Annotated in this window: 107 protein-coding genes, 5 tRNA genes, 1 other RNA gene and 3 pseudogenes (1 of these 116 running past the window's edge); 52 read left to right on the forward strand and 64 right to left on the reverse strand. The window is 54.3% G+C overall.

The window, feature by feature from the left end; translation table 11 throughout:
* Together ACK4HN_RS02850 and ACK4HN_RS02855 are read left to right on the forward strand one after the other, a co-directional pair.
* Positions 1–304: hypothetical protein (locus ACK4HN_RS02850; protein WP_409877209.1), on the forward strand; the 304-nt coding region annotated here is incomplete at its 5' end.
* 119 nt (positions 305–423) lie between these two features.
* Positions 424–497 (forward strand) — tRNA-Val (locus ACK4HN_RS02855).
* Positions 498–527: 30 nt separating this feature from the next.
* Here ACK4HN_RS02855 and ACK4HN_RS02860 read toward each other — a convergent pair.
* From ACK4HN_RS02860 to clpS, 3 genes are all read right to left on the reverse strand, one after another.
* Positions 528–609: transfer RNA gene (locus tag ACK4HN_RS02860), tRNA-Leu, on the reverse strand.
* Positions 610–672: 63 nt separating this feature from the next.
* Positions 673–2,388, reverse strand: a complete 1,716-nt coding sequence (locus tag ACK4HN_RS02865; protein ID WP_409868568.1) for a diflavin flavoprotein — start codon at positions 2,386–2,388, stop codon at positions 673–675.
* Between the two features lie 110 nt (positions 2,389–2,498).
* On the reverse strand, positions 2,499–2,783 hold the full coding sequence (clpS, locus tag ACK4HN_RS02870) for an ATP-dependent Clp protease adapter ClpS (protein ID WP_181495524.1): 285 nt from the start codon (positions 2,781–2,783) through the stop codon (positions 2,499–2,501).
* A 136-nt stretch (positions 2,784–2,919) separates the two neighbouring features.
* Here clpS and ACK4HN_RS02875 point away from each other — a divergent pair, with 136 nt between their 5' ends.
* The 3 genes from ACK4HN_RS02875 to ACK4HN_RS02885 all read left to right on the forward strand — a co-directional run bounded on the left by ACK4HN_RS02875 (position 2,920) and on the right by ACK4HN_RS02885 (position 5,966).
* Positions 2,920–3,297 carry a DUF2237 family protein gene (locus ACK4HN_RS02875; protein WP_409868567.1) on the forward strand — a complete coding sequence of 126 codons (378 nt, stop codon included), beginning with the start codon at positions 2,920–2,922 and terminating at the stop codon, positions 3,295–3,297.
* Positions 3,298–3,458: 161 nt separating this feature from the next.
* Complete coding sequence (locus tag ACK4HN_RS02880) at positions 3,459–5,192, forward strand: hypothetical protein (protein WP_409868566.1); 1,734 nt, start codon at positions 3,459–3,461, stop codon at positions 5,190–5,192.
* Positions 5,193–5,195: 3 nt separating this feature from the next.
* Positions 5,196–5,966 (forward strand): PD-(D/E)XK nuclease family protein, encoded by a 771-nt coding sequence (locus ACK4HN_RS02885; RefSeq protein ID WP_409877210.1) that lies wholly within the window; start codon positions 5,196–5,198, stop codon positions 5,964–5,966.
* Here ACK4HN_RS02885 and ACK4HN_RS02890 read toward each other — a convergent pair.
* Both ACK4HN_RS02890 and ACK4HN_RS02895 read right to left on the reverse strand, forming a co-directional pair.
* Entirely contained in the window at positions 5,931–6,566 is a 636-nt protein-coding gene (locus ACK4HN_RS02890) for a ribonuclease H-like domain-containing protein (protein WP_409853122.1), read from the reverse strand. The two genes, ACK4HN_RS02885 and ACK4HN_RS02890, sit on opposite strands and share 36 nt — an antisense overlap.
* Before the next feature lie 14 nt (positions 6,567–6,580).
* The gene (locus ACK4HN_RS02895; RefSeq protein WP_409868564.1) at positions 6,581–6,910 is read right to left on the reverse strand and encodes a hypothetical protein; all 330 of its coding nucleotides are present in this window, start codon (positions 6,908–6,910) and stop codon (positions 6,581–6,583) included.
* 140 nt (positions 6,911–7,050) lie between these two features.
* On the opposite strand from ACK4HN_RS02895, the gene ACK4HN_RS02900 reads away from it, so the two are divergent.
* On the forward strand, positions 7,051–8,391 hold the full coding sequence (locus tag ACK4HN_RS02900) for a TldD/PmbA family protein (protein WP_409868563.1): 1,341 nt from the start codon (positions 7,051–7,053) through the stop codon (positions 8,389–8,391).
* Here ACK4HN_RS02900 and deoC read toward each other — a convergent pair whose 3' ends face one another.
* A complete protein-coding gene (deoC, locus tag ACK4HN_RS02905) occupies positions 8,392–9,045 on the reverse strand; it encodes a deoxyribose-phosphate aldolase (protein ID WP_409868562.1) in 654 nt (217 codons plus the stop codon).
* 189 nt (positions 9,046–9,234) lie between these two features.
* On the opposite strand from deoC, the gene ACK4HN_RS02910 reads away from it, so the two are divergent.
* Together ACK4HN_RS02910 and mutY are read left to right on the forward strand one after the other, a co-directional pair.
* Positions 9,235–9,561, forward strand: a complete 327-nt coding sequence (locus ACK4HN_RS02910; protein WP_409868561.1) for a DUF760 domain-containing protein — start codon at positions 9,235–9,237, stop codon at positions 9,559–9,561.
* A gap of 3 nt (positions 9,562–9,564) precedes the next feature.
* Positions 9,565–10,671: an A/G-specific adenine glycosylase gene (gene mutY / locus ACK4HN_RS02915; RefSeq protein ID WP_409868560.1), complete on the forward strand. Its 1,107-nt coding sequence runs from the start codon at positions 9,565–9,567 to the stop codon at positions 10,669–10,671.
* Here the strand turns inward: mutY and pgl are convergent.
* From pgl to ACK4HN_RS02955, 8 genes are all read right to left on the reverse strand, one after another.
* On the reverse strand, positions 10,668–11,393 hold the full coding sequence (gene pgl, locus ACK4HN_RS02920; RefSeq protein ID WP_409868559.1) for a 6-phosphogluconolactonase: 726 nt from the start codon (positions 11,391–11,393) through the stop codon (positions 10,668–10,670). The genes mutY and pgl overlap by 4 nt on opposite strands.
* Positions 11,394–11,405: 12 nt before the next feature.
* Positions 11,406–13,355, reverse strand: coding sequence for a DUF3769 domain-containing protein (locus ACK4HN_RS02925; protein WP_409877212.1), 1,950 nt, complete (start codon positions 13,353–13,355; stop codon positions 11,406–11,408).
* A gap of 68 nt (positions 13,356–13,423) precedes the next feature.
* Entirely contained in the window at positions 13,424–13,540 is a 117-nt protein-coding gene (locus tag ACK4HN_RS02930; protein WP_011056917.1) for a photosystem II reaction center protein I, read from the reverse strand.
* A 64-nt stretch (positions 13,541–13,604) separates the two neighbouring features.
* Entirely contained in the window at positions 13,605–14,078 is a 474-nt protein-coding gene (locus tag ACK4HN_RS02935; protein WP_409853374.1) for a Tic20 family protein, read from the reverse strand.
* A gap of 25 nt (positions 14,079–14,103) precedes the next feature.
* Positions 14,104–14,544 carry a hypothetical protein gene (locus ACK4HN_RS02940; protein WP_409868557.1) on the reverse strand — a complete coding sequence of 147 codons (441 nt, stop codon included), beginning with the start codon at positions 14,542–14,544 and terminating at the stop codon, positions 14,104–14,106.
* 43 nt (positions 14,545–14,587) lie between these two features.
* Positions 14,588–15,184 carry an ATP-dependent Clp protease proteolytic subunit gene (locus tag ACK4HN_RS02945; RefSeq protein ID WP_041428943.1) on the reverse strand — a complete coding sequence of 199 codons (597 nt, stop codon included), beginning with the start codon at positions 15,182–15,184 and terminating at the stop codon, positions 14,588–14,590.
* A gap of 67 nt (positions 15,185–15,251) precedes the next feature.
* Positions 15,252–16,223, reverse strand: coding sequence for an L-histidine N(alpha)-methyltransferase (gene egtD / locus ACK4HN_RS02950; protein WP_409868556.1), 972 nt, complete (start codon positions 16,221–16,223; stop codon positions 15,252–15,254).
* Positions 16,224–16,252: 29 nt separating this feature from the next.
* The gene (locus ACK4HN_RS02955) at positions 16,253–16,921 is read right to left on the reverse strand and encodes an amino acid ABC transporter permease (RefSeq protein WP_409868555.1); all 669 of its coding nucleotides are present in this window, start codon (positions 16,919–16,921) and stop codon (positions 16,253–16,255) included.
* A 176-nt stretch (positions 16,922–17,097) separates the two neighbouring features.
* Here ACK4HN_RS02955 and ACK4HN_RS02960 point away from each other — a divergent pair.
* The 4 genes and pseudogenes from ACK4HN_RS02960 to hisG all read left to right on the forward strand — a co-directional run.
* A pseudogene (locus ACK4HN_RS02960) lies at positions 17,098–17,238 on the forward strand (helix-turn-helix domain-containing protein); the annotation flags it as partial.
* A gap of 395 nt (positions 17,239–17,633) precedes the next feature.
* Entirely contained in the window at positions 17,634–18,581 is a 948-nt protein-coding gene (locus ACK4HN_RS02965; RefSeq protein WP_409868554.1) for a J domain-containing protein, read from the forward strand.
* A 6-nt stretch (positions 18,582–18,587) separates the two neighbouring features.
* Positions 18,588–19,814, forward strand: a complete 1,227-nt coding sequence (locus ACK4HN_RS02970; RefSeq protein ID WP_409868553.1) for an ATP phosphoribosyltransferase regulatory subunit — start codon at positions 18,588–18,590, stop codon at positions 19,812–19,814.
* Between the two features lie 3 nt (positions 19,815–19,817).
* Positions 19,818–20,447, forward strand: a complete 630-nt coding sequence (hisG, locus tag ACK4HN_RS02975) for an ATP phosphoribosyltransferase (protein WP_409868552.1) — start codon at positions 19,818–19,820, stop codon at positions 20,445–20,447.
* A 17-nt stretch (positions 20,448–20,464) separates the two neighbouring features.
* Here the strand turns inward: hisG and btpA are convergent, their stop codons facing one another.
* The gene (gene btpA, locus ACK4HN_RS02980) at positions 20,465–21,355 is read right to left on the reverse strand and encodes a photosystem I biogenesis protein BtpA (RefSeq protein WP_409868551.1); all 891 of its coding nucleotides are present in this window, start codon (positions 21,353–21,355) and stop codon (positions 20,465–20,467) included.
* Between the two features lie 69 nt (positions 21,356–21,424).
* On the opposite strand from btpA, the gene folK reads away from it, so the two are divergent.
* Positions 21,425–22,006: a 2-amino-4-hydroxy-6-hydroxymethyldihydropteridine diphosphokinase gene (folK, locus tag ACK4HN_RS02985; RefSeq protein WP_409877213.1), complete on the forward strand. Its 582-nt coding sequence runs from the start codon at positions 21,425–21,427 to the stop codon at positions 22,004–22,006.
* Here the strand turns inward: folK and tadA are convergent.
* A complete protein-coding gene (gene tadA, locus ACK4HN_RS02990) occupies positions 21,927–22,421 on the reverse strand; it encodes a tRNA adenosine(34) deaminase TadA (protein ID WP_409877214.1) in 495 nt (164 codons plus the stop codon). The two genes, folK and tadA, sit on opposite strands and share 80 nt — an antisense overlap.
* Positions 22,422–22,499: 78 nt before the next feature.
* Here tadA and ACK4HN_RS02995 point away from each other — a divergent pair, with 78 nt between their 5' ends.
* Complete coding sequence (locus tag ACK4HN_RS02995; protein ID WP_409877215.1) at positions 22,500–22,640, forward strand: photosystem II reaction center protein K; 141 nt, start codon at positions 22,500–22,502, stop codon at positions 22,638–22,640.
* A gap of 84 nt (positions 22,641–22,724) precedes the next feature.
* Positions 22,725–23,477 carry a YebC/PmpR family DNA-binding transcriptional regulator gene (locus ACK4HN_RS03000; RefSeq protein ID WP_409877217.1) on the forward strand — a complete coding sequence of 251 codons (753 nt, stop codon included), beginning with the start codon at positions 22,725–22,727 and terminating at the stop codon, positions 23,475–23,477.
* 283 nt (positions 23,478–23,760) lie between these two features.
* On the opposite strand, the gene recJ is transcribed toward ACK4HN_RS03000, so the two are convergent.
* Entirely contained in the window at positions 23,761–26,010 is a 2,250-nt protein-coding gene (recJ, locus tag ACK4HN_RS03005) for a single-stranded-DNA-specific exonuclease RecJ (RefSeq protein ID WP_409869873.1), read from the reverse strand.
* Positions 26,011–26,154: 144 nt separating this feature from the next.
* Between recJ and ACK4HN_RS03010 the strand changes: the two genes are divergently transcribed.
* From ACK4HN_RS03010 to ACK4HN_RS03035, 6 genes are read left to right on the forward strand one after another with little or no spacing between them, the layout of a single operon-like run.
* Positions 26,155–26,604 carry a hypothetical protein gene (locus tag ACK4HN_RS03010; protein ID WP_409850237.1) on the forward strand — a complete coding sequence of 150 codons (450 nt, stop codon included), beginning with the start codon at positions 26,155–26,157 and terminating at the stop codon, positions 26,602–26,604.
* Between the two features lie 12 nt (positions 26,605–26,616).
* Positions 26,617–27,606: an o-succinylbenzoate synthase gene (locus tag ACK4HN_RS03015; RefSeq protein ID WP_409869875.1), complete on the forward strand. Its 990-nt coding sequence runs from the start codon at positions 26,617–26,619 to the stop codon at positions 27,604–27,606.
* Positions 27,607–27,629: 23 nt separating this feature from the next.
* Complete coding sequence (locus tag ACK4HN_RS03020; RefSeq protein ID WP_409869876.1) at positions 27,630–28,943, forward strand: nicotinate phosphoribosyltransferase; 1,314 nt, start codon at positions 27,630–27,632, stop codon at positions 28,941–28,943.
* The gene (locus tag ACK4HN_RS03025) at positions 28,940–29,500 is read left to right on the forward strand and encodes a nicotinate-nucleotide adenylyltransferase (protein WP_409869878.1); all 561 of its coding nucleotides are present in this window, start codon (positions 28,940–28,942) and stop codon (positions 29,498–29,500) included. The genes ACK4HN_RS03020 and ACK4HN_RS03025 overlap by 4 nt, the downstream gene beginning before the upstream one ends.
* Complete coding sequence (locus ACK4HN_RS03030; protein ID WP_409850230.1) at positions 29,497–30,207, forward strand: NUDIX hydrolase; 711 nt, start codon at positions 29,497–29,499, stop codon at positions 30,205–30,207. Before ACK4HN_RS03025 ends, ACK4HN_RS03030 begins: the two co-directional genes overlap by 4 nt.
* A gap of 19 nt (positions 30,208–30,226) precedes the next feature.
* On the forward strand, positions 30,227–31,945 hold the full coding sequence (locus tag ACK4HN_RS03035) for an NAD+ synthase (protein ID WP_409869879.1): 1,719 nt from the start codon (positions 30,227–30,229) through the stop codon (positions 31,943–31,945).
* Here the strand turns inward: ACK4HN_RS03035 and ACK4HN_RS03040 are convergent.
* From ACK4HN_RS03040 to murC, 3 genes are read right to left on the reverse strand one after another with little or no spacing between them, the layout of a single operon-like run.
* Complete coding sequence (locus tag ACK4HN_RS03040) at positions 31,942–33,024, reverse strand: glycosyltransferase (RefSeq protein ID WP_409869881.1); 1,083 nt, start codon at positions 33,022–33,024, stop codon at positions 31,942–31,944. The two genes, ACK4HN_RS03035 and ACK4HN_RS03040, sit on opposite strands and share 4 nt — an antisense overlap.
* A gap of 5 nt (positions 33,025–33,029) precedes the next feature.
* Entirely contained in the window at positions 33,030–33,935 is a 906-nt protein-coding gene (gene murB / locus ACK4HN_RS03045) for a UDP-N-acetylmuramate dehydrogenase (RefSeq protein WP_409869883.1), read from the reverse strand.
* Positions 33,932–35,356 carry a UDP-N-acetylmuramate--L-alanine ligase gene (gene murC / locus ACK4HN_RS03050; protein WP_409869895.1) on the reverse strand — a complete coding sequence of 475 codons (1,425 nt, stop codon included), beginning with the start codon at positions 35,354–35,356 and terminating at the stop codon, positions 33,932–33,934. Before murC ends, murB begins: the two co-directional genes overlap by 4 nt.
* A 356-nt stretch (positions 35,357–35,712) precedes the next feature.
* On the opposite strand from murC, the gene ACK4HN_RS03055 reads away from it, so the two are divergent.
* The 6 genes from ACK4HN_RS03055 (at position 35,713) to fba (ending at position 40,339) form a co-directional block, all read left to right on the forward strand.
* A complete protein-coding gene (locus tag ACK4HN_RS03055) occupies positions 35,713–36,741 on the forward strand; it encodes a Ycf66 family protein (RefSeq protein ID WP_409869885.1) in 1,029 nt (342 codons plus the stop codon).
* Between the two features lie 156 nt (positions 36,742–36,897).
* Positions 36,898–37,029, forward strand: a complete 132-nt coding sequence (locus ACK4HN_RS03060; protein WP_409869887.1) for a hypothetical protein — start codon at positions 36,898–36,900, stop codon at positions 37,027–37,029.
* Positions 37,030–37,234: 205 nt separating this feature from the next.
* A complete protein-coding gene (locus ACK4HN_RS03065) occupies positions 37,235–37,438 on the forward strand; it encodes a DUF2811 domain-containing protein (RefSeq protein ID WP_011056228.1) in 204 nt (67 codons plus the stop codon).
* A gap of 24 nt (positions 37,439–37,462) precedes the next feature.
* Positions 37,463–38,866 carry a protoporphyrinogen oxidase gene (gene hemG, locus ACK4HN_RS03070; protein ID WP_409869889.1) on the forward strand — a complete coding sequence of 468 codons (1,404 nt, stop codon included), beginning with the start codon at positions 37,463–37,465 and terminating at the stop codon, positions 38,864–38,866.
* Between the two features lie 2 nt (positions 38,867–38,868).
* Entirely contained in the window at positions 38,869–39,114 is a 246-nt protein-coding gene (locus tag ACK4HN_RS03075; protein WP_409869891.1) for a type II toxin-antitoxin system HicB family antitoxin, read from the forward strand.
* A gap of 145 nt (positions 39,115–39,259) precedes the next feature.
* Entirely contained in the window at positions 39,260–40,339 is a 1,080-nt protein-coding gene (fba, locus tag ACK4HN_RS03080) for a class II fructose-bisphosphate aldolase (protein ID WP_409850214.1), read from the forward strand.
* 106 nt (positions 40,340–40,445) lie between these two features.
* On the opposite strand, the gene ACK4HN_RS03085 is transcribed toward fba, so the two are convergent.
* Positions 40,446–40,519: transfer RNA gene (locus tag ACK4HN_RS03085), tRNA-Arg, on the reverse strand.
* A gap of 113 nt (positions 40,520–40,632) precedes the next feature.
* Between ACK4HN_RS03085 and ACK4HN_RS03090 the strand changes: the two genes are divergently transcribed.
* The gene (locus ACK4HN_RS03090; RefSeq protein WP_409877218.1) at positions 40,633–42,300 is read left to right on the forward strand and encodes a hypothetical protein; all 1,668 of its coding nucleotides are present in this window, start codon (positions 40,633–40,635) and stop codon (positions 42,298–42,300) included.
* Positions 42,301–42,324: 24 nt separating this feature from the next.
* Positions 42,325–42,406 (forward strand) — tRNA-Leu (locus ACK4HN_RS03095).
* A gap of 4 nt (positions 42,407–42,410) precedes the next feature.
* Here the strand turns inward: ACK4HN_RS03095 and ACK4HN_RS03100 are convergent.
* On the reverse strand, positions 42,411–43,850 hold the full coding sequence (locus ACK4HN_RS03100; protein ID WP_409877219.1) for a TldD/PmbA family protein: 1,440 nt from the start codon (positions 43,848–43,850) through the stop codon (positions 42,411–42,413).
* A gap of 45 nt (positions 43,851–43,895) precedes the next feature.
* Here ACK4HN_RS03100 and ACK4HN_RS03105 point away from each other — a divergent pair.
* A pseudogene (locus tag ACK4HN_RS03105) lies at positions 43,896–44,539 on the forward strand (TMEM165/GDT1 family protein).
* An 11-nt stretch (positions 44,540–44,550) separates the two neighbouring features.
* On the opposite strand, the gene ACK4HN_RS03110 reads toward ACK4HN_RS03105, so the two are convergent.
* The 7 genes and pseudogenes from ACK4HN_RS03110 to ACK4HN_RS03140 form a co-directional block, all read right to left on the reverse strand.
* Positions 44,551–46,245, reverse strand: coding sequence for a hypothetical protein (locus ACK4HN_RS03110; RefSeq protein WP_409868703.1), 1,695 nt, complete (start codon positions 46,243–46,245; stop codon positions 44,551–44,553).
* Between the two features lie 117 nt (positions 46,246–46,362).
* Entirely contained in the window at positions 46,363–47,367 is a 1,005-nt protein-coding gene (locus ACK4HN_RS03115; RefSeq protein WP_409868702.1) for a SpoIID/LytB domain-containing protein, read from the reverse strand.
* A gap of 128 nt (positions 47,368–47,495) precedes the next feature.
* The gene (locus ACK4HN_RS03120) at positions 47,496–48,485 is read right to left on the reverse strand and encodes a glycosyltransferase (protein WP_409868705.1); all 990 of its coding nucleotides are present in this window, start codon (positions 48,483–48,485) and stop codon (positions 47,496–47,498) included.
* Between the two features lie 114 nt (positions 48,486–48,599).
* Positions 48,600–48,976, reverse strand: a pseudogene (locus ACK4HN_RS03125) (zinc ribbon domain-containing protein); the annotation flags it as partial.
* Positions 48,977–49,111: 135 nt separating this feature from the next.
* On the reverse strand, positions 49,112–50,059 hold the full coding sequence (locus ACK4HN_RS03130) for a F0F1 ATP synthase subunit gamma (RefSeq protein ID WP_409854169.1): 948 nt from the start codon (positions 50,057–50,059) through the stop codon (positions 49,112–49,114).
* A gap of 62 nt (positions 50,060–50,121) precedes the next feature.
* Entirely contained in the window at positions 50,122–51,087 is a 966-nt protein-coding gene (locus ACK4HN_RS03135; protein ID WP_409868701.1) for a hypothetical protein, read from the reverse strand.
* A gap of 155 nt (positions 51,088–51,242) precedes the next feature.
* Positions 51,243–51,827 carry a GerMN domain-containing protein gene (locus ACK4HN_RS03140; RefSeq protein ID WP_409868700.1) on the reverse strand — a complete coding sequence of 195 codons (585 nt, stop codon included), beginning with the start codon at positions 51,825–51,827 and terminating at the stop codon, positions 51,243–51,245.
* Positions 51,828–51,975: 148 nt separating this feature from the next.
* Here ACK4HN_RS03140 and ACK4HN_RS03145 point away from each other — a divergent pair, with 148 nt between their 5' ends.
* Positions 51,976–52,221, forward strand: coding sequence for a DUF6439 family protein (locus tag ACK4HN_RS03145; RefSeq protein ID WP_409868699.1), 246 nt, complete (start codon positions 51,976–51,978; stop codon positions 52,219–52,221).
* Here the strand turns inward: ACK4HN_RS03145 and ACK4HN_RS03150 are convergent.
* Positions 52,218–52,709: a metal-binding protein gene (locus ACK4HN_RS03150; protein WP_409850995.1), complete on the reverse strand. Its 492-nt coding sequence runs from the start codon at positions 52,707–52,709 to the stop codon at positions 52,218–52,220. The genes ACK4HN_RS03145 and ACK4HN_RS03150 overlap by 4 nt on opposite strands.
* Before the next feature lie 270 nt (positions 52,710–52,979).
* On the opposite strand from ACK4HN_RS03150, the gene ACK4HN_RS03155 reads away from it, so the two are divergent.
* Positions 52,980–54,782: an N-acetylmuramoyl-L-alanine amidase gene (locus ACK4HN_RS03155; RefSeq protein ID WP_409868698.1), complete on the forward strand. Its 1,803-nt coding sequence runs from the start codon at positions 52,980–52,982 to the stop codon at positions 54,780–54,782.
* On the opposite strand, the gene ssrA is transcribed toward ACK4HN_RS03155, so the two are convergent.
* From ssrA to ACK4HN_RS03170, 3 genes are all read right to left on the reverse strand, one after another.
* Positions 54,780–55,165: a transfer-messenger RNA gene (gene ssrA / locus ACK4HN_RS03160) on the reverse strand. The genes ACK4HN_RS03155 and ssrA overlap by 3 nt on opposite strands.
* Before the next feature lie 54 nt (positions 55,166–55,219).
* Positions 55,220–56,908 (reverse strand): helicase HerA domain-containing protein, encoded by a 1,689-nt coding sequence (locus ACK4HN_RS03165; RefSeq protein WP_409868697.1) that lies wholly within the window; start codon positions 56,906–56,908, stop codon positions 55,220–55,222.
* A gap of 83 nt (positions 56,909–56,991) precedes the next feature.
* Positions 56,992–57,789, reverse strand: a complete 798-nt coding sequence (locus tag ACK4HN_RS03170; protein ID WP_409851003.1) for a TPM domain-containing protein — start codon at positions 57,787–57,789, stop codon at positions 56,992–56,994.
* Between the two features lie 208 nt (positions 57,790–57,997).
* On the opposite strand from ACK4HN_RS03170, the gene ACK4HN_RS03175 reads away from it, so the two are divergent.
* The gene (locus ACK4HN_RS03175) at positions 57,998–58,210 is read left to right on the forward strand and encodes a DUF2949 domain-containing protein (RefSeq protein ID WP_409868696.1); all 213 of its coding nucleotides are present in this window, start codon (positions 57,998–58,000) and stop codon (positions 58,208–58,210) included.
* A 252-nt stretch (positions 58,211–58,462) separates the two neighbouring features.
* Here the strand turns inward: ACK4HN_RS03175 and ACK4HN_RS03180 are convergent, their stop codons facing one another.
* The 3 genes from ACK4HN_RS03180 to mrdA all read right to left on the reverse strand — a co-directional run bounded on the left by ACK4HN_RS03180 (position 58,463) and on the right by mrdA (position 63,410).
* Complete coding sequence (locus tag ACK4HN_RS03180) at positions 58,463–60,571, reverse strand: M3 family metallopeptidase (RefSeq protein ID WP_409868695.1); 2,109 nt, start codon at positions 60,569–60,571, stop codon at positions 58,463–58,465.
* Between the two features lie 10 nt (positions 60,572–60,581).
* Positions 60,582–61,553, reverse strand: a complete 972-nt coding sequence (locus ACK4HN_RS03185; protein ID WP_409868694.1) for a peptidoglycan DD-metalloendopeptidase family protein — start codon at positions 61,551–61,553, stop codon at positions 60,582–60,584.
* A gap of 78 nt (positions 61,554–61,631) precedes the next feature.
* On the reverse strand, positions 61,632–63,410 hold the full coding sequence (gene mrdA / locus ACK4HN_RS03190) for a penicillin-binding protein 2 (protein WP_409868693.1): 1,779 nt from the start codon (positions 63,408–63,410) through the stop codon (positions 61,632–61,634).
* 95 nt (positions 63,411–63,505) lie between these two features.
* Here mrdA and ACK4HN_RS03195 point away from each other — a divergent pair, with 95 nt between their 5' ends.
* Together ACK4HN_RS03195 and hisF are read left to right on the forward strand one after the other, a co-directional pair.
* Positions 63,506–64,186 carry a hypothetical protein gene (locus tag ACK4HN_RS03195; RefSeq protein ID WP_409851017.1) on the forward strand — a complete coding sequence of 227 codons (681 nt, stop codon included), beginning with the start codon at positions 63,506–63,508 and terminating at the stop codon, positions 64,184–64,186.
* A gap of 15 nt (positions 64,187–64,201) precedes the next feature.
* The gene (gene hisF, locus ACK4HN_RS03200) at positions 64,202–65,044 is read left to right on the forward strand and encodes an imidazole glycerol phosphate synthase subunit HisF (protein ID WP_409868692.1); all 843 of its coding nucleotides are present in this window, start codon (positions 64,202–64,204) and stop codon (positions 65,042–65,044) included.
* Here the strand turns inward: hisF and ACK4HN_RS03205 are convergent.
* The 14 genes from ACK4HN_RS03205 to ACK4HN_RS03270 all read right to left on the reverse strand — a co-directional run bounded on the left by ACK4HN_RS03205 (position 65,019) and on the right by ACK4HN_RS03270 (position 81,369).
* Positions 65,019–67,457 (reverse strand): phosphoketolase, encoded by a 2,439-nt coding sequence (locus ACK4HN_RS03205; RefSeq protein ID WP_409868691.1) that lies wholly within the window; start codon positions 67,455–67,457, stop codon positions 65,019–65,021. The two genes, hisF and ACK4HN_RS03205, sit on opposite strands and share 26 nt — an antisense overlap.
* A 204-nt stretch (positions 67,458–67,661) precedes the next feature.
* Positions 67,662–68,459, reverse strand: a complete 798-nt coding sequence (locus tag ACK4HN_RS03210; protein WP_409868690.1) for a TatD family hydrolase — start codon at positions 68,457–68,459, stop codon at positions 67,662–67,664.
* A gap of 5 nt (positions 68,460–68,464) precedes the next feature.
* A complete protein-coding gene (gene rpsT / locus ACK4HN_RS03215) occupies positions 68,465–68,761 on the reverse strand; it encodes a 30S ribosomal protein S20 (protein WP_409851026.1) in 297 nt (98 codons plus the stop codon).
* 42 nt (positions 68,762–68,803) lie between these two features.
* Positions 68,804–69,565 (reverse strand): nickel pincer cofactor biosynthesis protein LarB, encoded by a 762-nt coding sequence (gene larB, locus ACK4HN_RS03220; RefSeq protein WP_409868689.1) that lies wholly within the window; start codon positions 69,563–69,565, stop codon positions 68,804–68,806.
* A complete protein-coding gene (locus ACK4HN_RS03225; protein ID WP_409868688.1) occupies positions 69,566–71,032 on the reverse strand; it encodes a site-2 protease family protein in 1,467 nt (488 codons plus the stop codon).
* Positions 71,033–71,057: 25 nt separating this feature from the next.
* On the reverse strand, positions 71,058–72,986 hold the full coding sequence (gene htpG / locus ACK4HN_RS03230; protein WP_409868687.1) for a molecular chaperone HtpG: 1,929 nt from the start codon (positions 72,984–72,986) through the stop codon (positions 71,058–71,060).
* 37 nt (positions 72,987–73,023) lie between these two features.
* Entirely contained in the window at positions 73,024–74,223 is a 1,200-nt protein-coding gene (gene hemW / locus ACK4HN_RS03235; RefSeq protein ID WP_409868686.1) for a radical SAM family heme chaperone HemW, read from the reverse strand.
* A 7-nt stretch (positions 74,224–74,230) separates the two neighbouring features.
* Complete coding sequence (locus ACK4HN_RS03240; RefSeq protein WP_409868685.1) at positions 74,231–75,037, reverse strand: hypothetical protein; 807 nt, start codon at positions 75,035–75,037, stop codon at positions 74,231–74,233.
* 97 nt (positions 75,038–75,134) lie between these two features.
* Positions 75,135–76,217, reverse strand: a complete 1,083-nt coding sequence (gene psbA / locus ACK4HN_RS03245; RefSeq protein ID WP_409868684.1) for a photosystem II q(b) protein — start codon at positions 76,215–76,217, stop codon at positions 75,135–75,137.
* Positions 76,218–76,539: 322 nt separating this feature from the next.
* Positions 76,540–78,081 (reverse strand): GldG family protein, encoded by a 1,542-nt coding sequence (locus ACK4HN_RS03250; RefSeq protein ID WP_409868683.1) that lies wholly within the window; start codon positions 78,079–78,081, stop codon positions 76,540–76,542.
* A 12-nt stretch (positions 78,082–78,093) separates the two neighbouring features.
* Positions 78,094–78,921 (reverse strand): ABC transporter permease, encoded by an 828-nt coding sequence (locus ACK4HN_RS03255; RefSeq protein ID WP_409868682.1) that lies wholly within the window; start codon positions 78,919–78,921, stop codon positions 78,094–78,096.
* A complete protein-coding gene (locus tag ACK4HN_RS03260) occupies positions 78,914–79,885 on the reverse strand; it encodes an ABC transporter ATP-binding protein (RefSeq protein WP_409868681.1) in 972 nt (323 codons plus the stop codon). Before ACK4HN_RS03260 ends, ACK4HN_RS03255 begins: the two co-directional genes overlap by 8 nt.
* 80 nt (positions 79,886–79,965) lie before the next feature.
* Positions 79,966–80,715, reverse strand: a complete 750-nt coding sequence (locus ACK4HN_RS03265) for an MBL fold metallo-hydrolase (protein WP_409868680.1) — start codon at positions 80,713–80,715, stop codon at positions 79,966–79,968.
* Positions 80,716–80,766: 51 nt separating this feature from the next.
* The gene (locus ACK4HN_RS03270; RefSeq protein WP_409868679.1) at positions 80,767–81,369 is read right to left on the reverse strand and encodes an anthranilate synthase component II; all 603 of its coding nucleotides are present in this window, start codon (positions 81,367–81,369) and stop codon (positions 80,767–80,769) included.
* 64 nt (positions 81,370–81,433) lie between these two features.
* Here ACK4HN_RS03270 and ACK4HN_RS03275 point away from each other — a divergent pair, with 64 nt between their 5' ends.
* Complete coding sequence (locus tag ACK4HN_RS03275; protein WP_409868678.1) at positions 81,434–82,183, forward strand: HAD family hydrolase; 750 nt, start codon at positions 81,434–81,436, stop codon at positions 82,181–82,183.
* A gap of 37 nt (positions 82,184–82,220) precedes the next feature.
* On the opposite strand, the gene ACK4HN_RS03280 is transcribed toward ACK4HN_RS03275, so the two are convergent.
* Together ACK4HN_RS03280 and ACK4HN_RS03285 are read right to left on the reverse strand one after the other, a co-directional pair.
* Entirely contained in the window at positions 82,221–82,898 is a 678-nt protein-coding gene (locus ACK4HN_RS03280; RefSeq protein WP_409868677.1) for a RibD family protein, read from the reverse strand.
* Entirely contained in the window at positions 82,895–83,251 is a 357-nt protein-coding gene (locus ACK4HN_RS03285) for a DUF1830 domain-containing protein (protein WP_409868676.1), read from the reverse strand. Before ACK4HN_RS03285 ends, ACK4HN_RS03280 begins: the two co-directional genes overlap by 4 nt.
* 213 nt (positions 83,252–83,464) lie before the next feature.
* Here ACK4HN_RS03285 and ACK4HN_RS03290 point away from each other — a divergent pair, with 213 nt between their 5' ends.
* The 6 genes from ACK4HN_RS03290 to ACK4HN_RS03315 all read left to right on the forward strand — a co-directional run bounded on the left by ACK4HN_RS03290 (position 83,465) and on the right by ACK4HN_RS03315 (position 89,841).
* On the forward strand, positions 83,465–85,027 hold the full coding sequence (locus ACK4HN_RS03290; RefSeq protein WP_409868675.1) for a photosystem II high light acclimation radical SAM protein: 1,563 nt from the start codon (positions 83,465–83,467) through the stop codon (positions 85,025–85,027).
* 87 nt (positions 85,028–85,114) lie between these two features.
* The gene (locus tag ACK4HN_RS03295; protein WP_409853475.1) at positions 85,115–86,128 is read left to right on the forward strand and encodes a type I glyceraldehyde-3-phosphate dehydrogenase; all 1,014 of its coding nucleotides are present in this window, start codon (positions 85,115–85,117) and stop codon (positions 86,126–86,128) included.
* A 34-nt stretch (positions 86,129–86,162) separates the two neighbouring features.
* Entirely contained in the window at positions 86,163–87,317 is a 1,155-nt protein-coding gene (locus ACK4HN_RS03300) for a pyridoxal-phosphate-dependent aminotransferase family protein (RefSeq protein ID WP_409868674.1), read from the forward strand.
* A gap of 8 nt (positions 87,318–87,325) precedes the next feature.
* The gene (locus tag ACK4HN_RS03305) at positions 87,326–87,793 is read left to right on the forward strand and encodes an MEKHLA domain-containing protein (RefSeq protein ID WP_409868673.1); all 468 of its coding nucleotides are present in this window, start codon (positions 87,326–87,328) and stop codon (positions 87,791–87,793) included.
* Positions 87,794–87,837: 44 nt separating this feature from the next.
* Positions 87,838–88,848 carry a DUF389 domain-containing protein gene (locus ACK4HN_RS03310; protein ID WP_409868672.1) on the forward strand — a complete coding sequence of 337 codons (1,011 nt, stop codon included), beginning with the start codon at positions 87,838–87,840 and terminating at the stop codon, positions 88,846–88,848.
* An 81-nt stretch (positions 88,849–88,929) separates the two neighbouring features.
* A complete protein-coding gene (locus ACK4HN_RS03315) occupies positions 88,930–89,841 on the forward strand; it encodes a branched-chain amino acid transaminase (protein WP_409868671.1) in 912 nt (303 codons plus the stop codon).
* A gap of 464 nt (positions 89,842–90,305) precedes the next feature.
* On the opposite strand, the gene ACK4HN_RS03320 is transcribed toward ACK4HN_RS03315, so the two are convergent.
* The 3 genes from ACK4HN_RS03320 to ACK4HN_RS03330 all read right to left on the reverse strand — a co-directional run bounded on the left by ACK4HN_RS03320 (position 90,306) and on the right by ACK4HN_RS03330 (position 93,978).
* Complete coding sequence (locus tag ACK4HN_RS03320) at positions 90,306–90,743, reverse strand: ATP-binding protein (protein WP_409853513.1); 438 nt, start codon at positions 90,741–90,743, stop codon at positions 90,306–90,308.
* Positions 90,744–90,897: 154 nt separating this feature from the next.
* A complete protein-coding gene (locus ACK4HN_RS03325) occupies positions 90,898–93,492 on the reverse strand; it encodes an AAA-like domain-containing protein (protein WP_409868669.1) in 2,595 nt (864 codons plus the stop codon).
* A 102-nt stretch (positions 93,493–93,594) separates the two neighbouring features.
* On the reverse strand, positions 93,595–93,978 hold the full coding sequence (locus ACK4HN_RS03330) for a DUF4359 domain-containing protein (protein WP_409877220.1): 384 nt from the start codon (positions 93,976–93,978) through the stop codon (positions 93,595–93,597).
* 46 nt (positions 93,979–94,024) lie between these two features.
* Between ACK4HN_RS03330 and ACK4HN_RS03335 the strand changes: the two genes are divergently transcribed.
* The 8 genes from ACK4HN_RS03335 to ACK4HN_RS03370 all read left to right on the forward strand — a co-directional run bounded on the left by ACK4HN_RS03335 (position 94,025) and on the right by ACK4HN_RS03370 (position 100,677).
* Positions 94,025–94,097, forward strand: a tRNA-His gene (locus ACK4HN_RS03335).
* A 14-nt stretch (positions 94,098–94,111) separates the two neighbouring features.
* A complete protein-coding gene (locus ACK4HN_RS03340; protein WP_409868665.1) occupies positions 94,112–95,734 on the forward strand; it encodes an ABC transporter substrate-binding protein in 1,623 nt (540 codons plus the stop codon).
* Positions 95,731–96,525 (forward strand): TlyA family RNA methyltransferase, encoded by a 795-nt coding sequence (locus ACK4HN_RS03345; protein WP_409868664.1) that lies wholly within the window; start codon positions 95,731–95,733, stop codon positions 96,523–96,525. The genes ACK4HN_RS03340 and ACK4HN_RS03345 overlap by 4 nt, the downstream gene beginning before the upstream one ends.
* Positions 96,526–96,547: 22 nt before the next feature.
* On the forward strand, positions 96,548–97,393 hold the full coding sequence (locus ACK4HN_RS03350; RefSeq protein WP_409868663.1) for an amino acid ABC transporter permease: 846 nt from the start codon (positions 96,548–96,550) through the stop codon (positions 97,391–97,393).
* Between the two features lie 95 nt (positions 97,394–97,488).
* Complete coding sequence (locus tag ACK4HN_RS03355; RefSeq protein WP_409854032.1) at positions 97,489–98,082, forward strand: peroxiredoxin; 594 nt, start codon at positions 97,489–97,491, stop codon at positions 98,080–98,082.
* Positions 98,083–98,212: 130 nt separating this feature from the next.
* Complete coding sequence (locus ACK4HN_RS03360; RefSeq protein WP_409877221.1) at positions 98,213–99,511, forward strand: hypothetical protein; 1,299 nt, start codon at positions 98,213–98,215, stop codon at positions 99,509–99,511.
* A 243-nt stretch (positions 99,512–99,754) separates the two neighbouring features.
* A complete protein-coding gene (gene bcp / locus ACK4HN_RS03365; RefSeq protein ID WP_409868661.1) occupies positions 99,755–100,225 on the forward strand; it encodes a thioredoxin-dependent thiol peroxidase in 471 nt (156 codons plus the stop codon).
* On the forward strand, positions 100,222–100,677 hold the full coding sequence (locus ACK4HN_RS03370; RefSeq protein WP_409868660.1) for an NUDIX domain-containing protein: 456 nt from the start codon (positions 100,222–100,224) through the stop codon (positions 100,675–100,677). Before bcp ends, ACK4HN_RS03370 begins: the two co-directional genes overlap by 4 nt.
* Here the strand turns inward: ACK4HN_RS03370 and ACK4HN_RS03375 are convergent.
* Genes ACK4HN_RS03375 through ACK4HN_RS03405 form a run of 7 tightly spaced genes read right to left on the reverse strand, consistent with a single transcriptional unit; the run spans position 100,674 to position 108,186 of the window.
* Entirely contained in the window at positions 100,674–101,405 is a 732-nt protein-coding gene (locus ACK4HN_RS03375; RefSeq protein ID WP_409868659.1) for a precorrin-2 C(20)-methyltransferase, read from the reverse strand. The two genes, ACK4HN_RS03370 and ACK4HN_RS03375, sit on opposite strands and share 4 nt — an antisense overlap.
* Entirely contained in the window at positions 101,405–103,195 is a 1,791-nt protein-coding gene (gene feoB / locus ACK4HN_RS03380) for a ferrous iron transport protein B (protein ID WP_409877222.1), read from the reverse strand. The genes ACK4HN_RS03375 and feoB overlap by 1 nt, the downstream gene beginning before the upstream one ends.
* The gene (locus ACK4HN_RS03385) at positions 103,192–106,089 is read right to left on the reverse strand and encodes a GAF domain-containing protein (protein ID WP_409868657.1); all 2,898 of its coding nucleotides are present in this window, start codon (positions 106,087–106,089) and stop codon (positions 103,192–103,194) included. The genes feoB and ACK4HN_RS03385 overlap by 4 nt, the downstream gene beginning before the upstream one ends.
* Positions 106,090–106,119: 30 nt before the next feature.
* On the reverse strand, positions 106,120–106,500 hold the full coding sequence (locus ACK4HN_RS03390; protein ID WP_409868656.1) for a DUF1818 family protein: 381 nt from the start codon (positions 106,498–106,500) through the stop codon (positions 106,120–106,122).
* A 19-nt stretch (positions 106,501–106,519) separates the two neighbouring features.
* Positions 106,520–107,323 (reverse strand): MlaE family lipid ABC transporter permease subunit, encoded by an 804-nt coding sequence (locus ACK4HN_RS03395; RefSeq protein WP_409868655.1) that lies wholly within the window; start codon positions 107,321–107,323, stop codon positions 106,520–106,522.
* A gap of 9 nt (positions 107,324–107,332) precedes the next feature.
* Entirely contained in the window at positions 107,333–107,878 is a 546-nt protein-coding gene (locus ACK4HN_RS03400) for a DUF3172 domain-containing protein (RefSeq protein ID WP_409877223.1), read from the reverse strand.
* A gap of 35 nt (positions 107,879–107,913) precedes the next feature.
* Entirely contained in the window at positions 107,914–108,186 is a 273-nt protein-coding gene (locus ACK4HN_RS03405) for an RNA recognition motif domain-containing protein (RefSeq protein WP_409877225.1), read from the reverse strand.
* A gap of 678 nt (positions 108,187–108,864) precedes the next feature.
* On the opposite strand from ACK4HN_RS03405, the gene ACK4HN_RS03410 reads away from it, so the two are divergent.
* Both ACK4HN_RS03410 and ACK4HN_RS03415 read left to right on the forward strand, forming a co-directional pair.
* Entirely contained in the window at positions 108,865–109,242 is a 378-nt protein-coding gene (locus ACK4HN_RS03410; protein WP_409877226.1) for a hypothetical protein, read from the forward strand.
* A 56-nt stretch (positions 109,243–109,298) separates the two neighbouring features.
* A complete protein-coding gene (locus ACK4HN_RS03415; RefSeq protein WP_409877227.1) occupies positions 109,299–110,687 on the forward strand; it encodes an NAD-dependent malic enzyme in 1,389 nt (462 codons plus the stop codon).
* Positions 110,688–110,699: 12 nt separating this feature from the next.
* On the opposite strand, the gene ACK4HN_RS03420 is transcribed toward ACK4HN_RS03415, so the two are convergent.
* Both ACK4HN_RS03420 and ACK4HN_RS03425 read right to left on the reverse strand, forming a co-directional pair.
* Entirely contained in the window at positions 110,700–112,064 is a 1,365-nt protein-coding gene (locus tag ACK4HN_RS03420; RefSeq protein ID WP_409870340.1) for an S-layer homology domain-containing protein, read from the reverse strand.
* 121 nt (positions 112,065–112,185) lie between these two features.
* Positions 112,186–112,934: the 3' portion of a cation:proton antiporter gene (locus ACK4HN_RS03425; protein WP_409870342.1), read on the reverse strand. Its footprint extends 1,129 nt past the window's final position; only the last 749 of its 1,878 coding nucleotides appear in the window; its start codon lies off the right edge, out of view; the stop codon is at positions 112,186–112,188.

The following is a 112,934-nucleotide window of genomic DNA, read 5'->3' on the forward strand; positions in this document are numbered from 1 at the left end:
AAGGGCTACCCTAGAGCTACAGGTCAAAGCACTGCAAGCAGGTCAAAGTCAGCAAAGCCCCAATGCCGGTAATGACAAGTGGTACATTTACAAAAACGGCACGCTCTTAGCTGGTGGCCACATTTGGAGTAACTTTCCCGTTACGGCGGGTCAGACTCAGACTTTAACAATCCCAATCCAGCCCGCTTGGTTGAACGGTTGCCGCTTATCTTTTATGACGCAGGACGACACTAGTGTGATGGCAGCGAAGTTAACGGTGATTGGCTGCTGTGTTCGTCCAAACATGAGCACGACGGCTCCCTAAAGAGTGGGGCTTTTTTCAAGACCTTGAGGCTCTAAAAGAGTGCCAGTGTTTCCAGCCAGTTGAGATCGGGATAGGTCTGCGCTATAATTCATAGATGCCTAGACCATCTAGGGGAAGAAGGACGCATAGCTCAGTTGGTTAGAGCACCACGTTGACATCGTGGGGGTCACTGGTTCGAGTCCAGTTGTGTCCACTTCTTTTTTATTTTTATGAGTATTTGAGATGCGGACGGAGGGACTTGAACCCACACACCTTGCGGTACTAGAACCTAAATCTAGCGCGTCTGCCAATTCCGCCACGTCCGCAGTAAACCTAGTCTAGCGCACTTTGGCTAGGGAGCGATCGCCCTCCTACCCCGTTTTATTAGTTTAGTAGTGATTCCCCACCTTGCGATGGTGAACGGCAGTCATGCCATCGGGCTTCGAGACACGGCCACTGTCAACGGTGCTATAGACAATCCAGTGATCGTGGGCATCTAGGCGGCTCACCACAGTGCATTCCATGTAGGCAAGGGCATCGGCCAAAATTGGACTGCCATTGCTAGCAGGATAGGTTTTCACGTGGGCAAAGCGATCGGCCCCCGGCGGGAAGCGTTTTAGGAAGTGGCGCATGAGGGGCTGGTAATTGCCTTCCTCTAAAACATTCAGAACAAAGGTATCCCCCACGCGCAGAAAGGACTCAATGGCTCGATCCTTGGCCACAGCAATAGAAATCCCTAGGGGTTCGGTACTGGCTTGGGCCACCCAAGAGGCCAACATGGCACTGTTAATCGCACCCTTTTGGGCAGTGATAATATAGAGTCCACCGCTGAGGCGACCGAGGGCTTTATCCAAGTCGGCGTCCAAGGACTTCATCTGCTTGACGGTGCGATCGCGCAACAGCCATTGCCCCATGTCGGTACCCGCCTCTTCGGCCTCTTGCAAGAGAGCATCGGTGGGAGCTGAAGTGACGCGAATTACTGGAAAGGCAGGTGTCAGGCCAGCATCCCGAAACTGGTTAAGGAGAGGATAGCTAGGCTCAGCATCGCCCACGCCGCTTTCAAAGACACCAATGGCCTGTTTGGCATGGGCAGCCGCAAGAATTGTACTTAGGGCAGTTTTGGCAACAGCCGTGGTGGGCGGTGTACCGATAATGATCCCCCTCGCCAGCTCCGTAAGTTCGCGAATCTCTTGGGGTTCAGCAGTGAGCAGATCCATTTTTTCAACCACCACCCCAGTTTTAGCTGCCCCCCGTTCGATCGCCGCTGCCAGAGCGTCGGCATAACCGTAGTTAGCGGCATAGAAAATGGCCACCGTCGTTGCCGCTTTGGCCTGTTCTTGACTCCAGTTGCGGTAGGACTCTAGCCACTGAGAGAGATGGTGGCGCAGCAGCGGACCATGCCCTGTGGCAACCAGTTGCGCTGGCGGCAGCGCTTCTAAGCGTTTGAAGGCGGAAAGAACTGAGCGGGCATTGGGACCCATGAGACAGTCATAGTAAAACTTGAAATCCGGAGCTAGGAGATCAGGCTCGGTGTCAAAGGGATCGTCGTTGCAGAAGTGGGCGCCAAAGACATCGCAGGTAAAGAGGGTTTGGGTGCCGTGATCAAATGTCAGGATCGTGTCGGGCCAGTGGAGATTGGGCGCCATGACAAATTCAAGAACGTGCCCTTTGCCCAGATCAAGGCGATCGCCATTTTTTACCTGCCGCTGCCGAAAGGGCTGATGGATGAGATCCCCAAGAAACTGGAGCGCCACCTTGGAGGCCACCACAGTCACGTGGGGGGCTTTTGCCAATACCTCCTTGACAAGGCCACTGTGATCGGGTTCCGTGTGGCTAACGATGAGGTAGTCCAAGTTACTCGGGGTCACCAGCTCCCAGAGCTGCTCTAGGTAGCGATCGCCAAACTTGGCATGGGCAGTATCCACAAGGGCAATCTGTTCCCCCTTGATCAGAAACGAGTTGTAGGTGGTGCCGTTTTCAAGGGCAAACTCAATATCAAAGCGATCGCGATCCCAATCGAGGCAACGAATTGCCGTTGTCTCAGGGGCAATGTCCAACACCTGAAGTGTTAGGTGCGGCGGACGCTTGCGCATACTGACAGCCATAGGCAGTTCCTCAATCTTACGAAACTACCCCTTATCCTGACACATCAAGAAAGATAACAGGACTTAGAGTTTTTAATAGCCCCAATAACACGCTTTGCAAATGGCCATCCTCATTCGGGTTCAAGGGGTGCCATGGTCAGGCCTGCCCGCAACAGTTGCTCATGGTAGAGTTCGGCCTGTTCTTGGGGACCCACCCAAACAATGGCTTGGCCTTCGTAATGGACTTGATTGGTCAATTCCCACGCGCGATCGCTAGTCATATTGGGAATGTATTTCATCAAACAGGCAGCCACGTGCTGAAAGGTGTTGAAGTCATCGTTGAGGACAATGACTTTGTAGTTGGGGTAGTGTTTGCGAATAACCTGCTGCCGCTCTTGGGGAACAACACTAGGCATAGGTCAGATATTGCTGTAGCTACACTGCTCCCTAGTTTAGCTCATTCGTGAAGGATTGGTTGATTTGCTATAGGAACATTGGAAAAACTCCTATGCTATAGCTAGACTTAGGTTGATGACTTAGGGGCATTGGTTTATGACGGCAATGAATGTGTTGGGAACGCCCTTAGAGTGCTGCTGTCAAAATCCACTCACAGGATTCTATCGCGATGGTTTTTGCCGGACGGGGGCGGCGGATGTCGGTGCCCATGTGGTCTGTGCGGAAATGACCGCAGAATTCCTCACCTTTACCCGTTCCCGCGGCAATGATCTATCGACGCCCGTGCCTGCTTATCAATTTCCAGGGTTAAAACCGGGCGATCGCTGGTGTCTGTGCGCCTCCCGTTGGCGGGAAGCCCTCGAAGCAGGCGTGGCGCCCCCAGTCATTCTGGAAGCCACCCATGTCAGCGCCCTTGAGTACGTCTCCCTAGAAGATTTAAAAGCCCATGCCCTTGGGGGTAGCCCGCAATCCTAAGCTGGGGAACTCTGAAGGGGAGTGCACTGTCGGGACTAAAGGCTCACCGCCATCTGAGAGCGGCATCTCAATTCCAGCTTGGGCGCAAAAACACCTGCTAAAATAAGAGTGCTATTTTGCGGGGGAACCGGCCTTTCCCGCTGCTTCTGGTTTTGTTGGCAATGGGTTTCAATCTGCCCCTGAAACGGCAGCAAGTGCCTCGTCTTTATCTCTGGCTGAGTCAGGGGGCAACGCTGCTGCTGATTGCTTGGCTGCTGCAAGGACTACTCCAAGGGGTGATTGCGGGTGTCCTTAGTTATGGCAATGATCAACTGGCACTCCTGCGGGGTTGGGAAGGGGTGATGGCATGGTTTTTGCTGGGCTGCTTGGGTCTGGGGCTGCTCAGTGGTGGCAGTTGGTTGTGGTCGTGGCGATTGCGTGCCCGTTATGGTTTGCGTTCCGTTAGTCTCGGAGAACTGGAGGAGTATAGTCCCGCAACCGTGATGCTCTTGGGGCGTTTGCCGTGGTCATGGTGGCAACCTCGTCCCCAAATCGACTGTTTAATGACGGCAGCACCAATCATTTTTAGCTATGGACGCTGGCAGCGCCACATTATTGTTAGCGAAGGTCTATTGCGATCACTCTCTGGCGAAGAACTGCTGGCTTTAATGGCCAGTGAAATTGCCCAACTGCGGCTGGGGCTGAATACCCTAGTGACCCCCCTTGTACTGCTGTTGCAACTGCCCTATGACCTTTACTGTTGCTGTAGTCATTGGGGCGATCGCCTTGCACCTCCCTATGGCAACAACTGGGGACGGCGGATCAGCAGGGGTACCCTCTATCTCCTCTGTGCCATGGTGGGTCAAGGAAGTTATCTTCTCTTTCGTGGGCTGGAGATGCTCTGCTTTTGGAGCAATCAATTGCGGCAGTACTATGGCGATCGCCAAGGGGCAGCCTTGATTGGTAATCCCAATGCCCTTGTGATGGCGTGGTTTCGCCTCATGGAAGCAACAGCGACAACGGTGCGTGCCCAAGGGGAAATCGGTGTCCCCCTCGAATCCTTGCGCCTGCTCCTACCCCTAAATCCAACCCAAGCTGCCCTCTGGGGCAATCAACCCCTTGATTGGCCAACACTGATCCGCTGGGATACCGTCCATCCCCTGCGCTATTGGTTTCGCTTGACCTCCTCCCATCGTCCCTTGGGACTGCGCCTGCAAGTCCTCATGACCTATGCACGGCAATGGCGATTGGAACCCCTCTTGTCGCTGCCCTCTACCTCCTCCCCTCGCTGTCAACAGGCTTGGCAGCAATTAGCGCCCTTCTGGGGGGCGATCGCGGGAATGATCATGACAATTATCCTCACGGGCATTGGTCAATTTGCGCTGCGGGCAGGGACGATTGCCTTTCCGCTCTGGTGGTTGGCGGATTGGTCAACCTTGGCACGGGGCTTCATTGCCATTGGTCTTGGGTTAGGTCTTTTTTTACGCTTGAACGCCTACTATCCTAACCGGCAACCGCAAACCTATACCTTGGGACAGCTTCTGCGTCGTCTTTTGCCCCTCGATAGTCCCGTTGTCGAGCTAAAGGGGCATTTACGGGCGGTGACGGGATTACGCAATGGCCTAGGACAGCACCTGTGGTTGGAGACGGATCATGGTCTATTTCCCTTGCGCTGCCATCGAGCTTGGGGGCCGGTTTGGCCAATCCTTCAGCCAGCCTATTTGAAAACCTTGGCGGGGCGATCGCTGGTGGTACGCGGTTGGTTTCGGCGCGGTACAGTTCCCTTTGTTGAAGTGAGCGAGTGGCATTCCCCGGATCTGCGAGAAAAACAATCTTGGGCTGCTCCCTATTGGGCAATTGGGGTTGCCACCCTATGGGTTCTCTACGGCCTCATGACACTATTGGGTTGGATCTAGACCATGCAACTTTCCCAAGCCCATCTGCGCACGCTGCAAACCTGTCCACGGCAATACCAGTACCGCTATCTCGACAGCTTGATGCTGCCAGAGGCCACACAGTTGACGGAAGCGACTTCCCAAAAGCAGGGTCGCGACTTTCACCGTCTGATGCAGCAACACCTTCAGGGACTTGATGTCCACCCCATCCTTGAGGCGCAGCCCGAATTGAAGCCCTGGTTTGCAGCCTTTCAAACCACCCCACCGCCAATGATTCAAGGCCAAGGGGAGGCAGAGCATGTCCGCAGTCTGGGCTGGGAGGAATTTACCCTTGTAAGTGTGTATGACTACGTGATTTTTGGCCAGGAGCAAGTGCAGATTCTCGACTGGAAAACCTATGCCCACCCGCCCGCCCGAGAAACCTTAGCTTTTCATTGGCAGACTCGCCTTTACTGTTATCTACTGGCGGCCACCAGTTCCTACCACCCCAGCCAGATTTCCATGACCTACTGGTTTGCCCAAGGGGAGCAGGGGGCAAAGTACTACACCTTTCCCTACAGTGAGGCGATCCACCAGCAAATCCACCACACCCTAGAGCAGTGCCTCCGCCAACTGCGCCAATGGCTGCAAGCCTATGAGCAGGGGCAGGATCTCCCCCAAGTTCCCCCAGCCCAGATTCCGAAATACTGCGATGAATGTGCCTTTGCTGCGCGCTGCCAACGTTCTCAGCCAACTTCTGTCTCAACGGTTGACCCATTTCTAGCCGTGCTCAAAAACTTGGGTGTAGCCCGCTAAATCGAGATCCACAATCGCGGGTAGGCAACTCAGTGCCGTTTGTACTAGCTCAAAGCGTTCTTCCCGTTTCAACATTGCTGTCAATTGCTGCCGCAGGGGAATCAAATAGCGCACATCATTAGCCGCATACCGCAGTTGATCTTCCCGCAGTGCCATGGCATTGCCCCAGTCGGAGCTTTGGGCGGATTTATCAATTTCCACCCCTAGCAAATCCAAAACCAAGTCCTTGAGGCCGTGGCGGGGGGAATAGGTGCGGGCAATCTTGCTGGCAATTTTGGTGCAAAAAACGGGATGAACGCGGATGCCTAGGTGATAGCGCAATGTAGCTAGATCAAAGCGGGCATAGTGGAAGATTTTGGTAATGCGGGGGTGCTCTAGAAGTTGCTGCAGGTGGGGGGCTTCAGTTTGACCGCGACCAATCTTGACCACAGCCACTTGTCCCTCGGGGTCACACACCTGCACCAGACATAGGCGATCGCGGGGGATATTCAGGCCCATGGTTTCCGTATCCACGGCTAACTGATCAGCGTTGAGAAAGTGCGCTAAGGCAGTGGCACTCAAATCGTACTCAAAACACTCCAGGGGAAAATCCAGATCCATGACTCGCTCACAAACTACGTCGGTGGTAATTCGGAGGACGGTTCTTTGGTCACGTCAATGCGTTCCAATTGCCAGAGAATTTGGTTGCTCTCACGGCGGACGCGGGAGATCTGCCAATTGCGCCATGTCCATTCTTCACCGCGACTGGTGACGGCACTGGCGTGCACATCCATCAATTCTGCTAATTCTGCGCTGGTAATCAAGTATTTACCTGCCGCCAATTCATCGGCAATCCGCAGGGTCGCAATTAACTCTTCAAGGCGGGCGCGGCGCTCAGACCACTGGGGTGATTTTCCCCCCAACCATTCACCGTCACCATCAAGTCCCAAGGATGGTTGCACCATGAATCTTTTCCCATAACTGACAGTGCTCCAAAAATCTTAGCGAGAAATGATGAGGTTTAGGCTACCGGCGCGATCGCCCGCAGCGCCGAGGATAGGGCTAGAATAGTTTTAAGATTTGTTAATCCACCGATCCGAGCACCATGACGGTAACCTTGACCCCTGCATCCACCCTCCACGAGCGGGTCACAACAATCGCCCGCCGCCTTGGTATTGAGAAATTTGACCTTGGGGGCTCCCATGTCGATGAGGTGAGTGTGCAAGTGCAGCAGGGGGAACCTAAACAGGTGAAGGCCTCCCAACGATCCGGTATTACGGTACGGGTGTGGAACGCCACAGGTCGCCTAGGGGTAGCCAGCACCACCCAACTGGACGATCATGGTCTGGAAACCGCCCTAGAAATGGCCAAAGAGGCCAGTGCCTTTGGGGTTAATGAGGACATTCCCGACTTTAGCCCCTTGGCCACTGCGCCCCTTGGTGAAAGCAGCGTAACAACCATTGATGTGCCCCTTGCCCCGGCCAAAACCCTCTTGGATCAACTCATTGCCGCGGAGCGAGACCTCTTGGGACGCCACCCAGCGATCGCCAGTGTGCCCTACAATGGCCTGAGTCAGCGGCGGCTAGAACGGTTTTATCTCAACAGTGAGGGCGCCAATCGCCAACAAACCACCACCACCACCACCCTCTATCTCTACAGCAAAACCGATGAGGCGGGTCGCAAACCCCGCAGTGCCGGTGCCATTCGCATGAGTCCCGACCTTGAGCACCTAGATATTGCGGGCTGCATTGATGAGGTGGCCGACAAAACCATCCGCCACTTGGCCTATGAACCCATTGCTTCGGGTCAGTACCCGGTGCTGTTTTCGCCCACTGCTTTCTTGAGCTTGCTCAATGCCTTTAGTAATCTCTTTAATGCCCAAAACATTTTGGATCGCCAGAGCCTTTCAACCCCAGAGTCCCTCGGTCAGGCGATCGCCAGCCCCCTTCTCAGCATCTATGATGATGCTCGCCACCCTGAGCATGTTGGTCACCCCCTCTTTGATGGCGAAGGCACCCCCACCCGCCGCACCCCTTTGATTGAGCAGGGGATTCTTACGGGTCTCTACCACAGTGCGGGTACTGCTCGCCGCTTTCAAACCCAGCCCACGGGTCACGCCAACCTGGGGGCAAAGGTGACCGTGAGTGGTCACTTCTATGATGTGCCAGCGGGTGAAGGGGGCGATCGCACCGATGGTCTGGTCTGGATTGATGAACTTCATGCCCTACACGCCGGCGTCAAAGCTCTTCAAGGCTCTTTTTCCTTACCCTTTGACGGTTGGTTACTGCGCAACGGCGAAGCCATCAGCATTGAAGCAGCCACCGTGGCCGGCGACATTCGCAGCCTGCTGAAAAGTATCCTCCATCTGGGCACTGCGGTTGAAGTGACCCCCTACGGTTGTTGTCCCGAAGTCTGGGTGAGTCCCCTCGCCATTACAGGGGAATAGCTAGACCTGCATCAAGTCGAGACTACGGGAAGTGCCCAAGCGGGTGGCACCGGCCTCAATGAGTTCAAGGGCTTGCTCTCGGGTACGAATGCCGCCAGAGGCCTTAATGCCCACGCGATCGCGGCTTAGGCGCTTCAAAAGACGCACATCCGCAACTGTGGCCCCCCCGCGCCAACCCGTGCTGGTTTTTAGGAAGGCCACCCCCGCATCCAAGCAAATATCCACGGCCAGTTGTTTTTCTTCCTCCGTCAGCACCGTGGTTTCTAGAATTGCCTTGACGGTCACTCCGGTTTCTGCGCAGATTGGGGCAATATCGCGATAGACGGCTTCGCTGTTTCCCTCCTTGAGCCAACCTAAGTTAATGACCACATCCAGCTCGGTGGCGCCGCTGTCCACGGCTTCCTGCGCCTCATAGAGTTTCGTGGCACTGGTGTGGGCACCACTGGGAAAGCCAATGACAGTACACACTTTCACAGGTGTGCGATGCAGCAACTGCACAGCCTTCTTCACCCACACGGGCATGACACAGACGGCAGCAAATTTCCACTGTTCGGCTTCGGCACAGCAGCGTTCAATATCTGCGGTGGTTGTCAAGGGGTCAAGCTGGGTATGATCAATATAGGGTGCAAGGTCGAACAAGTCACGCTCCGCCATCGGCATTCACCTCGAACAACCCTATTTCGGTTTTCAACACAAAGGCAAGCACAAAGATCAGGGCGGAAAATGGGAACAGGGGAGATCGGTTCTCCCACCCCCCACTTGCAATTCACCCTTGTTAGATTAAATTTAGGTTATCACAGTCACACCCGTGTGAGCCAAACAAATTTTCTGGGAGGAGACTCTATGGAGCCAACCATGAACCCGCAAACCCTTCAGGAAAGGGCTGACTCCCTCTGGAACTATCTGCAAAGTTTAGATGCAGAAGTGGTGGCTCGCCTCTCCCGTCCCGCTTCACCAGAAATGGCCATTGTGATGGAACGCCACATTGGTAACCTGCTGGGCTACTTGCCACCGGAGGGGTTTGAGGTTTCCATTACCACCAATCGGGAGCACCTTGGGCGTCTCTTGGCTTCGGCAATGATGAGCGGTTACTTCCTGCGCGGTGCCGAGCAACGCCTTGAATTTGAGCGATCGCTCCAGGCGGCTGCCCAAGCGGAAGACAGCAAATAACCCATGCCAACGGTACAGGACAGTGGGGGCGGGTATGCACTACCTGCCCTTCGTTTTGCCCTTTTACAGTGGTATCAGCAGCAGGGGCGGGACTTACCTTGGCGGCACACTCGCGATCCCTACGCCATCTGGGTCTCAGAAATCATGCTCCAGCAAACCCAAGTGGCCACGGTGATTCCCTACTACCAGCGTTGGCTAGCCACCTTTCCCGCGATCGCTGATTTAGCCGCTGCCGATTTAGAAACCGTCCTCAAATTGTGGCAGGGATTGGGCTACTACGCACGGGCGCGCCATTTGCACCGAGCGGCTCAACAGATCATGGCCGATCATGGGGGGCAATTTCCCCACACCTACGAGGCCATAGTGGCATTACCGGGAATTGGTCGCAGTACCGCAGGTGCAATCCTCAGTGCTGCCTTTAATCAACCACAGCCGATTCTCGATGGCAATGTCAAGCGCGTCCTTGCCCGTCTCTATGGACTGACTATCCCCCCCAAACAAGCGGAAGCCCAACTGTGGCAATGGTCAGCCCAACTGCTGTGTCGCCAATCGCCCCGCGATTTTAATCAAGCCCTCATGGATCTGGGGGCAACGATCTGTACACCCCGCCAGCCCCTGTGTCATGCTTGTCCTTGGCAATGCCATTGCTTGGCGCATCGCCACCAGTTAACCCATGAGATTCCTCGCAAAATGAGCCGTTCCCCCTTGCCCCACAAAAGGATTGGTGTCGCGGTGATTTGGAATGCCGCGGGTGAGATTCTCATTGATCGGCGGCCACCAACGGGGCTATTGGGGGGATTATGGGAATTTCCAGGGGGCAAAATTGAACCCAATGAGACAGTTCAGGAGTGTATTCAGCGGGAAATTCGTGAAGAATTGGGCATTGAGATTCGTGTGGGTGAGCATTTGATTGACATTGATCATGCCTACACCCATTTTCGAGTGACGCTCCATGTCTATTACTGTCAGCATGTTTCGGGAACCCCTCAGCCCTTGGTCTGTGATGCCATCCGCTGGGTCAACCCTGAGGAATTGGAGCAGTTTCCCTTTCCGAAAGCCAATACTGCCATTATTCAAGCCATTCACGAACGGGGCAGACCCACAGCCTAGGCGTTTTGAACGACACCCTCAGCGGCTGCCTGATCCAAAAACCAAAGGGCATTGCCCGTGATCAGCCGCGCCGGATAGAGATGGGGATCACCCGTGCCGGCAAAAATATGGCGCAGGGCAGTTTGCTTATTGGCTCCTGTCACCAGAAAGAGAATTTGGCGGGCATGGTTAATCAGGGGTACGGTGAACGTGAGGCGGGGTTGGCCATCTTTGTTGCCCACAGTAATCAGGCGATCGCCCACTGTGAGGGCTGCGGTGTGGGGAAAAAGGGACGCCGTATGGCCATCGGGTCCCATGCCGAGCAAAATTAGATCAAAGCGGGGAAATTCCCCCTCGCGGATGCCAAAGGTTTGGCGCAGGACTTGCTCATAGCGATCAGCAGCAGTCTGCGGATCCACATCCGCCGTTGGCATTGGGTGAATCTGGTTTTTGGGAATCGGCACATGATTGAGCCACGCCTGAAAGGCCATACCAGCATTGCTATCGGGATGATCGAGGGGAACGTAGCGCTCATCGCCCCAGAAAATGTGCCACTGTGACCAAGGGGTATCCGCACAGACAAGGCTTTCATACAACGGTTTAGGCGTGTTGCCACCGGCAAGGGCAAGCGTAAATTGCCCCCCTTGGGCGATCGCCCCAGTGGCCTGCTCAAGAACAAACTGCTTTGCCGCCGCTGTCAGGGCAGCCAAATCGGGAAAAACACGAACCTTGGGTATTGCCATAGAAGCGTCATCCTAATTGGAGCGAATCACACCATCGGTGGCGGTGCCTAGCCCCGGGCTGGAAAAGGGATCCGCATTGCCACGCCAGTTAAAACCACTAATGCGCAAAAGAATTGCTGCCAACTGGCGATCGGGGTTATAGCGGAACACAACCCCATAGGTGCGACGGCTATATTCCACAATAATGTTGGTATCGAAAACTCTGCCTGTATCTACGTTAATTTGCAGTTGCGTGCCAACCCTCACTGGACCATGGATCTGTTGGAGGAAGCCTATATTGAGGACACTAAAGTCACTGACGCGATCAAAGAGAAAAGGGGACGATGGCTCCCCGAAGGTTTGGGCAAATCCCAACTCAAAACTCGTGTAGTCAAACCAGCGACGTGCAAAATGGCCAAACTGACCCCGCAGACCTGCCCCTAGAGTTAAGGCGGGCTGGGTACTGCCATTGGTATAGTAATTCACCACTCCCCCCAACTGACTGTAGAACTCCAAGAAGGGTTGGACGGGACGGGGGCTGTAGCGCAGCCCTTGGGTTCGCGTAGGGGGTAGGGGCGTTCCCCGCCAGATGGGCATGACCCAGTTCAAGGTAACCCCTGCCTGAAGACGCCCTAGGCTAGGTTTAGGGGGTAAAGAGGGATCATCACTGCGTGCTGTGATGTATTGCCCTCCCAGCAAATAGTTCAATGCCAAACCTTGGCTCAGGGGAATCCCAGTACCACTAAACGTCCCCCCAAAAAGACTGCTAATTTCCTGCTCCCCTAGGGAGCGATTAAAGATGCGCGGACGATAAATTGCGGAAATGGTAAGCAGATTGCGGGCATCAATGTTGTGGAACAGATCTACCCCTGCCCGTGACGTGCTCGGCCAGTCATTGGGGTTCAGCGTATTCAAAAAGCCATAACCGCGTACTCGTGTTTGGCGGGTGAACCGATGTCCTAGCTCAATTGCCGCCCCATAGCTTTTAGCATCAAAGAGATCAACATCATTACTGATAATACGCTCCAAATAGATAGAGGGAAGGAACGTGATTTGAATATTGGGGGTATTGAGGGCTCTATACCGGTAGAGAAGAAACAGGCCACCGCGATCGCGCTCGTCGTAGCCAAATTCAAAGGGCAGAATTTCATAGGGGCGACCCACCACAAAGCGGCGCAGGACTATAGGCAGAGCCATCCGTTGATCAAACACAACCCTACCCCGTCGCACCCTCAGGAGAGTTTCATCGGCATTGAGGGGTTCAGCTATGGCTTCCTGTGCCCGAGCTTCCAGTTCCGGCGGACTAAAGGGGTCATTGGTAATCCGTAGATTTGTGGCAAACCAGCGGCGGCCATCAAATTCTAAGCGATCGGCCTCAAAGCGCAGCCGATCAAACGTTTCCGTGGCTTCTGCTTGGAGGACGGTGTCCCGTTGATCAAGGCCGGGAAGCGGACGGATGGGGGGGGAGTCAGGAGCCGCCGTTAGTCTCAGGTCTTGATCTACCCTCGCCGCATTGACAACACCGCGCGCATTCGTCAAGGAGCCTTGATCCAGTCTGAGGTTATATTCCAAGCGATCGCCCTGTAAGACTTGATCACCGCGGGTAATCGTCACATTACCTTCGGCCACCAGAATTTGGGCGTCAATATCGGTTTGGACGCGATCAGCGGTGAGTTCAGCTTCCTTGAATCGGAGGAAAACATTGCCAATGGCATTAAACAATCGCCGCATCAGGTCAAATTCCTGGCGATCGGCCGTCACCTCCAAGGGCTGGTCACGGACAACAGAGGTTTCAGCATTTGCCTCCCCAAGGGGGCGGGGGGCTGTCAAATCAGAAGTTGGCTCAGGGCTGATTGGCGTTGTGCTGCTTAGATCAGGGGTTATCGTTGTTCCGAGTAGCTCCGCTTGGGATGGGCTAATGACTTGGGCTAGTTCTGCGGGTTGTGCAGGGGGGGGCAGACTCGCAAAAGAGGGTAAGAACAACAACGGCCAAATTTCCTCACGACCACTGCCTAGTTACGTTACCCGATGCCCGCCCCCTTTGGCGAGGACTATTCGAGATCCTTGCGCTTGGGGTTACGAGCCGGATCACCCGAAAGGAACCCGAAAACAAACAGCAGCACAAAGAAGGTCACAACGATATAAACCGTGATTTTCAGTGTTTCCATAATGTTGTTGTTTTTCGTAGCGTCACCTTCTGATCATACGGGATGAGGGACTCCCTCGCATCCCCTAAAAGACTTGGCTTTTGGTGGCATCCGAGAGGGTGGGAATTTCGGCATAGATGCCGCGCACAGACTGCACCACCGCATAAATGACGCCAATTACCGTGGCGATAAAGACAAAGTTAAAGAGTACTTTAATCAGTAGATCAAAACTGGCAACGCGAACGAGGAGCTGCACCAGCAGTTGAACAATAAACAGCACAATCCCCATCAACAGGGCCTGCATCGTGTTGTAGCGAATAAAGAGACTCACACGGTTGTTGCGCACCACCAGCAGGTACAGCAGCATAAAAACCAGTAGCCCTGCAAAGGGAATTGAATAGATCAAGGCAACGGGCAGTACCACCAACACCAGTGCTTGTAGCGGCGGAAACAGATCAAATAAAAAGCCGCCAAAGGGCATGACGTAAAAGAGTGGTAGCAAATACGCTAGGCTGGCAAAAATTCGATCTGCTACCGTGGTGGGGGCACGCCAAGTCATGAGCTTCTCCTTAGAGTGTTGATGGTTATCGACTCATCACCTTGAGCAGGAGTTCAGGGGAAACCATATTGCACTCAACGGCTTTGCTAATCAGGGGGGGGCCTACCCGCGAAGCCACAATGGATAGCAGTTCAGGACTCTTTTGAATAGAAAGCATGACACTGCCAATAATCGAGGTGGGATCGGGAGCGGGATTATTACTCTCAGTGGGGAGCGCCTTTAGTAACTCGGTGATGTCGCTACAGCTTGCTCCTGAGACATACTTTGCAAGAGAGTCACTCACCTGCTCAACCATGGTTTTCATCATTTCTGGCGGCAGCGGACTGGCGGCTTGGGCACGCACGGGTTGACTCGTTCCCAGTGTCATCAGGGCACCCACAAGAAGAGGGAGACTGCCAATAGATAGGCCAATGCCTACAATACAACTTGGCGAATGCTTACGGCACGCTGGAGCAATTTGCACCATAGTAAACCTCAACGTCTTAGTAACTGTAACTAGTTCCAGCAAACTAGTTGGCACGCTCCTCAATCACCCGATCAATCAGGCCGTAGTTTTTCGCCTCTTCGGCGGACATGAAGAAGTCGCGATCCATATCCCGCTCAATTTTTTCAAGGGGTTGACCCGTATGGTAAGCGTATAGCTCATTGAGTTGTCGCCGTACCCGTAAAATTTCGCGCGCTTCGATTTCAATATCCGTTGCTTGGCCACGGGTGCCACCAGAGGGCTGGTGAATCATGATGCGGGAGTGGGGTAGTGCCAACCGTTTGCCTTTGGTACCGGCTGCAAGGAGGAAAGACCCCATTGAAGCAGCCAGGCCCACACAAATGGTGACGACATCAGATTTAATATGTTGCATCGTGTCATAGATGGCCATGCCCGCGGTGACGGAACCACCAGGGGAGTTGATGTAGAGCATGATGTCTTTGCCCGGATCTTCGGAGTCAAGGTAGAGCATTACCGCCACAATTTGATTGGCAATCTCATCGTCCACTTCTTTGCCAAGGAAAATAATCCGCTCGCGATAGAGACGGTTGTAGATGTCAATCCACTGGGTGTAGGGTTCACCGGGCATCCGGTAGGGGACTTTGGGTACTCCGATGGGCATAGAATCCTTCCACGTTGAGCTATGAAGGCGGTTTCCCTGATTCTAACCTATTCCTAGAGCCTTGGCTCTAAACTTGGCAGAGGCAGAGGGCAAACCACTGCTGAGGATCAGTAAAGGCGTTGATCCATCGAAATCCAGCAGCCGTTAATGCTGCCTTGAGGGCAACAAGGTCAAACTTGCGGGAAATTTCGGTGAGAATCGGTTCAGCCGCAGCAAAAGTGCACTGAAAATCAAGGGCAGCCAAGGTAACGGTCTGCGTGTGTTGCGAATCGAGATACATCTCAATTTGCTGCGCAATCGGGTTATAGATGGCGCGATGGCTAAAGGCGGTGGGCTGAAAATTGCCTTGAAAGCGCCAGTTGAGGTGATGAAGAATATTGCGGTTAAAGGCAGCCGTCACCCCTTGGGCATCGTTGTAAGCAGGGAGCAAAATGCTCGTGTCTTTGATGAGATCCACTCCTAATAGGAAATAGTCCCCGTCCCTAAGAACCCGATGAATCTGCTGAAAAAGGGTCTGGCATTCCCTAGGGGAGAGATTGCCAATGGTGCTACCGAGAAAGCAAAGCAAGCGGCGGGGGGCCAATGGGAGCGGTAGGTGCTCTAAGCCCACTTGATAGGTGCCGACAAGGCCATGAATACTAAGCTGGGGATAGTCAGCAAGAAGCGCCATGGCACTGGTTTTGAGGATTGAGCCACTGACATCAATGGGACGATAGTAAAGCCGAGGTTGTACGTGGGCATAGGCCGAGAGGAGAAGACGAATCTTGCGATCGCTCCCACTGCCAAGTTCCACGAGTTCACAGGCGCCCGTGAGCTGGGCGATCGCCCCGGCGGCAGTCTCTAAAATGCCCAATTCGGTACGGGTGGGGTAGTATTCCGGCAACTCACAAATCTGTTCGAAAAGACGCGATCCCGCCGCATCGTAGAAGTAATAGGAGGGAAGGGACTTGGGTTGTTGAGTCAAACCTCGGATGACATCTTGGCCGTCCCGTTCTGTGGTGAGACTGGGTAAGTGGGTCAGGTGCAGGCGATCGCTCACAGGGAAAACGGCTCCAGAATGTGCAAACCTTAAGATATTTTAGCCTTTAACCGCTGCTCCAAACGCCGTCCCCACCACGCGATCGGCAAGCTCATCAGCAGGTAGAGGATTAAGGCCAAAGCATAGAGAGGAAATGGATTGCTACTGTTGCGAATCACCCACACCCGCATCACCGCGGTTAAGTCCACGCCGGCAATCACACTGACGATGGCGGAATCCTTGAGCATGTAGATAAAGTCATTGACCAAGGGTGGGATCACAATTTGAATGGCTTGGGGCAAAATAATGCGCACAAATCCCTGTTGTTGACTCATGCCTAGAGATAGGGCGGCTTCCCGTTGACCCACATCCACCGCTTGCAGGCCCGCACGAAAGACCTCTGCTTCATAGGCGCCATAGTTGAGCGCCAAAGCTGTCACCCCCGCTGTCCAAGCGTTCACCCAAGTCGCAAAATTCATCTGGGCTAGGACTGCACCGACCCCGTAGTAGAGCAGGAGCAGTTGGGTGATCATGGGAGTATTGCGCATTAGTTCAATAAAGCCAAGAGCCGGCCAGCGCAGAAACAAAAAAGGTGAGGTGCTCATGGCGGCGAGGACAATGCCGAGCAATACCGCTAGCGGAAAGGAAATACCGCAGTAAACGAGTGTATTTAGTGCCCCTCGCAAAAAGGCCGGCAGGGCAGCTTGGATCAGTTCCATCGAAGATGTTGGGTTACGCCTGTTGCTCTAACTCATAAAGGGTTCAGGGAGCTATCAGTTCCGCGCTCTACCTAAAAGGTGAGCTACATGGACTCCCAGCACTTGTCGATTCCCCACCGCTACGCGGCAGCAAGCTACGCTGGGGGCAAGATCAGTGTTTATCGTACACTACAGTCATGCTGACAATGAACTACATTTATCGAATTTATTCAAGTGCTACGCAGCAGACTGAATTGCTTGAGTGGCTTGAGACATGCAGAGGCGCGCATAACTATGCTTTGCGCAAACTCAAAGACTGGATTGCTTCGCGAAAGTGTTGTGAACCAGATATACATGGTCTTGATTTATACCTGAATACTTTGGCAGGAAGCTATTAGGTAGGCTACGATATGTGCAACTGGAACTGAGTCGGCGGTGTTCCATCGTTCATTGGAGCTTTGATTGGCAGCGGGAGCTACCTTTCTCTTAACATCTTAACTTCTATTGCAGGATACAACACTTTTTAGTTGAATGGGGTATCAAGTAAGGGATAGTGTAGGCGGAACACCGTTGGCAACGCTGATTGCCTATATCCAAGAACAACAAAGGTCGCCCTTGTAGGCCGTTAGGTCGTGCGTAGCAGAGCGGGACTTGTACCCAATTTTTTGGTCACCAACCCCCTCTATCAGCAGGTATAATTTAATGATGTTCTGCCCCAGCGGTTTCACTGACTATGCCCTTCGAGATCAATCACGGCTTGGGTCGCTTCAACTCCAAACGGGATCTCCATGCTGCCCTAGGCATTCCATTGTCAGCAGCACCCGCGGAAATCCGCAAGCGGTATCTCAAAATTGCCAAGACCTTGCACCCCGACAGCCGTGATGAGGAGTCGGGCAAAAAAATGGCCAGTGATTTGCTCTCGAAGTTTGTGAATCCTGCCTATGAGGTGCTGTCCCAAGAAAAAGAGCGGGAAGAATACCAAGTTATTTTGCGCTTGCTGGAAAAGCAACTGCTGACGGCCAATATTGTGCCAACGCCCACCTTTGATTTAGCACGGGAGGTCTTTAACGCCGAGAATGTTGAAGAGGCCTATCACAAGGCCCTCAATACCCTTGCCCAAGATCAATACAAGGACTTAAACAATGTCCTGAAAATTAGCGAACAAATTAGCGAACTGAATTTGATTTACCTGTGGCGATCGGCGGGCGGTAGGCCAACAGCAACCACACCCACGGTTTCTATACCTGCGCCTCCAGCCAAATCGGATGAAACCCAAGTGCGTGCCACACCAGCAGCTGTTACAGGGATGACACCACCTCAAGAAGCTCCCAAAACAGACCAATTTACAGAGCAATACTTCCGACGGGCAGAGGAACTCTTCAATAAAGGGATTTATCTGGAAGCCATCAAGGAATTGAAGGATGCCCTGAAAATTGACCCCCGCAGTGCTCGCTGCAATGCTCTGCTGGGCAAGGTATATCTGCAGCAAGGCTCCCTCAGCATGGCCAAAATTCACTTTAATCAAGCCCTGAAGCTGAATCCTCAAGAAGTGATGGCCATACAGGGACTCGAGGCAATCAGCAAGAGGGAGCGCAAAGCCCAGCAACAGCAAAAAAATACTGAGCCGCCAAAACCGGAGAAAAAGAAATCTTCCTTCTTTGGTCTTTTTGGGAAAAAATAATTCACTATGGTGTATCAACCTGCCTGTGGTGCCCGCGATATTTTGCCCCTTGACGTGGCACGGCAACGGTGGCTGGAGCAACGCTTAGAGCGCGTCTTTCAAAGCTGGGGCTACCAAGAAATTATCACACCGACGATTGAGACCTTAGCAACCTTGACGGCAGGGGGCACGGTGCATCCAGAAACGGTCATTCAGGTGCAGGGGAGTGGTGATGAACCCTTGGGGTTGCGGCCAGAATTAACGGCTTCGATCGCCCGTGCTGCGGTGACTCGCATGGCAGGTATGCAGTTGCCCCAACGGCTCTATTACAAAGCCAATGTCTTTCGGCGAACCACAGGGGCAGAGTTGGGCAACCAGCAGGAATTTTTCCAAGCAGGGGTAGAGCTACTAGGGGCAACGGGTTTAGCGGCGGATGCGGAAATTCTCTGGCTGGTGCAGGAGTGCCTTGGGGCGTTAGCGGTTGAGGAGGCCTATCTCTTGGTGGGGGATGCCCACCTGACGCAACAGTTGCTCAGTCCCTTTCCAGCAGAACTGCAAAAAACGGTACGCCAATGCTTGGCCAATTTAGACCGCGTGAGTTTGCAGGCTCTACCCGCCCCTTGGCGCGATCGCGCCCTTGCCCTCTTTGATCTACGGGGCACTCCAAGGGAAGTGGGGGAACGCTTAGCGCAGTGGTCTGACGTGGCAGGGGTGTCCGATCGCTTTGCGGAACTGCAACAGTTGTTGGGCTTGGTGGCCAAGTCTTTGTCGATCACCCTTGATCTTAGCCTTGTGCAGTCCTTTGATTACTACACGGGGATTATCTTTGAGGTCTTGATTCCCACGGAAACAGAACTGCGGTTGGTCGCTCAGGGGGGACGCTATGATCAACTGCTCAGTATCTATCATCCCGACGGTGCCACGGTGCCGGGAATTGGTTTTGTCTTCAATGTCGAGGCGCTATTGCAGGCGATCGCCATTCCCCCCGCCGCTCTATTAGCCCCCCGCAGTCAATGGCTGGTGGTTCCCCGCACAAGCAATGCTCTTGCTGCTGCTCTACACCATGCCCAAACGCTGCGCTTGGATGGCTCCACCCGTGTGGAGTTGGCACTTGTCGATCTGACGCCAGAGCAAATCCGCGCCTATGCCCGCGATCGCCAGATTCCCTATATTGCTTGGATTGAGAGTGATGCGCCACCGCAGATCGAAGCCCTCAGTGATGGGGCAACCTATTTGCAGATTCAGAGTGTCTAGACCATGCTAACAATCGCTCTCCCCAAAGGTGCCCTACTCAAAGACAGTATTGCCTACTTCCAACGGGTGGGCTTAAATTTTGAAGCGCTCCTCGAGCCGGCAAATCGCCAACTGCAAGTGCTTTCTCAGGATGGCCGTGCCCGTGCCCTTTTGGTACGTGCCCAAGATGTCCCCGTTTATGTGCAGTATGGTCAAGCACAGTTGGGCATTGTGGGCTACGATGTGCTGCGGGAAAAAAATCCCCACGTGGCCAAACTGGCGGATCTGGGGTTTGGTCAGTGTCGGCTATCGGTGGCCGTGAAGGCCTCTAGCCCCTACCGCAGTGCCCGCGATTTGCCCCCCCATTGCCGCGTGGCTTCAAAGTTTGTCCGCTGCGCCGATGCTTTTTTCCAGCAGTTGGATTTGCCCGTGGACATTGTGCCGCTCTACGGCTCGGTAGAGCTAGGGCCAATTACGGGTATGGCCGAGGCGATTGTGGATTTGGTGTCAACGGGGCGGACGCTCAAGGAAAATGGCCTTGTGGAGTTAGAGCAAATTTTTAGCAGCACAGCCTATTTGATTGCCCATCCCCGCAGTTATCGCCTCAGCCTCAATGGTCTTGGACACTATGTTCCGCAGTTAATACGCAGTTAATAGGGGCGATCGCCTGATCACTTTTGGCCGTGGACAACCATGGTTGGCAAGGGTTCACTCACAGACCCCCGGCAGTTGCCATTGGCGCGATTAAGTTCCTGAATCTTGTGGTGTGCCCGCTGCCAGGCTTCAACAAAGCGGCTGACACGAACGGGGTCAATGGGTTGCTCAATCTGACCATTGCGCTTCAGAGAACTGGCCACAATGACACCGTTGACGTAGGGCGCAAACTGCTCAACATTGTCCCAAGAGGCGCCACTGCCAATAAAGAGAGGCTGCCCCTTAGCGGCACTGGCGGCGACGGATAGCTCTTCCTCGCTGGGCGGGTGTCCTGTTGCCCAACCGGAGAGAATCACCCCATCGGCCAGTCCCCGTTCAAAGGTATCTCGTACCGCAGTGGCGAGGTTCGGACTGTGGAGGGGTTGGGCGTGCTTCACCATCACATCGGCAAAAATTTTGATATCTTGCCCCAGTTCACGGCGGTAGCGCAGGAGTTGATGCGCTTGCCCTTCAATAATGCCTTGATCTGTGGCCATGACTCCCGTGAGCACATTGACGCGGATAAATTGTGCCCCCGTACAGGCGGCGATCGCCAGACCACTGAAAGCATCATTGCGCAGCACATTCAAGCCAATGGGCAGGGCCACTAGATTCTTTAACCGCTGCACCACTAAAGTCATGGCACTGACGACGGCAGCATCCACGCGGTCTTTGGTAAAGGGAGCATCAAAGAAATTCTCAACAATAATGGCATTGGCTCCCCCTGAGGCGAGGGCTGTGGCTTCCTGTTCTGCGCGGTCAATAACCGCCTTGAGGCTCCCCCCCCAACGGGCGGAGGTGGGCAAAGGAAGGAGGTGGACAACACCAATAACTGGGGTGGCAGTGTGAAAGAGAGTGCGGAGATCCACAACGATTTCGGCGATAGGTGAACAGTGCAGGTATAACAGGAGGAGGAAGAGGCACTCTACACAGGCACAATGGCAGAATGCACTGACTTAAGTATATCCCCGTCTGAGGCCCCCCTCGTGGCGATCGCCCTCGGAAGCAACCTTGGTGAGCCATTGCGGCAACTGCGCTCAGCGGTTCAAGTGCTTGCCCAAACACTGGGGATCGATGTCTTAGCCTGCTCGCCGTGGTATCGCACTGTGCCTGTCGGCCCCCCGCAACCGGACTACTGGAATGGTTGTCTCATTGCCCGGACGCAACTTTCCCCTTGGGCGCTCCTGAAAACACTTCAGGCCATTGAGATGCAATTTGGTCGCCAACGGCAAGAGCATTGGGGGGCACGCACTCTTGATCTGGATCTGCTGCTCTATGGCGATCGCGTGATCAACACTGCCGAACTAACACTGCCCCATCCGCGACTCGTCGAGCGGCCTTTTGTCCTTGTGCCCCTTGCGGCGATCGCCCCCCACTGGCGGCATCCGGTTTTAGGGGAAACCATCCAAACCCTGCGGCAGCGCGTGGGGGATAAGGGCATTATTGCCGTTCTTTCTGACGATGTTGGCGAAACCACGTTTGCAACTGCTGCCGACAGGCCGCGGCCTGAACTCCCCTGATTACCTGCAGGCGGTGGAAGACGGCTGGGCTTTGGGGAAGTTGCAGCACCGAATCAATTGCCCCAGCCTTGGGATCGCTAGCACCGTAGATGAGGGTGTGAATGCGGGCTTGGATAATGGCACCAGCACACATGGGGCAGGGTTCTAGGGTCACGTAGAGGCGGCAGCCCGTTAAATACCACGTGCCTAGACGTTGACCTGCGCGGCGCAGGGCAATAATTTCCGCATGGGCAGTGGGGTCATGATCGCGCTGACGGCGGTTTTCCCCTGTGGCAATGAGTTCATTCTCCGCACTGACAATCACGGCGCCTACGGGTACTTCCTCGGCAGCTCCTGCCTGGGCTGCAAGGGCGATCGCCTGTTGCATCCAGAAGTCATGAATTTCTGTTTCTGCTAAGGGGGGACCCGCCAACATTGCCATTCTCTTGCCACAGCGGCTATGGTAGTATTTTGTCAGCTCTTTTGCGATCGCTGAATTCTTTGGGAAAACACCATGATTGATGCTTTGTTTTTGGTTGCGAAACTGCCGGAAGCCTACGCCATTTTTGATCCCTTGGTGGATGTGCTGCCAGTCATCCCTGTGCTCTTTTTGGCTTTAGCTTTTGTTTGGCAAGCTGCTGTCGGCTTCCGTTAAAGATAGCCTCGCGAAAATTCCCCTGTTGACTTGCCCCGTTGATTTCAGCGGGGTTGTTCTTGGTTTTTTGCGTGCGCTTTCCCTATGGCAGGTCACAGCAAGTGGGCAAACATTAAACGGCAAAAGGCGCGGGTGGATGCCCAAAAGGGCAAAACCTTCGCGCGGCTATCGCGAGCGATCATTATTGCGGCACGGCATGGAGGAGGCGATCCAGCCGGCAACTTTCAACTGCGCAGCGCCATAGAGAAGGCCAAAGCCGCAGGGATTCCCAGTGAAAATATTGAGCGGGCGATCGCCAAGGGCACGGGTACCCTAGAGAGTGATGCCCCCCTCGAGGAAATTCGCTATGAAGGCTATGGACCAGGGGGGGTGGCATTTTTGATGGAAGCCCTGACGGATAATCGCAATCGCACGGCGGCGGATCTGCGAGCCGCCTTTAACAAACATGGCGGCAATCTCGGTGAAACGGGCTGTGTCGGCTGGATGTTTGAGCAGTGGGGCATTGTTACCGTTGCTGCCCCAATAGATGAGGAAGCCTTCCTCGCAGCACTACTGGCCGCTGATGTGGAGACCTACGAAATCCTAGAGGGGGTGGCGGAAGTGCGCTGTCCCATACCCGCCCTTGAAACGGTCAGCGAAACTCTCAAAAAACACGGCTACACCGTTCTCGACACTGAAAGTCGCTGGGTTCCAATGAATACCGTAGAAATCACTGATGAAGAGACGGCACGGCGTGTCCTTAAGCTCATGGATGCCATTGAAAATCTCGACGATATTCAAAGTGTGGCCACCAACGTCACAATGAGTGATGCCCTCATGGAGGCGATGTACGTCTAGGCATCCGTGTTTTTACGGAATCTTCGCGAGAATTTCTTCTCCCTTAAGGTCGTCAAACTTAAGTAGAAACACGGTAGGCAGCTAAAGTCGCCCGTGGGAGCATAAAAGTACGGTTGCAGGCGCTGCCCCGAGGCACGTGGTGGGTAACCAGACTGAGGCCCTCCTCAGAGCGATCGCTCTTCTTCTCTCAATCCATGTTGATGGCCAGTGTGTTTCCTGGGTCGGCTCGTGTGTGTTCCTTAGATTCCCTGTTGAAAAGGTTGAAAAGATTTGTCAACCGTTTTTAGTGTGTTTCCTGAAGGGCTGGCAGCGTCGCAGCAGCGAAATAGCGACGACGGAAATTCTCCTCGGCGATCGCTGCTGTGAAGATCTCTAAGGCCACCGCCGTATCAGCGGAAGGTTTTACCTGTGGCGGCCATTCACAGCAAAACTCTTCTCCGCGCTGAATAACCTTGACCCCCAGTGTCTCCAGCACATTGAGGGCATAGTTCAACGTGACCGCTTCAATGCCAAGGTGTTCCCGCAGCCCCTCTCGTTGTAGACCTGTTCCCTGTTGACTGGCTTGTTGGCACAGCCTCAGGAATTCCTGCCACACTTTTAGGGCGTCCTGCTCTGGTGGGGGAGAGTAGGCCAGAATCAAGGGTTGCTGTTCCCTTTTTGCGCGCTGAATCCATTGGCGCCAGCTTTCCCGTGATGTTGGGCAGGTTTCGACCCGCAGACCCTTGGCGCTGGCCTCGTGGGGGCGATCGCGATAATCCATAAGGAACTGAAAAGATGCCGCTTGGATGACATTAGTTGCACTGGGTCGCAGCTCTTTAATGACGGCTGATAGGAATCCTTGCCACTGCTCTAGCTCAATCACCAGATCACAGCGCCCCTTGGGACAATCCCCCACCTCATGATCCCACCACTTGGCAGGAAAGGTGTGCTGCCCCTGGGGATCCTTGAGCATCATAGAGACGTAGGTTCTTGAGGTTTTGCTACCCCTGAGGGAATTATTTGTGAGTTGAGTAAGTTCCACATTGCGCACCAGCAATCGCGGAGGGGGATGGTGAGTGGCATCAAAGGGGGCAAGCACTTCTAGTTCCTTAAGCAATCGCTCATTGAGTTGATCCAAGGTCACTTCCAAGTCAATCCCCAAGGGTTGCGATGTGGCGCTGGCGGTGCCCTCCTGCTGCGCCAAGAATTGGTTGAGGGCTGGTTCCAGAAGGGGAATATGCTCCATCTTCAGCCTAAAGCCCACTGCATAGGGGTGCCCCCCAAGGCCCTCCAATAAATGCCGTTGGCTATGCAGTGCCTCATAGAGATTCACCGACCCATCGGAGCGCGCTGAACCTGCCGCCATGCCCGTTTCTGGATTGGTCTGAAGCAAAATGGCAGGGCGGCCATAGGTTTTGACCATCTCGTTTGCCACTAGCCCCAACAGACTCAATGGCCAACTGTCATCGGTGAGGAGAATCACTCGCGAGGTGGAGAGATCCAACTGCGCTACTTTCCCATGGGCTATCTTGGCAACCTCTTTTTGGCGCCGCTGCCGTTCTTCATTTACTTTTTTAATGTGTTGAGCCAACTGCCGCGCTTCCGACCAATCTTGGGTAGTCAAGAGCGTGATTAGAGGGCGCACATCTCCCTCTACCCGACTGACAGCATTGAGGCGGGGTGCGAGGACAAAACTAATCTCCCGTTGCTGTGCCATGGTTCTGGCGGCAGAGTCCAACAGAGCAACAATCCCAGGGCGCAGCGTTTGACGATTTCCGAGCTGTTCTAAGCCGCGCTGCGCTAGGTAGCGGCATTCCCCCCTCAATTCAACCAAATCCGCAATGAGACCAATGGCCACTAAATCAAGGAGATTCTCTAGGGCATACCCTTGGGTTTTCTCTGGCCATTGGGCATAGACGGCTTCCAAAAATTTGTAGGCGAGGCCAACCCCCGATAAGTGATGTAGGGGATGCTCGCAAGGCAACCGCCGAGGATTGATCAGGGCCACAGCCCCTAAAGAGGTCTGCTCAAGGGTGTGGTGATCAGTAACAATGACATCTATGCCTAGGGTACGGGCAAAGGCAATTTCAGCCGCGTTAGTGCAGCCCGTATCGCAGGTGATGATCAGAGAGACCCCCTTTTGCTGCAGCGCCTCAAGGCCATGGCGCGACAGACCATGGGAGTCGTACTGGCGATTGGGAATATAAAAATCCACCAATTGCGCCCCCAAAACTGGTTTTAGCCCTTCCCAGAGGACGGCGGTGGCTGTGACCCCATCGGTATCGAAGTCTCCCCAGATGGCAACCTTTTCCTGTTGATCGAAGGCCTGTTGCAGGCGCTCTAGGGCAACGCGCATGTCTGGAAACTCGTTAGGGGAGGCTGACTCGTAGTAGCGCCAATCTAAGAAAGGGAGTACTTGCTGAAGATCACGATAGCCCCGCTGCCAAAGTAACTGAGCAGTGATGGCACCTGCATCGGAGTGGAGCCTCTTCACTTCCTCAATGAAGTCTAAGGGGGCCGGGTCAGAAGGATAGAGTTGCCAAGGACGCTGCATTCAGTCAATTCCCAGATAAAGGCAACCAAGACATTCTTTGATCATAGCGATCGCCCGCGCAGGCTGGAGAAATTAGCAAAAATTCCTGCTGATCTCTACCCCTACAAATTAGGGAAAGATACAATCAGGACAGCCATTGGGGATATGAGAAACGTGAATCATACATTTTTAGTTGATGGGGGACGGTGGCTGCTGAAGGGTACGTGGCGAGAGGTCAATCAAGAACCCATGCCAGTGACAGGGAGGATTCTTGTCTCTTGCGGTCAAGATGACTGGTTTTCCATGGCTGCCAAGATCACATTTCCCGACCAAGAGAAGCCAGAATTAGTGTTGCAGTCGCGGGGGAAGTTGGAACTGGATGAGCAGGTGTTTACCTATGTGCTCCAACACAGCCTCTTTGGTCGGCTAGAAGGGGAGGGTTGGATTACCCCCCATGCGATCGTGCAGCACTTTATTTTGCTGGGGGATGCCAACCGCTGTGCGGGCTTTGAGCACTACTGGCAACTGGACGCCAATCACTACACCCTCCTCAGCGGTATTCACAACAGCCATAGGCTCAAACATTTACTAGAGGCAACCCTCGAACGGGTTTAGTGGGGGCCAGGGGTGCACTGGCAGTGGCGTATCTATGAGGAACCCCTTCGGGAACCCTTGGCAACAGCACAGGGGATTTGGCGATCGCGCCAAGGCATTCTCCTGCGTTTAGAAACTGACGACGGCCAAGTGGGCTACGGTGAAATTGCCCCCCTACCTGGCTGGGGCAGCGAAACCCTCAGTGTTGATATTGCCCTGTGTCAGCAACTGCCGCCTCACCTTACCCCAGAGATCATTGCCACCATTCCCGAGGCGTTACCCGCTGCCCAGTTTGGGTTTGTCACAGCATGGCAGAGTGTCGGGCAACTTCCCTATCGGCTACGCCCTTGGCCAATCTGCGCCCTTTTAGGCAGTGGTCGGGTCGCCCTTGAGCAGTGGCAGCAGTCTTGGCAGCAGGGATATACCACCTTCAAGTGGAAAGTGGCTGTCCTGTCCCCAGAGGAGGAACAAGGCATCCTGACGACGTTACTGGCAGCACTGCCCCAAGTCGCGAAATTACGCCTTGATGCCAACGGCGGCTGGGATTTAGCCACCGCAGAACGCTGGTTTGCTTGGCTCGATCGCCATGGGAACGGCAAAATTGAGTATGTGGAGCAACCGCTACCCCCTGACCAGTGGCAAGCTCTACTGACCCTTGCCCAGACGGTGACAACGGCGATCGCCCTCGATGAGAGTGTCGTGAGTGCAACTGAAGTGCAACATTGGTTAGAGCGGGGCTGGCCGGGACTCTTTGTGATTAAGCCAGCGCTGTTTGGCTCTCCAGAACGCTTGAATGTCCTGTTGCGTGAAGGTTTAGAACCGCAGCGGCTGGTCTTTTCCTCTGCGCTTGAAGGGGCGATCGCCCGCACGGCAATTTTTCAGTGCTTGGAAACATGGCAGCCCTGTCGTGCCCTTGGCTTTGGCATCGAACGCTGGCGATCGGCACCCCTGCTCACCTCCTTGGCCGACTATGACGCAGAATGGCATCGCCTTGACAATTATGGTAAGAATTACTATAAGTAAAACATCCTTTACATCCCAGCGCCATGACGGGTTTCACCTTGGCCGCCAGTGACTACAGTTTGCTGACGGATCTCTACCAATTGACGATGGTGGCCACCTACGCAGGTGAGGATTTGGCTTGGACACCCGCTAGCTTTGAACTCAGCGTGCGGCGACTGCCCCGTGGCTGTACCTATTTAGTGGCGATGGGGTTGGCTCAGGTACTGGAATACCTACAACAGGTGCAATTCACCCCCCAGCAAATTGACTACTTGAAAAGTCTAGCGGTCTTTGAGCACTCACCCGCGCCATTCTGGGATTTATTGCGCCACAGTGAGTTTCGGGGGGATGTTTGGGCAGTGCCGGAGGGGACGGTTGTCTTTGCCCAAGAGCCGCTACTGCGGATTGAGGCGCCCCTGTGGCAAGCGCAGTGGCTAGAGACTTGTCTGCTCAATATCGTTAACTACCAAATCCTTGTGGCCACCCGCGCTTCTCGGCTGCGCCAGTTGGTGGGGGAAGAAATTGATCTGCTGGAATTTGGCACGCGACGCGCCTTTAGTCCCCAAGCGTCCCTGTGGGCGGCACGCTCAGCCCTCGCCGCCGGATTTACGGCCACTTCGAATGTCTTAGCAGCACAGCAGTTGGGGGTTGTCCCCACAGGCACGATGGCCCATTCCCTTGTGATGGCGATCGCCACCCTAAGGGGCAGCGAACAGGACGCTTTTACAGTGTTCTTGCACTACTATCCAGAGGGGGCACTGCTAGTAGATACCTATGACACCTTAGCTGCCGTTGCCACCCTTGCCGCGCGCCAAGCGGCCGGCGAAATTGTCGTCAAAGCCGTGCGCATTGATTCCGGGGATCTGCTCACCCTCTCCCAGAAAATTCGCCAACTTCTGCCTCAAGCCAAAATCATTGCCAGTGGTGATCTCGATGAAGGGGAAATTCGCCGTTTAATGGCAGGTGGTGCCTGTATTGATGCCTATGGCATTGGCACGAAGCTGGTAACGGGAGAACCAGTCAACGGCGTCTATAAACTAGTGGAGATCAATGGTCAGGGGGTGATGAAGGTCTCCAGTGGCAAAATGACCCTACCCGGACGCAAGCAAATTTATCGCCGCCCCAGTGGCGATTGCCTTGCCCTTGCCAGTGAGGAAAATGTTTGGGGTAAACCGCTCCTGCAGCTGGTCATGAAGGAAGGGCGCCCCCTCTACGCCCCAGAGTCCTTGGAGACCATTCGCGATCGCCACCGTGCCAGCCTAGCGGAATTGCCCGCAACCCTCTTGGAGGTGACCCAGCCGGTGGTCTATTCCCCTGCCCTAGAAACCCTGATTCAACAGTTACGACAGCGGCCATGACCATTGCTCTTTTTGGAACCAGTGCTGATCCGCCCACCGCCGCCCATGGGGATATTTTGTGCTGGTTGAGCGATCGCTATGACCGCGTGTTGGTGTGGGCAGCCGATAACCCCTTCAAAGGGCAGCAAACCCCCTTGCTCTATCGCCAAACCATGCTCAATCTCTTGGTGCGCAGCCTCAACCGCCCCAATGTCGAGCATCACCCCGAACTCAGCCACCCCTACACCATCCATTCCGTTGAGCAGGTGAAGCAGCAGTGGCCCTGTGAACCCCTTACCCTTGTGGTTGGCAGTGATGTTCTGGCTAAGCTGCCCCAGTGGTATCAGGCGGCGCAGCTCCTTAAACAGGTGAAGCTCTTGGTCTTGCAGCGTCCCGGCGTGGTCATTGATCCCAAGGACTGGCAAGCTGTGCAGCAATTGTGTCCCGAGATGGAACTGGCAAACTATCGTGGGCCAGCGGTCTCCTCGACAACCTATCGGCAACAGCGGGATGAACAACAACTCCTGCCGGCGATCGCCCAGTATATTCAGCAGCAAGGACTCTACGCGCAGCCATGACCGCCTCCTCTTTGCCCCTTGCGGAATTTGTTGTCGGCGTGGACAACGTCATTTTCTCCGTAGATACAGATCAAAATCGCCTCCTCGTGCTCTTGGTGCAGCGACAACAGGGTCCCTTTGCGGGGTATTGGAGTCTCCCCGGTACCCTCGTGCGCCAAGGGGAATCCCTGGAAGCAGCTGCCTATCGCACCCTTGCCGAAAAAATTCGCGTCAATAATCTCTATCTGGAGCAACTGTACACCTTTGGTGAACCGGCGCGGGATCCCCGCGAGACCACCTATGGCAAGCGCTATCTCTCGGTGAGTTACTTTGCCTTAGTGCGCTTTGCTGATGCTGAACTGATTGCGGCGGGAGGCTCTCCAGTGCAGTGGTTTGCCCTGAGTGCCTGTCCAGAACTGGCCTTTGACCACAACAAAATCTTGGCCTATGGTCACCGCCGCCTCTGCAATAAGCTGGAGTATAGCCCCGTGGCCTTTGATGTGTTGCCGGAGTATTTCACCCTCCATGATCTTTACCAATTTTACAGCACAGTCTTGGGGGCAAACTTTTCTGATTACTCCAACTTCCGCTCACGGCTTCTGAAACTGGGCATTTTGCAGGATACGCACCAAAAAGTGATCCGAGGAGCAGGGCGACCGGCAACTCTCTACCGCTTCGATCGCGAGGCCTTTGCGCCCCTCAAGGATAAACCCCTAGTTTTTGTCTAACTCTCCTGAGGAATCTTCTATGGCTGTGCATCTGTGGATTGCGCAACTTAACCCCACCGTCGGCAGTCTCAAAGCCAATGCCCAAGCGATCCTCACTGCCGTCCAAGAGATCCGCAGGCAGCATTCTCTGGATCTGCTGATTACCTCTGAACTTGCCCTGTGTGGCTACCCCCCCAAGGATTTGCTCCTCAACCGCTACTTCGTTGAAGCAATTCAAGCGGAACTGCACCACCTTGCCGCTGCCTTGCCCCCTGATGTGGCCGTTTTAGTGGGTACAGTCTTACCGAATCCTGCTGCTGGCGTCAAGGGAGAAAAGCCCCTCTACAATGGTGCCGCCCTCCTGAGGGAGGGACAGGTGCAACAGGTCTTTGCCAAGCAGTTATTGCCCACCTACGATGTCTTTGACGAATGCCGCTATTTTGCCCCCGGCAGTACCGAGAATCTCTTTACATTAACAACGGCCACGGAGCAAGTGAAAATTGGCGTCACCATCTGTGAAGACCTCTGGAATAATGAGCAGTTTTGGGGAGAGCGGTACTACCCGCGCAATCCCGTAGCGGAATTGGTGGCGCAAGGCGCAGAACTAATTGTCAATCTTTCGGCATCGCCCTACTGTGTCGGCAAACCGCAGTTGCGGCGGGCGTTGATTGAACATACGGCTCGGCAGTATGGCTGCCCCTTGATCTATGCCAATCAGGTGGGGGGCAACGATGATTTGATTTTTGATGGCAGCGGTTTAGCCGTCAATCGTCAGGGGCAAATTGTTAGTCAAGCCAGGGCCTTTCGTGAAGATTTCCTCCCCCTGCGCTGGGAAGGAGGAGATTTACAACCGACAGCGATCGCCCCCGCCGCCAGCAGTGAACCCGAGGAAATTTGGCAAGCTCTCGTCTTGGGGGTGCGCGACTATGCCCGTAAGTGCGGCTTTCACCAAGTGGTGATTGGCCTCAGTGGGGGGATTGATTCCGCCTTAGTAGCGGCCATTGCTACAGCGGCCTTAGGTAAAGAACAGGTGTTGGGGGTGTTGATGCCCTCTCCCTACAGTTCGGATCACTCTATTACCGATGCCAAGGACTTAGCAGCAAATCTGGGCATTGCCACGCAGGTCTTACCGATTGCCCCCCTGATGCAAACCTACAGTGAAGTCCTAGCGCCGCTGTTTGCCGGCACCCCCAGTGGTGTGGCGGAGGAAAATATCCAAGCCCGCATTCGCGGCACGCTCCTGATGGCGATCGCCAACAAGTTTGGCCACTTGCTCATTTCCACCGGCAATAAATCCGAACTGGCGGTAGGCTACTGCACCCTCTACGGTGATATGAGTGGTGGTCTAGCCGCTATTGCCGATGTTCCCAAAACCCGTGTCTATGAACTCTGCCATTGGCTAAATCAGCAGGCCGCTCAGGGGCAGCCGATTCCCGATCTGGCGATCGCAGGCTCCGGGGTGATCCCCCCCCACATTCTCACCAAAGCCCCCAGTGCGGAACTCAAACCCGGCCAAACCGATCAGGATAGCCTACCGCCCTACGAGATTCTGGATGGCATTTTAGCCCGCATGATTGATCGCCACCAGTCGGATCAGGAGATTGCTGTGGCAGGCTACGATCTAACCCTTGTTCAGCAGGTGCGCCGCATGGTTCAACGCGCCGAATTCAAGCGCCAGCAGGCGGCACCGGGCTTAAAGATTACCGATCGCGCCTTTGGTTCCGGTTGGCGAATGCCGATCGCCGCCCAGTGGTCCTAAGGGGAAAGCAAGCCCATGGCTTGGAGTTCTTGGCTGAGGCGCTGCGCCTCTGCAGGATTTTGATCGCGCCACAGGCTAATGGCTTGACGCAGTTTGTCTAAAGCAGCACTCACCTGTCCTAAGCGCAGCAGCAGTGCCCCCTGATTTTGGTAGGCCAAGGCACAGGTGGGATCGATTTGTTGTACCCGCTCATAGGTAGCAAGGGCGTCTCCCCAGCGTTTTAGTTGCTTTTGGGCCTCCGCTAGCCGCAGATAGGTGGCAAGATGCATCACCGCAGGGGTGGGCGTTCCTAGAGCCATTTCATAGGCGGCAATTGCTGCTGGCCACTCACCGCGTTCGGCGTACAGATTCCCCTGCTGATAGTAAAGTTCATGGGCGATCGCTGGCGGGAGTGTCTTAGTCTTTAAGCCCTGTTCTAAACACTGCTGAGCCTGCCCCAAGTCGCCTCTGGCCAAATAGACACCGGCGAGTTTACTCCACAGATAGGCATCCTCAGGGTGCTGCTCAAGGTAACGGCGCATAATTCGTTCAGCGCGCTCCAGTTTTTGTTGTCGCTGGACGCCCAGATAGCCACCGTGGACAATGGCGACACCGTTCACTTGCGCAATTTGCCAGTGGGGTTCCCGTTGTTGTAGGGCAAGAACGCTGTCATCAATGGTTTCGTGGTAGGGACGTTCAAAGCGCAGGTCGGGATGACGGCGGAAGAGGCGGGATACATAAGTATAGGGGGGTACCACCCCCAATTCCTGTCGCAGCAGGGTGACCACAAGCCAATTCCGCTGTTGGCAAATCTCAGGCAGTAGGGCAGCAACGGCGGGAGTGAGGGTTTCATCGGCATCCAGAACCAGCACCCACTCCGTGGTTACATAACTTAGGGCAAGATTGCGCGCGGCAGCAAAATCCTCTTCCCAAGGGACTTCATAGACCCGTGCCCCCCAATCGCGGGCGATCGCCACCGTTGCATCCTGTGACCCTGTATCCACAATCACCGCCTCATCCACCACCCCCGCCACACTGGCGAGACACTGGGGCAAGCGTGCCGCCTCATTGCGCACAATCATGCAGAGGGTAATGGCCATAGCAGCTAGGCAAAGTCACCAATCAGCTTCACTTCCGGGTGCAGCCACACCGACCAGCGATCGGCCACCGCCCTTTGCACATGGCGGATCAGATGATAGACATCCATGGCCGTTGCGCCGCCACAGTTGAGGATAAAGTTGGCGTGTTTTTCAGACACTTGAGCTTGGCCAATGCGGTAGCCCTTCAAACCCGTTTGCTCAATCAACCAACCCGCTGTTCGCTCTTGGGGATTGCGAAAGACACTGCCACAGTTGGGGAAATCGTAGGGTTGGCTGCGCAGGCGATCGCTCAGGTGTTTTTGTGTTGCTGCTTTTACTTGGGCAGGATCATAACCGGGTTCCAACTGCCATGTGGCCTGCAGAACCAAGCGCTGCGTATCCTGAAGATTCGATGTGCGGTAGGCATAACCCAGCTCCCGTGCCGCCACCACTGCCAACGTGCCATCGGGTTCCAAGATCACGGCTGACACCAATCGCTCCGCGGTACAACCGCCGTGGGCCCCCGCATTCATCACCACTGCCCCGCCTACGCTGCCGGGGATGCCAACCATCCACTCCAAACCGCGCCAGCCCAGTTTTGCGGCATAGTGCGCCAACTTGGGCAAGGGATAGCCTGCACCCACCGTCAGTTGTCCAGTCTCTAGATCGCTTTTGAGATAGCGCAGATGCTTAGTGGAGATCACAAGACCGGCCACACCGCGATCGCTGACCAACAGATTAGAGCCTGCCCCCAAAATAGTAATGGGCAAGTGCTGCGCCTGTGCCCAAGTGTAGGCCGCTTGCAATTCAGCCACGCTGCGCGGTTCCACAAACCATTCAGCCGCTCCCCCCACATTGAGGGTGGTCAACGCCGCAAGGGAAACTTGCCGTTGGAGGGGGCACTGGGTGTGGGGCACGCAGCGTAAGGTCATAGGGCGATCGCCTCAGGCAGGGAAGAGACACTCATCTGTGCTTGATCCGCCATCACCGATGGAATGAGTTGACTCAGGTTGCCAGCCCCCAGGAAGATAACCAAATCTCCCGGTTGCAGCAGCTGTGCCAGGTGCTTCTGTACCGCCTCAAGGGTAGGACAGTAATCCACTGAAGCATGATACTGACGGGTACAGGTGGCAACATCGGCACCACTAATTGTGCCAGGATTGGGTTCGCCGGCACCATAGATATCCGTCAAGATCACGTGATCTGCGGCAGTGAAGGATTGGCCAAAGGCCTCTAAAAAGGTTTGGGTGCGGCTATAGCGATGGGGTTGAAACACGGCCACAATCCGCTGCCAAGGGGATTGCTTGCCCACTTGAAGGCGAGCGGCCTCCAGAGTCGCTGTAATTTCGCTGGGGTGGTGGGCATAGTCATCAATGAAGCGAATGCCATTCACCTGTCCGCGTTCTTCAAAGCGGCGGCGGGCACCGCGAAACTCCAATAGGGCAGCAGCAATCGTGGCAAAATCAATCCCCAGCGATCGCCCCACAGCAATCACCGCTAGGGCATTTTGCAGGTTGTGGGCGCCCAAGATATTTAAGTGGAGAATCCCCAAGGAGGTGCCCCGCTCCCAAACCCGTGCCGTTGTGCCCTTGGCGGTGTATTGAATGTGATCGACACAGTAGTCCACATTGGCTTGGCGCTGAAGGCTGTAGGTCACTAGGCGCGGATGGTGCAGGCGATCGCGAATCGTCGGGCAATCGGCACAGGCAATGACTCGATGAGCTTGATTGGCAAACCGCTGAAACGTGTCCACCACCTCCTCTAAGGAACGGTAGTGGTCGGGATGGTCAAGTTCAATGTTAGTGATTACGCCAATGTGGGGATGGAATTTACAAAGAGAGCCATCGGACTCATCGGCTTCAGCAACCAAGTAGGGACTTTGACCCACACGGGCATTGCCCTGCCAAGCCGCCACTTCACCCCCGACAATAATTGTCGGATCCAGCCCAGCCTGCAACAGCAGATAGGCAATCATACTGCTGGTGGTGGTCTTGCCGTGGGTACCGGCAACGGCAATACTTTGACGGCGGTGCATCAGGGCAGCCAGCACATCGGCGCGGTGAAAAATGGGACAGCCTAAACGCTGGGCTGCTTCATATTCAGGGTTATCGTGGCGAATGGCGCTAGAGCAGATGACTTGGGGCAGGGAAACAAAGGGATACTGCTCAAGGTTTGTGGCACTCTGGCCAATAAAAATGCGCACTCCCAACTCAGCCAGCTGCTCGGTCAACCGGTTGGGACGCAAATCCGATCCAGACACCTTAAAGCCCTGCTTGGCGAGAATGTAGGCGAGGGCTGACATCCCGATACCACCAACGCCAATAAAGTGGAAGGGACGCTCGCTAAACTCCATCACTGGCCAATTTGCCACAAACAACTCCTTCGCTCCACCAAAAAGAAATACTTGGGATCAATAACTATAATTAGCGCCAATAGATTAATAGATTTGCGTCAATAGGCATAAATCTCTAGGCTCATCATAACAGGTCATCCTTCATCCCCATGGGCTAATACTGGCAGATCCAAGGCGAATATGTCACCCTGAGCTAAATTTTTTTTGCAAACGGTTATTTGATTAAAGTGGCAGTCCACGGGGATCATCGCAAGTTCGACAAAGAATAAACTCTGGCAGAGGCAAATTCAGTGAGGTGTAAGGTAGAAGGTTAATACCGCCGTAGCGGCGCATTGTTGTCTTGCTGAGGATTGGGAATGCTGACGAACTTACTGGCTTGGGGCATGGCGATCGCCAGTTTGGGCTTGTATCTGCTGGGCTTCTTCCTGCCGGAGCTGTACCGTCGGTTTGATCTTGTCGCCAGTGGTGCTGGGCTCTTCTTTGCTTTGACCCTGTGGATCTATGGCGATCGCCTTGGCGGCGGCTTGCTCCTCGGAACGGCAGCGGCAGTGGTTTTGATTCTCTGGTTTGGCGGGCAGAGCCTCAGCTATCGCTGGCAACTCACCTACCCCGGCGATCGCACCAATCCCCAAAAAGTCCAAGCCCTCTGGCAAAACATCCAGTCTCTGCTGCCTGCGGGCTTTTTTGCCAAAATCGGTGAGCTGATCTCTCGCCTGCGCAATCGCCCCCCGAAACAGCCGGAACGCCCACAGCCTCCTGTAGAGACGCCACCCCCGCCGATGGAGACTGGGGACATCAAAGCAGATTTGTGGACTGGGGAAACAAGTACGCCGAGCAGCGTTACCCCCCAACCTACTTCAGCGACGGAAGAAGTGCCCGCAGTATCAGAAGCCGCTGGGGAACCTGCACCAACGCTAGGTTTGCCTTCCGAAGGGAGCGCTGAAATGCTGGCGTCGCCAACAGTTCCTAGGCCAGAGGAACCCCAGGTGGAAACCGCCGCGCCCTCCACTGTCCCCACCTCAGAGGAGCCAGAACCAGCTTCAATTCCTACTTCCGAAGAACCTGTGGCCAGCTTGGCAGAACAAGCCCCTCCTGAAACGGCAGAAGAGACACCAGAACCTGCGGTGACCCCTGAAGCAGTGGCAGAACCGCCTCTTGTCTCCGAAGTTACTCCCAATGCTGAACCAATTGCTGAACACCCAGAAGCAATGCCTGCTGCCGCAGCAGCCCCCGAATCACCCACTTCTGCTGCCGATCTCCTAGAGAAGGTTCCCGAAAGCAGGGATGTTGAGGCCGAGGCAACGCCAGAGGGGACAACCATCGAAAACCCAGAACGTACTCCTCCTGAGGAGGAGGATTGGCCGCCCCCTGAAGCCCGTCTTTAACAAAGTCATGGATTCATGACTTTTGTCGCTTTTATTTTCTCTGAAGCAAATCTTAATAGAACCTTAATTTTCCCCTAACTTTCCCCAGAAGTTCCCCAGTTTTCCCAAGGTTTTCCACAGATTAAGGGGGAGTTTTCCACAGGTCTTCACGGTGGGATGGCATTTCAAGCCATTTCTGGGGATAACCGCCTGTGGCGGGTTGGGGAAAACGCGAGGCGCGCTAAACGTCTGGAAACCCTGATTCTGCCGTGGATTGCGATCGCCAAGATAGGTGAAAACAAGGATTGACAGACCCTAGGACAACCCAGACAATGGAGTTCCACGCATAGAGATTGGCTTGCTCTGAAACCCTGTGAAAGAGGCCTTAATCCCGCTTCCAGGCTGAAGCTTGGGGATGGGGTCACGGCTTTTGTCGGCGTTTTCCACAGGTTCACTGGGAGCGAGTAGATTGCGCCTGCGATTTTATCTTGGTTTTATTGAGGTAACTCACGGTATGAACGCTCAAGCCACCATCAGTATTCTGGCCGAGATTCCAGAGGAGCTCCATGAAACCCTGAAATACTATCTCGAGCGGCATCCCGATTGGGATCAGGATCGCGTTTTTGTGGCTGCACTGTCGCTCTTTTTGCTGCAAAATGGAGAATGCGATCGCCGCACGGCACGGGTCTATCTCGACTCGTTGTTTAAGCGATCCTAAACCCTTTGGAGGGCAATAAAACGGGTGAGTGAAGTAGATGTCGCAATTGTCGGGGGTGGCCTCAGTGGCTTAACCACTGCTTGGCGATTGCAGCAAAGTGCCCCGCAGTACCGTGTAGTTATCCTAGAGGCCGGCGATCGCCTTGGCGGCAATATCACAACGCAAGCAGCAGAGGGCTTTATCTGGGAATTAGGCCCCAATAGCTTTGCACCCACACCCGCTCTACTGCAGCTAATTGCTGAGCTGGGTTTACAGTCCGAGCTCATCCGGGGCGATCGCCACCTACCGCGCTACATCTACTGGCGGGGACAACTGTACCCCCTACAACCCACCCGTCCCCTTGCCTTGGCCACCTCCAATCTCCTCAGCCCTTGGGGAAAAGTGCGAGCCGCCCTTGGTGTCCTTGGGTTCGTGCCCCCCTATTTAGGCAGCGGCGACGAATCGGTGAGTTCCTTTTTCCGCCGCCATTTGGGGCAGGAGGTGGTTGAACGGCTGGTGGCGCCCTTTGTCTCTGGGGTTTATGCGGGAGATCCACAACAGTTGAGTGTCGCTGCTGCGTTTCGCCGTATTGCTCAATTGGAGAAATTGGGGGGGAGCCTCATTGCCGGTGCCCTGCGCCTGCGGCGTCAACAGCCCCCTCAACCAAAGCCCCTTGCGGATGTGCAGATGCGCGCCGGGGAACTTGGGTCTTTTAAGGAAGGATTAGCTGCTCTGCCGCGGGCGATCGCCCGCCAACTGAAGGCACCGATTCACGTAGAGACCCCCGTTCAAGAACTCACCCCCCAACCCCAGGGGGGCTACCTGCTGCGCAGTGGTGAGCAAACGTGGCGCGCCCGCAGTGTGGTTTTGGCAACGCCTGCCTATCAAACTGCAGAATTGGTAGCGCCTTTTCAGCCAGCGATCGCCCGTGTTTTGGCCACCATTCCCTATCCCACCGTGGCCTGTGTGGTCTTGGCCTATCCTGCTGGACTTGGGCGCAGTGTCCGCCCCGGCTTTGGCGTACTAATTCCTCGCGGTCAGGGCATCCGCACCCTTGGCACCATTTGGTCGTCCTGTCTCTTTCCCCAACGCACCCCCGCCGGTTGGCAAGTCTTTACGAGTTTTATTGGCGGTGCTACGGATCCTGATTTGGCAAGCCTGAGCGAAGAAGCCATTGTGCAGCAGGTGCAGCAGGATTTGAACCGACTCCTTGATTTACCCGCAGCCAAGGCACACTTACTCGGTATGAAGGTTTGGCGACGGGCGATTCCCCAATACATGGTGGGCTACCCTGAGCAGTGGCAGCAGGTGACCCATGCCCTCCGTCAAACCCCCGGCCTTTTCCTGTGTAGTAATTATGCTGAGGGGGTCGCCTTGGGCGATCGCGTTGACCATGGCAATCGAACCGCTGCCGCTGTTGCCGCTTTCCTTGCAGGAGGCCAGCCCTAGGGATGTCGCTGTCGGACTATATGCATGCGGCGCTTGAGCGGGCTATCTATCAGTTCAATGCAGAGGATGGCCTCATCTACGGTGAAATCCCTGGCCTAGAGGGTGTGCGTGGCCAAGGCAAAACAGTCCTTGAGTGCCGTGAGCACCTCTGCGAACTCTTGGAGGATTGGATTTACTTCCATGTTTCACGGGGAATTCCTGTCCCTGTGATCAACGGCATTGAAGTTCCGGTGCGCGAGATTTTCTAAGATTTTCTAATTTTTAGGGAAAGCCTTGGCATTCTCAATGAGGGGGCGATCGCTCCCCTGTAACATAAACGAGCAAACATAGCCTAAGATTATCGGTAAGGTTAACGAAGCGATACATCCGCTCTACTAAGGAGGACATCACCCTATGGCACTCGTACCCATGCGCTTGCTGCTGGATCACGCAGCCGAAAATGGTTACGGCATTCCCGCCTTCAACGTCAATAACATGGAGCAAATCCAAGCCATCATGCAGGCGGCCCATGAAACCGACAGTCCCGTGATTTTGCAAGCATCGCGGGGTGCCCGTAAGTATGCTGGGGAAAACTTCCTGCGTCACCTGATTTTGGCTGCGGTGGAAACCTACCCCCACATCCCCATTGTCATGCACCAAGACCATGGTAACGAGCCTGCCACCTGCTACTCCGCCATTCGCAATGGCTTTACCAGTGTGATGATGGATGGCTCCCTCCTCGCCGACGCCAAAACCCCCGCCAGCTATGAGTACAACGTCGCCGTCACCAGTGAAGTGGTGAAAGTAGCCCACTCCATTGGGGTTTCTGTGGAAGGCGAACTGGGCTGCCTTGGCTCCTTGGAAACTGGTAAAGGGGAAGCGGAAGATGGCCACGGCTTTGAAGGTGCCCTCGATCACTCGATGCTGCTCACCGACCCCGATCAAGCCGTGGATTTTGTGGAGCGCACCCAAGTGGATGCCCTTGCGGTGGCCATTGGCACCAGCCACGGTGCCTACAAATTTAGCCGCAAACCCACCGGTGAAATTCTCGCCATCAGCCGTGTGGAAGAAATCCACCGCCGTCTGCCCAACACCCACTTGGTGATGCACGGTTCTAGCTCCGTGCCTCAAGAATTGATTGACATCATTAACCAGTACGGTGGCACCATTCCTGAAACCTACGGTGTGCCTGTGGAAGAAATCCAAAAAGGCATCAAGAGCGGCGTCCGCAAAGTCAACATTGACACCGACAACCGCCTAGCCATTACTGCCGCGGTGCGCGAAGCCCTCGCCTTGGCACCCAAGGAATTTGACCCCCGTCACTTCCTGAAGCCGTCCATTAAATACATGCAAAAAGTCTGTGCCGAGCGCTATCAGCAATTTGGCACCGCCGGCAACGCCAGCAAAATCAAGCAACTCAGCCTTGATGACTATGCCGCCAAATACGCCAAAGGTGAACTGAAGCAAGTCACTCAGAAAACCGTGGTGGTCTAGTTGAGCAACGATAAGTAATGTGATGGAGGGTGGCTACGGTCACCCTCTTTTGATTTGAATAAAAGTAAAAAACAATAGCTCTGTAGTTTTACTGAGCTTTATTGAACGGGCTTGGAGGGACTCGAACCCCCGACCTGCTGATCCGTAGTCAGCCGCTCTAATCCACTAAGCTACAAGCCCAAGTTAGGAACACTATCTTAGCATGAATTCCCAGAGATCTCAAAGGGGGAACAGAAAATTTGGGCGCGGGTGTGCCATAGTCAGGAGCGGAGACCCTTGACCCAAACGCATAGATGCTGAAGAAATTCCACCGCTGGTTCCTGACCACTCCCCATCTGCCGCGATCGCTGGTGGCTTTTGGTCTGAGTCTCGCTGCCCTTGCCCTCTTGGATAGCAGTGCTAACCTTGTCCTCGCTCACCTGAAAGCAACTGCCCCAAGACTCTTTGCTACGCTGGTTGCCGGCACCTTTGACACTGGCTTTGCCCCAGAGGTGTGGCTCTCGGTGATTGGCCTCACCCTCGGCACGTTAATCATTGTGATTTCCATTGCGGCGCAGAATATCCCCAAGATTACTGAACTGTACATGCAGGACTGGACGAGCCTGATCTATGTCTGGTGTCTGGTTTTAGGTGGTGCCCATATCTTCTACATCAAGAGTTTGCAAGACTTGGGAACACCTCCCGTTGGCAGCATCCTCTTGAATTTATACGCTTTGTTGCCCTTGGCAATTTTGACGGCGCTGCCCTACATCTTCTACATCCTCAAATCCATCCAGCCAGAAAGTGTGGCTCAGCAAATTTACCGTTGCCAGTATCACTACATGACTCAACTTGGGGTTGTTCTCAAGGAGAGAGTGTTCTATCAACCGCAGTTCCTGCGCCGTAGTCAGGCTTACCTGATTGCCGGACTGAACCAACTGGAGGATTTGCTAACCTATGTGACGTTTCGGGGAGCGCAGGCGGAGATTATTGGCGTAGTCAGTGAACTGCTTCAGCACTACATCAGTTGCAAGCCGAACTATCCAGCCTATTTCTTTCGCCTCAGTAGTGCGGTGAGGGGGGATATTGCCTTTAAGACGATGTTTGATCAATTTAGCCAGATTGAGGAGAACCGAACCTTCTACGAGCAGAAGGGTTTTCGGCTCTTGGGGAATGCCTATGTACGCTTTTTAGAGGAGGAGCAGTTTCCTCTCGCATCGCTGTGTGGCGCTGAGATGTGCGCGATCGCCCACCGCATTCTCAGTATGGGAGATGACACGTTACTGGAGTTAATCATCATTCGCTTCAATACGATGATGCGCTTTGCCATTAAGCACGGCAGTCGCCACAATGAAGCCCGCAATCTCTATAACTTGGCTTTCCACTATCGGCGGTTTATCGAGAGTCTAGTGCATCACCAGCGCCCCCACCTCACCCAAAAATGTGTGAACTATTTGCGTGCCTATGGCAATGAGGTCTATGAATTAGCGCAGAATAGTCCTGCCCTGTACTTTATTGTGGATGTTCTTGCAGCGGAGCTAAAGAAGATCTTAATCCTAGTGAACGAGCAGCAATGGGAGGCGCAACTGCAACTGGAATTGTTAGAGGAAATGCTTCGCCTAGATAATCCCCCAGAACTGCGCCAACCCCAAAATGGCGATCGCCCCTATGGCAAAAGCACAGGCGTGCGCCTACTGCAAATGGGACTGGCGCTCTTTTACTTGGCACGGCAACAACCCCAGTTTGCCCAGCGGATTGTTGAGGATATGGTGGAGGATGTCGCGGTTCTTGGATTGTCAGAATTCAAGCGTCTCTTTCAGCAAAATTGCGATCGCCTGCGCTATGCTCAGCCGAAGTTTTGGGAAGACACCGATCGCGGCAATGCCAATTTGTACTACTCAGAACACACCGAGCAACTGCCCGCCCTCGAGAGCCTTGTGGATCGCGTCTGTCACACTCTGGAGATAACCCAGTCATCCTAAAGCATGGTATAGTAAAAAATCTGAGGGCGAGTGGCGAAATGGTAGACGCACTACACTCAAAATGTAGCGGGGTTTCCCCATGTCAGTTCGAGTCTGACCTCGCCCATGGACTAACCGCCACCAAAGACTTGAATATTGGCAAAGGCGCACACCGGTGAAGCATGACCCACACGAATGGCCTGGTTGGGTTCTCCTTTACCACAAAAGGGTGTACCAAAAATGCCAAAAGTGGAGGCATCTCCCACGGCAATCAAATTCTGCCAGAATTCCGGCGTCGTGCCGCGATAGTTCGGATTGCGGAGGGTACGGGTTAGGCGGCCATTTTCAATGAGCTTGGCATATTCACAGCCAAACTGAAACTTGAGGCGATAGTCGTCAATAGACCACGAGCGATTGGATTCCATGTACACCCCTGCTTCGATGTTGCCGATAATCTCGGCAAAGGACTGCGTTCCCGGCTCAATATTCAGATTCGCCATGCGATCAATGGGAGGGCGATTCCACGAACAGGCACGGGCACTGGCCACGCCGGGCACCCCCGCTCGCTGCTGACTTTCAAGGCTACCTAGCCCCCGCAGGAGGCGTCCTTCCTTGATGAGATAGATGCGTTCAGCCGGCAGCCCCAAGTCATCAAAGGCGTAGCTCGCCAGTTCCCCCCGAACCGTCGGGTCAAAGGTGACATTCAAAAGGGGGGAGCCGTACTGCCGCTGCCCAAAGTCCTCAAGGCGAATAAAACTGCTGCCGGCGTAGTTGCGCTCATCCCCCAAAATGCGGTCTAGCTCTAGGGGATGGCCAATACTCTCGTGGATTTGCAGCATCATTTGATCCGGCGCAAGCACCAATGTGGTTGTTGTGTCTGGGCATTCTGCTGCACTGAGGAGTTCGACCGCCTGCTCGCCAATGTGGCGGGCGCGATCGCTCAACTGATCCGCCCTCAGCCACTCCAGCCCCCCTTGATAACAGCGGGCAAGCCAACCGTGATCAGTGCGTTGCTGAACCACCCCAGCTCCCTGGGCAGTGGCACTCATATCGGTAAGGACTTGATAAAACTGCTGTTCTATGTAACTGCCATCGCTGCTAAGCCAGTGGCTAGTCGTCGCTACAGTTTGCACAAAGGCACGCGTTTGCACAATCTTGTCACTCACCTTGAGGCTATGGCAAATATCTTTGAGAATATGATTTACCTCGGCTGCTGAAAGTTGCTCAAAAGGCTGCTGCTGGGGCGATCGATAGTCTCCCTTGCCCTTGCCCCGTGCTGCTGGCGTAAAGTTAAAAATTCGCCAAGGGGCCGCCCTTTTCGCCTGTTGATAGGCCTGCTGAATCGCCCGATGGATAGCAGGGGGGCGCAAATCTGGGGTGGCGGTATAGGCAAATTGACCATTGACAAGCACCTCGACCATGACGCCGCGCTGGCGCGATCGCTGGTTTGTTTCGGGCTGCCCATCGCGGGCACTGCGCGTGGTCACAATCTCTTCCACGTAACGCAGCCCTAGCCAATCGAGGGACAAATCAACCTGATTCAAAATGGCAGCCAAGTTCGGGACAGTCATGGCAAGGTGCTACCTTAAGGGATAGTCAAGTTGGAATCCTTTCCTATGCTAACGGCTTTTACTGCGGCGCTGACCCTCATTACCCTTGGCGAACTGGGAGACAAAACTTTCTTTATTTCCATGATTCTGGCAACCCGGCATTCAAAACGATGGGTTTTCTTGGGGGGATGGGGCGCGCTCACGCTAATGACCCTGTTGTCGGTGGCCCTAGGCAAGGTTTTTCAGCTTTTACCGCGAGAATTTACCTTTTATACAGCAATTGTGCTCTTCACCGTTTTCGGCCTAAAGATGCTGATTCAGGGTCTGCGGATGGGAGACGCCCCCTGTGAGGACGAGTGCGAAGCGGCAGTGGAAACGGTGGAGAAAGCGGAAGCCAGGAAGCCAATCTCAGCCGTTGGGGGAGTAATCCTGCTTGGGCAACGATTGCGGAGGCCTTTAGTCTCACGTTCATTGCGGAATGGGGCGATCGCGCCCAAATTGCTACGATTACCCTTGCTGCCACTAGCCATGCTTTGGGCGTTGCCCTCGCTGCCATTGTTGGCCATGGCATTTGTGTGGCGATCGCTGCCCTAGGTGGTGGGTTCGCAGCCGGCCGTTTCTCTTAGCGAACCTTGACCCTCAGTGGCGGAGCTTTGTTTCTCATCTTTGCGGTTGTCACAGCAGTGCAAGGGCTACCTGAACTCTCCTAAACGTTCACCACTCAAGAGGTAGCGACAGCAAATTTTTGGATTACACTGCGCATAAACTCTTCTAAGGAGCGTACCCCCTCTAAATCCTCGAACACTTTGGGTAAGTTTCTCTCAATTTTTTCACGGATAAACTGGCGATATTTAGCATCCTGACCGAGTGTCACCGCAATTTGGATATAGTCTGCAATATTCGGGGCAATTAACTCAGGAACTCCTAGTAAAGTTAGAATCCCAGTAGTATGTCGTCCACGCATAAACCGTCCTGGCGTAGTTACAACGGGCACTTTGGCATAATAAAGTGCCTCTAGGGTAGAACATCCCCCCGACCACTCAATGCTATCTAAAAAGACATCAAGGCAGTGAAGCATTGAGGTAAAGCCATAGAAGTTTAAGGGACGGCAGAAGAAACAGTAGTCTCTGTAATCTAAGTTTTTCGCCGCAAAGGCTTGCTCTAAACGTCTTTCAAATCGCAAACGAGTATTTTTACTCATAAAATGGGTGATAAAGACAAATTGGCAGTTGCCTACCAAGGCGGCAATTTCTGCATAGACGCCATCAAATTGAGGCAAGTACTTAAAAATACTTTGAAGGCAACCATAGATAACAGCATTCTCCTTGAGACCAAATTCCTCGCGGCTGATGGGAGGCCGCGGATCCTCAGGCAGTGGGCTAAAAATAATACCAAGATTCTTTAATCTTATTAACTTTTCTGTATAGTGTTTCTCGCCATCCACAGGCTCCATTAACTCACTACTGAGAAAGTAGTCCATCGTAGGCAGACCAGAGGTATCCGGATGACCCCAAGACATGCACTGGATAGGTGCCAGCCTCAGAGCGGCCAACATCAGCACTGTGAAGTTCATGCCAATCTCTGGGAAAAGGATTAAATGCAGGGAATCGGCACGAATTCGCTCAAGCCACCACTGTAGTGGATAGTCTCCTCGAACAAAGCGATAGGTATAGGTTTGAGCAATCTCGGTACAGGTATTGTTTTGATCAGAAACACAGTAAACGTATAACTGAAATTCCTCCTTATTGAGATGTTTGAGCCAGCCATGAAGCATGAGCTTCCAAACCGTGTGTTCCCAAAAGTGAGCACTAACAATGCCAATCCGTAGCGGCTCATTGGGATATAGCGGCGGCAGTGGAGGACGCTCTTTACCTTCTGGAAAACAGCTAGTCAGGATTTCGTGAAGAATGGTTCCGTAGCATTGTTGAAGGTCACGGGTTTCTTTGCCGAGATAGGGCAGTAGGAAAGTATTCGTTGTGGGCACCCAAGAGTAAAGGGATTTTTTCTTGTCTGCAGAAAAGTCCTGAAAGTCGCTGTAGAAGTCTAGAAGGTCGGCCTTGAAGCGCTGATAGCATTCCTCTACCTCGGCTGCATCGCGGTAGCTGTAAAGAAGGTGGCGCGTTATGGAGAGATAGCGAATCCCTAATTCCCAATCTGTCCTCAGGCTAACTGCGCGGCGGTAGGCCTCCTCGGCTACTTCAGGCCTACTGTCGTAGCCACTCAGGAGTCCCAGTAACTGCCATGAAGTTTCGAGGGTGGGATCGAGGGTAAGGGCATGATGCACAGCAGCAATAGCGGCCTGCCTGTCGTTCTCTTTTTTTTTCTTTAGAGCCAGTTTTTGCCACCCTTTAGCAAAGGCCGTATTACTTTTCTTGGCAGCAGCTTCCTGAAAGAAGAATTCTAGCTCAGCAGCCATTCTCAGAATCAGAATTCAGCTCTCCCATTCAGTATAGCCAGTACAGCTGGGGGAAATATTCTATCCTGAGGTCACTAGCAACAGCCACATCTATATCCGTTGGCTCATGACTCCGTCTTAATTTAGACGAATTTGCGATAGGCCTGCCCCTGGATAGTAGGTTCCTAAAATTTGCAGGTGATTGTAGCCGCGCTGGCCTAGTTCATAGGCACCCGTCTGACTCATTCCCCGCCCGCCAAAGACCTCCCGTACAATATCGTCGGTTGCTGCATACATCGAAACCATAATTCGTCCGCTTTTGGTAAGGACAATGCCCCGTGTAGCCTGGACTGCCGCTTGCGTGGTATTCCACTCCGTTTCAATGCCACGATACACCTGCCACCGCTCATCGTTCCCCAGATCAAAAAAGGGACTAGCGGGTTGAAACATTTGGGCAAGGGCATAGGAACGGGCGGCGATCGCTTGGGCTTTGAGGGTTTCCATTGGCCAGTCGGGATAGACCTCTGCACCGACAACACTCACTAAGTATTGCTCTAAGTCCACTTGGTTGATGGCGGTAATGGTATTTCCCTGAGCAATCAGGCGCACCACACCGCGATACCATTTATCGCCGACAAAGGTGAGTTGATTCCTAGGGCGAATCCAGAGGGAGGGGGCAAGGGGTTGACCATTCCAGAGCAACACTCCCTCGCGGGCTGCGACAATAGCCCCTTGGGAAGGAGCAAGCTGCGTCATCACCTGCTGCTGATCATTGGTAACGGCGGTGGTGACGATGGTGCCAATGGTGAGTTGGGGCTGATTGCGGGCGATCGCCACCCGCACTTGAGGGGCAGGGCCTTGACTGGGGGGCACCGGCTTGAGGGCAGGAGGAGAGACAGTGGGCAGGATGGTCTTAGCAGAGGTGGCGACGGGGGTTGCCGACGGGGAAACTTGACGGGGTAGCGGCGCCAGTAGCGGATCACGCCCGTCCAAAATTGGCCGCGGCAGAGGCCGTTGGGGTTGAATCGGCTCAGGTAAAGGCACGGGTTCTGAAAGGGCAACAGAGGTTGGGAATAAGCTCCGCAAAAGCCAGACTCCTAGGCCAGCGCTGGCAATTGTGGCCATGGCAAAAGAGACAAGCAAGGGTGAGTATCCTCCCTTTGTTCTGGGAAACAAAGCGGCGCCCATTCAGGTTTTATCTCCACTCACACCTTGCCTATTGTATAGGGTGGTACGGGAGAGTGCGGCACTTGCCCTGCCAGTTTACTCAGCTAGACTTGAGACAGCGCTGCCACCTGCTGTAGCCACTGCTCCACCCTATCCCCATAAGCCCCTAAGCTATACTCCTCTTCTGCCTGCTGGCGACAGGCGGCGCGATCAATTTGATCAATTTTGCCAATGGCGGCAATTAGGGCCTCTACAGAATCAGGGAGAATGAGAAACCCCGTTTGACCATCGCGGACAATTTCACTCGGCCCACCGCGATCGTAGGCAATGACGGGAACCCCACAGGCAAGGCTCTCAATGACCACATTGCCAAAGGCTTCCACCCAGCGGGAGGTCAGTAGGAGGGCGCGACACCGCCGCAAGCGTGCCTGCATTTCCCGTGTGGGGAGGAATCCTAAGTATTCAATGGGGGCCTCGGGGTAGTCAGTTTGAATCCGCTGCCAATAGTCATGATCCTGCAGTTGCCCCATGATTTTCAAAGGGGTACGGGTGACATTGACGGCAGCGACGGCATCTTCTAAGCCCTTTTCCGGAGCAATGCGCCCCAGCCAGCAGAGGGCATCCTCTGGCTCTGCACAAAAGTCATAGAGGGACAGATCTATGCCACTGCCCAAATAGACACAGCGATCGCCAAAGGGGAAAGTGGCGGCCTGGGTACGGGTATAGACAGCAATAGTACCCGGATACTGCTCAAGGACATCCGCGATCGCCTGATCCATGACCTCAGAGACCGAAGCCATGCTCACCAGATGCCCTACAGGACGATGCAAAAAAGGCGTCAGGTAAAAGGGCAACCAGTCATAGGCAAAGTTGACAATGACCTCAAATTGGGCTTGAAGCTGCCGCACCCGTGCCCACATATTGGCTAACACACTATTGGGCGGCAGCATAATTGGTTGGTCGCGGGTTTGATGCTGGGCGGGCACCTGAAGGGCACCCGCTACTTGTTCAAGGGTCACCGCCAGCGGCAGATGGGAACCTGCGGGGGCAAGAATGTGAATGGTGTGCCGGCGATCGCCCAAGGCTTGAGCCATATTGAGGATCGTCAACTCCACACCGCCCCCTTTGCCTGTTCCCAGAGGTCCCACCGGCGTGGAAACAAAGAGCAGTTTCAGAGAGCAACTCCTCCCGTGACATACTCCCGACCCTCACGCTTCGCGTAGAGGGTGGGCTTCTCCAGTCTTTCGACCTTCGTGTTTTATAGTGAGCCGATGCCCCAGGCCCACTGTTTTGATGAGTTTCGCCGAGTTGATGTCTCGCGACATGGATGCGCCACAATGAGAACATCCATGCCAGCGGTCAGACAACTCCTTGGGGACTCGGTTCTTTCCGCCTTTGTACTGTAGTAAAAAGGCGGAAACAGGCAACTTGCACAATACTGGGATGTGCCAGCGGGGTTAACCTTCCCGACCCACCGCCCAGCTTTTACAGCTTTGTACGGCAGGATGTTGTTTAGGAACCCTGCTCTCCCCACATCGGCAAAACTTTCATTCAGGCCGGATTTAGCCGCCTGACCATTGGGCAATGATTATAGCACACACTTATTGAACGGCAAGACTCCCCTCGCTCGGGCACTTCGGGGGCATCGAACCCCCTCAGCGCCTTTGGCTCTCATTCCGACGCTCCCCTTCGGGAGAGCGCGGAGCTTCCCGCCGATTAGCTAACGCAGAGCCTCAGCACCCGCCACCACTTCCAAGATTTCTTGGGTAATGGCGGCTTGACGCGCCTTGTTGTAGGAGAGGGTGAGGGTACCAATCAGCGCTTGAGCATTATCACTGGCGTTATTCATTGCCGTCATCCGCGCGGCCAATTCTGAAGCGGCGGCCTCTTGCAGTGCCCGTAGCAACTGGTTATTCAAGTACAGGGGCAGGAGAGCATCGAGAATTTGCACCGGATCCTGCTCAAAAATCATGTCGGGGGGTAGAGCGGGCAGCGTTGAGGTCACTTTCTCGCGGTTGACTTCCAAATGGGAACCACGGGTTGTCAGGCGGAAAATTTCGTCATCGGGAGCTTCCAGCCCTTGAGGGTCTAGGGGGAGGAGGGTTTGAACCACAGGTTTGGAACTAATCAGCGAGACAAACTTGGTGTAGATCAGCTCCACCCGATCTACTGTTTCGGAGAGGAAAAGAGACAGGAGTTCACTGGCAATTTGACCTGCCTCGCTGGCAGTGGGAATCTGCTCTAAACCTGAATAGACAGCATCAATGGGATAGTTACGGCGCTGGAAGTATTGGGCTGCTTTGCGACCAACAATCACCAGCGTATATTTGACGCCCTCCGCTTCCAGTTCTTGGGTTCGTTCCTTGGCACGGCGAATGACGTTGGCATTGTAACCGCCGCATAGCCCGCGATCGCCCGTCACCACCAAGAGCGCCACTGTCCTCACAGGACGCTTGGCCAACAGAGGTAAATCCACATCCTGAAAGCGTAGCCGAGTTTGCAAGCTATACAGCACCTGCGCCAAGCGATCGGCAAAGGGACGGCTCGCCATCACTTGCTCTTGGGCACGGCGAACTTTAGCTGCCGCCACGAGGCGCATCGCTTCGGTGATCTTGCGGGTATCTTTAATTGTTTTAATGCGATCGCGAATCGCTTTGAGATTGGGCACGGTAATCTAAACTCCTAAGCAAAGCGTCCCTGCCCTAAAATTTTAGCCCAGAGGGGGATCGCCTAGGCAGTCTTTTCACTAGAGGTTGACCCACCCCTACCAGCCAGCGTCGTGATCACTGGAACTGCTAAGGCAGCGACAGGGGGAATGATACGGCCAATGGGCTGCGGCAGATTTAAGCTGACGCTCAAGGCAGAAACCACGGTTGCCGCAATGCCGCTGATCCATAGCACGGTGTCGCGCCGCCGTTGTTGGCGCTTCAGGCGGTGATTTTCTTGGGCAGCAAGAGAGAGGTCGGTGGGAACAACGGTTGAGGATTGGTTGCGCAGCACCTCTAAATCGTGTTGCAGGCCGTGCAGTTCATTTTGCAGGCGATCGCGCTCCCTTTCCACTTGGGTGAGTTGCCGCGTGATCTCCGCTAGTTGTTGTTCGAGAGCTGTTTTTTCTGTTTGCAGTGAGGCAATTTGATCTTGAAGTTCTTGAATTTGTGCGACTTGGGATTGCAGGGTTGCCACTTGAGTTTGCAGTTCCTGAATCTGGGAGGCTTGCAGTTGCAGTGTTGCCAGTTGCTGCTGAAGGTCGTCTTGCTGAATGAGAGCCTGTGCCAGTTCCTGTTCAAGATTTTGTCGCAGGCCGCTCAAGGTGGCATTTTCTTCGCGCAGGCGAGCAATTTCCGCTTCAAGGGAGGCTGTTTCTACCGCTGGCGTTGCTGCTTGCGTCCCTAGTTCTTTCATCTTGGCTAGGAGAACTTCATGCTCCTGTTGCAGGCGGGCAAGGTCTTGGCTCAGGTGATCCCGCTGCTGTTGAACATTGGCCAGTTCGGCGGTGAGGTCACGAATTTGTTCTTGAAGAGCTTGGTTTTGGGCGATCGCCCGCTGTTCTGCACTACTCGTGAGCGACTCCAATTCAGCGGTTAGGGAATCCAGATCAATTGCCTCTGCGGGAGCCTCACCCAACTCACCCAAATCACTGATGATGCTTTCTAGGAGGTCATCAGGTTGGTTGCGAGGGGGGTCTGGACTGGCCATGCTCCAATACCTGCACAAGTGCTAAGAGTTGCTCCAATTATAGCGATCGCTGTCCCTATCCTCTAGGCTAGACAGTATTTATCTATGTTTAGTCAAATAATTTTGGCAGTAGATGAGGATGGTTGCAATTGCAACCTTCTCGGACTGGCTTGGCACTATTGAGTGCGCAGGGCAAAGGCCGCTTGAAAGTCTTGCCGGGTCATGGGTTGCATCACCTCCAGTCCCTCACCTCCCAAAACGCGCAGGGGTTCACCGCCAATGGAAATCCACACCGGCGCATTGGGATCACTGGCCGTTGCTGTGTAGAGTATTTGTCCTAAACGGGCTTGCATCGAAGCGCTTCCCCCACCTTTTGTAAACTCTGGGGAGAGATCCACATGGATGCCATCGCCTTTGACTTCTACACGATTGACACGGGTATTTTCCGGAATGCTGGTGGTAACATCGCGATTGGCAGGCCCGGCCAAAAGCCGCTCCAGACGAGATTGAATAAAGAGTTCTGGCCGCCTTGCCGGGGTAGTGATCCGTACGGTAGAGGGCACTAAAACGAGGGTGTCTCCTTCATTTTTCACCCAAAAGATTTGAGTTTCCTGCTGCTGGGCAACTTCCGCCGGATTAGGAACCGGATCTCCTTGGCGAGGGGGACTCAAGGTGAGCCATGCCGCTGTCCCAGCCGACGCAAGGCCAATAACCGCCAGCACAATCAAGGCGGGGCGGGAGCGGGTGACTTTTGCTACCATCTCGATACTCTCCTTGGCAGGATGCACCTGCCTTTACCTTAGACACTATTATCCAAGGGTAAAGTTCCAGCTTTTGTGGCGTTAGGGGCAGTTGCCCACTGCTTAAACTAGAGGATGGTTCTCCCTTTAGATAGATCAAGTTTAAGTCATGGTGCAAACAACTTCCCGTGCAGAAGAACTGGCCACTGCCCTCCTTGATGCGGTTAGGATTGCTCCCCAAGATTGGCATCGCCTCAAGGGAAATCGCCGTGCGCGTGCCCTCGAACAGGCGGCTGCCGCTCTGGTCTATCTCCTCAAGGAAAATGATGCGGAGGCTTTGGCGCATCTGCAACAGGCAGTGGGTTGGCTCGATCACTCCATTAGTGCGCCGCCTTGCCCTACGCACCACCATTAGCGGTGCCAGCGTCGCCACTGCGAAACCACCCAATCGCTTGTGATATGGAGCAGTGCCGATAGCTCTAGGCCAAGGGCGATCGCCCCTCCCCAGCGCCAGTCGATTCCCTGCCAGCGTTGTAGCCATGCCTGCACAAGGGGAAGGTGTCCTGTGAATGTGGCGACCCCGACCCCAAGACCCAGTCCTAATCCCAACCAAAGGCTTAGATAGAGCAAGCGGATCACGGTGCCCACCACTGGGCTATGAGTCCAAAAGGAGCGATGCGAAAACGCTTTTTGGTAGGGTAGCCAGATTCCCCGTAGCCAGCCCCAACGGTAGTAGGGCAAGGAGGGGGTATCGAGGTCGGGACTGAGCAGAAAGCCGCCAATCCCAAAGCTACTGCTAACCACCACGCCCCAAACCCAATCGCGGCTGAGGGCGCTAGCTGTGAAGCCCACAAGGGGCATGCCGATCCAAGTGAGGCGATCGTGGGTACGGCCACTGGGCATTGAGGATTCCGCAGCTATTTACTAGGGCAAACATACGGAAAAACGGTCTGGATGATGCAATCAGAGAACTCATTGGCTGCAGTGTGCGTCTAAGTGGACTTGAACCAAGCTGGAATTTGAATCTGATGAAGGGCGATCGCGCAAAACTAAATCGCAGGGTGTGCCAGTTCACAGACTTGTCCCTGATCAAGTATGCTAAGCACGTTTGAGCGAGCGGCTTGGCTAGCCAACTTGGCAGTGTGTTGTGCATCGCTGGTGGAGGAAGCGTGAATGGATCAACCGTGGCGTTCTTGGCAATTGCGAGTTGTGGTGGGTTGTGTATGGACACCCGCTGCTGCCTTGATCATCGCTCAGCCTGCTTCAGCCAGCCGCCTACAATTGTGGCGACTCAACCCCGCCACCAATCAACTGGAAATTCGCACTGAACGCGCTGTTCAGCCTCGGGCTGAGTTGGTCTACAATCCAACCCGCCTTGTCATTGACTTGCCTGGTGTGGTTCTCGGTAGCCCCCAGATCAGCCAAAACTACAGTGGTGCCATTCGCCAAGTGCGGGTTGCCCAGTTTGACCCCCAAACGACGCGGATTGTAGTGGAATACGCCGCTGGTTTTACAATTGACCCTCAGCAGGTACGCTTTCGGGGAGTCACAGCCAATAACTGGTTGGTACAACTTCCCGCACCCCAGCAGCAAACAGTTTCGCTACCGCCGCCGCCCCCACCGTCTCCTCCTTCTGCTCCTCCCACAACCCCCACAGGTCCCCTGCAAATGCGAAGTTGGCGGGCAGATGCCACGGGTTTTCTAGTCCTAGCCGATCGCCCCCTGCCCGAAGGAAGCTACACCATTCGCCGCCCGCGGCGCGATCGCATTGAAATTCTCCTCAGCAATACTGAACTCATTCGCAACTTTAGTCCTCGGCGCTTGGAACTGCGCCGCTTTGGTCGCGATCGTGTCCGGGCAGAGGTACGTGCTCAGGGCAATCGCCAAGTGCAAATTCTCCTCGACATTGACCCCCAAGAGGCCGATTGGCAAATTACCCCCCGCAATGATGGCTTTGTGATTGTGCCCTCAACCACGGCAATTACACCACCCCCTCCGCCACCCCCCCAACGCCCCAGTGTCATTCCTCCCGCCAGCGCTCAAACCCCCGTCACAACGATTCAACGCATTGATCTAGGGGGACGGGAGTTACTGATTCAGGGCGATCGCACCGTTTTCTATAACGTGAGCTGGGAGGGCAATCGCTATCGCATTCGCCTACGGCAAGCACAGTTGGACAGTAATCTGCGCGAACCTCGCCTTGTCACTGGTAGTCCCCTAAGCAACATTGAATTTCGCCAAGAGGATAATCAAACCGTTTCTATTCTCCTGACGCCAGCACCCAACTTTCGTATCCTTGGGCCTCGCCCCCTCTCTGCGGAATCCTTTGTGGTACAAATCCAAGGGGCAAATGATCCGCCAGCAAGTGCGCCTGCGCCAATTGATGTGCCCCCCACAGCAACCACCCAGCCCCCAAGTCAGCCCGTCCCCCGTGGCCGTTTTGTGGTGGTTATTGACCCGGGTCATGGGGGCAGCGATCCCGGTGCCATTGGTATTGGTGGCATTCGTGAAAAGGAGATTGTCTTGGATGTGGGTCTGCAAGTTGCCCAATTTTTGCAGCAGCAGGGAGTACAGGTGATTATGACCCGCACGACAGATATTGATTTAGACTTGGCTCCTCGGGTGGCGATTGCCGAACGGGCACGCGCCAATGCCTTTGTGAGTATTCACGCCAATGCCATTAGTCTGGCTCGCCCCGATGTCAATGGTTTAGAAACTTACTTTGCGCCTGGGCGATCAAGCCGTTTGGCCTCTGCCATTCACAATAGTATTCTCAGTTCCTTGAACATTCGCGATCGCGGGGTGCGATCAGCGCGATTCTATGTGATCCGCAATACGTCAATGGATTCTGCCCTTGTGGAGATTGGATTTGTTACAGGGGCAGAGGACGCCGCCAATTTCCAAAATCCCGCTTGGCGAACACAAATGGCACGGGCGATCGCCCAAGGCATCCTCAACTTTTTGACGGGGAGATGATGGAGCTGACGGGAGTCGAACCCGTGTCCGCCCTAGCTATTCGCCGACTGCTCCTTCACAGGCTTAGCCTTTCTAACCCTCAGGCAGGAACTGTTCCTTGTCCCGAACAGTAGGATGCTCTGGTCAAGTCTTTGCTAAACAGCCCACCAGAGAGAACTGCCTAGCGCATCCGTTGGGGTTAACCCGCTGCCCTTAACGGAGTCGGACAACGAGTGCTCGAACCTGTTTAGAGGTCTTAGGCTACCGCAGCAGCTTTACGAGCAAAAGGAACGATGTTGTTCGCAGTTACTTTGGTTTTGGGCTTTGGATTAACGAGAGGTAGCCCACTCTCGACCTGCATCACAGCCCAACTTTCACTAGGACGTCGAAGCCGTTTCAGCCCCATGCATAGAGCTATTTCTAAGCTAGCGTGTTTTTTTGGAGTTGACAACAAGTGATCATTCGAGCGATCGCCGACCTATCGTTCGTGGTTTAGGGCGTGGCGCTGGGCCTGCCATTGCCACCATGCGATCCAACTGTTTGTGTTGGGCAAAATACTCTTGCCACAGCTTAGGGGCATCCAATGTCTCACCCCCGTGGGTCGTCAAGCGTTGCCGCACCCGACAAAGCACCGGCGTGTTTACACAGGCACCTGCAATAATCACCTGACCTTTACTGAGGGCAGGCAGTTCTTTGAGCAACTCGCGACCAGCAGCCTCCACCCCATGTTTGAGACTCTCTTGATCGACAGGATTGACAATCCGCAGAATAAACTGGCTCATACACTGGGAGAGCACATCGCTATCCAGCTTGCCGGGACGTTGGGTAATTAGTCCCACCCCAAGGCCAAATTTGCGGCCTTCACTGAGAATTGTGCGCAGTACCTGCTTACACTGGGAGGGTTCATGGGCAGGGGCAAAGCGATGGGCCTCCTCAATCAAAATAAAGACTGGGTAGGGTAAATATTGCTCATCCCCCTCACGGACGCGGTCTTTTTGGGTATTCATGCGGGCGTGGTTGGTTTGGCGCAAAATTGCTGTGGCAATGACCTGCTGCTCCTCTAGGGGAATCTCATTCATTTGCAGAATGGTCAATTGGCCGGGGGTGAATAACTTGTGCGGTGGCAGGTGTTCATAGGGATGGAAATAGTCGGAGCGTTGCATTTTTTCCAGCTTCCAAGCCAAAGCATCCGCAGAAGATCCCTGCTTGACATTGCCCTCTTCATCTTCAACGCGATCCACCGCATAGACCGCTGTAATCAAGTCCTGCGTACTCCAATGGCCGTTGGGATAGAGGCGGCGCACTTCATCATAGGCTCTTTTGAGAATGGCCTGCTGGCGATCGCTCATCGGGGGAAGCAGCGTCAGAATATCGTAAAACTCTAGGGAGGAAACACGAATTTTCACCTCCCCTGGGGTAATCAACTTCACCTGCGGTTGATAGCCATCCTCTCCCTTAAAGGCCGCGTGCCCCCTCAACTGCGTCAGCGTGTGGTATTCACCGTGGGGGTCGAGGATCAGCACTGCGGCTCGATTTTTGGGCGACAGCAATTCCTCCACTAACACCCCCGCTGTATAGGATTTCCCTGACCCTGTCCCGGCAAGGATGGCCATATGGGTACTCACCAGCTCCTTGACATCAAGGGCAATAGGAACAGCCCCCTCCTCGCGCAACAACAGTGATCCAATATGGGCTGCCCCCCGTTCCTCTGGCTTCTTCTTGTTGAGGACTTCCTGCAGCAGGTCATCTTCCGCTAAATAGACCTTGGCACCCGGCAGGGGCAGCCGCCGCAAATTATTAAAGCCAAAGACCTCATGAAATTCCCCCATCACTTCTACGGTCATCTCGTAGAGTTCCGCCGGTTCACAGGTAAAACCAATTAGGGCAGCTACGGCACCGGGATTCAGTTCGTGATCGGCAAACATGCGATGCGGCAGATGCTCGATGAGACGGCAGCCCGTAATTCTGCCCAGAACTTGGTGAACAGGACCTGCAGGGGTACTTGGGGGGCTGCTCAATTCGTAATAGACAAATTCACCAATGCGAACGGGCTGAGCATCGGCAGTAATAAAGACGTACTCGCTACTGCTGTCGCCCGGGCCTTTGACAATACCGACAATGTGACGCGAGGAAGACTGACTCTTCATTGCACAGGAAGGCTTCGCCAACACGGATGGGAATGCGCTTACCCTCAATCCTAGGCGATTTTGTCAGCAGCGGGAGCAATGGCCTATTCCTCAAGCACTGGCGGCGGCCCACTGGGGGCTGGCAGGATAAAAGCAACAATGGCACCAAGGGCAAAACCCGCAACATTGCGCAGAACAGGTAGCCATTCTTGGGTGCGCACTAGTACAGGGCCAAGGCCAAAGGCAAAGAACAGCATCCCCCACAGCGGCGAAAAGAGGAGAATCCACTTCCAAGCCACCTTTTGATCAGTACGGCGGGGACGAGCCACAAAGCCCAAAATGATGCCGCCAAAGATGGAGGTGGCAAGGGTAAGAATCCATTGCTCTTGGGGTAACCCCGGTACCGCACGGCATCCCCCTTGGGCGAGGCAGGTTTCAATAGCATGAAGCGATTGCAGGATCGCCTGATCTTCGCCGTTGTCGCGGACAAAGTATTGATTGCCAAAGCGGGTTTGCAGCTCAACCCAAAAGGTACGCTGGAGAACTCGGTAGGCGGTGTCACCAACATTAAAGTTCAAAAGATTACCGCCGCGGGTATCGGCCACCAGTAAAATACTGCGATCATCTAAGTTCCAAAAATCCCGTACCGCTAAACCGGGGGTGCGATCGTACTGGGTGAGAACGCGCAATTTCCACCCTGTCTGGGCTTCAAACGCTGCCAGTTCGCTGTCAAGGCGTTCCTTTTGAACCGGTGTGAGAATCTGTGCTAAGTCAACGACATTGGTTGGCTCCGCAGGCAGCAATTCTGGATTGTTGAAGCTGTAAGCAGGAGCGATCGCCCCCAGCCAGCAGAGGCTCACAAGCAGCATCACGAAACCAATTTGGCAAAACCACCGCCGCATGTGTTGAAGCATCGTAATAAAAATTTACAAATAGGGCATCTTTTTTAATTATCTTAAGGGGATGCTGCGAAACATTGCAATCAACTTCAAGGTCTTCCTAGACAATGTGCAGTTTTTGTTAAACTCACCCTAGCCTGAGAATCCCATTGCTATACTGCAAGTCTAAAAGCTTTGTTGTCCCTGTCTGATTGGCCACTCCTCAGCCGCAATGCCCTACTCTCCTCAACTCCTGCAATATCTCGAACAGGAACTGGCCCTGCCGCCAGAGAGGATTGCTATGGCCTTGCGTCAATGGCAACAGCAGCGCGGATCGTTGCCAATTATTCTTTGGCAGTATGGATTTATTACCTTGGAACAGTTAGATCGCATTTTTGAGTGGCTGGAGCAAACGGGGGGGGATTGTTTTCCTAAATCTGTGTAAGACGTAGGAACACTTTACCTCAGCAAATCCCTATAAACGGTCGGCTCACAGTCCTTGAGATGTCCATTCTACCCGCTCCAAAACCCAAGGGCAGGGTGGGCTTTAAGGGAGCGATCTTTTTTAATTTCTCAATTTTGTACTGTAAAAAAGCAATAAAATCTAGAAACTCTCTTTACTGGGCTAATGGGAGAGTGACGGATTCTTCTCAATCTCCCCTAATTAAAGCCATGGCCGTCCCTACTAGCCAGCATTTTAAGCTACTGACAACAAACCGCGGTACCTGAGCAGCGGTTCAGTCTTGGGTTCACGGCCCCGGAAGGCTTTGAAAATTTCCAAGGGATGTTGGCTACCTCCCAAGGCCAGTACAGTTTCGCGATAGTGTCGCCCCATTTCAGCAATAGCTTGTTCGTTATCTAGGCCTACTTCCTCAAAGGCAGCAAAGGCATCTGCGCTCAGAACCTCTGCCCAAAGATAGCTGTAGTAACCCGCAGCATAGCCGCCGGCAAAAATGTGGCTAAAACTACACAGAAAAGCATCTTCGGGCAAGGGGGGCAGAATCATCGTGGTTTGGGCAAGGCGATCGCGCACTTGCTGCGGCGTTTCCCCCTGACCTGGTTGATAGCGATGGTGCAGTTCTAGATCCAACAAACTAAAGTGCAATTGCCGCAAGAGGGCGCTCCCTGCGCGATAGGTACGGGCGGCAACCAGCTTTTCGTAGTAGTGCTCTGGCAGCCGCTCCCCCGTTTCATAGTGCCGTGCCATGCCAAAAAGGGTGGGGCGGTGGTAGCACCAATTCTCCATAAATTGGCTAGGAAGTTCGACAGCATCCCACTCCACGTTATTAATGCCCGCTGCTCCTGCTTCATCCACCCGTGTCAGCATGTGGTGCAAGCCATGACCAAATTCATGGAAGAGGGTTTCCACCTCGCTAAAGGTCATCAGGCTGGGTTTGCCATCCACGGGCGGGGTTTGATTGCAGACCAAGTAGGCCACGGGTAAACGGGTATGCCATTCCCCCTGAAGGCGATATTTGGCACGGCCAAGGCAATCGTCCATCCATGCACCACCGCGTTTTTCGGCAGGGCGGCTGTAGGGGTCAAGGTAAAAGTGGGCGATCGCCTGCTGATTCTCATCGAGGATAGCAAAAAAGCGCACATCAGGATGCCAAACGGGGACTTGCCCATCTGCTGGCACCACCGTTACCCCAAAAAGCCGCTTCACGAGGCCAAATAACCCCTCAAGTACTTGGGGGAAAGGAAAGTAGGGACGCAGTTCCTCATCGTTGAAGTTAAAGAGAGCCTCCCGCTGCCGTTCAGCCCAGTAGGCAATATCCCAGTGCTGCAGATCGTTAGCTTCGGGTGCCCCTTGGGCAGCGGCAAAGGCTTTCAGGTCTTCGAGTTCTCGCGCTGCTGCCAAATAGCTGACTTGCCGCAGTTCCTCGAGGAGGTTTTCCACACTGGCCACACTATCGGCCATTTTGCTAGCCAAGCTGAGTTCAGCATAGGTGTTGAATCCCAGAAGCTGTGCCTCTTCCACCCGCAGGGCAAGGATGCGCTCGAGGATGGGGCGGTTATCCCACTCACCACTACTGGCACGGGAAATGTAGGCGCGATAGAGCTGCTCCCGCAAATCCCGCCGTTGGCTGTGCTGCATAAAGGGGCCATAGCTGGGGAAGTCAAGCGTGATGTGCCATGGCCCTGTTTCGGGAGTGGCGGTCTCAATGCCATCTTGGCGAGCGGTTTGCGCAGCTAGCGCCAGTAGGCTGGGGGGAAGTCCAGCCACTTCATCGGGTTGGGTGAGCTTGAGGCGAAAGGCCTTAGTGGCATCCAAAAGGTTGTTGGAAAACTGCGTAGATAGCTCCGCCAATTCCAGTTGAATGGCATTGAAGCGCTCTTTGGCGGCGCCTGTCAAACTCACGCCACTGTGTTCGGCGTTGCGAATGGCGGCTTCCACAATGCGTTTGCGAGCGGGGGGATAGCTCTGAAATTCGGGACTGGCCGCCAGTGCCTTAAAGCCTTCATAGAGGGGACGCGATTGCCCCAAACGGGTATAGAACTCCACCACTTCGGGTTGCACGGCTTCGTAGGCTTGACGCAGTTCAGGACTGTTTTTGACCCCCGTGAGATGGCTGACAATACCCCACGTCCAACCAAGGCGATCGCTCAGACGTTCGAGGGGTTCCACTAGCCCTTCCCAAGTGGGCGTGAAGGATTGCTCGAGGGCCTCTAATTCTTGGGTGAGTTTCTGCAACAGTTGGCGCACGGCTGGCTCAACATGGCTCACCTGAATCTGATCAAAGGGAGGAAAGCCATCACCTCGCAAGAGGGGATTATCGGTGTGAGGGGAAGTCGCAATCACCATCGGTATCCTACTAACTGCGATTCGATTGCTGACGGGCTTGGGCGATCGCCTGCTTTAACTGGGCTAGTGCCAATTCTAACCGCGCTTCGGGAGCAACAGGAATCAACCCTTGGGCAGTCATCTCATGGATCTCAAAATGCAGGTGCGGCCCTGTGGAGTTGCCCGTACTGCCCACCAACCCAATGACCTCACCCTGTTTGACCCATTGACCCGGATTGACAAAAAGCTGCAAGAGGTGGGCATAGAGGGTTTGGTGCTGTTCTGGCGGGTGTTGCAAAATGACGGTGAGGCCATAGCCCCCCAGCCAGTTGGACTCCACCACGCGGCCATCAAAGACTGCCAGTACGGGTGTCCCTTGCGGAGCGCCCAAATCGGTTCCCGCATGGAAGCGGCGATCGCCAAAAATGGGATGGATACGCCAGCCAAAGGTGGAGGTAATGGGCACTGGGAACGGCAAAGGAAAGAGCATCTGGCCATTGTTGACCTTCAGCCAACGCAGGGGATTCGCTCCCGGAAAGGGCTGACGCACGTAGGCCGGTGCCGTTCTATGGCCAGAAAATCCTGTATTTCTAGGGGGTGCAGCGCTTTGCAGTGCCGTTGCTAAGGGGCGATGGCGAGCGGTCGCCAGTCGGGGAGCTGTTAGTAAAGCAGGGGAACGTTGAGCAGCTGGAGCGGAGCAAATGCTGTTGGGAATGTCTTCTGTAACAATCGCTTGACAGCCTGTGGAGCGTTCTTGGATCACCACGGGGATAGAACGGGCCGGCTTGAGGTTTTCAAGGGGTTCACTCCCCGCTGGTGGATCGACGGGTTCCGAGGAGAAAACCAGCGGATCACTATTGACAGGTTGCACTGGATTCACAGGGATTGGCGGGGCTGCCTCGGGTTCGGCAGGAATAGTCTCCGCAACACTCTGGCGACTCCCCAAGGCTGTTGCCAATAGACCCATTGTCAGGCCAAGGGCAATGACGCGCTGCTCGATCATGCTTCACCCCACCACACGCATTACCTTCAAATTCTAGGCGCAACCCTGGGGAATGACAATCTTTTTGCCTGCAGAGGGCTAGCGATCGCGAATCCGCATATAGGTCTGAATGACTTTCAGCACCATAGGCCCACACACTGAGGCGCCACCCCCCCCAGAGTTTTCCGCAAAGGCAACGACCACAATTTCAGGCTTGTCTGCGGGGGCATAGGCACCAAACCAAGTGTGGTGAGGACGGGGGGGGTCTTCACCAGTACCACTTTTGCCAGCGATCGCCACCTCAGGAACATTTAATGCCGCACCTGTACCACTGGTCACCACCTGGCGTAAACCTTGACGCAGCACCTGCACCGTAGAGGGCTTCAAATTTAGTGACTGTCGCCAGCGATCGGGATTTTCGGAAGCAATCAGGTGGGGACGCACTTTGTAGCCGCCATTGGCCGGCACCGCAAACATCACTGCCGCTTGAACTGGACTGACCTGTAATGCCCCCTGACCAATGGCCGTGATGAGAGAGTCACCATCGTACCACCCTTCACCAAAGGTTTCCTGTTTCCACTGGGGATCGGGGACAAAGCCGGCGGCTTCACCCGGCAAGTCAATGCCCGTTTTAGACCCCATGCCAAAGCGCCGTGCCCACTCAATGAGCGTCTTAGGACCAATGCGGCGCGCCACTTGGCCAAAGAATGTATTACTGCTCCAAGCTAAAGCACCGGCAAAGCCCAGAGGACCAAAGCCGGCGCGGTTCCAATCATGGAAGGCAAAGCCCCCCGTGTAGAGGGCAGGATAGGTCATCAGTACCGTATCAGGGCTAAACTTCCCAGACTCTAGACCCGCTACCGTTGTGACAATTTTGAAGGTACTGGCGGGAGGGAACCCTTGCAAAGCACGGTTGACAAAAGGAAATTGCCGCCGTTGTAGCTCCTCCCATTGCCCTTGGGTCATGCGGCGGGCAAACCAATTGGGGTCAAAGGCAGGATAACTGGCAAGGGCAAGAATCGATCCATCACGCGGATCCATCGCCACGATCGCCCCCGGCCGATTCCCTAGGGCAGCTTCCGCCGCTTTTTGCAAGTCCAAATCCACTGTAAGTGTGATGTCATTCCCCGGTCGGGCGATTTTTTGACCAAGAATGCGAATCACTTTACCTTGGCCATCCACCTCCACCTGCTGACCGCCCCATGTCCCCCGCAACACCTTTTCATAGGTGGCTTCGACGCCCATTTTGCCCATGACATCGCCAAGGCGGTAGCCCTGATCCCGACGCGCTGCTAGTTCTTCCTCATTGAGTTCGCCAATGTAGCCAATAATATGAGCCGCCGTTTCGCCGTGGGGATAAAAGCGCATGGCCTCACGGTCAATTTCGACCCCCGTCAGGAAATTGCGGTGTTCTTCGAGGGCGACAATTTGAGCTGGAGTAATCCCTTGGGCAATGCGAATCAACGAAGGGGAATTCACCCCTACTTGCTTGACCCGCGCTTCGATCTCACTGGCAGGCATATTGAGCACCCGCGAGAGGATTCTCACCGTCTGCGGCCATTCGGGCTTTTTAGCAGCAAGGGGCCAGAGAAACACGGAGTAGGAAAACTTGTTTCCTGCTAAAATCTGCCCTTTGCGATCCAGAATCTTCCCCCGCTCTGGGGGCTTGGGAATGAGGCGAATACGGTTTTCATCGGCCATCTGGCGGTTGCGATCGCCCTCGACAATTTGCAGATAGCCCAAACGGATACCAATGCCCCCCAGCAAAAATAGGGTCATGATCGAAAGCAACACCAAGACCCGACCCTGTTTACCCAGCCGACGATCGTAGTCTTGGTAGGTGAGGGGATGAGTCGGGCGCGTTTTGAGCATTGCCATAGGCGCAAACGTTGATGAGTTGATGACGGGTGACTCAATTGCCACTCTATCAGATGCACTGAGACCAGAGGTCGAGAATTCCGATAACCTAAAAGATGTTTCTGTACTGCGGCTTCATGAAGCGATCGCGCTCCCGTCCCCAAGTCCAAGCCCCTAGTCAAAATCTGGACTCATTCCTCGATGTCCTCACCAATACGGTGGGGGTGATGATCTTTGTCTGCCTCTTTGCTAGCTTGACAGCAGCGGTGTCTCCTGCCCTTGTGCGTACCCCCATTGCCCGCGAAACCCGCAAGCAGGTGTATTTCTTTGAGTGCCGTGAAAATCGCGCCCTGCCCCTTGAGAAGGATCAAGCCAGTGAGGCCATTGAGGAGTACCTGCAGCGCATTACAGAGAATCCCTTTGCAGATGCGCGTCAAATTCAGCAACAACTAGAATCCTTTCGCTACCGCACACGCTACTACGATGTGCGCCTTAATCTGGTGGTGCGTGAGGGGGAAATAGTCCTGCAAACCCTCTTTGAACCTCGCGATCGCAGCGGTGGCGAATCCTTTAGCACGCTGGAAAAACCCAGCTCCAACTTTCGTCGTACCATTGATCGCCTCTCCCCCAGCCGCTATTCCCTTGTTTTTTTCGTACGTCCCGATAGCTTTGACTGTTTTCGGGCTGCGCGCGCCATTGCTTGGCGCAGTGGCTTTGATGTTGGTTGGGAACCGATGGCGGATGGTCGCACCATTATCTTTGTCAGTGGCGGTGGTCGCCGTGTCACTGTGCAGTAGTCCCAAGGAGGCCAAATGCTTGCTAAACGAATTTTGCCCTGTCTGGATGTGAAGGCGGGTCGCGTCGTCAAGGGCGTGAACTTTGTCAACCTGCGCGATGCCGGCGACCCGGTCGAACTTGCCCAAGCCTACAATGCCGCGGGTGCCGATGAACTGGTGTTTCTCGATATTACAGCCACCCATGAAGAGCGCAACATCATTATTGATGTCGTCTATCGCACAGCGGATCAGGTGTTTATTCCCCTAACGGTGGGGGGTGGCATTCAGTCCCTGACGATGATCAAAGACCTGCTAAGAGCGGGGGCGGATAAGGTAAGTCTCAACTCGGCGGCGGTGCGCCAGCCGGATTTGGTGAATCAGGCCAGCGATCGCTTTGGTGCCCAGTGTATTGTTGTTGCCATTGATGCGCGGCGCGACCCCCACTGTGATCCCAACCACCCCCGTTGGCAAGTCTATGTGCGCGGTGGACGCGAAGCCACGGGTCTAGACGCCGTTGAATGGGCAGTGGAAATGGCTAAACGCGGCGCGGGTGAACTGCTGGTGACCAGTATGGATGCCGACGGCACACAGGCGGGCTACGACCTCGAATTGACGCGGGCGATCGCTGAGCGGGTGGAGATTCCTGTGATTGCCTCCGGAGGGGCGGGCACCTGTGAGCATATTCGCGCTGCCCTTGTGGAAGGAAAAGCAGAGGCGGCACTCTTAGCGTCGCTGCTGCACTATGGCCAACTGACGATCGCCCAGATCAAGGACTATCTGCAGCAGCACCAAGTGCCCGTGCGCCAAGAGGAACCCCTCCCTCGATCAGCGGCGAGAGGGGCAGAGGATCAAGCTAGAACGGCCAAGTCCAGTGGCTAAACTCCGGCTTGTCCACACCGTACTCGTAGGCGTAGTTGCGGGCTGCAATTTGCATGTTGCGGAATTTCTCCTTGGCATGGGCACCCGCCACTTGGAGCTGAGGCAGCCGATCAATGGCATCAATGGCGAGACTAAAGCGGTCAATCTCATTGTTGATCGCCAGCTCTAGGGGAGTGTTAATGCTGCCCTTTTCTTTGTAGCCGCGCACGTGGAGATTACGGTGATTGTGGCGGCGGTACGCAAGACGGTGGATCAACCACGGATAGCCATGGAAGTTAAAGATAATCGGGCGATCGAGGGTAAAGAGACTATCAAAGTCGCGATCGCTGAGGCCGTGGGGGTGTTCCGTTTCCGGTTGCAGCTTAAAGAGATCCACCACATTGATATAGCGAATCTTCAGCTCTGGAAACTCCTGCCGCAACAAGGCGATCGCCGCCAAGGCCTCTTGGGTGGGAATATCTCCTGCACTGGCCATCACGAGGTCAGGTTCACAGCCTTGATCATTACTGGCCCAGTCCCAAATGCCTAACCCCTTCGTGCAGTGGACAATCGCTTGATCCATCGTCATGTACTGCAAGTGCAACTGCTTGTCAGAAACAATCACATTCACATAGTTTTTGCTCCGCAGGCAGTGATCTGCCACCGACAGCAGGGAGTTGACATCGGGGGGCAGGTAAATCCGCGTCACCTTCGCACTCTTGTTGCAGACAATGTCCAAAAAGCCCGGATCTTGGTGGGTGAAGCCATTGTGATCCTGCCGCCACACCGTTGACGTGATGAGCAGATTCAACGAAGCAATGTCCGCCCGCCACGGGAGTTCATTGCAGATGCTTAACCATTTAGCGTGTTGGTTAAACATCGAGTCAATCACATGGACAAAGGACTCGTAGGTGGAGAAGAACCCATGGCGACCCGTCAGCAGGTAGCCCTCCAGCATCCCCTCCATGGTGTGCTCGCTGAGCATTTCAATGACACGACCATTGGGGGATAATTCACCGCCATCGGCATCCTCCTCAAAATATTCGGCAATCCAGAATTTCTTACTAACCTCATAAATGGCATTGAGTTTATTGGAGGTATTTTCATCCGGGCCAAAGACGCGGAAATTGGTCATGTTATTGCGCATCACATCCCGCAGGAAGACGCCAAGGGGACGGGTATTTTCCACCTCAATTTGCGCTGGTTTCTCAAAGGTAATGCCATACTGGCGAAAGTCCGGCATTTTCAAATCCTTGCGCAATAGTCCACCGTTGGCGTGGGGATTCATGCCCATGCGGTAGTTGCCGGTTGGCGCCAAGGCCTTGAGTTCAGGACGCAATGTGCCATGCTCATCAAAGAGTTCCTCAGGACGGTAACTGCGCAGCCAATTTTCGAGGAGCTTGAGGTTTTCGGGGTTAGTGTGGACATCGGCTAGGGGCACCTGGTGCGATCGCCAGAAGCCTTCCACTTTGTGGCCATTCACTTCCGCTGGCCCTGTCCAACCCTTGGGGGTACGCAGCACAATCATCGGCCAACGGGGTAAGGAGGTGACACCCTCTTCACGGGCAGCCCGTTGAATCTCCTTAATTCTAGTTACGCAGTAGTCAAGGGTGGCGGCCATGGCTTGGTGCATTGAGGGGCGATCGCTCCCCTCCACAAAGCAGGGTTCATACCCTAGACCCCGGAAATAGCTCTCCAAATCTTGATGGGGGATTCGTGCCAGAATGGTTGGGTTGTTAATCTTGTAGCCATTCAAGTGGAGAATCGGTAAGACTGCCCCATCCCGCGCTGGGTTGAGGAACTTGTTGATATGCCATGAGGTGGCCAAAGGCCCCGTTTCTGCTTCGCCATCGCCAACCACTGCTGCCACAATTAAATCGGGATTATCAAAGGCAGCACCACAGGCATGGGAAAGGACATAGCCCAGTTCTCCCCCTTCGTGAATGGAGCCGGGGGTTTCGGGGGTGCAGTGGCTACCAATGCCAGCGGGGAAGGAGAACTGCTTGAAGAATTTTTTGAGGCCGTGAAGGTCTTCCGTAATGTTGGGGTAAATCTCGGTATAACTCCCCTCAAGGTAAACGGGTGCCAAGACTCCCGGCGCCCCATGGCCAGGCCCAGCGAGGAAAATCATCTCCTGTTGGTACTTTTTAATAATGCGATTGAGGTGAAGGTAGCAAAAGGCCAAGCCCGGACTCGATCCCCAGTGACCAAGGAGGCGTTTTTTGATGTGCTCAGGCTTGAGGGGTTCTCTGAGTAGGGGGTTATCCAGCAAATAGATCATGCCCACAGCCAGATAGTTACAGGCACGGAAGAAGGCATCCATGGCCTCAACTTCACTCTCACTCAAGGGCTGTCCTTGAATTGTGGCGCGAGCAGGACCAAAAGCATGAATATCCTCAGTGAGTTCGGTGGGACGGAGAGGAGAGCTAACCATAAGTATCCTCGTTGAGTCAGCATGAGTGTCCAGAAAATCAACCAAGATCAATCGATCAAGGTGCCAACGGCGTTGATAAAGAGTCCACGAATTGCCTACTTACTAATCAGGACACATCCTAAGATGCTGAAACGGGTAGGCTCCTAAATGCGCTAGATTTTTTAACGTTGACTCGATTCAAGAAATGCCGCAGTTCCTGAGGATTTATGGGGTAAGTTCGGCGGGCAGCGGCAAACGAAAAAGATGGCAGGCGTTGAGAGTCGTCTGTTGTTCTAATTCCAAAAGATCACACTGTCGCAGACGAGCGATGGCTTCAGCCACAAAGCGGACATAGCTAGGTTCGTTGCGTTTTTCGCCCCGTTTGGGCACAGGGGCAAGGAAGGGGCAGTCGGTTTCCAATAGCAGGCGATCGCTGGGAACCATTTGTGCCGAGGCATGGATCTGTTTAGCGTTCTTAAAGGTGACGGTGCCGCTAAAGCTAATGAAAAGGCCAAGGTCGAGGAACCACTCGGTTTCTTCGGGGGTACCGCCCCAGCAGTGCATCACCCCTTGCACCCGCCCGCGATCGCGAACAAACTGTTGCAGTAAATCTCGTGCAGCAGCCGCTGCCTCCCGACAGTGGATAATTACTGGCAGATTCAAGGTGTGGGCTACCTCCAACTGTGCCCAAAAGGCCACCTCCTGTTCTTCGCGGTTCGTGGCTTTGTAAAAATCTAAACCCGTTTCGCCAATGGCCACCACCTTAGGATCACTGGCGGCAAGGCTGGCAATTTTGTCCTTGAGATCTGGCTGCCACTGTTCCGTATCCAAGGGATGGAGACCCACTGCCATAAAGAGTTCGGGAAACTGCCCAGCAAGGCGCTCAATAGTGGGAAATTCACTGGGTTCAACGCAGGAATGAACGAGCCGCACAACTCCCGCCGATCGCCAGCGCTCAGCCACTGCCTCCAGATCGGGCGTGTACTCTGGAAAGTTGAGATGGACGTGGGTATCCACCAACATGGGGATTAGGCAGCGGGTTGCAGCATTTTGTTCAGGATACGGGCTAGACGGGCTTTACGCCGTGCACCGGTGTTGCGATGGAGAACGCCGCGCTTTACGGCTTTGTCAATTTTGCTATAGGCCAAGTTCATTCTGTGGTGCACTTCTGCTAGCTTTTCTGGGGTTGGCTCAGCACCATACTCACTCACGGCATTCAAGAAGTTTTTAATCAGCGTGCGCACTGCCGAGCGATAGGCTTTGTTGCGCAGACGGTTGCGCTCAGCAATTTGGGCGCGTTTAGCGGCAGATTTGATGTTAGCCACAGGTCACCTGATAATCAATCACACGTTAAGAACAAATAACCATTATAACCGTTGGCTGAGGGATCGCAAGATCTTGGCCGCCAGCATTGCCGCCCCAAAGCCATTGTCAATATTGACGACACCAATGCCGGGGGCACAGGAGTTGAGCATTGTTAGTAGCGCTGCTAAACCACCAAAGTTTGCCCCATAGCCAATACTGGTGGGCACCGCAATCACCGGTACTGAGACGAGTCCCGCCACTACGCTAGGAAGTGCCCCCTCCATACCGGCAACCACAATGAGCACGGCCATCTCCTCTAGGCGATCGCGCACACTCAGCAACCGATGAATGCCAGCCACCCCCACATCCCAAAACCGCTCAACGCCAAATCCTGCAAGCTGTAACGTCACTGCCGCTTCTTCGGCCACAGGTAAATCCGCTGTACCGGCACAGACCAAGCCCACCTGAAGCGGAAACTGCGGCGGCAAAATAGGGGCTGTGCTACAAATCCGTGCCTTTTCAAAATAGTACAGTCCACCGACGCGCGATCGCACCACCTCAAACACCTCTGGAGAAATGCGTGTGGCCATCACACAGGGATAGTGGGGACGCATCCGCTCCAGAATTTCAGCAATTTGCTGCGGGGTTTTGCCGAGACCCCAAATCACCTCTGGAAAGCCAGTGCGCTGCTGCCGCTGGTGATCAATCCGCGCAAAATCACCAACGGGTTCGTAGGCAAGGTGTTGCAGTTGGCGATAGGCAGTCTCTACACTTAGTTGCCCTTGGGCGATCGCCGTCAAAATTTGCCGCAGTGAATCGGGCATTTAGCCTCCAATTCCCAACCGACCGGCTAGCCCTGGTGCCATGGGGATCAAGGTGGCCGCCATCAAGAACAAGAGCAGCAGACCAAGACCGGCACGGGTGTCATCGGGTTCGGTAATCTCATCCAGGCTGGGCTGATCCACATCCCGCTGCAATAGTAGGATCACCAACGCCCAATACAAGGCCAAGGGGTTGACGATCGCCACCAAGCCCAAGACCACAAGGGTAATAATCGTCAGTCGCCTCGCAGTTTTGGTGCCGTAAATGGCTTGAATAATGCGTCCGCCATCCAGTTGCCCTGCTGGCATCAAGTTCAAGGCAGTCATGATCAAGCCCAGCCAGCCTAGAATGACAAAGGGATGCACCATCACCACTTCGCTTTGCAACTGCGCCCCCAAAAAGAGTTTGGCGATCGTCCCCACCAAAATCGAGCCTTGGAAAAAGAGGGTCGGCACCTCTAAACCCTGACTCGTAGGCGAGAGAACAAGGCCAATGCCCAATAGGAGTAGAGAAACACCCCCCGCAGCGATCGCCCCCGCTGCCCCAATGTCAAAGAGCTGACTGCGATTGGCTAGGAAGGATTCAAGGCGGGTCACAGCGCCAAAGGTTCCCAACTGCCACGCCGGCAAAAAGATGGGTGGCCCCAAGCGTGCCTGATAGCGTTTGGCCATTAGCCAGTGACCGACTTCCCGTATAGCGGCAATGCCAAAGAGACCCACGGCAAAGGGGAGCGATCGCTGGAAGAGGCCAGTGGTTGGATTCCCCAGTAAGCTAAACCCCTGCAGAATAGCACTGGTCTCGAGACAGGTGCCAAGGGTGGCCACCGCCAAGAACACCGCTGCCAGCTTTTGAAGATTGCCAGAGCGAATGGGTTCGGTGGTCATCGGCAAAATCACCACCATTGGCTTGCCCTCACTGTTGGGTACCATAAAGAGGCGATAGCGATCGGGCAGGGCGGCTTGGAGGCGCTCGCTAAGCTGCTGATGCACTACTTTGGCTTCCCCCCGCAGGTTCCCTGGGCAAATCACGCCCCCCTTATAGGGAATGTATTCGGTGGCGAAGTAGGTATCCACGCTAAAGATACTTTGAATCGCTTGCAGGTCTTCAGCAGGGAGGCTGGGGCGTTCGGCAGGCTGGGCTGGGGTTGTCTGTTCTGTGGTGGCTTGCTCCAGTTCCGAACGGCCAGAGGGGGCAGAGGGTAGGGGCAGTTCGGCGGTAGCTGCCAGCGATCGCAACCAACGGCCAAGGGCAATATAGGCCACAATCGAGAACACTAGACCAAAAAGCACGGCAGCAAAATTAATCCCAATCCCAAAGCTAAGGCTGCCAAACACCACGAGCCAAGGGAGCATCAGGACAAGGGTTTGCAGCCAAGCCACAATCCCCAGCTTGCCGTAGGGCAGGTTACGATACAGTCCCCACGCCAGGAGGGCGATCGCTCCCGCCAATAGGCCTACCGTAATCATCATGCGTTACCTCCCGCCTCTGCAAACGTTAGCGCGTGGCCATGGTTGTCAGTTGGGTCAGGACTTGACTGGCCCGCTCTGTGAACTGCTGCATGCCATTGGCGTCAAAGCCCCGCTGCGACATTAAGGCCAAATCGTAGATATACTGACACAGCTTTTCGACCAAGGCCGCGGTTTCTGAGGTGCCGCTGGTCTGAATGATGGTGCCTTGGTTCAACTTAAGCAGATTCTCCACCAGCGGATGGGCAGTATTGACAACGAGGATATGCTCCTCTGGCAACTGGGCATTGAGTTGCTGCTGCATCATTGCCATCATCTCCTGCATCCGCCGACTGGTTTCCGGCAAGAGAATCATAGCCGGCGGGGCATCGGCCTTGAGGGCTTCGGTGCGAATCGTGAGCTTGGGTTTTTTGAGCACGGATTCAAAGAGGGATTTGATCTGCTCGCTGCGGGTCTTCTGGGTGGTGGGATCTACCAGTTCAGTCTCTTTGCTTTTGTCAATGAGCGTCTCATCCAGTTCTGCATCCACCCGTAGGAACTTGACATCGCTGTAATTCTGCTCCAGCCAGGGCACAAAGTGGGTGTCAATGAAGCTGTCCATAAAGAGGACTTCAATGCCTTGGCTTTTCAGCAATTGCACGTAGGTGGCTTGGTTTACCTCATCGGTGCAGTAATAGACACGATTGCCTTGGCGTGCTTTGTTGCGCTCAAGGTACTCCTTGAGGGTGGTGTAGGTTTTGCCATCCACGCAAATGCCCCCTTCACTGGCCCAGGGATCCCCCTGCTCCTTGGGCGTTAACTCAGCAGTGGTGCGGTAGATGAGAATGTCCTCCACTTGTTTTTTGAACTTCTCATCATTGATGGAGCCAAATTTGACGAAAGTGCCCAGGTCTTGCCAAGAGCGGACATAGGCAGCAGGGTCTTCGCGGTAGAGTTCTTTAAGGCGATCGCCCACCTTTTTGGCAATGTAGTCCGCAATTTTGCGCACCGTGCGATCGTTTTGTAGGAAACTGCGCGACACATTGAGGGGAATGTCGCTACTGTCAATGACACCCCGCAGCGGCAGCAAAAAGCGCGGAATAATCTCTTCACAGTTATCGCTGACAAAGACCTGATTGCAGTAGAGCTTAATTTGCCCCTTGGTGACATCAATATCGGGGCGCAGCTTTGGAAAATAGAGAATCCCATTCACCACAAAGGGATAGTCGGTATTGAGGTGTACCCACAGCAGGGGGTCTTCTTGGAAGGGATAGAGATAGCGATAAAACTCTAGATAGTCCTCTTTGCTGAGGCTATTGGGGGCACTCTTCCAAGGGGCAAATTGCTTATTGATTTGCTCGCCATTGAGCTTGATGGGCACAGGCAAGAAGTCGCAATACTTGCGAACCAGTTCGCGGATGCGCCCCGGCTCTAGATACTCCAATTCACTGTCTTGGAGCGTCAGGGTGACTGTAGTGCCCACACTGGTGCGCTGGCCATCCGAGAGGGTAAATTCGGTGGAGCCATCACAGGTCCAATGCACGGGAACAGCCCCCTCGCGGTAGGAGAGGGTATCAATTTCCACCCGATCGGCCACCATAAAGGCGGAGTAAAACCCCAACCCGAAGTGGCCAATAATGGCGTTTTCCCCTTCCCCTTTGTATTTTTGAACAAATTCCTCAGCACTAGAAAAAGCTACTTGGGTAATGTATTTTTTGACCTCCTCGGCGGTCATGCCAATGCCGTTGTCAGCGATCGCTAGCTTTTTGTTTTCTTTGTCAATCGTGATCGTCACTTCTGGGTGATCCACATCGCCGCTATATTCCCCAGAACGTGCCACCATCCGCAGTTTTTGGATAGCATCCACGGCGTTGGAGACCAGTTCCCGCAGGAAAATCTCATGATCGGAGTAGAGCCACTTTTTAATAATTGGAAAAATATTCTCAGTGTGGATTGAAATGGTTCCCTGTTCCAACATGATGCTTCCCGTGAGTGTATTCTTGGTCAGACAACCTCTAGTGTATCGGTAGGGGTTGCCCTTCCTGTTGGTGGAAAACCGATCCCTCCAAGGCCTCCCAAAGGGTGACAATGACGTGATTAGCCACGAGAAATCCTTCTGGCTGTGTCAAGTGCAGGCGATCGCCGGTCAAACAAAGCCTCTCTGGGGAAACTTTTGCCGCTGCTGCTTGTAGTGCTTCAACCCAAGACCTAGGAAATTCAGCCGCTAAAGCAGTGAAAGAGAGGCCATCTTTGAGGCGCAAGCCCAGCATCAGGGTTTCCAACCAGCGATCCCACAGGGAATCGGGATTCACTTGGTTTAGACCGGCGGGTAGGGTTTGCAGCCATTGATAGTATTCACGGCGGGTACGCGGACGGCTGAAACGGCGATGCCCTAGATAACTGGTGGCCCCCATGCCAAAGCCATAGTAGGGTTGATTGCGCCAATAGACTTGATTGTGACGACAGGCAAATCCTCCTAGCGCATAGTTGGAAATTTCGTAGTGCTCATAGCCCGCTGCGGTTAACATGTCGTGAGCAAGGCGATAGGCAGCGGCGGCTTGCTCTTGGGTAGGGAGAGGGGCGGCTTCCGGTTGATAGCGTTTGCTGAAGACGGTTTTTGGCTCAATGATCAGGTCATAGATCGAGAGATGGGGTGGGTTGAGGGCGATCGCTCGCTCTAGGGCAAATTGCCAGTCCGCTAAGGATTGTTGCGGTAAGCCTGAAATGAGGTCCATGCTCCAATTTTCTACCCCCGCCCTATCAATCATTGCAACTGCCCCCTCAACATCAGCGACATTGTGACTACGGCCACAGACCCGCAATAGCTCATCGTCAAAGGCTTGTACACCTAAGCTGACGCGATTCACCCCTACTTTGAGATAGCCCTGCAATTGTTCTCGGTCAAATGTTCCCGGATCCATTTCCATGGAAATTTCTGCTCCTAAGGCAATCCCGATCTGGCGATCGAGGACTTCCAGCAGTTGGCCAATGTATTGAGGCAGGACTAGAGACGGTGTTCCTCCCCCAAAAAAGATCGTTTGGAGCGGGAGCGGCTCAGCAGGGGTTTGGGCAATTTCTTGACACAGCGCAGCCACATACTCTTGGATGAGCGATTCTCTCAGTGTCGGAGATTCCCCCACCACCGTAATCGGAAAGTCACAGTAGAAGCAGCGGCGCCGACAAAAGGGCAGATGAATATATGCGGCTGTCGTCATTGTTTTCTTAGCGAGTTTCGGGTGAAATCTGGTCACGAAGCTGACCCTTAGCAACCAATAGCTCCCATGAGCGCAAAACAGCGACCAAATCAGAGGCAAGGCGGTATTCATTGGCTTCAGCAAAGCGTACCGTTGCAGTGGGGGTAGAGACGAGATAAATAGGCAGCGGTTGCTCTAGGGGAGTGGGTACAAAATCAAAGCCATTGAAGCGGTTAAACCGGCGATCGCTCAACAGTTGATTAAATTGACTGACTTGAGCAGGTGTCACTGTGCGCAGCGTACGGCTGAGGGTTTCACCGCGAGCATTGGTGGTTTGCTGCACAATCCGACCATCGTTATAAAGCAGTGTCGTTGTCCTTGAGGGTGGACGGTTGCCAGAGGCATCACTTTGGCGAATCACGCGAAAACTCACGCCCTCAGGAAGAGGGGGCGGCAACTCCTCTGGACTTAGGCGTTGGGGGCGCTGAATCAGGGTGCCAATCATCCGACTGCCAGCGGCATCCCAAAGAATCAGGGAACCACTTTGATTGCTGCGATAAACCCACTGTTGGGGATAGGGAGCATTGGGATTCGTCAGGGTAATTTCCCAACCGGGGGTCAAGCGCTCGGCACAATCAACCCGCAATCCCCCCAAGCCCAAACAGCCATCAGACCACACCTTAGGCTGAACTTGAACCACGCTAATTTGCTCTGGTTCCTCACCAAACTGCTGGGCAGCGATCGCAATCGCCCGCCCAATGATCTGCGGCGCTGGTGTTGCAGCTTGAACCACAAGGGGCGCTGCCACCGCCAAGAGGGATGTCCAACCATTCATTAATACAGTCTCTAGCCTTCGACCATCATAAAAAAAGACCGCCCCCGATAAAGAGGCGGTTCCCTTAACCAAACGCTAGTTAGAGTTGCTCTGGAAATTAGCCGTTGATGCTAGGAGCAATCATCGCCACAGGGGCAGACTCAGCGCTCGCCAAGTCAAGGGGGAAGTTGTGAGCATTGCGCTCGTGCATCACTTCCATCCCCAAGTTGGCACGGTTGATGATGTCTGCCCAAGTGTTGATCACATTGCCTTGAGCATCCACAACGGAGTGGTTGAAGTTGAAGCCATTGAGGTTGAAGGCCATGGTGCTGATACCCAGAGCGGTAAACCAGATGCCCACCACTGGCCAAGCAGCGAGGAAGAAGTGCAGTGAGCGGCTGTTGTTGAAGCTGGCGTATTGGAAGATCAAGCGACCAAAGTAACCGTGGGCAGCCACGATGTTGTAGGTTTCTTCCTCTTGACCGAATTTGTAACCGTAGTTTTGAGACTCGGTTTCAGTGGTTTCACGGATCAAGCTGGAGGTCACCAGCGAACCGTGCATGGCGGAGAACAGAGCGCCACCGAAGACACCTGCCACACCCAATTGGTGGAAGGGGTGCATGAGGATGTTGTGCTCCGCTTGGAACACAAGCATGAAGTTGAAGGTACCAGAGATACCAAGGGGCATCCCATCAGAGAAGCTGCCTTGACCAATGGGGTAGATCAAGAACACAGCGGTAGCGGCAGCCACAGGAGCGGAGTAGGCCACGCAGATCCAAGGCCGCATGCCGAGGCGGTAGCTAAGTTCCCACTCACGACCCATGTAGCAGAAGACACCGATCAGGAAGTGGAAGATGATCAGTTGGTAAGGGCCACCATTGTAGAGCCACTCATCAAGGGAAGCAGCTTCCCAAATGGGGTAGAAGTGCAAGCCAATGGCGTTGCTGGAGGGAACAACCGCACCGGTGATGATGTTGTTGCCATAGAGCAAGGAGCCAGCGACAGGCTCACGGATGCCATCGATGTCCACAGGGGGAGCAGCGATGAAAGCAATCACGAAGCAGATGGTAGCAGCGAGCAGAGTGGGGATCATCAACACGCCGAACCAGCCCACATAGAGGCGGTTGTTGGTGCTGGTAACCCAGCTACAAAATTGCTCCCACAGGTTCAGTTGCTCGCGACGTTGTAAAACAGTCGTCATAGTGATAAGTCCTGTTGAACAAGATGAATGAATGTTACAAACCGTTTACAGTTCCAGAGCGAGTCCCTGAGAGGCTTCAGGAGCACCCGCTGGCGTTGTGCAACGGAATGTAACCCTATATTAATCAATCTCTCAGGAAAATGTAAAGGGTTATGTCTGAATTTTATATTCTGTTAATGATTTCTCAGGGATCAGGGGCAGCGTCGCGCGATCGCTAGCTGGGGATGCAAGCAATGGGCAAGGTCAACAGATAACTGGTTAAGGTCGCGATTGTAATCAAGGGCAGCATCCCCGTATGGGAAATCACCCTCATGGGAAAGAATTAGCGGCGTCGCCACCACACAAAAACGGCTGAGCCAAACCCCACAAGGGGCAACAGAAAGACACTGATAATCTCTAGCCAACGACTGGTGGTGACATTGAGTTGAAGGCGGCGATTGGTGGTTTCGCGCGGACGAATCGAGAGTGCCTTTTGGTCGCGATCGCCCAACCAGAGCACGGAATTGACAAAGAGGTCACTATTAATCCCTTGGTAAGCAATCACGCCATCGGTGGCAAATTCCGAATCCCCAAAGACCACCAAGCGGGCTTCCTTCGGTGGGTTATCACTCGATTGACGGGTAATGGCCACGCCAATCGGCAGCGGGCCTTTGGTATCTACGCCTGCGGTGAATTCCAGGTTGCCCGCCTGCCAGTCGGTTTCCGCCCAAGTTTGCGGGCCGGAGAGGGCAATCTCCACAATGTCATCATCCTTCACAGGATCAATGCGAATGGCTTGCGCGCGGGGAAAGACACTGGGACCTTGGGCAAAACGTTGAGTAATGGGGTGATTGCCATAGGTGGTAACAATAATCGTGTCGGGACCGAGTCCCACCTGCTGACCCACACCAGAGCCATCAATGACCCAGCGATTATCGAGGGTGAGTCCCCAGTTTTTCAGTAAATCATCAAGACCCGCGTTGACATCGACATCGAGCATCAGCAAAAGACTACCACCGCGATTGAGGTACTCCTTGAGAAGATCCTGCTCAAGACGCAAAAAAGGCTGCCGAGGGCCAGCGACAACAATGACATTGGCATCCTCAGGAATTTTCCCCTTCTCCAGCAAATTCAGAGGCAAGAGTTCTACATCCCGCTGTTCCAAGAGTTTAGCGACCTCACTGAGGCTGGCCGCCCCACCCGTGAGGGGAAGTTCATTATGCCCCGTGGTGAAATAGGCACGGATCGTGCGATCGCTAGTGACGCGAATCAGGGCAGGGGTAAGGTTACTTTCGGATAGCTCCTCATCAATGCGCTGCGTTTTCTCACCCGCGACAACAATGACTTGCCCGGCTTGGGTCACGTTGTACTTTTTGGCAAGGGCGGGTTGCTCTTGGGGGTCAATGAACTCAAAGGAAAACTGGCCATTGGCCTGACGGCGGTATTGCTCCAACAGCAGGCGATCGCGACTAGCTGCATTGGCATCAAACACAAAGACCCGCACGGACTGATCGAGATTTTGCAGGACATCGCGGGTTTCTGCCGCTAGGGTAAAGGCACGGTTTTCGGTGAGATCGACTTCAACACTGTAGCGATCCGCAAGAAAGTTGACAATGCCCAATAGGGCAATTACGGCAATCACCGTCAAGAGGGCATTGGTACTTGTTTGCGTGGAACGGCGTCCCCAAAAGCCACTAGACACCCGACTTTGCTGGATCAGCCACAGCAGCAGAGCAATCCCCCCCAGGGATAAAAGACTCAAGGGGAGCCAATTCCAGCGCTGCGTGACAAAGCCAGCACTCAAGCCAGCAATGATGAAAAGTGGCGCCGCCCACAGCAATACCATGGTCAATCGTTCGGGTGAGCCTAGGGCAAAGCGTTTCATGACCGATACCCCCTAATTGCGCTGGTAACGAAAGGCATCAATGGACTGTGCCGTGAGAAAGATGCCCAAGAAAATATAACTGCCAAAGACCACAAGACTGCTGGTGCGGAAAATTCCCCGTGTCAAGTTGGTAAAGTGCTCTAGGGGTGAGAGGTAGGTGAGAATATCACTGAGATTCCCGCCAGTATTTTTGGCCAAAACATCCAGCACCCAAAGAATCAGCAACACAGCAAACCCCAAAATGGCCGCTAAGATGGTGCTATCGGTCAAGGAGGAGAGAAACATCCCAAGGGAGAGCACCGCAGCCGCCAAAAGAATCAATCCGCCATTGCCCGCCAGAATCAGCCAAGGGGAGAGGGGGGGCGTACTCTGTTGGAGTGCGACAAACTGATAGACAATCACGGGTAGCAGGAGCGTGGTATAGAAGGTGAGCACTGCCAGAAGTTTACCTGTCGCTACACACCAGTTGGTAATCGGCGAGGTGGCCAGCAGTTCAAGGGTGCCACGTTTGCGCTCCTCAGTGTAAAGTCCCATTGAGAGCATCGGCAGAATGACTTGGGAAATGGAACCCAAGAGCCCAAGGAAGCTTTCGAGAATCAGCTTGGGCACATCAACGGCTTGGCTCGGCGCTCCAAACTGCTGTTGCAGCAAATCCTGCTGAGCCACTTGGCTAATAATCGTCGTCATCACAACGAGGAAAAACAGGCCGCTGAGCAGCCAGAACACTCCAGCAATCACGTAGTAGAAGGGGGCAGTAAAGTAACTCTGGAGTTCGCGGCGATAGATAGCAAGGATATTGGCAAAGATGACACGCAGCCCATGGAGAGAAATGCTAGACATCGGCTTCTTCGAGTTCATTGCTGGGTTCTGCGGTGGGTTCATCGGTCGTTAGCTTCAAGAACACCTCCTCTAGGTTGGCACGGGAGCGGCGCATTTCAAAGAGTTGCACCCCATTTTGGACAAGGAGACTGGCGAGATCCGCACCAATTTCTGCTGGGCTACTCACCCGCAGCTGCTGTCGTCCTTGGGGAGGGCTATTATCCCATGTGATCTGTTGCAGATTGGAAAGGCGTTGTAACAAGGATTCAATCTGGGGGCGATTGCCCACAAGTTCGAGGTCATAGGTGTAGCTACCACTGAGGCGTTGCAGCAGCTCATCCAGTTGGCCAATCCCCGCCACTTCGCCTTTATTGATAATCACGGCGCGATCGCAGGTCATGCTCACTTCCGCCAAAATATGGGTAGAAAGAATCACGGTATGCTGTCCCGCTAAGTCTTTAATTAGCTTGCGCACCTCAATAATTTGGCGCGGATCAAGACCCACCGTGGGTTCATCCAAAATAATGGCGGGCGGATCGTGGACGATCGCTTGGGCAATGCCCACTCGCTGCCGGTAGCCCTTTGAAAGTTTGCGAATAATTGTCCGTTGCTGCTCCCAAAGGCCACAGCTTTTGAGGGCATATTCCACCCGCTGGGGGCGATCGCCCGCACTGACACCCTTGATGCGAGCCACAAAGTGCAAATAACCCGCCACCGTCATTTCCGTATAGAGGGGAGGATTTTCTGGCAGATAGCCAATGCGCTGCCGCACCGCCATCGGATCCGTGTGGACTTCATAGCCTGCAATAGAGGCCGTGCCGCTCGTTGCCGGTAGATACCCCGCCAAAATCCGCATTGTGGTGGTTTTGCCTGCGCCATTGGGGCCGAGGAGACCGAGAATCTCACCACTAGCGGCTGAAAAGCTGACATCCCGCAGCGCGACAGTTGTACCGTAAACCTTGGTCAGGTGTTCGACCTGAATCATGGTGTTGCCTCAACTCGCTACTTGTTTTACGGGAAACAATGACTGACAATATAGCCGTTTTTATATAGCCGTTTTTCTGATCAAATACTGAGAACCTGAATAGTGGTATTCTGCGGCAAATTGGCTGCCGATAGACTGAGGGACGCACCACCACTGCGGCGAACGGGAGTTCCCTCCATTACCTTCAAAAAGTCCTCTAGCCCCGTCAGATCGCAATTGTTGGGGTCAGCCGCCGCTGTCCGATAGTGGGAAGGAATGACCAAACGCGGTTGCAGAACTTCAATGGCCGCCTTGGCCTCCTCAGCCCTATAGGCCTTATCACTCCCCCCCACTGGCACGATCATCACATCCGGCCGTCCCATGAGAATGCGTTGCTCAATGGTGATGGGCATGGCAATACCGCCCATGTGCAAGAGATTGATGCCCCCCTGCTGCCAGCGCCAAACCACGTTGATGCCAAAGCGAAAGCCACCAATGCGATCATGACTGGTGCGGATGCCTTGAATACTCAGACCATTGACTTTATAGGAACCCGGTTGAAAAAGCAGTTTAGGCCGACCGGGTAAGCCTTCGATGTAGCCCTCATCCAAGAGGCGACTGCTAATCATGACAATATCAGCAGTGACCCGGGGAGGCCGCAATCCTTTGGTGCAACCAATGGGACGGAAAGGATTCACCAAGACCCGCTGACCACTACCGCTAAAGAGAAAGCAGGTGTGACCCAACCACTGAAGTGAAAGACCCGCCCCTTGAGCTTGGGCTGCCCAGTGTCCCCCAAGGCTGGCGATCGCCCCAACTTGAGCCAAGCGCAAGAACTGCCGCCGTTCCATGTTTTCTCCCCACACTCCTATTCCAGCTCAGTGTACCGAAAAGTGGCTGGCTCACAACGATGGACTGGATAGCCGTCGTAAAAAGTTCCGTAGCAGGTCTTTGCCGCAGGTGGTAAGAATACTCTCCGGATGGAATTGCACCCCTTCCAGCGTCGGGTATTGGCGGTGGCGCACCCCCATAATCAGACCATCCTCTGTCCAAGCCGTAATTTCCAATACATCGGGGCAACTGTTACGGTCAATCACCAAGCTGTGGTAGCGGGTTGCGGTAAAGGGTTGGGGCAAATTTTGGAACACCCCCACACCCCTGTGGTAAATTTCTGAGGTTTTGCCGTGCATGAGGGTGGGTGCTCGCGTTATCGTGCCCCCAAACACTTCGCCAATGGCTTGATGTCCCAAACAAACCCCTAGGATGGGCAGTTGTCCTGCGTAGGTACGGATCAGGGCTTCAGAAATTCCAGCGTCCGCAGGGCGACCCGGGCCAGGGGAAATGACGACACCCGCCGGGGCAAGGGCAGCGATCTCATCGAGGGTGATCTTGTCGTTGCGAAAGACCCGCAGATCCGCAGCAATTGGGAACTCCTGCGCTAACTCCCCTAAGTATTGGACAAGGTTGTACGTGAAGCTGTCGTAGTTATCAATAACAATAATCAAGGCAGACGTGTCCTCATTACTGTTCCTCTAATGTGTTTTGATTCTACTGCCTGAGGGTTTGGCTATGGTGCGGCTAGGGTGTCGGGGGCGGGCTTTTGGCCCTGTGAGAGCGGTGATCTTTGATAAGGATGGCACACTCGCAGACGTTGCCCATTACCTGAGGTGGGTGGCGATCGCCCGCGCTGACCACATTGCCGCTGACTTCCCCGATCTCAAGGAACCGCTACTTCAAGCCTTTGGTGTGAGAGGCAACCATCTTGATCCAACTGGCTTGCAAGCGGTGGGGACACGGCAGGAAAACCTAATTGCCGCTGCTGCCTTTGTGGCGACACAGGGAATTCCTTGGATTGCTGCCCTAGAGCGGGCGAATGCCGCCTTTGCTGCCGCAGACCGAGAATTTACTGCCAAAGCAGAGCTGACACCGCCCCTAGCGGGGGTCATGGAATTAGTAGAGCAACTCCATAGGGCGGGATGTGCATTGGCGATTATCTCTAGCGATCGCACATCGGAAATCGAGGCTTTTTTAGATACCTATCAGCTAAAGCCCTTTTTCCAACTTTGGCAGGGGGGAGATGAGCCACCCACGAAACCCGATCCGCAGGTATTCCTGAGGGTGTGCGATCGCCTTGGGGTGCACCCCAATCAAGCCGTGGTCATTGGTGATGCCGATAGTGATGGCCTCATGGCACAGCGCGGGGGTGCAGCAGGCAGCATTGGGGTTACGTGGGGTTGGCCTTTGCCACCAGCGTTAAATTATTGTGATTGCCTCCTGACCTCTCCTTGGGAGATGGAGATCACGGCTGATGCAAGCTGATTAGCCGCCGCAGCAACGCAGGTTGCCTTGCAACCGGTCAAGCATAATAATGTAGACGATAGTGAAGATACACCTCATTGCCCACAGGCAAGACATTCAAGAGTGTCAACGTCCCTGCAAATTCGAGACCAGCGGGGTAGAGGCTCGGTGCGGCTGATCCCAACAACAGGGGACATAGAGTCAACCACAATTCGTCCACAGCACCTATGTGCAATAGGGACGCTAGAAGCTGTCCTCCCCCCAAGACGGCCAAGGTCTGAATGCCAGCCCCTTGAAGGTGCCTAAACGCTTGCCGCCAATCAATCTCTTCCACCCCAGCACACCAACAGTGATCAAAGGCAGTGGATCCTTGCCAACGGCTGGCACCTTTCTCGGTGGTCAATAGGGCACGGTGAATCGGCTGGCGAAAGAAAGGGAGATTGGGATCTAATTCACCACTGGCAGAGCAGACAATTTGCAAGGGTTGGGGCGATCGCCCTTGGTGTTCGCGCTCGGCAATGAGATAGGGAGATTGCAGGCGCATCGCTGTCCCCCCCATGCGCAGGGTTGTTGCGCCAAAAAGCACCGCGTCCACTTGCGCCACCTGTTGCTCAAGGTGCTGAAAGTCGTAGCGAGAGGCAATGCGCTCTCCTGGGGTCTGCGCGCGAGCTAGCCTACCATCTAAACTGATGGCCAGAATAGCCGTCACTTGGGGACGGGACAGAAGCGGATTCAATGGCTGACCACTTTCTCAACCGCTGCATCACGGCCTTCATTAAGTAATTCTAGCCGTTGCTGGCTGACGGGATCACTGGGGAAAAAATTATCTCCCCCCTCTTGCACCAGTAGCTCCGTACAGGGGATCGTATCGGAAAGAATAGCACTGGCCATCATGCCGCTGTGAACTTCCAATTGACCTGCCCGTGGGGATTCAAAAACGAGGTGTTGCCCCGGAAAAACAACCCGCTCAAAATACCAATTGGGAATATTTGTAATGCGCACCACCTGAATTTTGCTGGTGGCGTTGACATAACAGCAGAGGATGCGATCGCAACTGTCACTAGGGACGGGATCAAAGATTTGCGGCATAGGAAGTAATGGTTTGTTATGGGACGTGTCCTTACCCTTGTTAGCCTAACATTGTCAATTCGATACAGTTGTAAACTCAACTACAGGATGGACAGTTAATCCTTTCCTTGAGTTGCCGTGATCCCCTACTGGAAAGGCGCAAATGTGTTAAAACCTAAACAGCGATAGAGATTTATTAATAATTTAGCGTTTCCATAGATCTTGGACTAACCTATGTCCCCGCGTGTCCTCTACGTCCGTCTCCCCTGCAACCCGATTTTTCCCATTGGTGTCGTCTATCTTGCGGACTATATCCATAAGCAATTACCCAGTGTTGAACAACGCATTTTTGATTTAGGAACGGTGCCCCCCCTTGATTTTCGCCGTGCCCTTGCCCAAGTGATTGATGACTTTCAACCCACGCATCTGGTGTTCTCTTGGCGGGATATTCAAATTTATGCCCCGGTGGGGGGACGGGGGGGCAATCCACTGCAAAATGCCTTTGAGGTCTATTACGCCCGCAATCCCTTGGTGAAGTTACGGGGGGCGATCGGAGGTCTGCGGGTGATGAGTGCCTACTATGGCGAACTGTGGCGGAACCTGAACCTGATCCGTTTGGGACTCCACCATGCTAGGCGTCACCATCCGGAAGTCACGACCATTGTCGGTGGCGGTGCGGTCAGTGTCTTTTATGAACAACTGGGTTCTCAATTGCCCAAAGGTACGATTGTTTCCGTAGGTGAAGGGGAAACGCTGCTGCACAAAGTCCTAACGAACCAGCCAATTGCCGCAGAGCGTTGTTACATTGCCGGTGTTGAAAAGCCCCGCGATCGCCTGATCCACGAATGGCCCACCCCCATTGAAAAAACTGCCTGCAACTACAACTACATCGAGACCATTTGGCCAGAATTTGAGTATTACCTTCAGGGGGGCGACTTCTACATTGGTGTGCAAACCAAGCGGGGCTGCCCCCACAACTGTTGCTACTGCGTCTATACGGTGGTTGAAGGCAAACAGGTGCGCATTAACCCGGCTGAAGAAGTCGTCGCCGAAATGCGCCAGCTCTACGATCGCGGTGTGCGCAACTTCTGGTTTACCGATGCCCAATTTATCCCTGCTCGCAAATTTATCCCCGACGCGATCGCCCTGCTGCGGGAAATCCTCAAAGCAGGCATGAATGATATTCACTGGGCGGCCTACATCCGTGCCGATAACCTCACCCCCGAACTGTGTCATCTCATGGTGCAAACGGGGATGAACTACTTTGAAATCGGCATTACCAGTGGCTCCCAAGAGCTGGTGCGGAAAATGCGCATGGGCTATAACCTGCGCACAGTACTGCAAAACTGCCGCGATTTGAAAGCCGCCGGGTTCAATGCCCTTGTTTCCGTGAACTACTCCTTTAACGTCATTGATGAACGTCCTGACACCACTGCCCAGACGATTGCCTACCACCGCGAACTGGAACGCATTTTTGGTGCGAACAAGGTTGAACCAGCCATCTTCTTTATTGGCCTGCAACCCCATACCCACCTTGAGGAATACGCCCTTGAACGCGGCATTTTGCGCCCCGGCTACAACCCCATGAGTCTGATGCCTTGGACCGCCAAGAAACTGCTCTGGAACCCCGAACCTATGGGATCCGTCTTTGGGGAAGTGTGCCTTGCGGCTTGGCGCCTCAATCCCAATGACTTTGGCCGCACCGTCATGGCTCTGCTGGAAGAGCGCTTTGGCCGCGCTCCCTTGGAGGAGGCCTTGTCTGCACCACTCGAGGAGCGCCCTTTGGTGCATCGTTAAAAAAAGCGTAATAAAATGACCATTCCCCCTTAGAATGTTTCCTAGATCATTTCTGGCAATGAGTTAGTAAACAGAGGAAGGGATCAGGTGGTTAGAGTCGCTATCAATGGTTTTGGGCGCATCGGTCGGAACTTCATGCGTTGCTGGTTACAGCGGAAAGCCAATAGCAAGCTAGAGATTGTAGGCATCAACGATACCTCCGATCCCCGCACCAATGCCCATTTGCTGAAGTATGACTCGACGTTGGGCATTTTCCACGATGCCGAAATCAGCGCTGATGACGACTGCATTTACGCAGGTGGTCATGCGATTAAATGTGTGTCCGATCGCAACCCTGAAAATCTGCCTTGGAGCGCTTGGGGCATTGATCTCGTCATTGAAGCCACGGGAGTCTTTACTAGCCGTGAGGGCGCGAGCAAACACCTCAGCGCCGGTGCCAAGAAAGTTCTCATTACCGCACCCGGCAAAGGCAATATTCCCACCTACGTGGTCGGGGTGAATCACCACACCTACGATCCCAGCGAGGACATCGTCAGCAATGCCAGTTGCACCACCAACTGCTTAGCCCCCATTGTCAAAGTGCTCCATGAAACCTTTGGCATTCAGCAGGGGATGATGACGACGACCCACAGCTACACGGGGGATCAACGCCTCCTTGATGCCAGCCACCGCGATCTGCGGCGGGCACGGGCAGCCGCCATGAACATTGTGCCTACCTCTACGGGGGCTGCTAAGGCGGTCGGTTTGGTCATTCCCGAGTTGCAAGGGAAGCTCAACGGGATTGCTCTGCGGGTACCCACCCCCAATGTTTCAGTAGTGGACTTTGTGGCGCAGGTGGAAAAACCTACCATTGCGGAGCAGGTGAACCAAGTAATTAAAGAGGCCTCTGAAACCACGATGAAGGGGATTATCCACTATAGTGAATTGGAGCTGGTGTCCTCGGACTATCGCGGTCACAACGCCTCTTCGATTTTGGATGCGTCCCTAACCATGGTGATGGGGGGTCATCTGGTGAAAGTAGTGGCTTGGTACGATAACGAGTGGGGCTATAGCCAGCGGGTTCTGGACTTGGCAGAGCACATGGCTGCCCACTGGGCTTAGTCGTTTCATTTTAAGGATTGGTTCGCAACTCACAATGCAAGATAAATCGATGTTAATGATTCCGGGTCCTACGCCGGTGCCGGAGTCAGTTCTTCTGTCCCTCAGTAAACATCCCATTGGCCATCGCAGCGGTGACTTTAGCGAGATCATGGCGGCGGTGACAGCGGGGTTGAAATGGCTGCATCAGACGGCGAATGATGTACTCATTTTGGCTGCCAGTGGCACAGGGGCAATGGAGGCCGGGATCATTAACTTTCTCAGTGCCGGCGATCGCGTCCTTGTGGGCTGTAACGGTAAGTTTGGCGATCGCTGGGCAGAAGTCTGTGAGGCCTATGGCCTCAAAACCGAGCGTATTACCGCCCCTTGGGGACAGCCCCTCAATCCTGAGGACTTCAAAGCGGCGCTAGAGGCGGACACCGCTAAAACGATTAAGGCGGTGATCATTACCCACAGTGAAACCTCAACGGGGGTGATCAATGATTTAGAGGCAATCAACCGCCATGTCAAAGCCCACGGCCAAGCCCTCATTATCGTGGATGCCGTCACCAGTTTAGGTGCGGTGAGTGTGCCTATTGATGAGTGGGGGTTAGATGTGGTTGGTTCGGGTTCCCAAAAGGGCTATATGATCCCACCAGGGCTGGCCTTTGTCAGTGTCAGTCCTAAGGCTTGGGAAGCCTACAAAACGGCGACGCTGCCGAAGTTTTATCTTGACCTCGGCAAATACCGCAAGGACGCTGCCAAGAACACAACGCCCTTTACTCCACCTGTGAATCTCTTCTTTGCCCTGAAAACGGCTCTGGAGATGATGCAAGCGGAGGGCTTGGAGAATATCTTTGCCCGCCATCAGCGCCTGATGCAAGCCACCCGTGCCGCCATGAAAGCTCTCAACTTGCCTCTTTATGCCCCCGATCACTGTGCCAGTCCCGCCATTACTGCTGTGGCACCCCAAGGGGTGGAAGCCGAGAAGATTCGCAGCCTGATGAAAAAACGCTTTGACATTGCCCTAGCGGGTGGTCAAGATCACCTGAAGGGGCAGATTTTCCGCGTGGGTCACTTGGGCTTTGTGAGCGATCGCGATATTTTGGCAGCTGTCAGTGCCCTTGAGGCGGTGCTTGGGGAATTGGGGTACAGCAACTTTAGCCCCGGCGCTGGGGTAGCCGCTGCCAGTCGTGTCTTGACCACCACGTAAGTACCTAAATGATGGAGCCTTGGTTGCAGCCACCGGCAGTCCAGCAGGCACGACGCATTTGCGCGAGTTTTCAGCGGTGGACAGGGCGATCGCTCCTACCTGATGCTCCTGAGGATGACTTGGACTTAGCGCAGCAATTGTTCCACTGGCCACAACCAGTTCTTTCCCACGGCTGTGAGGCAGATCCCATCCTCAACTATGGCAACCACGCCGCCCTAGCCCTGTGGGAACTCCCTTGGACAGAACTGGTGCAACTCCCCTCGCGACTGACAGCGGAACCCATTGCCCAAGAAGAACGCGCGAGACTTCTGGCTGAAGCAGCCCGCCAAGGCTACGCCAATAACTACAGTGGTGTGCGCGTCTCCCGCTCTGGGCGGCGGTTTCGCATTGAAAATGCTTGGATCTGGACCGTTTTGGATGAGAGGGGTACCCCCGTCGGACAGGCAGCAACGTTTGATCAATGGCAATTCCTGTAGGATTGATCTAACCCCCGCGTGTAAGTTGCTTTCCAAGGTTGTCCATGAAAGAACTCCTTGCCCATTGGCTGCATCGGGTCCAAACCTTCCGCTACCATCGCCGCACAACGGAAAGCCTCAATCAGTTGATTCAGATGCTCTATGCGGAATCCCATCTGAATGTTCCCTATGTGGTCTTGATTGTCACCTCCTGCGCGATCGCCACCTTTGGACTACTCTCCAACAGTGCAGCGGTGATTATTGGCGCCATGGTGATTGCGCCCCTGATGCTCCCCATACGGGGCTTGGCGCTAGCGGCTCTCGTTGGCGAATTTAAGATGTTTTGGCAAGCGGCTCTTGCCCTGATTGTCGGTAGCCTCATGGCCATTGGCATGTCTTGGACGATTGGCGTCATGGTGGGTCTGGAGGTCTATGGCAGTGAAATCATGGCACGCTCCCAACCCAATCTTCTGGATTTGGGGATTGCTGTAGCGGCTGGAGCGGTGAGTGCTTACGCAGTCGCAGAACCCCGTGTCTCGAATACCTTGGCGGGGACAGCGATCGCTGTTGCCTTGATGCCCCCTGTTTGTACCATTGGCTTAGGGATGGCGCAGTTAAATGCTCGGCTCAGTATTGGTGCGACCCTACTGTATTTGACAAACCTGCTCGGCATTACCTTAGCCTGTATGGTGGTTTTTGTGATCGTTGGCTATATTCCCCTGCATCAAGGTCGGCGCCCGCTGACAATTGCGACTGTCCTCACGGGTCTTTTGGTGATTCCCTTAGCCATTAGTTTTACCCGCCTCATTGAACAAGCGCGACTACAAAATCAGGTCCGAAAAGCACTGACTCGGGGAACGTTGACTTTTCAACGTCTCGATTTGTTGGGAATGGAAACCGACTGGGTGAGGAATCCACCCGTGGTGCGGGTCAACGTGCGTGCCCGTGAACCTGTAACCTCTAAGCAGGTTGCCCTGATGGAGGAGTTTATCCAGCAGCGGATGCAGCGCCCGTTTCGTCTAGTGCTGCAAGTCTCGAATGTTGAAGAAGTGACCTCCGAGACGCCCTTGCCTTAGGTTTTTGGAGCATTAAGCCAAAATGTTAGACTATTGAGATTGCAGCCTAAATTATATTTAGCCAACGCTTCACATCAACGCATGAGTGACTTTCTCCCCTACGCCTATCTCAATGGTCAGTTTGTTCCCTTTGCAGAGGCCAAAATTTCTGTGGCAACCCATGCCCTTCACTACGGCACCGCAGCCTTAGGAGGCCTGCGCGGTTTGCCCAATCCCGCCAATGCTAAGGAAATTCTCCTTTTTCGCCTTGAGGATCACTGTCGTCGCCTCAGTCGCAGTGCCCACTATCTGGGCTATGAATTACCCACGGGCGAAATTAAGTCCAAGATTGTCGAATGGGTGCAGAAAAATCAACCCAGCGTGCCCTTTTATATCCGTCCTTTGGTCTATACCTCTGGCTTGGGGATTGCGCCACGGCTCCATGATATTGAGAAGGATTTTCTCATTTACGGCATGCCCCTTGGTGATTACCTCTCAGCCGCAGGCGTCACCTGTCGCATTAGTTCTTGGCAGCGGCAGTGCGATCGCTCGTTTCCCCTGCGGGGCAAGCTGACCAGCTCCTATATTGTCTCGGCACTGGCAAAAACAGAGGCGGCGGCCAGCGGCTTTGATGAAGCGATTCTCCTCAACGATCAGGGGAAAGTTTGCGAAGCCACAGGAATGAATCTCTTTTTAGTGCGGGAGGGGCAACTCATTACGCCAAGTGTGGATCAGGATATTTTGGAGGGGATTACGCGCCGCAGTGTGATTGAACTGGCGCAAGCCGCCGGTGTCAAAGTGATTGAGCGCCCCGTGGATCGTACGGAACTGTTGATTGCTGATGAGGTCTTTTTAACCGGCACGGCTGCGCGAATTGTGCCTGTCAGTCGGATTGAGACCTACACGCTGCCTAGCGATCGCCCCCTAACACTGCACCTGCAAAAGCAACTCCAAGCGATTGTTGAGGGTCGCGATCCCCAGTATCGCCACTGGATTGATGTAGTTCCCCTGTGACATACTCCCGGCCCTCACGCTTCGCGTAGAGGGCGGCTTTCTCCAGTCTTTCGACCTTCGCGTTTTATAGTGAGCCGATGCCCTAGGCCCACTGTTTTGATGAGTATCGCAGAGTTCATGTCTCGCGACATGGATGCGCCACAATGAGAACATCCATGCCAGCGGTCAGACAACTCCTTGGGTCCTCGGTTCTTTCCGCCTTTTTACTACAGTACAAAGGCGGAAATTTCAGCTTTGTACGGCAGGATGTTGTTCAGGAACCCTGCTATCCCCGGATCAGCAAAACTTTCATTCAGGCCGGATTTAGCCGCTTGACCATTGGGCAGCGATTATAGCACACACTTATTGAACAGTAAGACTCCCCTCGCTCGGGCACTTCGAGGGCAGCGAACCCCCTCAGCGCCCTTAGCTCTCATCCCGACGCTCCCCTTCGGAAGAGCGCGGGGCTTCCCGCCGATTAGCGATTAGCTAAAGTGGTCGTGATCGGTTGACGTGAGGTACTTGCAGAGGCTCAATTCAGTTCCCTTGGCGTTCCAATACACCTCATCAAAGATGGCGTAGATCAAAAATAGCCCTCGGCCACATTCACAGTCGGCGGCGGGTAGCAGTTCATCCGCCGTCTCAGATACATGACTGGGCGGTGAGAAACCATCTCCTTGATCCGTAATCACCCACCAGCATTGATCAGCAGAAAAGGTATAACGAACGGAAACCAGTTTTTCGGGATTGAGTTGATTGCCGTGGCGAGCCGCATTAACGAGTGCTTCTTGAAGACCCAGCCTCACTTCCTCTTTGTACTGGGGGGGGAGATCACTAAGTAGAATCTCTAGGATGGGTTGGAGAAAAAGTGTTGAGGGAAATGCTAGGGTTTGCCATTGAGGCGCAACGTACATTAACGTCATAGACGGCACAACCCGCGAAGCATAATTGGGCAATGGGAGGCAAATCCAAGACTGCTCAAAGTCATTGGCGGATAACCGAACCCCTCTAGCTTTAGCTTAGCAAGGGAGTCGTTGCTCACACAACCGTTCTCTGTGCTGCTGATCCTTCGGGCAACTAATGCAGGCGATCGCCAAAATAGCGACGGTAAAGATCACAGCGCACCCGAGCCAGATTTCCCTCCAGTGTAATCAGTCCCAAACTGTGGAGCTTAAAGCCAACGGTGCTATCCACCACACTGCCGTTGTCCGCTTGCAGAACTTCCCTAAAGGCAGGCACGAGATCTGCTTGCTGCTGGAGATGCCACCACTGGCGTCGCAGGTGATCGCGATATAACCCTGTTTCTGAGGCTGCATTGGCCATTAGCTCCTGCCATGTTAGGTCTTGGCGGGCAAGATGATAGAGGCTCAAGCGGATGAGGTAGGGATGACCTCCCACCAAGTGCTGCAGGTCTTGGAGCTGCCCCTCTGAAAGATTCAGGCCGTGGAGGCGGCACAACTCAGCAATTTGTTCTGAATTAAATTCCGGCAGATCAACGGCTAAGCCAACATTAAAGGGGGATTGGTTAATGTCGAGGGGAATGTAGACTTCAGTGCCATGAACCACAATCAGACGGAGGTTGCGCCAAATATCGCGGTTTTTGCCCTCTTCATGCCATGCCCGCAACAGGCCAAAGAAGTCACTGGCCACTGCCGGATATTCAAATACCCGATCCACTTCATCGAGTCCGAGGACAAGGGGGCGACTCTCAAATTGTGTCCCCGATTTTTGGCAATTGGGTAAAAGATACTCCTCAAAATAGGCGGTGCAGTTATATTTACTGCCAAAGATGTCATCCCAATACTCATTGAGGCGGTTTTCTAGCCCTAAGCGCCGCCCGACACTGGCACAGACCCAGCGCAGTAGTTTTTCCAAATCACTGAAGACTTGGGCATCCGCCAGTTGGAAACTGAGGGGAACCGTGCCATAGCCTTCTTGGGTCGCGCGGTAGAGCAGCCGTGCCATGAGCGAAGTTTTGCCCATTTGGCGGGGGGCTTTGATGCGAATCAGGGAGCCGGGCTGCAGGAGGGTTTCGCGACAGCGTTGCTCAATGGGGGGTCGCTCAATATAAAACGCTGAGGCCACTTCCACTTGCCCTTCGGGAAGTTCTGGCTCCGCCACGGGAAGGGGCGCACCATTCCTTACCAATGTGTCCGTTTGAGCAGGTTCAGCAATCGTTTCTTGAGCTGCATCGCTACTAGTGGCCACAGGGGCAGTGGTCGCATTCACCAAGTCGAGAATCTCCTGCAGCAGGGCGTCGGTGTCCGCTGGCGATCGCCAGAAGCGCTGTTGGAGGCGATGCAGGTAGCCGCGCAACTCATAGTTCAAGGGCATATCCAGCGGAAAATTGACCCGCACAGGCAAGATAAAGGGACGGCGATCGCTCCGTTGCGCTTGCAACTGTTTGACCGTGCGGACTTCCTCGAGCACCATTTCACTTTGAGCCGCCGTTTGCGACAGCAACAGAACAAAGAAATCACACTGTTTGAGTTCCTGGTCAATCCGCTGTGCCCATGCCTCCCCTAGGCGGATACTTTGGCTGGCCATAAAGGGTTGGTGCCCCGCCTTTTGCAACACCTCTTGGAGCGCACTGGCCAATTGCAAATCGGTGCCGTCACTGGAGTGACTAATAAACACATAGCGACCTTGGCGGGGAAGGGCGGCGGTGGCGGGCGGGGGAGAGGACACTGGCTTGGGGGCGGTGGTTTGCGGCGGCTGCGTGGCAACGGGAGGCAGCGGACTGGGGGGCAGTGTAGAAGCCTTCTCACTCGCCTTTGGCGATCGCCAGAGGTCTTGGACAGGGGTTTTTAGCAATTTACCAAGGCGAACCCAAAAGGACTTGGGCACTTCCACCTGTTGCAGGCTGGCAAGGGCCTCGGCAGCCGTGGCGAAGCGTTCGTAGGGGGAAGGATGAATCAGCTTATTGACAAACTGCACTAGGCGATCGCTGACTGGTTCAGCGGCTTGCCAACACCAACAGCCGTAGGGGTCTTGGGTCAGTTGCAGGGGACTCAATCCCGTCAATGCCTGTACCGCCACCATCCCCAAGGAATAGAGATCGCTGGCCGGACGCGGACGACCTTGGGCTTGCTCTGGAGCCATATACCCCGGAGTGCCAATGGCGATCGTCTGCGGATTTGTCTCTCCCACCAAGGTACCGCCACCAATGGAGACCCCCATCTCCTTCACCGCCCCAAAATCAATGAGTACCAAGCGGTGATCCGATTGGCGACGAATCAAGTTATCGGGTTTGATATCGCGGTGGATGACCCCACACTGATGCACAAAGCTGAGAATGCCAAGGGCATCTTGGAGTAGCTCAATCACCCGTGCTTCTGACCACGCATAGCCCGGCAACAACTCCTGCCGTAGGACTTGACCCTCGATAAAGTCCTGAACAAGGTAAAACTCGTTGTCTTCCTCAAAGTAGGCAAGGAGGCGGGGGATTTGCGCGTGACTACCCAAGCGCTCTAGGATTTGTGCCTCCCGCTGAAAGAGCGATCGCGCCAAAGGGAGAAAGGCCACATCGGTACGGGCGGGGCGTAGGTACTTAACTACACACTTGGCACGAAAGGGGCGATGAATATCCTCCGCCAGAAAGGTTTGGCCAAAGTTCCCTGCCCCCAAGACTCGAATGAGTTTATAGCGCCCGCCAAGGGTCTTCCCAATCATGGTAATTACTCCTCGTTCATATATCTTGGCACAGCCCTTCTTTGCTCCACCATTGCAGGGGGAATTGGAAGCGATTCACCTGCTGCTAGAGCAGAGGGAGCTTTATAGCGTTAGCGGAATAATTTGACCAAACAGGCCAAGGCTCCAGACGGTTTGAATTGGCAGTTCGGTGACAAAGAGGGTGGCCACGCCAAGGTTATAGGCTTGGGTGTTGTAGGCGATGTAGCGTTCAATGGCTTCTGCTGGGCGGGATTCCAGTTGATCGCAGACTTCCAAAGCTACCATGGCGATCGCGCTATCGCGGTTGATGATCTCTGGGCACACCTGAGTCAAAAGAAAGGTGTTTATTTCTGCTGCGGCACGGTGTTGATAGTCGGCAGGGGTGGGATTGGTGAGACAGGCCGTAATAATCCCCAAGAGCAAGAAGGCGCCACCGCCCCACCAGAGAGGGCGTGCCATGACTTGGGAAAGGAGAGGCACTTTCATGGAAGAGTTCTCTATGCTATGCTAGAAGACTAGCTCAGGAAACATGGCGAGCGTAGCCAAGTGGTTAAGGCAGTGGATTGTGGTTCCACCATTCGTGGGTTCGAGTCCCATCGCTCGCCCTTTATTCTAGTGGATGATGTACCGAGCGGGTGTGTCCGTGGCACGACGGCTACTGTGGGGATGTCTTGTACTGTTGTTGGGCCTGCTACTGGTGGCCTGTGGCGGTGATGTGCCTCGCCAGGGGGATGACAGTATTGTCATTGGCACCACGGCTCGCCTGCGCACCCTAGACCCCGCGGATGCTTACGAAAATTTGGCGGGACTGCTGCTGTTGAATTTAGGCGATCGCCTCTACACCTACGAAGGCACAAACCTCGTTCCCCAACTGGCCACGGCTCTACCCGAAGTGAGCGAGGATGGCCTCACCTACCGTATTCCCCTGCGGCAGGGGGTTTACTTCCACGATGGGACGCCATTTAATGCAGCGGCGATGGCTTTTTCCCTTGAGCGGTTTATGAAGAGTGGTGGCCAGCCTGCTTCCCTTTTAGCGGGACGAGTGAAGGAAATTAGAGCAATCGCGGAGGATTTGCTGGAAATTCACCTCAAGGAACCCTTTGTGGCCTTTCCCCATTTGTTGGCCTTTAGTGGTTTGTGTGCTGTTTCTCCCACGGCTTATGGCGCAGCGGGCGATCGCTTTTTGCCGACACAATTTGTGGGCACCGGCCCTTACCGTTTAGCCGCCTACGCTACAGATGGGGTACGCCTTGAACCCTTTGCCGACTATTGGGGCACCAAACCCAAAAATGCTGGGATTCGCATACAAATTTTCTCCAGTAGTGCCAATCTCTACAATGCCTTCCGCATGGGGGCTGTTGATGTGGCGATCGGTGCGCTCGATCCCAATCAAATTCGTGCCCTCAAGGCTCAAGCGGCAACAAAGCACTGGCAGGTGATTACGGGGGCAGGCAACGCTGTGACCGTCCTCAGTATCAATTTGCGCCAACCCCCTTGGGATCAACTGGCAGCGCGGCAGGTTTTGGCGGCCAGTATCAATCGTCAACGCCTCGCGGAACGGGTCTTTTTGGGGGAGGCCGAACCCCTGTACTCCTTGGTGCCGAGCTTATTTCCTGTGAGCGAACCCGTCTTTCGCGATCGCTATGGGGGTGGGGATTCGGGCCAAATAGACCACTGGTTGCAGAACACGACCATTTCACCAGAGCAGCCCTTGGTGGTCAATCTTTGGTACCGTGCCAATGTCCCCAGTAATGTGTTGGCGGCAACAGTTCTTAAAGCTTCACTAGAGCGGGATTTGGGCGATCGCGTTCAGGTGCAATTGGACAGTGCCGACTCCGCCACGATCTACCGCAATTTAGAAAGTGGTGCCTATCCCTTGGTGCTCCTCGACTGGTATGGTGACTTTTACGATGCCGATAACTACCTTGAACCCTTCCTGAGTTGCGATCGCGGTTCTGTGGAAACAGGCTGTGAAAGTGGTGCCAGTGCGGCGTGGGGATCCTTCTTTTACAGTTCTAAGGCCAACGCACTGATTGCCGCTAGTCGCCGTGAGGCCGATTCCCAACGCCGTGGGGCGCTATTGCGTCAGCTTCAGGAACTCAATGCCGAGGCCGTGGCCTTTTTGCCCCTGTGGCAGAGTAAAACCACCCTCTTTGCCCAAGCCACTGTGCAGGGTCTTGCCCTTGAGGTCAACCAGCTGTTTACCTTTGCCCCCCTGCAGAAAGCACCAAAAGATCAATGAGTCCCCGCAAGCAACGCTTAGATACTCTACTTGTGGCGCGGCACCTGTGTGAGAGCCGCCAACAGGCACAACGCTGGATTCGCGCTGGGGAAGTGCAGGTGAACCATGTCCCCATTGATAAGCCGGGTACGCTGGTGGCGGTAGATGCCACGATTCAGGTCAAGGCGAAATCTATCTATGTTTCGCGGGGGGGTGAAAAACTTGCCCATGCCCTCGGCGTCTTTCCCGTGGTGGTGCGCGATCGCGTGTGTTTAGATGGCGGTATTTCCACGGGGGGCTTTACGGACTGTCTGCTGCAAGCAGGCGCCAAATTGGTCTATGGGATTGATGTGGGCTATGGCCAAGTAGATTGGAAGCTACGCCAAGACCCGCGTGTGATTTTGCGCGAGCGCACCAACCTGCGCTATCTCACCCCTGCTGATCTCTACACTGATGATGCGCCCCGCCCGGATCTGGGGGTAGTGGATGTCTCTTTTATTTCCCTGACGAAAGTCTTGCCTGCCCTCTGGGAATTACTGCTGCCGCCGCGAGAACTGATTGCCCTCATTAAGCCGCAGTTTGAAGTGGGGCGCGATCGCCTCGGCAAAAATGGTGTGGTGCGCGATGCTAAGGCACGTCAAGAAGCCGTGGATCAGGTGATTGCAGCCGCCAAAGCTTTGGGCTGGCAGTGCTATGGTGTGACTCCCTCACCCATTTTGGGGCCTGCGGGCAATCAGGAATTCCTCGCCTATTTTGCCTGTGGTGCTGTGGCGAATGCTTCCCTAAAAAAGGAGATGGTATCATCATCCTGACAAAAATGACGGTTTTCTGAGAATGCAGCAAGTAGCACCCTTTATTCCCCCTTGGGCAAAATGGCTCAATGGCATCTTTTTGGTGTGCTTAGGACTGGGTATTCTTGCCTTTTGTGGCTACCTTTATTCCTTTCGTGAGACGTTGCTACTGTACGCGCCGTTTCTCCTTCAGGCAGCAATGACAACGTTTCTAATCTCCGTCTTTAGTTTGCTCTTGGCGGTGATCTTGGGGGCGATCGCCACCTGGGCACGGCTGCACCCTTTCTCTCCTTTGCGCTGGCTCAGCACGGTTTACATTGAATTTGTGCGCGGTACCCCGACACTGGTGCAACTGCTGGTATGGGGCTTTGGCATTGGTGGTCTCTTGAGTCGGTGGGGGTTTGATCCTCGGCAAATTGCCTTTGATGTCATGACTGTGTTGCAAAGCAACCGCTTGGTGTCGCCCCTGTTTAACTACATTTTCTACGGCATTCTTGGCTTAGGCTTTAACTATGGCGCCTACTTGAGTGAAGTCTTTCGCAGTGGCCTAGAGGGGATTCCCAAGGGACAAACGGAAGCCAGCCTCAGCTTGGGTCTGTCAGGTCGGCAAACTCTATGGCGCATTGTTCTGCCGCAGGCCCTGTTGATTATCTTGCCCCCCTTTACCAACAACTTTATTACGCTGATGCAGGACTGCGCCCTCTTAGTGGTGATTGGCGTGCCTGAACTCCAAAACATGACGAGCACCTTTGCTAATCCCATTACGGATGCGCAGCGGAAGCTCTTTGTCTATGTTTTGGGTGCGATGTTCTACTTTGCCCTCTGTTTTCCCCTCTCCCGCCTCTCCCGCTTCCTTGAGCGACGGTGGCAGCACTCGGCTACTTCATAATCAAAACCGTTATGAGTATGATATAGTAAACGTAGCTGTTAAAAAATGTGAACAGCCTTGTTCAACCTGTCGTAGTTAGGAGGATGAGGTTTCTTATGTCTGACTGTCTGCGCGTTGGCCAACCTGCCCCGGATTTTGAAGCGGTTGCTGTTTATGACCAAGAGTTCAAAACCGTCAAGCTCTCGGACTATCGCGGTAAGTACGTTGTTCTCTTCTTCTACCCCCTAGACTTCACCTTTGTCTGCCCTACAGAAATTGTTGCCTTTAGCGATCGCTACGACGAATTTGCCAAACTGAATACTGAAATCCTTGGCGTGTCCGTGGATAGCCAGTTTTCCCACCTAGCCTGGATTCAAACCGATCGCAAAGCTGGCGGTGTCGGCGATCTCAAATATCCCTTGGTGTCTGACCTGAAAAAAGAAATCAGCACTGCCTACAACGTGTTAACCGAGGAAGGGGTGGCGCTGCGCGGTCTCTTCATCATTGATAAAGAAGGAATTATCCAACACGCCACAATCAATAACTTGGCCTTTGGCCGTAACGTTGATGAAACCCTGCGGGTGCTGCAAGCCATTCAATACGTCCAAGCTCACCCCGACGAAGTCTGCCCCGCTGGCTGGAAGCCAGGGGATAAAACCATGAACCCCGACCCCGTCAAATCCAAAGTCTATTTTGAAGCTGTGGGCTAATTACCCCTCTTTCTCAGACTGATCCGTGCGCCGAACCTGCCCATGGGGTGGGTTCTTTTTTGTCTCGCTAAGACCTCTCGGAAAGCGTTAGGGTGAGAGAGGAGGCCTTTTGCCAAATAGGGAGGCAAACATGATGGTGGATCGCCGCCTGATGCAAGCTGTAGAAACGCTGGGGTACCGGGTCACCGCAGGGGATGTGGCGGGTACGGTGGGACTGCCGCTACAAACCGCTGAAAAGGGATTAATGGCCTTGGCGGCTGATGTCGGGGGCACGCTGCAAGTAGCGGAAAGTGGTGATATTGCCTACGTCTTCCCGAGAAATTTTCGCAGTATCCTGCAAGCAAAATACTGGCAACTGCGGCTGCGGGCGGTGGCACAGCGGGTTTGGAGTGTTGTTTTCTATCTGATTCGCATTTCCTTTGGCATTTTTCTCATTGTTTCGATAGTTCTGATTTTTCTGGCGATCGCGATTATTTTGATTGCCCTTTCCAGTCAAGGGCGAGATAGTGATGATCGCAGCCAAGGCGGCTCTTGGGGGAGCGGTGGCATCCATTTTTGGGTCTTTCCGGACGTTTGGTATTTCTTTGGCGATCCCTCCCCGCGGCAATCGCAACCCCGTGGGCGAGACGATAGTGAGGAAATGAATTTCTTTGAGGGGGTCTATTCCTTTCTCTTTGGCGATGGCAATCCCAATGCTGACCTTGAAGAACGCCGCTGGCAACTGATTGGCCAAGTGATCCGCAATAATGGCGGCGCGGTTACGGCAGAACAGATTGCTCCCTATCTCGATTTAGAAACCGATCCGGGCGACGATGAATGGTATATGCTGCCCGTGCTCACCCACTTTAATGGTCGCCCCGAAGTCACCGACACTGGGCAGATTATCTATCGCTTTCCTGAGTTACAAACGACGGCGCAAACTCGCAAAGATCAACGACAGACGCTTCCCCCCATCTTGGAAGAGTACCGCTGGCGTTTTAGTCGGGCGCCCACTTGGCAAATTATGGTGGCCATTGGCTTGGGCTGTGTCAATCTCATTGGTGCCTTGATGCTGGGGTACCTGTTGGGAGATGGGGCGATCGCCCAAGAACTGGGGGGGCTGGTGGCTTTTGTGGCCTCAATCTTTTGGATCTTGCTCGGCTATGGTATTGGCTTTTTGGCCATTCCCTTGGGGCGGTACTACTGGTTACTGTGGCAAAATCAACGCATTCGCGATCGCAATGCCCGCCGTTACCACTACGCCAATATCTTGGCCAATCCCACACCGCAGTTGCGTGCCAAATTACGGGCGGCTCAAACCTATGCCCAGCAGCGGCAAATCCGTGAACAGGATGTCATCTATCGCTCCGATCAGGATTTAGTGGAACAGGAACTTGCCCAATCGGAAGCCATTGATCGCGAGTGGTTACGCCGCCTCGAATCGGAGTAGATCATGACCTCCTCTGCGCCAGAGACTCTTGCAGCCATTCAAGCTGTCTTCCACTGAGGTGAATGTGGTGGCATCCTCCCCTATCTCCTCTAGTGCGCCTTGGAGGTTGGTATTTTACGTGGCAGGGACAATTTTATCCACAGCTTGTACCCAGAGAGAAATTTTTTTGATGGGGAGCGCCACCGCAGTAGGCATCAAACTGGGAGAAGATAGAAATGACCAACCATTGGGAATGGCTCAAAAATGTCCCTAATCGTTGGGGCGATCGCCCCCCCTTTTGAATTGCCAGACGCCACGGGTCAGCCTGTGCGCTTGAGCGACTTTCAAGGCCAGTGGGTGATTCTCTACTTTTACCCCCGTGACAATACCCCTGGCTGTACCAAAGAAGCCTGTGCCTATCGGGATGTCAGTGCCACTTTGGGCGATCGCAACGTCGTGATCCTCGGCATTAGCCCCGATAGTGTTGCCTCCCACGCCAAATTTCAGCAAAAGCTCAACTTACCCTTTCGTTTGCTGGCAGATGAGGACACCAGCGTGGCCCAAGCCTATGGCAGCTATGGTCCCAAAAAGTTCATGGGCAAGGAATACCTTGGGGTTTACCGCGATACGTTTCTCATTGACCCCACGGGCAAAATTGCGGCCATTTATCGGCGCGTCAAGCCCGAGGCCCATGTGGTGCAAGTGCTAGCGGATCTGGAGCGGCTGCAAGGGTGAACTGGTGTTGGCGACTCGTCCGTTTTTTCCTAAAACGGGTCTGGCGACATCCGTTTGTGGCGGTGTCGGTGATTGCCCTGACGGCGGGCGATCGCCTGATTCTAGTGCAGCGCCGCGATACAGGTCAATGGTCGCTCCCCGGCGGCATGATGGATTGGGGCGAAACCATTCTCGATACGGGCGCCCGCGAACTGGCGGAGGAAACAGGGCTGCGTCTCAAGAGCTTTGAAGGGCTGGTGGGAGTTTACTCTCATCCGCAGCGAGATCCCCGTGTCCATGCCGTGTGCATCGCGATTGCCGCCCGCGTTGCCGGTGAGCCGCAGGTTTTGGATGTCAAGGAAGTGCGTGCAGTACGAACCTTTCCCCTCAATGAGTTGCCCCTAGGGGATTTAGCCCACGACCATGCCCAACAGTTACAGGACTATTTGAGCGGACATATAGGATTGACTTAGGCACTCCAGAAGTTCTGCAAGATGGGGCGCCGCTTCCAAACAATGAGCAGCGAAAAGTAGGGCAAGGTTAACTCTGGATAGTTCGTCAGAGGGGTGTAGATTTGCTGTTTTGGCGTTGTTGCCCAGCTCACCACTGCCGCCTGTTCCAAGAGCTTTTGTTCCTTCAGCCAATACCAGACCTCGCCATAGACTGATCGCACCTTCATGCAAACCACCACCTCCGCCCATCCCCACACCCGTGCGAGGTCATCCCCGTGGTACATGGCGGGTATGATGGCTAGGCGATCGCTCCCCAAGGTGAGGGGCACCCCTAAACTAGCCGCTGCTGCCAAGGGCGAGCAAACTCCCGGAATCACCTCAATTACAATCTGGGGGTCAAGGCTCTGAACGGCTGCCGCCAAGTAGGAAAACGTACTGTAGAAACTGACATCCCCTTCGGACACAAAGACCACATCAATGCCCTGAGTAAGGTATTGATAGACCTGCACTGCCGCCTTTTGCCACGCCTGTTCTAGGACATCTGCTTCAAAAACATAGGGGAATTCAAGGGGGAGATAAATTTGCTGCGGTTCTTTGTAGGGGGAAATAATCTCCTCAGCAATGCCGCGCCGTCCCTGTAGTCCCGCAGGAAAGGCAATCACCCTTGCTTGCTGGAGGCGTCGCCAACCTTTGAGGGTAATGAGTTCAGGATCGCCGGGGCCTACACCAATGCCGCAAAGGGTGGTCATTAGCCCCATCCCAACCAGTGCCCCAGTTGATAGAGGCTGCCACTCACTACCCATGCCATCACCAACGCATAGAGGTTGGCAAAAATCGTAAACCAACCGCGCTTTGATTCACTCCAGAGGGTGGCAAGGGTGCTCAAGCAGGGGGTGTACAGGAGAGTAAACAGCATAAAGCTGTAGGCCTGCAAGGGCGTCAAATCTTGGGCGATCGCCTGCTGTAGCGCGGTACCCGAAAGGTGATAGATAACTGCCAAGGCGCCAATCACAATTTCCTTAGCGACAAAGCCGACAATGAGGGCGATCGTCAGGGTCGGTGTAATGCCTACCGGTGCCAAAAGCGGCTGTAGAGCTGTCCCCAGTTGACCCGCCCAGGTCTCTGGACTTGACGGCGTTGTATTCAGAGGTAAATGGGTCAAGGCCCACACCACCAAAATACCCATCATAATAAAGCCCGTGGCTCGCGAGAGAAAATGCCGCACCTCACCCCACGCTCGCAGAAACACCTGTCGCCCCGTTGGCCAGCGATAGGGGGGCAACTCCAGCAAAAAGGGATCGGTGTTCGGAAAATAGCCCTTAAAACAGAGGGCAGTGAGCAAGGCCGCCAGAATACTCCAGCCATAGAGAGACAGCAGGACGGCTGCCCCCCACTGCGGTGGAAACAAACAGGCAATGAGAAACACAAACACCTGTAGCCGCGCTGAACAAAGGGAAAAGGGAATGATCAACATTGTCAGCAGCCGTAGCCCCGGCGAGCGAATAATGCGGGTAGCCATCAGGGCGGGGACATTGCAGCCAAAGCCCATCAAGCTGAGGACAAAACTGCGGCCATCCAAACCCAAGCGTGCCATCAAGCCATCCATGAGGTAGGCGGCACGGGCAAGGTAACCACTGTCCTCAACAATGGCCATCACCATAAAGAAGATGGTAACTAAGGGCACAAAGGCTGCCACTGTGGTAATACCGCCATAGAGACCCTCAATCAGCAAACTGCTGAGCAAGGGGGGCAGCCCCGCGAGGAATGGCTCCAGTACTTGTCCCTGAAAAGCCTCAAAGGTATCACTGAGCCAGCCTTGAACCCCCAGACCCAGCACCCACACCACCTGAAAGACAAGGTATAGCCCCGCAAAAAAAAGGGGCAGTCCCCACAGGGGATGGAGCAGCCAGTGATCCAACTGCTCCGTTAGTCGGCGCACAGGACGACTGGGGAAAGTTACAGCGCCCGCTAGGAGGGGGGCGATCGCCCCCGCATCAATTTCTGGCAACGTTGGCTTGAAGAGAGGGGTTTGGGGAATCGGTGCTTCCTTGAGGGCATGGCAAATTGTTTCGTAGGCCTCCCAATAGCCGCCACCATACTTGGCACTTAAAGCAACTACAGGCACCCCAAGGCGATCGCTCAATTGCTTGGTATCAATTTGAATCCTCAGTTGCCGCGCTTCATCGGCCATATTTAGGAGCACCACCATGGGGAGTCCCCAAGCCTTTACCTGAAGTGCTAAGCGCAATTGATGCTGAATCTGACTGGCATTGAGAATGACCAACACCAGCCGCAGCGGCACCCGCTGGAAAAACTCACGCACAATTGTTTCATCAGCCGCCGTTCCCGCCAGATCGTAGATGCCCGGCAAATCCACCAGTTTAACCCTCTCACCATTGAGGGAAATCTCAGCTTCGGCGAAGTCCACCGTAATCCCTGGCCAGTTGCCCACATGGGCACGGGCGGCGGCAATGCGATTGAAAAATGTGGATTTACCAGTATTGGGGTAGCCGAGAAGGGCGATCGTGCTAGGGGTCATTGGCGGGGTTGAGTGGTGTGGAGTTCAAAGGTACCGCTGCTCTCTTGGTTCATCGGCAGCAGGAGACGGCTCAAGAAGCGACCATCCTCCAGCCGATACATATCGAGATGGTAACCAAAACGCTGACAGAGGTTAAAGCAGACTCGCAGGTGACGACCCGGCGGCTCATCAAGGGGAGAAGGTGCCAACCAGTCGGGATGGTTCAACTGGCGCAGTTGAATCAAAAGCTGCGGCTCTACTTCCCCATCGTCAGTGATGGAAAGTTCCAGCCAAGACTGTATTTTGCCCCCTTGACTCCGCTGTTCAATTTGCTGGCACCAGAGATCAATGCGACCTTGGGAGGGCGATCGCTGGCAGGCAAAAAGAAGCAATTCGTAGAGGATTAACTCCAGCTTGCTAATGTCGCCATTGAGGGTAAGGACAGGTTGATTTTGCACTTGAATCCACAGTTGTTTGCGCTGCTTCCAATTTTCGATGCGATCTATCACTCGCTTAAGGACTACCGCTAAACCCGCTGTGTCGGTGGCTTTGTCCAGTTGCCATACCTCATGGCTCAAGAGGGGATGCAGGGATTCCAACTGGGTTGGCAGGAGCGTGCCTAAGCGCCGCAGCAGGGGATCTGCCTCAGGGTGCTGCTGAACCCATTGCGTCAACTGATTGCACAGACCTGCGAGTTGGCTATAGACCTGTTCAAGGCGACGGTGCTTGTACCAGTTCAGCACTTCTAAGGTCTGAAAACCTTGGATGAGCCTCTGTAGGAGGGCGGTACTGCGGTGCGCCCAAGCTAGCTGGTTCACAAGGGTAATGAAGGCCTCTAGGTGCAAGGTTGACCACTGGCGATCGCGATGATCGGCCACAATCAGTACGCCGGAAGGTTCGTATTCTGGGTCTGTGCGCAGGGCGATCGCCAAAATTTGGCCAATGTCTGGCCCTGACAGCCACTCGCGGGTACGCGGATCTAGTTCTGCTGCCGTGGTCTGAATCAACCAAGCGTAGGGATTGCTGGTGACATCAGCTTGGGAAGCCATCAGGGCACTGTGGAGCAGCGGATCCTCATAGATGGCAATCTCAGCCTCGTTGCGAATGGCAAATTTGGGATGGCCAGGAGGCGGTGCCACAATCGAGCCAACCGTCTGACCGGGTCGCCACGTCACTAAGGCCACAAGGGGCACCTGCATCAAATTCATGATCTGCTGCAAGCCCGTCAGTTCAATGCGCTCGAGGTTTTGGGTGCGTTGCAGTGCCGCCAGACCCGTCAACATCGCCGATCGCACCTGCTCCTGCTGCGTATTCGTCTTTTGCAATTGCCACTGATGGCTAATCAGGCCAAGGGTGCGCGCCACCTCCTGCACGAGGGTTTGCTGACTTTTGCCCCAAGTTGTGGGTTCAGTGCGCCCCACCAACAGCAGAGCCTCCAAAGCATGGCCGGGGGTGGTGGTTGCCACGAGGAGGGACTGGAGATTCAGCTTGCCGAGAACCTCTTTCCAAGAGTAGAGGCGCAGTTCATGGCTGTAGTCCTCAAGGGCAATGGCGGTTGTCGCCGTTTCCAAGAGCTGCCAATCCATTTTTTGTAGTGGCGGGAAGGGCGGATGGCGATCGCGCCCGCGGGGGGCTGGATACTGGAATAGGACATCAAAGGCTTGGGTCAGCGCGTTATAGGCTAGCAAAAAGACCCACTGTACCCCTAAATCCGCGGCTAACTTTTCGCCCGCATGGTGAAGCACCTGCTTCCAGTCCTGCTCATCACAGATGGCTTGAGCCAACTCACTCACCAAGCTTTGGGCGCGCTGGGTCTGCGCCAAGAGGTGCTCGAGGCGTTCAGTGGGGGCAGCCAAGGCCAGCAGTTGTGCGGTGACTTGGAGGAGTTTCTTCTCGGTGTCATTCCAAGGGTAAGGCTCATTGCGCTCCAATGTGAGAAAGCCCACTACGTCCGTGCCCACCAGAATCGGCGTTGCCACAAGGGCGCGGCAATTCAGCATTTGCATCAGCCGTAAGGGGGCAGTGGCACTGACCACACTTTGACTATCACTGACACTCACGGTTTGGCCGCTGGCAAGGGCAGTGTAGCAACCCGCTAACTCCTGCTGTGTAATCGCTAAGGGTTGCCGCTGGCTCTCGCGACTCTGGGATTTGCCAACGGTGTAACTGCGCCGCCGATAGAGGGGTTGCTCCAAATCTCGCCAAAAGAGGCTGGTACGTTGAGGTTGACAGAATTGGTGTACTGCCAGCAACAGGGCTTCAATGCGTTGACCCAAGCTAGGGGCACGACTGGCCTCTTGCAGCAGATGGCGTACAGGGTCATCACTGGTAATTGTGGGAGCAGCCGCTTGCTTTCCTTCCGGCGCCGTTTTCGTTGTTTTGGTGGCTTGGGCGGCTGTCAGGCCTTCCAGTTCTGCGCCAAGGGCACTCACCAAGAGGCTCATGTGAGCCAAATCATCCCCCCGCAGGGTATCGCCCCATGTGGTGGAACCGATCATGAGAATGCCGAGGGGTTGACGATGACGAATAATGGGATAGATGGCCGTGCCTTGAATCCCCAAACGGGTGGCCGCTTCCCGCAACTCTGCTAGACGTGCTTCCTCTTTGAGACTGGGCAAACTAATGGGCTTCCGGTTCATCAACACCTGATCGAGAAGGCTACCGGGGGCAAGGGTCAGTTTCTGCTTGAGAACGGGATGATCACCAAGGGGTGTGGTTCCCCCTTGGCCAATGAGTTGTTTGGTGGCGTCATTGTACAGCCCCAGCCAGACAAAGGACATGCCGAGGGTTTCTTGGGCAAAGCTCACCAAAGGAGCAATAAGTCCGCCAATTTGCTCTTGCTGTTGCAGTTGTTTAACGGTGTTGACCAGTGCCGCCAAAGCGGGGCTGACCTTTGAGGATTTGGCAGAGGTCATAGGGGCGATCGCAACCGAGAAGGATGTCTTTTATTCTAAACTTTGCCCCTCCGCAATCCTGTGCTGCAACTCACAGCAGGCAAGGAGAAAGTCTGGGGGCACCGGGGCAGGCCATGTCCCCTCAACGCGGCGATCGCCCAACACAATTAGATGCAGGCTATAGGTATGGGGATAGCCTTCTAATTCCAAGTGCACAGCATCGTTGCGGCCAGTGAGGGTAATCATTTCCTCTACCATTAATTCGGGGGCGATCGCCTGAAGTTGCTCGTGGAGTTGACAAAATAAATCCACAAATGCCTTGAACTCTTCACGGGTGAGTTCTGTTGCCCAATCCTCAGCACCTACCAGCCCCGCATAGAATTGATCCTTGCGCCAGCCCACTCGCCAGCCTTGACCCGCCCGCAGTTCCACAACCTGACCTCTTAAAGGATTAAAGCACCGGCACCAAACTACTACTGCCGCCAAAGAGTGCCCAAGACAGGAAAAAGTTGAGAATAAAGATGGCTAATAGGGAAATCACCACCGCCGCCGTGGTAGATTGACCCACCCCCTTGGCGCCCCCCGTGGTTGTCATGCCCCAATTGCAGCCAATAATAGCCACCACACCGCCAAAAATGCCCGATTTAATAATTGAACTCCACACATCCCAAGGCTGCAAAAAGTTCTGAATGGACTCAATATAGACCCCACGGGGAATGCCGTAAAGAAAATCGGCAATCATCAGGCCGCCCCACAGTCCCGTCACCAATGCCAACAGATTGAGAATAGGCAACATCAGCACACAGGCAACAAACCGTGGCACCACCAGATAATCCACGGGATCTGTGCCCAACATGTAGAGGGCATCAATTTGCTCCGTCACTTGCATGGTGCCAATTTCCGCCGCAAAGGCGGAGCCAACGCGTCCAGCCAAGACCACTGCTGTCAGTACAGGACCGAGTTCTCGCACTAGGGCGATCGCCAGCACCCCACCCACGGCAGAGGTAGCACCAAAGGCAATAAATTCACGGGCGACCTGAATCGTAAACACCATGCCTACAAAAGCTGCCGTAACTAAGGCAACACTGAGGGAAGCAGGGCCTACCAACGCCATTTGCTCAATCGAGTTGCGCAGGCTAATCCGTCCCCGCAGCAGATGAAAGGTTACCTCCCCCGCCAAAAGAAAGGCTGCCCCCAAGCGTCGTACACTCCGATGAGGACGCCACTGAAGCCGTGGCCATTTCAATGCCTTCATTCTTACGCCCTAGAAATTACCGGTTTCACCCGCAGCACCATTACCCAAGCCGGAGAGTTTCAGAAACAGGTTTTTATCGGTTGTACTCTGATAAACGCAGCTTATTTCAGGTTTGCCTTCAAGGTTGCCCACATAGCCAAAGGTATTCAGCCGCTGCCGACAACTGCGCAATTGTTCACCCGTCACCAGTTGGCGCTGCTCTAAAAGGGCAACGTTATTGGCGCGCAGTACACAGCCTGGTTGCATAGAGGGTTGAGACACAAAGACCGAAAAGGGGTTAAAGGTGACAAAAATCCGCGTATCCACCGCGATCGCGCTCGCACCAAATTGCACACAGATATCGGGATTGGGCGCCGCCTGATCAATAAACTGCGTTGAGGCCACATTATCAGGGTTCAGGGTCGTGGTTTTGCTAAAGGTGACCCCCACCCCCACACCAATAATAAAGACCCCTCCTAACACCGCTAAAGTGCGGGTATTCAGGGCTGGCTTCGATTCTGGTTGGGGAGACCGACGGGTTTGAGGACGCGGTGGAGAGGGTGAACGTCGAGGCATAGCAGGAAGAATAACACTTCCTTACCAGTATGCCCTTAGAAGGCAGAGTTTGACTGCCCTCCCGCTTGTTTTGGCTTCGCCTTGTTGACCTTGAGCATCCGTCCTAGCCATGTTGCACCGTCAAGATCATCAATGGCCACGGCTTCTTGGGTTTCATCCACCAATTCGACAAAAGCAAAGCCGCGCCGCTTGCCCGTCTCGCGATCCACCGGCAACACAATCCGGCGAATAGCGCCATATTTTTCAAAAACTTCGCGAAGATCGTTTTCAGTGGCCTCATAGGAGAGGTTGCCGATGTACAGTGTCATAACCCGAACTCAGAAGCAATTTGAGAATCATCATAGCCTCTCGCTTCCCCTTACCCATGCGATCTAGGCTACAGAACCCAACACCTTGCAAAGAAAATTAACGTTTTCTATCAGTCCCAAAATATAAATAAGTTAAAAAGAAATTAATTTCCCTTGATATCACCTACAGCCCTCTGCACAGGGTTCGAGTCAAGGCCAACAGATTCGACCAATCGCCTAAGCCCATTCTCTTGTAGAACCCGTCGGAATCGCTCTAGGAGAGAACTTGAGCGTTTTCAGTAACCTTGTAGAAAATAATTTCACCCGCCGCGAAAGGGATCCCTCAGGACAGGAGGTTACAATCTACTCCGAGAAAGGCTATATTGACAATGCTCCTGCTTTCCTTCGGGGAAGTGGATTAAATGAAAACTTAAATGAAAACTTAAATGAATGAAAACAAGGACTATCCCCTTTAGGGGTCAATTTGTGCCTGTGTCACTACTGGCATAGATTCAATGAAAAATGGCTATTCACCTGTCAGGATCAGAGTATCAGCGTAACGAGACCGCCTTTTGCCACGGTTGACGCTTCAAAACGCTGGTTGAGAGCACTTTGCGTTTCAGGTAGGGAAATAGAATGATTTCGTTGGCATGTTTAGCTCGGTCACTTTCAGTTGTATTGGGAGTTGTTACTCTTGGGTTGACCAATGGGCTGGCGATCGCTCAACCGCTCTTGGCACGACAGAATCAATTTCCATTGGCCAATGGTCTGTATCTCCTTGGGGAATCGCCCCAACCCCAACAGGTGGGTCATAGCTATATTGTCTTTGAAGTCAAAGATCACAAGGTTTATGGGGCTTTTTACATGCCCAATTCCTCCTTTGATTGTTTTCGGGGTACTGTAGGCGATCGCCAGCTGCAAGTGACCGTTTTGCCCGCCTATGAAGAGGAACCCTATCCAGCAGAAATTGACTTATTGAGCTTTTATAGTCTGCGCCGTATTAGCGCCAGCGATCGCGCTCTCTTGGCTGCCTGTAAAGCCGAGCCACTACCCATTGCCACCCAGCCAGGAAGCTAGGCAAAGGTGCTATCATCAAACGGTACCTTTTGCCGTTAACTTTTGGTTAAGTCCGAATGGTTAAGCTCACCCCGACGCCTGCCTATAGTCTGACGCTGCGATTAGAAACCTCTTTCGATCCAGCAGAATTAGGCACTGTACTTCAAGTCATTGGTAGGCAACAAGGGCAAGTGGGTTCCATCACCCTCATCGAGAAAACCGCCAATAAAATTCTGCGGGAACTGGTGGTGGTGGCTGCTAGCCACGATCATGCTGAGGCCATTGTCAATGCGGTCAAGTGTGACACTCAAGCCACGGTGCTCGAGGTGAGCGATCGCACGTTTCGGCTCCATGAGGGCGGCAAAATCACCGTCAAAAGCAAGCATCCTTTGCAAGAATACGACGATCTGGCCATGGCCTATACGCCAGGGGTGGGGCGGGTCTCCCAGGCGATCGCTGAGGATCCGCAATTAGTCCACAAGCTCACCATCAAAAGCCATACCGTGGCCATTGTCAGTGATGGCAGTGCAGTTTTGGGATTAGGCAATATCGGGGCAGCGGCTGCGCTACCCGTCATGGAGGGCAAAGCGATGCTTTTTCAGGAATTTGCCGGTCTGGACGCCTTTCCCATCTGCTTGAGCACGCAGGATGTAGATGAAATCGTTGCCACTGTCAAGCACATTGCCCCCGTTTTTGGGGGCATCAACCTTGAGGATATTAGCGCCCCCCGCTGCTTTGAAATCGAAGCCCGCCTGCAAGCGGAACTGGATATTCCTGTCTTTCACGATGACCAGCACGGCACCGCCATTGTTACCCTTGCGGCTCTGAAAAATGCCCTGCAGCTGGTGGGGAAATCCTTGGAAACTGTGCGCATTGTCATTAACGGTGCCGGGGCAGCGGGAATTGCGGTGGCTCGTCTCCTGCGCAAAGCCGGCGCCAAGGACTTAATCCTGTGTAATCGCCGTGGCATTCTTTCAGTGCAGGCAGAGCTGACTCCCGCCCAACGGGAATTTGCCGTTCCCCAAACGGGAACCCTTGCTGATGCCCTTAAAGATGCCGATGTCTTTATTGGCTTGAGTGCCCCTGGGGTTCTGACGGTGGAAATGGTGCAGCGTATGGCCAAGCAGGCAATTGTTTTTGCCATGGCCAATCCTGTTCCCGAAATTCAACCGGAGCTAATCTATGACCAAGTGGCGGTCGTGGCCACTGGACGCAGTGACTATCCGAATCAAATCAACAATGTGCTGGCTTTTCCGGGAGTGTTTAAGGGCACCCTCGCCTGTCGGGCACCCCGCATGACAGAGGAGATGTTTCTTGCCGCAGCAGAGGCGATCGCCCGCTTAGTCAGTCCCTCGGAACTGCACTCAGCCTATATTATTCCCTCCGTGTTTGATCCACGGGTGGCACCGGCAGTGGCCAAGGCAGTGGAGGAATGCGCGCGATCGCTGGGATTGGCGCGAGCCTAGTCTCTATGGGGTCTATTGGGAGACGGTAAAGGGCTGAGTCAGGGTCAAGCCCAAATCCATATTGGCATCAACGACCACCAGTCGCTGCACCGCTGGATCAATGACACCCCCAATCGTGGCGCCAGCCGCTGCACCGGTAATCACTTTTTCGGGTGTAATCTTGCGATCGCCAATCACCGCAGAGGCACCGGCAGCCACAGCAGCACCAATCAGCGTGTCGCGAATAATGGAGGTGGCAGGCCGCCCTTGGTTGGTTTCAATCGCTGCTCCCGTCACTGTCCCCGTGAGTACTTTCAGGGGTGTAATCTTGCGATCTCCTGCCAAGCCAGCAATCCCCGCTGCTACCGCCGAACCAATGGCCGCGTTGCGGAAGATATTGGCAATATTGGGGTCACGGGCATCGCGAATGGTACGAATCACTTGCGAATTAGCCGCGATTGGGAGTTGGCGATTATTGATCACCACCGTATTAGCGACAAATTGGGAGCCTCCTTCAGCAGGCTGGATTTGACCAAAAATTTCACTGCCCACGGGAATCACCACACGACCTTGGCTATCGCGGACATCGGCAGCCGTCACCAAGCGAATGGCAACCGTCTCATTGGGGCTAAGGACAATCCGCTCGGCATCCGGGAAGCGGGCTGGAATTTGCTGACCCGCCGGTAGAGTAATGGCAGTGGGTGAGGTTGTGCGGACACCCGCAATGTACTGCGTTGGTACTAAAGCTTGAGCACCCGGGGCACGGGTTGCTTGACAGAGGAAAGCAGCAATATCGGCACGGGTAGCCAGTTGATTGGGGTTCAGAAACTGCACATTGGGATAGTTCACCACCACCTGTTTAGCAGTGGCAGCCGCCACCCCCGTACGTCCGTAGGCTGGAATCGCCGCGGCATCATTGAACTGGGCTAAGACCCCCTCCACAGAAGGCGGTGTGGGATATTGCAAGCCACTGGCCAAGGCCACGATCGCCTGAACACGCGGAATATTTTGATTAGGCTGAAACACATTGCCGGGGTAGCCACTCAAGAAGCCCGTGCGGGTGGCATTTTGAATTGCACTGGCCGCCCAAAATGTACTGGGCACATCGTTAAATGTACTGGGGGCACGCACCACTGGCGCATTGGGAAAGGCTTTCCCCAGCATGGCAGCATATTCAGCACGGGTTACTGCCGCAAAGGGACGGAAGGTGCCATCGGGATAGCCGCTGATAATGTTGCGACTGGCAAGGTGATCAATGCAGGCCTGCGCCCAGATGCCTTGGGTATCCGTAAAACGGGATTGGGCTTGGGCTGGAACAGCCGCTCCAAGGGCAAGGGTACCAGAACTCATTAAACCGCAGCTTACAACCGCCAAGCTGCGCTGTGCTAGGTTCGGCATAAGACTCTCTCCAAAGTCTAAATCACTCAATTTTTAAGCAGTGGGGCTGGCTTGCCCCACAGGGGTTGGGGAATCACGAAATTATTCAAAGGGTTTGAAGGTAGGGACGGCTAGCGGGGCATTAGGTTCCCTTGGCAGTTGGGGTTTCACTGGGAATCAACACCGATTCCACTTGGGTATTCATTTGCCAGCCGGAAATCAGCGCCGCAGGAAGGGTGTGGGGTTTAGGACTATGGAGCAGATAAATCAGGCGATCGCCCACTTGCCACTCTTCATTGGCTCGCACTACCCGCAATCCCTCTGGCCGTTCCACAAGCAGGGGCAAGACTTTGCCAGAACGCACTAGAGCTTCTAGGTGTTGACGTTGCAACTGGGATCGCTCCTCCTCAATCACCAGTTCCCCCAAACGAACCGCCTCAGTGTTGATATACTGGTTCCATTTTTTGATTGACAGTTGGGGGGCAAAGGCGGGACTCAACCCCAAGGGACAATCCTCTAACTCAAGGGCAGCCAAGACCCGTGGCGGGTGAAATTCCTCGAGGACGCGCTGTGCCAAGACAGCATTTACTTCCGTATTACTGGTAACTGCAAGATAAGTACCCAACTGGGTAATCCCCGCCTCCTGCAAAATGTTCAGGTCAAGGGCACTACTGAGATAGACGGGCAGGTGTTCGCGACGGGCGTGTTCAACCGCCTCGGGGTCGGTGTCAATCATCACCACCTCTTCGCCGCGATCGCGCAAAATCCGCGCCAACAAGCGACCCAAGGGCGTACAGCCCGCAATCATCACCCCTGAAGCCCCTTGGGCACGCACATGCAGTTGCGTTGCCACCCAGCGAGCCGTTAAGCCTTGGCCAAAAACGGTCATCA

The organism is Thermosynechococcus sp., assembly GCF_046299655.1.
Lineage (GTDB): Bacteria > Cyanobacteriota > Cyanobacteriia > Thermosynechococcales > Thermosynechococcaceae > Thermosynechococcus.

What these genes read in the sequence shown, in the direction of transcription:
- ACK4HN_RS02865 (WP_409868568.1), bottom strand. Translation starts at nt 2,388, where the DNA reads ATGGCTGTCAGTATGCGCAAGCGTCCGCCGCACCTAACACTTCAGGTG.
- clpS (WP_181495524.1), bottom strand. Translation starts at nt 2,783, where the DNA reads ATGCCTAGTGTTGTTCCCCAAGAGCGGCAGCAGGTTATTCGCAAACAC.
- ACK4HN_RS02875 (WP_409868567.1), top strand. Translation starts at nt 2,920, where the DNA reads ATGACGGCAATGAATGTGTTGGGAACGCCCTTAGAGTGCTGCTGTCAA.
- ACK4HN_RS02880 (WP_409868566.1), top strand. Translation starts at nt 3,459, where the DNA reads ATGGGTTTCAATCTGCCCCTGAAACGGCAGCAAGTGCCTCGTCTTTAT.
- ACK4HN_RS02885 (WP_409877210.1), top strand. Translation starts at nt 5,196, where the DNA reads ATGCAACTTTCCCAAGCCCATCTGCGCACGCTGCAAACCTGTCCACGG.
- ACK4HN_RS02890 (WP_409853122.1), bottom strand. Translation starts at nt 6,566, where the DNA reads ATGGATCTGGATTTTCCCCTGGAGTGTTTTGAGTACGATTTGAGTGCC.
- ACK4HN_RS02895 (WP_409868564.1), bottom strand. Translation starts at nt 6,910, where the DNA reads ATGGTGCAACCATCCTTGGGACTTGATGGTGACGGTGAATGGTTGGGG.
- ACK4HN_RS02900 (WP_409868563.1), top strand. Translation starts at nt 7,051, where the DNA reads ATGACGGTAACCTTGACCCCTGCATCCACCCTCCACGAGCGGGTCACA.
- deoC (WP_409868562.1), bottom strand. Translation starts at nt 9,045, where the DNA reads ATGGCGGAGCGTGACTTGTTCGACCTTGCACCCTATATTGATCATACC.
- ACK4HN_RS02910 (WP_409868561.1), top strand. Translation starts at nt 9,235, where the DNA reads ATGGAGCCAACCATGAACCCGCAAACCCTTCAGGAAAGGGCTGACTCC.
- mutY (WP_409868560.1), top strand. Translation starts at nt 9,565, where the DNA reads ATGCCAACGGTACAGGACAGTGGGGGCGGGTATGCACTACCTGCCCTT.
- pgl (WP_409868559.1), bottom strand. Translation starts at nt 11,393, where the DNA reads ATGGCAATACCCAAGGTTCGTGTTTTTCCCGATTTGGCTGCCCTGACA.
- ACK4HN_RS02930 (WP_011056917.1), bottom strand. Translation starts at nt 13,540, where the DNA reads ATGGAAACACTGAAAATCACGGTTTATATCGTTGTGACCTTCTTTGTG.
- ACK4HN_RS02935 (WP_409853374.1), bottom strand. Translation starts at nt 14,078, where the DNA reads ATGACTTGGCGTGCCCCCACCACGGTAGCAGATCGAATTTTTGCCAGC.
- ACK4HN_RS02940 (WP_409868557.1), bottom strand. Translation starts at nt 14,544, where the DNA reads ATGGTGCAAATTGCTCCAGCGTGCCGTAAGCATTCGCCAAGTTGTATT.
- ACK4HN_RS02945 (WP_041428943.1), bottom strand. Translation starts at nt 15,184, where the DNA reads ATGCCCATCGGAGTACCCAAAGTCCCCTACCGGATGCCCGGTGAACCC.
- ACK4HN_RS02955 (WP_409868555.1), bottom strand. Translation starts at nt 16,921, where the DNA reads ATGGAACTGATCCAAGCTGCCCTGCCGGCCTTTTTGCGAGGGGCACTA.
- ACK4HN_RS02965 (WP_409868554.1), top strand. Translation starts at nt 17,634, where the DNA reads ATGCCCTTCGAGATCAATCACGGCTTGGGTCGCTTCAACTCCAAACGG.
- ACK4HN_RS02970 (WP_409868553.1), top strand. Translation starts at nt 18,588, where the DNA reads ATGGTGTATCAACCTGCCTGTGGTGCCCGCGATATTTTGCCCCTTGAC.
- hisG (WP_409868552.1), top strand. Translation starts at nt 19,818, where the DNA reads ATGCTAACAATCGCTCTCCCCAAAGGTGCCCTACTCAAAGACAGTATT.
- folK (WP_409877213.1), top strand. Translation starts at nt 21,425, where the DNA reads ATGGCAGAATGCACTGACTTAAGTATATCCCCGTCTGAGGCCCCCCTC.
- tadA (WP_409877214.1), bottom strand. Translation starts at nt 22,421, where the DNA reads ATGTTGGCGGGTCCCCCCTTAGCAGAAACAGAAATTCATGACTTCTGG.
- ACK4HN_RS02995 (WP_409877215.1), top strand. Translation starts at nt 22,500, where the DNA reads ATGATTGATGCTTTGTTTTTGGTTGCGAAACTGCCGGAAGCCTACGCC.
- ACK4HN_RS03000 (WP_409877217.1), top strand. Translation starts at nt 22,725, where the DNA reads ATGGCAGGTCACAGCAAGTGGGCAAACATTAAACGGCAAAAGGCGCGG.
- recJ (WP_409869873.1), bottom strand. Translation starts at nt 26,010, where the DNA reads ATGCAGCGTCCTTGGCAACTCTATCCTTCTGACCCGGCCCCCTTAGAC.
- ACK4HN_RS03010 (WP_409850237.1), top strand. Translation starts at nt 26,155, where the DNA reads ATGAGAAACGTGAATCATACATTTTTAGTTGATGGGGGACGGTGGCTG.
- ACK4HN_RS03020 (WP_409869876.1), top strand. Translation starts at nt 27,630, where the DNA reads ATGACGGGTTTCACCTTGGCCGCCAGTGACTACAGTTTGCTGACGGAT.
- ACK4HN_RS03025 (WP_409869878.1), top strand. Translation starts at nt 28,940, where the DNA reads ATGACCATTGCTCTTTTTGGAACCAGTGCTGATCCGCCCACCGCCGCC.
- ACK4HN_RS03030 (WP_409850230.1), top strand. Translation starts at nt 29,497, where the DNA reads ATGACCGCCTCCTCTTTGCCCCTTGCGGAATTTGTTGTCGGCGTGGAC.
- ACK4HN_RS03035 (WP_409869879.1), top strand. Translation starts at nt 30,227, where the DNA reads ATGGCTGTGCATCTGTGGATTGCGCAACTTAACCCCACCGTCGGCAGT.
- ACK4HN_RS03040 (WP_409869881.1), bottom strand. Translation starts at nt 33,024, where the DNA reads ATGGCCATTACCCTCTGCATGATTGTGCGCAATGAGGCGGCACGCTTG.
- murB (WP_409869883.1), bottom strand. Translation starts at nt 33,935, where the DNA reads ATGACCTTACGCTGCGTGCCCCACACCCAGTGCCCCCTCCAACGGCAA.
- murC (WP_409869895.1), bottom strand. Translation starts at nt 35,356, where the DNA reads ATGGAGTTTAGCGAGCGTCCCTTCCACTTTATTGGCGTTGGTGGTATC.
- ACK4HN_RS03055 (WP_409869885.1), top strand. Translation starts at nt 35,713, where the DNA reads ATGCTGACGAACTTACTGGCTTGGGGCATGGCGATCGCCAGTTTGGGC.
- ACK4HN_RS03060 (WP_409869887.1), top strand. Translation starts at nt 36,898, where the DNA reads ATGGCATTTCAAGCCATTTCTGGGGATAACCGCCTGTGGCGGGTTGGG.
- ACK4HN_RS03065 (WP_011056228.1), top strand. Translation starts at nt 37,235, where the DNA reads ATGAACGCTCAAGCCACCATCAGTATTCTGGCCGAGATTCCAGAGGAG.
- ACK4HN_RS03075 (WP_409869891.1), top strand. Translation starts at nt 38,869, where the DNA reads ATGTCGCTGTCGGACTATATGCATGCGGCGCTTGAGCGGGCTATCTAT.
- fba (WP_409850214.1), top strand. Translation starts at nt 39,260, where the DNA reads ATGGCACTCGTACCCATGCGCTTGCTGCTGGATCACGCAGCCGAAAAT.
- ACK4HN_RS03090 (WP_409877218.1), top strand. Translation starts at nt 40,633, where the DNA reads ATGCTGAAGAAATTCCACCGCTGGTTCCTGACCACTCCCCATCTGCCG.
- ACK4HN_RS03100 (WP_409877219.1), bottom strand. Translation starts at nt 43,850, where the DNA reads ATGACTGTCCCGAACTTGGCTGCCATTTTGAATCAGGTTGATTTGTCC.
- ACK4HN_RS03110 (WP_409868703.1), bottom strand. Translation starts at nt 46,245, where the DNA reads ATGGCTGCTGAGCTAGAATTCTTCTTTCAGGAAGCTGCTGCCAAGAAA.
- ACK4HN_RS03120 (WP_409868705.1), bottom strand. Translation starts at nt 48,485, where the DNA reads ATGGCTCAAGCCTTGGGCGATCGCCGGCACACCATTCACATTCTTGCC.
- ACK4HN_RS03135 (WP_409868701.1), bottom strand. Translation starts at nt 51,087, where the DNA reads ATGGCCAGTCCAGACCCCCCTCGCAACCAACCTGATGACCTCCTAGAA.
- ACK4HN_RS03140 (WP_409868700.1), bottom strand. Translation starts at nt 51,827, where the DNA reads ATGGTAGCAAAAGTCACCCGCTCCCGCCCCGCCTTGATTGTGCTGGCG.
- ACK4HN_RS03145 (WP_409868699.1), top strand. Translation starts at nt 51,976, where the DNA reads ATGGTGCAAACAACTTCCCGTGCAGAAGAACTGGCCACTGCCCTCCTT.
- ACK4HN_RS03150 (WP_409850995.1), bottom strand. Translation starts at nt 52,709, where the DNA reads ATGCCCAGTGGCCGTACCCACGATCGCCTCACTTGGATCGGCATGCCC.
- ACK4HN_RS03155 (WP_409868698.1), top strand. Translation starts at nt 52,980, where the DNA reads ATGGATCAACCGTGGCGTTCTTGGCAATTGCGAGTTGTGGTGGGTTGT.
- ACK4HN_RS03165 (WP_409868697.1), bottom strand. Translation starts at nt 56,908, where the DNA reads ATGAAGAGTCAGTCTTCCTCGCGTCACATTGTCGGTATTGTCAAAGGC.
- ACK4HN_RS03170 (WP_409851003.1), bottom strand. Translation starts at nt 57,789, where the DNA reads ATGCGGCGGTGGTTTTGCCAAATTGGTTTCGTGATGCTGCTTGTGAGC.
- ACK4HN_RS03175 (WP_409868696.1), top strand. Translation starts at nt 57,998, where the DNA reads ATGCCCTACTCTCCTCAACTCCTGCAATATCTCGAACAGGAACTGGCC.
- ACK4HN_RS03180 (WP_409868695.1), bottom strand. Translation starts at nt 60,571, where the DNA reads ATGGTGATTGCGACTTCCCCTCACACCGATAATCCCCTCTTGCGAGGT.
- ACK4HN_RS03185 (WP_409868694.1), bottom strand. Translation starts at nt 61,553, where the DNA reads ATGATCGAGCAGCGCGTCATTGCCCTTGGCCTGACAATGGGTCTATTG.
- mrdA (WP_409868693.1), bottom strand. Translation starts at nt 63,410, where the DNA reads ATGGCAATGCTCAAAACGCGCCCGACTCATCCCCTCACCTACCAAGAC.
- ACK4HN_RS03195 (WP_409851017.1), top strand. Translation starts at nt 63,506, where the DNA reads ATGTTTCTGTACTGCGGCTTCATGAAGCGATCGCGCTCCCGTCCCCAA.
- hisF (WP_409868692.1), top strand. Translation starts at nt 64,202, where the DNA reads ATGCTTGCTAAACGAATTTTGCCCTGTCTGGATGTGAAGGCGGGTCGC.
- ACK4HN_RS03205 (WP_409868691.1), bottom strand. Translation starts at nt 67,457, where the DNA reads ATGGTTAGCTCTCCTCTCCGTCCCACCGAACTCACTGAGGATATTCAT.
- ACK4HN_RS03210 (WP_409868690.1), bottom strand. Translation starts at nt 68,459, where the DNA reads ATGTTGGTGGATACCCACGTCCATCTCAACTTTCCAGAGTACACGCCC.
- larB (WP_409868689.1), bottom strand. Translation starts at nt 69,565, where the DNA reads ATGCCCGATTCACTGCGGCAAATTTTGACGGCGATCGCCCAAGGGCAA.
- ACK4HN_RS03225 (WP_409868688.1), bottom strand. Translation starts at nt 71,032, where the DNA reads ATGATGATTACGGTAGGCCTATTGGCGGGAGCGATCGCCCTCCTGGCG.
- htpG (WP_409868687.1), bottom strand. Translation starts at nt 72,986, where the DNA reads ATGTTGGAACAGGGAACCATTTCAATCCACACTGAGAATATTTTTCCA.
- hemW (WP_409868686.1), bottom strand. Translation starts at nt 74,223, where the DNA reads ATGACGACAGCCGCATATATTCATCTGCCCTTTTGTCGGCGCCGCTGC.
- ACK4HN_RS03240 (WP_409868685.1), bottom strand. Translation starts at nt 75,037, where the DNA reads ATGAATGGTTGGACATCCCTCTTGGCGGTGGCAGCGCCCCTTGTGGTT.
- psbA (WP_409868684.1), bottom strand. Translation starts at nt 76,217, where the DNA reads ATGACGACTGTTTTACAACGTCGCGAGCAACTGAACCTGTGGGAGCAA.
- ACK4HN_RS03250 (WP_409868683.1), bottom strand. Translation starts at nt 78,081, where the DNA reads ATGAAACGCTTTGCCCTAGGCTCACCCGAACGATTGACCATGGTATTG.
- ACK4HN_RS03255 (WP_409868682.1), bottom strand. Translation starts at nt 78,921, where the DNA reads ATGTCTAGCATTTCTCTCCATGGGCTGCGTGTCATCTTTGCCAATATC.
- ACK4HN_RS03260 (WP_409868681.1), bottom strand. Translation starts at nt 79,885, where the DNA reads ATGATTCAGGTCGAACACCTGACCAAGGTTTACGGTACAACTGTCGCG.
- ACK4HN_RS03265 (WP_409868680.1), bottom strand. Translation starts at nt 80,715, where the DNA reads ATGGAACGGCGGCAGTTCTTGCGCTTGGCTCAAGTTGGGGCGATCGCC.
- ACK4HN_RS03275 (WP_409868678.1), top strand. Translation starts at nt 81,434, where the DNA reads ATGGTGCGGCTAGGGTGTCGGGGGCGGGCTTTTGGCCCTGTGAGAGCG.
- ACK4HN_RS03285 (WP_409868676.1), bottom strand. Translation starts at nt 83,251, where the DNA reads ATGCCGCAAATCTTTGATCCCGTCCCTAGTGACAGTTGCGATCGCATC.
- ACK4HN_RS03290 (WP_409868675.1), top strand. Translation starts at nt 83,465, where the DNA reads ATGTCCCCGCGTGTCCTCTACGTCCGTCTCCCCTGCAACCCGATTTTT.
- ACK4HN_RS03300 (WP_409868674.1), top strand. Translation starts at nt 86,163, where the DNA reads ATGCAAGATAAATCGATGTTAATGATTCCGGGTCCTACGCCGGTGCCG.
- ACK4HN_RS03305 (WP_409868673.1), top strand. Translation starts at nt 87,326, where the DNA reads ATGATGGAGCCTTGGTTGCAGCCACCGGCAGTCCAGCAGGCACGACGC.
- ACK4HN_RS03310 (WP_409868672.1), top strand. Translation starts at nt 87,838, where the DNA reads ATGAAAGAACTCCTTGCCCATTGGCTGCATCGGGTCCAAACCTTCCGC.
- ACK4HN_RS03315 (WP_409868671.1), top strand. Translation starts at nt 88,930, where the DNA reads ATGAGTGACTTTCTCCCCTACGCCTATCTCAATGGTCAGTTTGTTCCC.
- ACK4HN_RS03320 (WP_409853513.1), bottom strand. Translation starts at nt 90,743, where the DNA reads ATGACGTTAATGTACGTTGCGCCTCAATGGCAAACCCTAGCATTTCCC.
- ACK4HN_RS03325 (WP_409868669.1), bottom strand. Translation starts at nt 93,492, where the DNA reads ATGATTGGGAAGACCCTTGGCGGGCGCTATAAACTCATTCGAGTCTTG.
- ACK4HN_RS03330 (WP_409877220.1), bottom strand. Translation starts at nt 93,978, where the DNA reads ATGAAAGTGCCTCTCCTTTCCCAAGTCATGGCACGCCCTCTCTGGTGG.
- ACK4HN_RS03340 (WP_409868665.1), top strand. Translation starts at nt 94,112, where the DNA reads ATGATGTACCGAGCGGGTGTGTCCGTGGCACGACGGCTACTGTGGGGA.
- ACK4HN_RS03345 (WP_409868664.1), top strand. Translation starts at nt 95,731, where the DNA reads ATGAGTCCCCGCAAGCAACGCTTAGATACTCTACTTGTGGCGCGGCAC.
- ACK4HN_RS03350 (WP_409868663.1), top strand. Translation starts at nt 96,548, where the DNA reads ATGCAGCAAGTAGCACCCTTTATTCCCCCTTGGGCAAAATGGCTCAAT.
- ACK4HN_RS03355 (WP_409854032.1), top strand. Translation starts at nt 97,489, where the DNA reads ATGTCTGACTGTCTGCGCGTTGGCCAACCTGCCCCGGATTTTGAAGCG.
- ACK4HN_RS03360 (WP_409877221.1), top strand. Translation starts at nt 98,213, where the DNA reads ATGATGGTGGATCGCCGCCTGATGCAAGCTGTAGAAACGCTGGGGTAC.
- bcp (WP_409868661.1), top strand. Translation starts at nt 99,755, where the DNA reads ATGTCCCTAATCGTTGGGGCGATCGCCCCCCCTTTTGAATTGCCAGAC.
- ACK4HN_RS03375 (WP_409868659.1), bottom strand. Translation starts at nt 101,405, where the DNA reads ATGACCACCCTTTGCGGCATTGGTGTAGGCCCCGGCGATCCTGAACTC.
- feoB (WP_409877222.1), bottom strand. Translation starts at nt 103,195, where the DNA reads ATGACCCCTAGCACGATCGCCCTTCTCGGCTACCCCAATACTGGTAAA.
- ACK4HN_RS03385 (WP_409868657.1), bottom strand. Translation starts at nt 106,089, where the DNA reads ATGACCTCTGCCAAATCCTCAAAGGTCAGCCCCGCTTTGGCGGCACTG.
- ACK4HN_RS03395 (WP_409868655.1), bottom strand. Translation starts at nt 107,323, where the DNA reads ATGAAGGCATTGAAATGGCCACGGCTTCAGTGGCGTCCTCATCGGAGT.
- ACK4HN_RS03400 (WP_409877223.1), bottom strand. Translation starts at nt 107,878, where the DNA reads ATGCCTCGACGTTCACCCTCTCCACCGCGTCCTCAAACCCGTCGGTCT.
- ACK4HN_RS03405 (WP_409877225.1), bottom strand. Translation starts at nt 108,186, where the DNA reads ATGACACTGTACATCGGCAACCTCTCCTATGAGGCCACTGAAAACGAT.
- ACK4HN_RS03415 (WP_409877227.1), top strand. Translation starts at nt 109,299, where the DNA reads ATGGTTAAGCTCACCCCGACGCCTGCCTATAGTCTGACGCTGCGATTA.
- ACK4HN_RS03420 (WP_409870340.1), bottom strand. Translation starts at nt 112,064, where the DNA reads ATGCCGAACCTAGCACAGCGCAGCTTGGCGGTTGTAAGCTGCGGTTTA.